This window comes from Phenylobacterium sp., assembly GCF_036821595.1.
Taxonomy (GTDB): domain Bacteria; phylum Pseudomonadota; class Alphaproteobacteria; order Caulobacterales; family Caulobacteraceae; genus Phenylobacterium.
The window spans coordinates 54,637-138,811 of record NZ_DAISJG010000004.1 but is presented as its reverse complement, the minus strand read 5'-3'; the positions used below and the strand labels follow the sequence as shown (position 1 = coordinate 138,811).

Sequence of the window (84,175 nt, the reverse complement as noted above, 5' to 3'; positions counted from 1 at the left end):
AGGTCTGGAAGAACTTCTACAGCCGCGGCGACAACGGCGACGCCTGGGACAACAATGCGGTCATCAGGAAGATCCTGAAGCTGCGCGCCGAGCGGGCCAAGCTGTTCGGCTTCCCGACCCACGCCCACTGGCGCCTGGCCAACAACTCCATGGCCGACAAGCCCGAGGCCGCCATGGAGCTGATGATGCGGGTCTGGCCCTCGGCCATCGCCCGGGTCCGCGAGGAAGTGGCCGAGATGCAGGGCATCGCGGACAAGGAAGGGGCCAAGATCAGGATCGCGCCCTGGGACTACCGCTACTATGCGGAGAAGGTGCGCAAGGCCCGCTACGACCTCGATATGAACGAGGCCAAGCCGTACATGCAGCTCGAGAAGCTGCGCGAGGGCATGTTCTGGGCCGCCGGCCAGCTCTACGGCTTCGAGTTCGTCCCCGTGACCAACGTCCCGGTGCAGCATCCGGACGTGCGCGTCTGGGAGGTGAAGCGCGGGCCCGAGCACGTGGGCCTCTGGTATTTCGATCCCTATGCGCGGGCCGGCAAGCGCTCGGGCGCCTGGATGAACGCCTACCGCAGCCAGGAGACCTTCGACGGCAAGGTGACGACCATCGTCTCCAACAACTCCAACTTCGTGAAGGGCGCGCCGGGCGAGCCGGTGCTGATCTCCTGGGACGACGCGGAAACCATGTTCCACGAGTTCGGCCACGCCCTGCACGGGCTGAACTCCAAGGTCGCCTATCCGTCGCTGTCGGGCACGCGGGTGTTCCGCGACTACGTGGAGTTCCCCTCGCAGATCAACGAGCACTGGCTGCGTACGCCGCAGGTGCTGAACCGCTTCGCCCTGCATTATCAGACCGGCAAGCCGATCCCGGCCGAGCTGGTCGCCAAGATCGAGAAGGCCTCGACCTTCCGCCAGGGCTTCGACGTCACCGAGTATCTGGCCTCGGCGCTGATCGACATGAAGCTGCATCTGGCCGGCGACGCCGACATCGACCCGGACGCCTTCGAGCGGGAGGAGCTCGCGAAGCTCGGCATGCCCGCCGAGCTGCCGATGCGCCACCGCACTCCGCAGTTCGGGCACATCTTCTCGTCCGACGGCTATTCGGCCGGCTACTACTCCTACCTGTGGTCGGAGGTGATGGCGCTGGACGCGGTCGAGGCGTTCCGCGAGGCGCCGGGCGGGCTCTACGACAAGACGGTCGCCAGGCGGCTGCACGACACCGTCATGAGCGTCGGCAACTCCATCGACCCGCGCGAGGGCTACCGCGCCTTCCGCGGCCGCGACCCGGACGTGAAGGCCTACCTGCGCGACAAGGGCTTCCCGACGACCTGAGCGGGAACGACGGAAGACGGCAGGTCTCCCCTAAGGGGAAGGTCGCCGGACCGGCGGATTCAATCGGCAAAGAGCGAGCACTCGCTCTTTGTTCGAACTCCTCCGTGTCGCTCGGTTTGTCCAGGAATCGCGTCGCGGAATCGGCTCAGGCGAACAGGTCCCCCTGTGCGGCGGCCTTGGCGCCTTCGATGGCGAGCAGGCGCAGCTTGGTCCGGGCGCCGCCGCGGGCCGAGAAGCCGCCGAGCCTGCCGCCCGCCGCCGTCACCCGGTGGCAGGGCACGACGATCGGCCAGGGGTTCGCGCCGAGCGCCTGGCCGACCTGCTGGGCCAGCAGCCTGTCGCCGAGCTTCACGGCGATCTCGCCGTAGGTGAGCGTCTCGCCGGGCGGGATGGCGCGGGCGACCGCGTAGACCCGGGCGTGGAACGCCGGCGTGCGGGAGAGGTCGAGCGGCGCGTCCGAGAGATCGGCCTTCTCGCCGCGCATCAGGGCCTGGATGCCCGAGATGGTCGGCGCGAGGCCGTCCGGCGGCGTGTCTTCGGCGGCGTCGGGGAAGCGGCGCAGGAAGCCTGCCCGGGCGACGTCGGGCTCGCGCTCCGGCAGATGGCAGGCGACGAGGCCCGCGTCGTTCCAGGCGACGCCGGCCCAGCCGATGGCGGTCTCGAAGAGGGCGTAGCGGATCATGCCCGGACGATAGCGCCGTTCGCCGCGCCCCGCTGGCGGCTTTCGGACTTTCACCTCCCCCAATGTGGCCGCCGTGGGGGCAGTAGGGTGTCCGGGGCGGCGGACCCCGGCCTGGAACTCCTGGCGGCCAGTCTGCCTGCGGGGTCCGGCGTCTCAAGGGCCGGCCACCGCGCGGCGCGCCAGGGCGTGTCCTTGACACGCCGAACCCCGCAGGCTCGCATCTGACCATGAGGTTCAAGGGGCGGAGGCTTCTGACGAAGCCGACGGAACTCACATGACGAGCGTCGGCGCCGTGCAATGGCTCAGCGCTACAGGCTTCGCCGTGGGAATGGTGGGCAGCATCTGGTTCGCTGCCCAAGTCCGAAAGAATGCGAACGCCCCGCGCATCCCGATGCTGACCCTGGTGGCCTTCCCCCTGAGAAAGGAGATGGCGCTGCTCGAGCCGCAGGCGCAGCGCGACCATGCTTGGCTGGTGCGCTTCTGGCTGCTGTGGCTCCTGTCGGCGCTCACGGGGATGACGACCTGATCCAGACGGACGTCGCCTCTTCCTTGACCTGAGTTCTCCACAGGCGCATAAGCGCGCCCTTCCGGCCTGATCTCGATCAGCGCCCTCCACCGCCACGACCCCCATCACCATATGGGACGAGGGCGGCGAGGCCCCCCGTCGACGCAATCGTCCACGGGGGTCGATCGCGTTTGGGTCACAGGAGTTTGGTTTGTTCGACGCACTTACAGATCGGCTGTCCACCGTCTTCGACCGCCTCGGCGGCAAGGGCGTGCTGTCCGAGAAGGACGTGGACGAGGCGCTGCGCGAGGTCCGCATCGCGCTGCTCGAGGCCGACGTCGCCCTGCCGGTCGTGCGCGACTTCATCGCCAAGGCCAAGGAGCGGGCGACCGGCGAGGCCGTCATCCGCTCGGTGCGGCCGGCCGACCAGGTGGTCAAGATTACCTACGACGGCCTAGTGGAGATGCTGGGCGGCGAGGGCGAGCCCGAGGGGCTGAACCTCTCGCTGAACCCGCCGACCGTGATCCTGATGGCCGGCCTGCAGGGCTCGGGCAAGACGACCACCGCCGGCAAGCTCGCGCTGCGCCTCGCCAAGGACCGCAAGAAGGTCCTCGTCACCTCCCTCGACACCCGCCGCCCGGCCGCCATGGAGCAGCTCGCCATGCTGGCCAAGCAGGCCGGGGTGGAGAGCCTTCCGATCGTCGCCGGCCAGGCCGCGCCCGACATCGCCAAGCGGGCGATGAGCGCGGCGAAGCTGCAGGGCTACGACGTCCTGATCCTCGACACCGCCGGCCGCACGACCCTGGACGAGGCGATGATGAGCGAGGCGGCCGAGATCGCCCGCATCAGCTCGCCGTCCGAGACCCTGCTGGTCGCCGACAGCCTGACCGGCCAGGACGCGGTGCGCACCGCCAAGGCGTTCCACGAGCGCCTGCCGCTGACCGGCCTGGTGCTGACCCGCGCCGACGGCGACGGCCGCGGCGGCGCGGCGCTCTCCATGCGCGCGGTCACCGGCCTGCCGATCAAGTTCCTCGGCGTGTCGGAGAAGATCGAGGGCCTGGACGCCTTCGACGCCCGCCGCGTGGCCGGCCGCATCCTCGGCCAGGGCGATGTGGTGGCCCTGGTCGAGAAGGCCGCCCAGGACATCGACCAGGCCAAGGCCGAGGCCATGGCCCGCAAGCTGGCCAAGGGCCAGTTCGATCTCGACATGATGGCCGACCAGCTCGCCCAGATGAAGAAGATGGGCGGCATGGAGGGCCTGATGGGCCTCCTGCCCGGGGTCCAGAAGGTGAAGAAGCAGATCGCCGAGAGCGGCATCAGCGACAAGGTGTTCGACCGCCAGATGGCCATCCTGTCGTCGATGACCAAGGCCGAGCGGAAGAAGCCCGACATCCTGCAGGCCTCGCGCAAGCGCCGCATCGCGGCGGGCGCCGGCGTCGACGTGGCCGAGGTGAACCGGCTCCTGAAGCAGCACCGCCAGATGGCCGACGCCTTCAAGATGATGAGCAAGGGCGGCGGCAAGGGCTTCGCCCAGATGGCCCAGATGCTCGGCGGCGGCGGCGGCATGGACCGCCTCAAGGCGCTCGGCGGCGGCAAGGCGCCGACCCCCGAACAGATGGAGGAGATGGCCGCCAGGCTGCCCGGACTGGGCGGCCCCGGCGCTCCGAAACTTCCCGGCCTGGGCGGCGGCCTGCCGCCCGGCTTCAATCCCTTCAAGAAATAGACTGAAAGACCAAGGACCAAGACAATGCTGAAGATCCGTCTCGCCCGTGGCGGCGCCAAGAAGCGCCCCTACTACTCGATCGTCGTCGCCGACAGCCACTCGCCCCGCGATGGCCGCTTCATCGAGAAGGTGGGCTCCTACAACCCGCTGCTGAAGAAGGACGACCCGAACCGGCTCGTCCTGAAGGCGGAGCGCATCCAGGAATGGATGGCCAAGGGCGCCCAGCCCACCGACCGCGTGCAGCGCGAGCTGGCCAAGCAGGGCATCGGCACCTGGGTCGCCGGCAACAACCCGAAGAAGGGCGTCCCGGGCGAGAAGGCCAAGGAACGCGCCGAGGAGAAGGCCCAGAAGGAAGCCGACCGCGCCGCCGCCGCGGCCGAAGCCGCCGCCAACCCGCCGCCGGCCGAAGAGCCCGCCGTGGAAGAGGCTCCGGCCGCCGAGGCCGCCCCGGTCGAGGAAGCGGCTCCGGCCGAGCAAGCTGCTCCGGCTGAAGAGGCCGCCCCGGCCGCCGAGGAAGCGACCGCCGAGGCCGCTCCGGCCGAGGACGCCGCCGCTCCGGCTGAAGAGGCCCCCGCCGCCGAAGGCGAAGAGAAGGCGTCCTAAGGCGATCGCCGGTCCCCTTCTCCCCCTGCGGGAGAAGGTGGCCCGCGCAGCGGGCCGGATGAGGGGTCTCTCAGAACTCTCCGGCCCGCTTGCCGCCTCCCGATACCCATGACCGAGCGCGACCCCTCATCCGTCGGCTTCGCCGACCCCTTCTCCCACAAGGGGAGAAGGCGCGCATGAGCGCAGCCAACCTCATCCTCGTGGGCCGGGTGGCCGGCGCGTTCGGCGTGAAGGGCGATGTGCGCATCACCGCCTTCACCGCCGACCCGATGTCGCTCGTCGAGTACCGCAGCCTGCTGCGCGAGGACGGCTCGGCGGGCCTGACCCTGTCCGGCGGCCGGCCCGACCAGAAGGGCGGCGTCATCGTGCGCGCCGCCGAGGTCGAGACCCGCGAGCAGGCCGAGGCCCTGCGCGGGCTGAAGCTGTTCATCCCCCGCGACGTCCTCCCCGAGCCGGAGGAGGACGAGTTCTACGTCACCGACCTGATCGGCCTGACCGTCGAGAGCCCCGAGGGCGAGGTGCTGGGCAAGGTCCGCACCGTCCACGACTTCGGCGCCGGCGACCTCCTGGAGGTCCAGCCGCCGGAGGGCGCGAGCTGGTGGCTGCCGTTCACCCGCGAGGCCGTCCCCGAGGTCCGCCTCGCAGAAGGCAAGGTGATCGGCGTGCGGCCGGCGGAGACGGAGTAGGCGCTTCCTCGTACCGGCGGAGGCCGCGAGCAGGGCCGCGCTTCCCCACCCCGCTCGCCTTCGGTGAGTCGACCCTCCCCCTCAAGGGAGGGAGACGGCTAGGCCTTCGGCTTGCGCATCCGCATCAGGCCCTCCTGGGCGCAGGAGGCGACCAGGGCGCCGTCGGAGGCGCGGTAGATCTGGCCGAGGTTGAAGCCGCGGCCGCCGGAGGCCGAGGGGCTCTCCTGGTGGTAGAGGTGCCACTCGTTGAAGTCGGTCGGCCGGTGGAACCACATGGCGTGGTCGAGGCTCGCCGACTGGAAGCCCGGCGTGCGCCAGCTCACCCCGTGCGGCTTCACTCCCGTGCCGAGCAGGCTCATGTCCGAGGCGTAGGCCAGGATCACCTGCTGCATGCGGCCGTCGCCGCCGATCGGGTCGCGGGCCCGGAACCACACCTGCTGGCGCGGCTCGCTGGGCCGGGGCGCATGGTCCCAGCGCCCCCCGACCGTGCGCATCTCGATGGGCCGGGGCCGGTCGAGCCAGGCCCGGACCTGGGCCGGCGCGTCCTTCATCTGGGCCTTCTCGCGCTCCAGGTCGTCCTCGACCTCTTCCGGCGCCGGGGCCTCCGGCATGGCCGACTGGTGCTCGAACCCGTCCTCGGCGGCCTGGAAGGATGCGGCGAGGTTGAAGATCTGCTTGCCGTGCTGGACGGCGATCACCCGCCGCGTCGTGAAGCTGCCGCCGTCACGGGAGCGGTCGACGTCGAAGACGATCGGCACATTGGGGTCGCCCGGCCGGATGAAGTAGCAGTGCAGGGAGTGGCAGACCCGGTCCTCGACCGTCTCGTAGGCGGCGAGCAGCGACTGGGCGATCACCTGGCCGCCGTAGATGCGCTCGCGCGCCTCCTCTTCCGGCGTGATGCCGCGGAACAGGTTCACCTCGAGCCGCTCGAGCTGAAGCGTCTCGATCAGGGTCTGGGTGTCCATCGTCGTCCCGGCGATGCTGCAAGTGCGAAGCCGATCCGCTTAAGCCGAAGCCTCCGGCGCGGCAAGGTCAGTAGTAGTCGGTGAGCCGCAGGAGCCGGCGGCTGCCGTCGCCGACGGTCAGCGCCACCACCCGTCCGGCCGGGCCGTTGGCCCATCGGAACAGCGGGCTCTCGGCGTAGTCGGGGGTGATCGGCTGGCCGTCGATGGCGGTGATCACGGTGTGCGGCCGCCACCCCGCCGCCTCGGCCGGGCTGCCGCGGGCCACGTGGGTGACGCGCAGGTGGTCGCCCTCCACCGTCACCGACAGCCCCGCGCGGTTCTTGCGGAAGGCCGCCTCGGCCGCCCCCGGATAGGGCTGCAGCCACAGCCGGTCGCCGGCGAAGTCGATGGTCACATGGAAGCGGCTGAGCAGCGCGAGGCCGACGTTGGCCGGCGCGGCGGCCACCAGGTCGGCGGTGGCCGAGGTCGGCACGCCCCGGAAGGCGACGCCGCCCACCTCGACGCCGTCCAGGCTCGTGACCAGGCTTTCCCGGGGACCGTCCACGCCCACGGCGAGCTGGGTGGAGACCGGCCGACCCGCCAGCAGGCCGCGGGCCTCGGCGTAGTCGCGGTCGACCAGCAGGGCCCCGGAGTTGCCCAGGTCGAGGAGCGCCTGGACCGGCTGGCCGGCGATGGCGATCGGGAAGTTGCGCAGGTTGCCCGAGGCGACGAGCGGCAGGGGCGCCACCGGCGGCGGGCGGAAGTCATGGCGGGCGAGGAAGGCGATCTGCCGGGCCTGGAAATCGATGTCGACCACGGCCACGTCGAAGATGTCGCGGCCGAGGATCACCTGAACCGGGCGCGGCACCACCGCCTGCAGCACGCGCAGGTCCATCACCGCCACATTGCGCGTCGGCAGGACGAGGCCGCCCAGGCTGAGATCGGCGCGGGCGAGCCTGACGCCGTCCACCCGTCCGGCGACGCCCTGCGCCGGCAGGCCGCGGCCGAGCCGCAGGCCGAGGCCGGCGGCGAACGCCGCGTCGATCACCGTCGAGCTCGCGCCGGAGTCCAGCCAGGCCTCGGCGGGCCGGCCGTTGATGGTGATGGGGAACAGGATCTGCCGGTCCTGCAGGAACTCGAACGGCGTCGTGTGGGCCACCGTCGCCTGCGCCGGCTCCGGCGCCCGGGCGAAGGCGGGGGCGGCGGGGGCGAGGGCGAGGACGAGGAGGAGGGCGGCGAGGCGGCGCAGCATGGAGAGGGCTTAAACCGCGCGGCCGCGCTTGACGAGCCGCCCTGAAGCCGCGCTTCAAGGGCCATGTCCTTCGACGCCACCGTCCTGACCATGTTCCCCGAGGCCTTCCCCGGCCCCCTCGGCGTTTCGCTGATCGGCACGGCGTGGCGCGAGCACGGGCTGTGGACGCTGGAAACGGTGGACATCCGGGCCTTTTCCACAGATAAGCGCGGCTTCCTCGACGACACCCCCGCGGGTGGCGGTCCGGGACAGGTGATGCGGGCGGACGTGATCGCCTCCGCGCTGGACAGCGTGGAGCGGCGCGGACGGCCGCTTTTGTACATGAGCGCCCGGGGCCGTCCCCTCACCCAGGCGCGCGTGAAGGAATGGGCCGCGGGGCCGGGACTGATCGTCCTGGCCGGACGGTTCGAGGGGGTGGACCAGCGGGTGCTCGACGCCCGGGGGTTCGAGGAGGTCTCTGTCGGAGACGCGGTCCTCGCCGGCGGCGAGGCGGCGGCCCTGGTGGCGATCGAGGCGTGCGTACGGCTTGTCCCGGGTGTGTTGGGCCAGGCCGAGAGCTTGAGTGAAGAAAGCTTCGAGGACGGGCTCCTCGAGGGTCCGCAGTACACCAGGCCGCGGACGTTCGAAGGGCTCGACATCCCCGAGGTGCTGCTGTCGGGCAACCATGCGGCCATCCGCAAATGGCGCCAGGAGCAGCGCGAGAAGACCACGCGGGAGCGGCGTCCGGACCTCTGGGCGAGGCTCTCCGCCAATCAACAGGCAAAGGGCGGGTAAAGCCCAGTAAGGAAAGAGACCGATGAACGTGATCGAACAGCTCCGCAAGGAAGAGGCCGACCGCCTCCTCGCCGCTCGCAAGGTCCCGGTGTTCCAGCCGGGCGACACCGTGCGGGTGAACGTCCGCATCAAGGAAGGCGAGCGCGAGCGCGTCCAGGCCTACGAGGGCGTCTGCATCGCCCGCCAGGGCCAGGGCGTCGACGAGTCCTTCACCGTGCGCAAGATCTCCTTCGGCGAGGGCGTGGAGCGGGTGTTCCCGGTCCTGTCGCCGATGATCGAGTCGATCGAGGTGAAGCGCCGCGGCGTCGTCCGCCGCGCCAAGCTGTACTACCTGCGCGACCGCCGCGGGAAGTCGGCCCGGATCGCCGAGCGCCAGATGTCCCGCGCCACCGAGACGGCGCCGGAGACCAGCGAAGCCTAGGCTTCGGACCACTTACGAATTTCCAGCGGCGGCCGCAGCGATGCGGCCGCCGCCTTCGTTTCAGGGCCCCGGCGCGCCTTAGCGCCCGGCGTCCAGGTGGAAGATCGCCGCCTCGCCCGCCAGGGCGCCGCCCACCAGGACGTCGGCGGGGTGGCTGGCCTCCACCGCGGTCACCAGGACGTGGGAGCCGGAGTCCAGCAGGCGCGGGGCCGAGGCGCGGCCGTCGCGGTCCAGCACCACCACCATGCCGCTGAAGGTGCGGTCCAACCGGCGCGCCCGGTAGGTTCACCTCGGCCACCCGGAAGGTCGCCCGGTCGGGGCCGGCGGACGCACCGCCCAGGACCGGGCGTCCATGCGTCCAGGGGGATCGGGGCACCAGCCCCGGACGACCTTGCCGTCGGCTCCCAGCGCCTGCAGCACCAAGCCGAACCGGCCAGCCGCGTGGGCGTCCGAGAGCAGGCGGGCGCGGGCAGTGGGATGGATTCTCTACACTTGCCGCAGACCCCAAGTAGAGCGCGCAGCCGCCAAGAAGGGCGTAGTGAAACGCGATCTTGGGCGCGATGCCGCAGGACGTCGGGCAATAAGCCTGTGGACGAACGGGAACAAACCATGAACGTTCTATTGCTCAGCACTTAACGAGGCGCCAAGATCAGTTCGTGGTTAGATACGCGACCCACACATGGATGAGCCCACGACCGTTGGCGCGGTGCGTGGGCTCTTGTCTGCCGTCGGGCGGCAGCTCTGAACGACCCAGAATCCCAGACTACGGGAGCGCGGTCAACGCTCGGCGGCCACTTTCTACCCCAAAGGAGGGTGTGAAACATGGCCTCAAAGCCAGCCTATCAAGTGACTTGTCATACTCCGGACGACCTCGACCCCGATCGCCGGATTGAGGGCCTGGGAGGGCCAGGCAACGGAAAGCAGTGGTGGCTCCCGATTGACGAATTGATCAGCGGGATCGAGCGTGGCGCGTACGATCTGTGGACGGTCACCCCCGAGCGGCAATCTGTCTGGGTGGTGGTCGCCGTCCGCAATGGGCGCAAGTACCTCAAGACCGAGGCCGACGGTCTTGAGCCTAACAACTTGCTGGCCCTCCGGCACTGTTAATGAGTTCGCGGGCGGAGCCGGCCGGCTCCGCCCGCGCCTCTGACACCCACATTCCACTTCACCCAGAGTGAGCCCTATCCTGGAGCGCCAAGCGGGTGCGCGGTCGCAAGCAGTTGACCCTCCGCTAGATTGGCGCGTTCTAGCTCTGGGTCGGCGCTCAAGCAGATGCAGGCGCCATGCTTCCTTGGTGGGTGAAGACGGATCGGGGCTTCTGGGTCTCCCCGAGCCATGCAGACTACAGCGTGGCGCGGGTGTCCGAGTTGTGCTGGAGGCTCTCGGCCATGTGCATGGCGTGCGGTCATGGCCGCATATGGGGCGCGGGTGAACTGTTCGACGCCTTTCCGGCCCGAGTGACCATCGGCGCGATTGCGCTCCGCCTGAGATGTGGACAGTGCGGCTCCGACCAGGGCCGGATAGACTTCGTGAACGATCCAGGCGCGCAGCACCGTCGGGACATCAGGAACTACGAGGCGCGCCTTGCAGCGCGCGAGGCGGCGCTGGCGTCCGGTGCTGGTCGCCCGGATTAGGACGAGGACCACCGATGCTGCTGTTCCTGAGCCTCCTGCTCCTCGGCTTCCCGGCGGCCGCGCCCGCGCACACGTCAATCGACGCAAGGGCGTGCGCGGCCCAGGGCGGTAGGGTGCGGCCCGTCTGCCTCTCGGGGACACCCATGTGTGTCGTGCCGTACCGGGACGCTGGTAAGCGCTGCACCGGCGACCGGCAATGCGAGGGGCGTTGCATCCTGAATGGCGCGCCACCGAAGAACCCAAAGGCCAAGGTCTTGGGACGCTGCGAAGCCAGCAACAACCCGTGCGGTTGCTACACAACAGTAGAGAATGGAAGGGTGGCACGCAGCTTATGTGTCGACTAACCGACACTCTAAGCTGTTGCAGAGCTTAGCCATTCAGGTGCAGGTTGCCGCCGGGGGAGGCGCACGACTTACGCCATTGTCCGTGTCTCCGAAATCTGGGGGACATCCCAATGGCCACGCCGCTTCCTTCAACCTTCGCGACCACCACCGGCGACCTCCTGATCGACGCCGCGACCACGGGCTACCAGTGGAATCTCGGCGCCGACCGCACGGTGGATTGGTCGATCTCGAACGGCTTCAATGGCGAGTTCTGGGTGGCGCCGGCCTCGGTCCAGGCGGCCGTCCAGACGGCCTTGGCGGTGTTCTCCGTCTACGCCAACATCCAGTTCAACTACGTCGGCTCGTTCACGACCCCCGCGGCGGCCTATGCCGGAGGAAGCGAGATCAACGTCAGCCTGTCGGGCAACACCAACTTCTTCCCCTCCAGCCTTGTTTGGGGGCGAGCTTACTTCCCGACGACGATCGGCCAGGACTACCAGGGTGCGGCTGGCGACGTTTACCTGAACATCAACAGCGCCGCGAACACCCTGCCGAGCTACGAGCCCGGCAGCGCCGGCTGGTTCCTGCTGATCCACGAGCTTGGGCACGCGCTCGGCCTCAAACACCCGCATGATGACGGTGGCACGGGTCACCCGACCCTCACGCAGCTTGGGCTTGGGGATTTCGAAGTCGATTGGGCCACGATCATGGCCTACGGCGACGACTACAATTGGAACCTCCGGGCCTTCGATCCGGCTACGCCGATGGTCCTCGACGTGCTCGCGCTTCAGGCCCTGTACGGGCCGAACATGTCCCACAACACAGGCGACAACAGCTACGAGATCGTCGCCACCAACACCTACATGACCTACTGGGACGCCGCGGGGATAGATGAGGTCAACGCCTCCACCTCCGACCGCGGCTGGGAAATCTACCTGCCGGACGAACAGCTCTCCTCCGTGGTGAGTACCCGCGTGGGCTATGCCGTGCCGACCTCCGAGCTGGCGCTGGCCTCACCTCGGAGCCTGTTCTGGCTCACCGGCGACATCGAGGACGCCATCGGCTCGAACTTTGCCGACACGATCTACGGCAGCGTGCTGAGCAACTACCTGTATGGCGGCGGCGGCAACGACGAGATCATCGCCTGGCATGGCGACGACACCGCCGATGGCGGCGCAGGAAACGACTCGATCTATGGCGGGCAGGGGAACGACCTGATCGGGGATACGGCGGGCGGATCGAACTACCTCCGAGGCGACGAGGGCAACGACCAGATCGTCGGCGGTTCGGGTTTCGACGACATCAATGGCAACATGGGCGACGACACCGCGTCAGGCGGCGCCGGTGACGACTGGGTCGTCGGCGGCAAGGACAACGACGTGCTTCTGGGCGGCGTTGGCGACGACATCGCCTATGGGAACATCGGGAACGACAGCTGCGCGGGCGAGGCTGGAAACGACCTGCTTCGCGGGGGGCAGGGGAACGACATCGTCCTCGGCAACGACGGGAACGACTGGGCTTCCGGTGACCGGGGCGACGACACCATGACCGGTGGCGCTGGCGCGGACATCTTCCACACGTTCGGGGACGCCAACCTGGACCGGGTCACCGATTTCAACCTGGCCGAAGGCGACCGCGTTCAACTGGACCCCGGCACCACCTACACCGTCGCCCAGGTCGGCGCGGACACGGTCATCAGCATGACGGGCGGCGGGCAGATGATCCTGGTCGGCGTGACGCTCACCTCGCTGACCGGAAACTGGATCTTCGGGAACTAGGCCGGGCCCTCGTGCAATTTGTTGCAGCTAAAATTTGACCTTCGACGGGTTAGGTGTTCCCTTTCCGTTCATGTCCACATCCGCAGAGATCGCGGAGCGGCACAGCCGCATCCTTTCCGAGCTCGCCGAGCTCGGCCTCTCCCTTGCGCGTTCGCTTCACGAACGTGCGGTGGCCGCCGAGGACGCGAAGTCCTTCCTGGCGCGCACCGAGGACCGGGTGGCGACGCCCAGCCGCGCCTCGGCGGAGGCCTGCGAGCCGGTGGCCCTCAAGGAGCGTCCGACCACCGACCCCAAGGGCGTGCAGAAGGGTGTCGACACCGACTGCGACGGGGAGGTGGACACGATCATGGGGGTGCCGGACAGCAAGCGTCACCCGATCACCATCTGGGTCGACGACGACGGCGACGGCAAGCTGGACACCATGTACTTCGACGACCGCCACGACGGCGTCCTGGACAGCGCCCTCTACGACACCGACGGCAACGGCAGGCCGGACATGCGCGGCGAGTTCCGGAACGGCGAGGACGAGCCCTACCGCTGGGAGAGGATCAGGGAGGACTAGTCGTCCCGCCGCATCCTGGCGATGGAGCGCCGCGCCGCCTCGCGGTGGCGGGGCTTCAGGTTGCGGCCGACGAGGGTCATCAGGGTCGCGAAGACCGCCGCGTCGTCGGTGTAGCCGAGGCCGGCGATGAAGTCGGGGACCACGTCGGTGGGCAGGACGAAGTAGGCCAGGGCCGCCAGCATCATCCCCTTGGCCGCGGTCGGCGTCTCCTCGTCCCGGGCGCAGTACCAGACGCTCAGCGCCTCGGCGGCGAACGGCACCTTGGCCGCCACCTTGCGGATCTTCGGCCAGAAGCCGCGGGCCACGCGCTGCTCGTTCAGCTTCACCACGGACGGGACCAGCGCCCGGCTGGGATCCAGGGGCGCGTGGGGATCGAAGGCGTTGACGTCGGGTGACACTTTTTCGCTTCCGCTCATCGGGCTAATGCCTTCGCTGAAGTCACCCCATCTAACGGGAGCGGGAGCAAAGCGTCCATGGAACTCAATTCATCCGTCGCAGCGGTGGTCACCGGCGGCGCCTCGGGCCTCGGCGAGGCCACGGTCCGCAGCCTGGCCGCCAAGGGCGTCAAGGTCGCCATCTTCGACATGAACGAAGAGAAGGGCCAGAAGGTGGCCGGCGAGGTCGGCGGCGTCTTCTGCAAGTGCAACGTCACCTCCGAGGAAGAGGTCGATGCGGCCTTCGCCAAGGCCCGCGAGGCGCACGGCCAGGAGCGCATCCTGGTGAACTGCGCCGGCACCGGCAACGCCATCAAGACCGCCAGCCGCGACAAGCAGACCGGCGAGACCAAGCACTTCCCGCTGGATGCGTTCAACTTCATCATCCAGATCAACCTCGTCGGCACCTTCCGCTGCATCGCCAAGTCGGCGAAGGGCATGCTGGACCTGGAGCCCATGGAAGACGGCGAGCGCGGCGTGATCATCAACACCGCCTCGGTCGCGGCCGAGGACGGCCAGATGGGCCAGGCGGCCTATTCGGCCTCCAAGGGCGGCGTGGTCGGCATGACCCTGCCCATCGCCCGCGACCTGTCCGGCGACGGCATCCGCGTGAACACCATCCTGCCGGGCATCTTCAACACGCCCCTGATGCAGTTCGCGCCGGAAGCGGTGAAGCAGGGCCTGGCGGCCTCGGTGCCGTTCCCCAAGCGTCTCGGCAAGCCCGAGGAGTACGCCCAGCTCGCGCTGACCATGATCGAGTGCGGCTACTTCAACGGCGAGGACGTCCGCCTCGACGGCGCCATCCGGATGGCGCCGCGCTAGGCGCCTACTGGAAGATCCAGTCGCCGGGGCCGAGCCGCCCCGGCGGCGTGCCTTCCAGGTGGATGACGTAGTTGGCCCACTGCGGCTCCGGCCCGGCCGCGTCGCGGTCGAACAGCACCTTGGTCCCGCCGGCCCCGTCGTCGATCAGGCTGAGATAGCCGTCCGCGAAGGGATCGGCCCCCGCGTAGCCGGCGGCGTCGAACAGCGCCCGCAGGTCGATCCGGTCGACGCCCGGCGTGAAGTCGGTGATGTGCGGCGGATCCCAGGGCTCGGCGCCGAACACGAAGCGGTCCGCCCCGCCGCCGCCGGTCAGGCGGTCCGGGCCGCGGCTGGCGTTGAGGGTGTCGTCCCCCGGGCCGCCCGTCAGCACGTCCCCAGGCCAGCCCGAGGTCAGCACCACGCCCGGCTCGCCGCCCTCGCCGGGCGGCGGCGGCGGCGGCGGGGACACCCTCCCGCCGGAGAGCTGCGCCCAGGTCAGGCCCGCGGCCGGCGTCCCCTGAAGGTGGATGATCCAGTTGGGCCAGGCGCCGCCCTCGGTGGCCCCGTCGTCGTCGAACAGGACCTTGGTCCCGCCCTCCCCGTCGTCGAACAGCAGCACGTAGCGGTCGGCGATCGGGTCCGCGCCCGTGTAGCCGGCCGCGTCCAGCAGATCGGAGAGGTCCAGCCGGTCCTGGCCGGGCGCGAAGTCGGTGACCCGGGCCGGCGACCACGGCTCCCCCGCCCAGGCGAAGACGTCGGCCCCGGCGCCGCCGGTGAGCACGTCGGAGCCCCGGCTGGCGTTCAGGGTGTCGTCGCCGGTCCCGCCCACCAGGGCGTCGCCCGGCCCGGCCGAGGTCAGCACCTGGCCGCCCTCGCCGCCGTCCGGCGCGCCGCCCGTTCGGAAGGCCCGGTAGAGGGCGAAGAACTCGTCCCCAGACATCCGGTGCGCCTCGGCCGTGAAGTGCACGTTGTCGCCCATCAGCGGGAAGGCGCGGGAATCGAAGCTCGCCGCGTTGGCGTCCATCTCGTCGGTGACCAGCTGGGCATGGCGCACCTCGGCCGCATAGGCGGGCGTGCCGGAGATGCGGAAGAAGCCGATCTTGCCGGCCGGGTCCTCCAGCCATTCCGCCCGGACGGCCGCGAAGAAGGCGGGCAGGTTCTCGTCATAGGCCGCCGCGGTGTCGGCGTGGTTGGCGTCCTCCTCGCCCTGGCCCCAGAAGACGGCCTCGGGCCGGATCCCGCCGGCCGCCGCCCCGGCCTGCCGGATCATCTCGGTGGTCAGGTCGAAGACCTCGTTGTCGCTGCGCGGCGACCAGTCGTATTTCCACTCGCCGGGGTCCACGTCCAGGCGCGTCCCGCCCCAGGCGGACTTCACGATCCGCAGCACCTCGTCGGGATGGGCGGCGCGGAAGGCCAGCGCGAACTGCACCTCCGGCCCCCAGGCGTCGGGCATCTGGCCGAAGCCGGTGTTCACCCCCGGCTGCATCTGCGCCCAGGCCTTGGCGCCGTCGTCCCAGATCAGGGTCAGCGGGTCGGGCTTCCAGGCGGCCGGAAGGGTGGACGCGTTCATGTATGCGCCGCCGGTGTTCGACTGCCCGGCGAAGACGACAAAGGCCAAGATCGGCTCTCCCCAGCAAGGTCCTGCTTGCCTGCTGGAGACTCGCGAGGGGGCGCGGTTGTTCCTTGCCGGCCGTCAGCGCCGGCGGCGCACCCCGCCCAGGAGGCCGCGCATGATCTCCCGGCCGATCTGGCTGCCGACGCTGCGCAGCATCGACTTGGCGAAGGCCTCGCCCATGGACTGCAGCTCCGACGGCTTCTCGCGCGCCGCCCTGGCCGGCTTCTCCGCGGGCGCGGGGGCCGCCGCCGTCGCCGCGGTCTTGGCCTGCAGCATCTCGTAGGCGCTCTCGCGGTCGCGGAGCTGGTCGTAGAGGCCGCGCACCGGGCTCTGCGCCATCACCGCCGCCCGCTCGGCCGGCGTCACCGGCCCGAGGCGCGAGACCGGCGGCCGGACGAGGGTGCGGGCCACCATGGTCGGCGCGCCCTTCTCGTCGAGCACCGAGACCAGGGCCTCGCCGACGCCCAGGGCCTGGATCGCCTCGGCGGTGTCGAAGGCCGGGTTGGTGCGGAAGCTCCCGGCCGCCGCGCGCAGGCCGCGCTGCTCCACCGGGGTGTAGGCCCGAAGCGCGTGCTGCACCCGGTTGCCGAGCTGGCCCAGCACCGTCTCGGGGATGTCGGCGGGGTTCTGGGTGACGAAATAGACGCCGACGCCCTTGGAGCGGATCAGCCGGACCACCTGCTCCACCTTCTCCAGCAGCGCCTTGGGCGCGTCGCGGAACAGGAGGTGCGCCTCGTCGAAGAAGAAGGCCAGCCGGGGCTTCTCCGGGTCCCCCACCTCCGGCAGCTCCTCGAACAGCTCCGACAGCAGCCAGAGCAGGAAGGTGGCGTAGAGCCGGGGTGCGGCGATCAGCCGGTCGGCGGCCAGCAGGTTCACATAGCCCCGGCCCGAGCCGTCGGTGCGCATCAGGTCGGAGAGCTGCAGGGCCGGCTCGCCGAACAGGTTGGCCCCGCCCTGGTCCTCCAGCATCAGCAGCTTGCGCTGGATGGTGGCCACCGTGGCCGGGGAGACGTTGCCGTACCGGGCGCCCAGCGCCTTGGCGTTCTCGGCCGCGTAGGTGAGCGCCGCCTGCAGGTCCTTCAGGTCGAGGAGCAGCAGGCCCTCCTCGTCGGCGGCGCGGAACACCACCGTCAGCACCCCTTCCTGCACGTCGTTCAGCTCGAGCATGCGGGCGATCAGCAGCGGCCCCATCTCCGACACCGTCGTGCGGACCGGGTGGCCCTGCTCGCCGAACAGGTCCCAGAAGGCCACCGGCGCGCCAGCCGGCTGCAGGGTCAGCCCCATGGCGTCGGCCCGCGCCTGCATCTTCTCGCCGGGCTGGCCGGGCTGGGAGATGCCGGAGAGGTCGCCCTTCACGTCGGCGGCGAAGACCGGGACGCCGGCGTCGGAGAGCCCCTGGGCCAGCACCTGCAGGGTCACCGTCTTGCCGGTGCCGGTGGCGCCGGCCACCAGCCCGTGCCGGTTCGCGCGGTCCAGGCGCAGGCGCTGCAGGTGTTGGTCGGCGATGCCGATCAGGACGCCGTCGTCGGCCATGCGGGGCTCCTCTGCGCAGGGAGGCGAAGGCTAACCGATCGCGGCCGGGCGGCGCCAGTCGGGACTCGCGCCGGGGGCGAAGTCACATTCTTGCCGAAAATTCGAGGCGAGAGGGCAAATCTACTCCCAATCTTAAGCAAAGCCCGGTAGGGGTTACCCACGTTGACGGCGGGTCCCCCGCCGGGGACAGTCGCAGCCTCCGCTCACGCGAAAGCTCTCCATGCCCGCCCGCGCCTTCGAGTCGCCGCTGATCCGCGTCTCCCTCGCCATCCTGGCGGCGATCGCCACCGGCGCGGCCCTCTACTGGCTCTCGCCGATCCTGACGCCCCTGGCGCTGGCCATGTTCCTGGCGGTGATGATCGACGGCTTCGCCCGGGTGCTGCACCACCGCCTGCCCGGCGTCGGCCGCCGCGCCGCCCTGCCGCTGGCGGTGGTGCTGTCGATCCTGATCTTCGGCGGCTCCGCCTATGTCATCGCCGACAACGCCACCTCCTTCGCCAGCCAGCTGGCCGGCTACGCGCCGCGCCTGAACGGCCTGCTCGCCCGCCTGGCCGGGCTGTTCGGCATGGACGTGCCGCCGACCATCGACACCCTCGTCCAGCAGCTCAACCCGACCCGCTTCCTCGGCCAGGTGGCCAAGGGGCTGCAGGACTTCGCCTCCACGGCCGCCTTCGTCCTGGTCTACCTCGGCTTCATCATCGCCTCGCGCCGGGGCTGGGAGCGCAAGGTCGTCAACCTGTTCCCCCAGCGCGAGGAGCGGCAGGAGGCGGTGGCCGCCTTCCTGCGCATCCGCGACGGCGTCGAGCAGTACCTGTGGGTGCAGACGGTGACCGGCCTGATGATCGCCGCCGCCTCCTGGGCGACCATGGTGGCCGTCGGCCTCGACAACGCGATCTTCTGGACCTTCGTCATCTTCATCTCCTCCTACATCCCGGTGGTGGGCGGCGTCGTCGGCGTGGCCGCCCCGCCGGTGATGGCGCTCGTCCAGTTCGACACCCTGTGGCAGGCCGCCGTGCTGTTCGCGGTGCTGCAGACCGTCACCCTGGTGGTGGGCAACGTCATCTATCCGCGCATGCAGGGCCGCAGCCTGAACATCGACCCGGTGATGGTGCTGCTGTCGCTGGCCTTCTGGACGGCGATCTGGGGCCTGGCCGGCGCCTTCCTGTCCACCCCGCTCACCGTCATGGCCATGGTGATCCTGGCCCAGTTCCCCACCTCGCGCTGGATCGCGGTCCTGCTCTCGGAGGATGGGGACCCCTTGCGCCTGCGCAGCGAAAAGAAGCCGAACGAGGCGCTGGACGAGGCGATCGCCTCGGAGCCGGCGGCCGACAGACGGAAACGTTCCCAGAGGACTTAAAAGTTGAGCTTGCCGTTCCTATCTGAGGTTAGCCGAGGCCCCCAACTCCTCGGCTGGTGCGTCCGCCCCCCAAGCCCGCGGACGCAGCGAGCACTGAGTGTCCCGCCGCCCCCCCACGGCGGGACCACACGCCGCCGGACACTCTCCTCCGGCGGCGTCCTCGCGTCCGGCGCGGGGGTTGCGCGATGAGCAAGACACCTCGCGCCGGAGCCCTTCGACCCAACGCGCGCCTCGTGCGCGCGGTGATGTCCGCCATCGGCGACGCGCCGCAGGCCGCCGCCGCCCGCGCCTTCGCCGAGCAGGCCTCGGCCGACGCCCTCACCGACGAGGTGCCCGAGCTTTCCGCCGCCGAGCTGGCCGAGAACCTGGCCGACTTCTGGCGCTTCGGCGAGCGCCGCCGGGGCCGCGGCGCCTCCATCCGCATCACCCCGGTGATCGGGACCCGCCACGCCGGCCTCGACCGGCTGGAGATCGTGCAGGACGACGCGCCGTTCCTGGTGGATTCCATCATGGGCGAGATCGCCGACCAGGGCCTCTCTGTGCGGGCGATGTTCCACCCCATCGTGACGGTGCAGCGCGACCGCGCCGGCCTGCGCGGGGAGACCGGGACGCCGCGCCGCGAGTCCATGATCCAGGTGATCCTCGACCCCATCGGCGCCGACCGGGAGGCCGCCCTGGTCCGTGGGGTGAAGGAGACCCTCGCGGACGTCCGCGCCGCCGTGGACGACTTCCCCGCCATGCTGGAGCTGATGGGCAGGACCCTCGCCGAGCTGCGCGAGCACAGCGAGAAGGCCACCGACGAGGACCTCGCCTTCCTCTCCTGGCTGCACAAGGAGCACTTCGTCTTCCTCGGCGCCCGGGTCTACGAATACCCGAGGCTGCCGAACGGCGACTACGCGCCCGAGGAGCCGCTCTACCAGCCGAAGGACGGCCTGGGCGTGCTGCGCGACCCCGCCCGCACCGTGCTGCGCCGCGCCCACGAGCCCGCGCTGCTGATGGGCCAGGTGAAGGACCGTCTGGTGGTCGACCCGGCGCTCACCGTGGCCAAGTCCAACGTGCGCAGCCGCGTCCACCGGCGCGGCTACATGGATTACGTGGGGGTCAAGCGCTATGACGAGGACGGCCGCCCGAACGGCGAGGTCCGCTTCGTGGGCCTGTTCACCGCCGACGCCTACGACCAGCCGGCGAGCAACGTGCCGCTGATCCGCCAGAAGCTCGCCAATGTGGTGGAGCGCGCCGGCGCCGCGCCGAACAGCCACAACGCCAAGCGGCTGAAGAACATCGTCGAGAACCACCCGCGCGACGAGCTCTTCCAGATGACCGAGGACGACCTCCTCGATCAGGCCCTGGGCGTGCTCCACCTCTACGACCGGCCCCGCGTGCGGCTGTTCGAGCGGCGCGATCCGTTCGACCGCTTCGCCTCGGTGCTGCTGTTCGTGCCGCGCGACCGCTACGATTCCGAACTCCGCCGCAAAGCGGGCGATATCCTGGCCCAGGCCTACGGCGGGCGGCTGTCGGCCTACTATCCCAACTTCCCCGACGCGCCCCTGGCGCGGGTCCACTACATCATCGGCTTCACGCCCGGCCAGCACGCCTGGCCCGACCTGCGCGCCCTTGAGGCGGAGATCGCCGAGGCCGCGCGCACCTGGGAAGACCTGTTCGACGCCGCCGTCCGCGCCAGCGGCCGGACGCCGGAAGAGGTCGCCGAGACCGTCGCGCGCTACCGCGAGGCCTTCCCGGCCGGCTACCGCGACCGCTTCGACGCCGCCGAGGCCCTGGCCGACGTGGCCGAGATCGAGGCCTTCGGCGAGGAGGCGGTGCGCGCGCGCGCCTACCGCAGGCCCGAGGACGGTCCGCTGGAGTTCCGCTTCAAGCTCTACCGGCGTGGCGAGCCCGCGCCGCTGGCCGACGTCCTGCCGATCCTCGAGAACATGGGCCTGAAGGCCATGGCCGAGGCGGGCTTCGAGATCGTCCGCGAGGGCCAGGAGCCCGTGTGGGTGCACGACTTCGAGCTCACCGACCCGCGCGGCGAGCACCTGGTGTTCACCGAGGTGAAGGACGCCTTCGAGGACGCCGTCGTCGCGGTCTGGACCGGCCTGACCGAGAACGACGGCTTCAACCGGCTGGTGCTCGAGCTCTCCATTCCCTGGCGCCAGGCGGCGCTGGTCCGGGCGCTCGCCCGCTACCGCCAGCAGTCGGGCCTCGACCCCACCCAGCGGGTGCAGGAGGAGGCGCTGTCCGCGCATCCGGGCGTGGCGCGGCTGATCCTCGACCTCTTCCGCACCAAGTTCGACCCGGCGATCAACGCCGACCTGGCGGCCCGCAAGGCCCAGGCCGAGGCGGTGATGAAGAAGATCACCGACGCCCTGCAGCTCGTGGAGAGCCTGGACGACGACCGGGTCCTGCGCCGCCTGGCGCTGCTGGTCGGCGCGATCCAGCGGACCAACTTCTACCAGCCCGCGGCGGACGGCGGGGTGAAGCCCTACATCTCCTTCAAGGTGGCGAGCGGCGAGCTGGCCGACCTGCCGCTGCCCAAGCCCTATCGTGAGATCTTCGTCGGGGGCGTCAACGTCGAGGGCGTCCACCTGCGCTTCGGGCCGGTGGCGCGGGGCGGCCTGCGCTGGTCCGACCGGCGCGACGACTTCCGCACCGAAGTGCTCGGCCTGGTGAAGGCCCAGCAGGTGAAGAACGCGGTGATCGTGCCCGTGGGCTCCAAGGGCGGCTTCTATCCCAAGCAGCTGCCGAAGGGCGGCTCGATGGAGGCCGTGCGGGCGGAGGGCGTCCGCGCCTATACCACCTTCCTCTCCGGCCTGCTGGACATCACCGACAACCTCAGCCCGACGGGCAAGGTGATCCGTCCCGAGGCGGTGATCGCCCACGACGGCGACGATCCCTACCTGGTGGTCGCCGCCGACAAGGGGACGGCGACCTTCTCCGACATCGCCAACGGCATCGCCGAGTCCTACGGCTTCTGGTTGGGCGACGCCTTCGCCTCCGGCGGCTCGGCCGGCTATGACCACAAGGTCATGGGCATCACTGCCCGCGGCGCCTGGGAGGCGGTGAAGCGCCACTTCCGGGAGCTGGGCAAGGACATCCAGTCCGAGCCCTTCACCGTGGTCGGCTGCGGGGACATGTCGGGCGACGTGTTCGGCAACGGCATGCTGCTGTCGCGGCAGACGCGCCTGCTCGCCGCCTTCGACCACCGCCACATCTTCCTCGATCCCGATCCGGACCCGGCGGCGTCCTGGGCCGAGCGCAAGCGGATGTTCGAGCTGCCGCGCTCCTCGTGGGACGACTACGACCGCAAGGTCATCTCGAAGGGCGGCGGCGTCTTCCCGCGCAGCCAGAAGGAGATCCCGCTGACGCCGCAGGTCCGGGCCATGCTCGGCGTCGAGGCCGAGGCGCTCTCCCCGGCCGAGCTGATCAACGCCATCCTGAAGGCGCCGGCGGAGCTGCTCTACCTCGGCGGCATCGGCACCTATGTGAAGGCGCGCCACGAGGCCAACGCCGAGGTCGGCGACAAGGCCAACGACGCCATCCGCGTCAATGGCTCGGACCTGCGGGTGAAGGTGGTGGGCGAGGGGGCCAACCTGGGCCTGACCCAGGCGGGCCGGATCGAGTTCGCCAGCCGGGGCGGAAGGATCAACACCGACGCGATCGATAACTCGGCCGGCGTGGACTCCTCCGACCACGAGGTGAACATCAAGATCCTCACCGGCATGCTGGAGCGCACCGGGGAGCTTACGCGCAAGAAGCGCGACACCCTGCTGAAGTCGATGGTCGACGACGTGGCCGCTCACGTCCTGGCCCACAACTACGACCAGACCCTGGCGCTCTCGCTGCTGGAGATGGACGCGGCCGGCGAACTGGAGCCGCACGCCCGGTTCATGAGCGAGCTGGAGCATGCGGGCCGCCTCGACCGCACGGTGGAGGGTCTGCCCGACGCGGCCGCCGTCGCCGAGCGCATGGCGGCGGGCCGCGGCCTGACCCGTCCCGAGCTGGCGGTGCTGCTGGCCTACGGCAAGCTCGAGCTGAAGCGCGAGCTGGTGGCCAGCCACGCCCCCGACGACGCCTTCTTCGAGGACCGGCTGGAGGGCTACTTCCCGAAGCCGCTGCGCCGGTGGGCCGAGCCCATGCGCCGCCACCGCCTGCGGCGCGAGATCATCGCCACCGTCATCGCCAACGACGTGATCAACCGCTGCGGCCCGAGCTTCCCCTCGCGGCTGATGGCGGCTGCGGGCTGCGACGTGGCCGCCTTCGTGGCCGGCTACGAGGCGGCCAAGGCGGTGCTGGAGATCGAGCCCCTGTGGGACGCCGTGGGCGCGCTGGACGGGAAGATCCCGGCCGCGGGCCAGATGGCGCTCTACCGCCGCATGGTCGCCGCCCTGCGCGGCGCGACCTTCTGGCTGGCCCGCCGCGCGGCCCGCGAGCGGCTGGACGTCGAGGGCCTGATCCGCCGGTACGCCCCGGGCTTCCGGGCGCTGAAGGGCCTGACGCCCGCCGCCGTCTCGCCGGTGGAGAAGGCCGGCATCGCGCACCGCATCGGCCAGCTCACCGAGGCCGGCGCGCCGGCCGACCTGGCCCGCTCGGTGGCCATGCTGCAGTCCCTGACCACGGCCGCCGACCTGGTGGACCTCGCCGAGGCCTCCAGCTGGCCGCTGCCCAACGTCGCGCGGCTCTACAACGCCGCGGGCGCCGCCTTCGCCTTCGACCGGCTGCGGGCGGCGGCGGGCGGCTATGCGGTGGGCGACGCCTTCGAGCGGACGGCGCTTCGCCGTCTGATCGAGGACATGCTGGCCGAACAGGCCCAGCTCACCCGGGCGATCATGGACTTCGCGGGCGGCAAGCAGGCCGGCGAGGACGCCGACCACGCCCGCGACGCGGTGGCCTCCTGGGCGGCGCTCAGGCGCGACCAGGCGGGCGCGGCGCTGAAGGTGATCGAGGAGATCGAGGCGGCCGGCGGCGCCTGGACCTTCGCCAAGCTCACCATCGCCAACGCCGCCCTGCGCGAGCTGGCGACCGAGGCCGCGGGGGGGCGGAAGCGGGCGTAGGCGTTTCCCTCCCCTTCACGGGGAGGGAAGAGCTCCCTAGTGCCGGAACACCCGCACGCCGGTGAACACCATCGCCAGGCCGCGTTCGTCGGCGGCGGCGATGACCTCCTCGTCGCGCACCGAGCCGCCGGGCTGGATCACCGCGGTGCAGCCGGCGTCGGCGGCCTGGATCAGGCCGTCGGCGAACGGGAAGAAGGCCTCCGAGGCGCAGGCCGAGCCGGTCAGGTCCAGGCCGAAGTCGGCGGCGCGCAGGGCGGCGATCCGGGCGGAGTCCTTGCGGTTCATCTGGCCCGCGCCGACGCCCAGGGTCTGGCCGGCCTTGGCATAGACGATGGCGTTCGACTTCACGTGCTTGGCGATGGTGAAGGCGAACAGCATGTCGGCCACCTCGGCCTCGGTCGGCGCGCGCTTCGTCACCACCTTCAGATCGGCCGGCGTCAGGCGCGCGTCGTCGCGGCCCTGCACGAGGAAGCCGCCGGACACCGACTTGAAGGTGACGCCGGGCTCGCGCGGGTCGGGCAGGCCGCCGGTGACCAGCAGCCGGACGTTCTTCTTCTTGCGGAACAGGGCGACGGCTTCCTCGTCGGCGTCGGGGGCGATCACCACCTCGGTGAACACCTCCAGCACCTGCCGGGCCGTGGCCGCGTCCAGCGTCGCGTTCAGGGCCACGATGCCGCCGAAGGCGCTCGTGGGGTCGCAGGCCAGGGCGCGCTCGTACGCCTGCGCCAGGGTCCCGCCGGTGGCCACGCCGCACGGATTGGCGTGCTTGATGATCGCGCAGGCGGGGCCGGCTTCCGGCGCGAACTCCGCGATCAGCTCGAACGCCGCGTCGGTGTCGTTGATGTTGTTGTAGCTGAGCTCCTTGCCCTGCAGCTGGCGGGCCGTGGCGACGCCGGTGCGCGGGTTGGGGAAGCGGTAGAAGGCCGCCTTCTGATGCGGGTTCTCGCCGTAGCGCATGGTCTGGGCGAGCTCGCCGGAGAGGCTCATGCGCCGGGGCGCGTCCTCGCCCAGCTGGGCCGCGAACCAGCCGGAGATCGCCGCGTCATAGGCCGCCGTCCGCGCATAGGCGCGCGCCGCCAGCCGCTTGCGCAGGTCCAGCGACGTCGCGCCGTCGGCCTTCAGCGCCTCCAGCACCTCGGTGAGGTCCGAGGGCTCGGTGCAGACCGCCACATAGCCGTGGTTCTTGGCCGCCGAGCGGATCATCGCCGGCCCGCCGATGTCGATGTTCTCGACGGCGGTCTCGTAGTCCGCGCCGGCGGCGACGGTCGCCTCGAAGGGGTAGAGGTTCACATAGACGAGGTCGATGGCGCCGATGCCGTGCTCGTCCATCGCACGCCTGTGCTCGGGCGCGTCGCGCACGCCCAGCAGGCCGCCGTGCACCACCGGGTGCAGGGTCTTCACCCGCCCGTCCATCATCTCCGGGAAGCCGGTCAGCTCGGAGATGTCCTTCACGGCCAGGCCGGCGTCGGCGATCGCCTTGCGGGTGCCGCCGGTGGAGACCAGCTCCACGCCCATCTCCGCCAGCACGCGGGCGGCGTCGACGAGGCCGGTCTTGTCGGAGACCGAGATCAGGGCGCGGCGGATCCGGACCTGGTCCGGAGCGGGCGGGAAGTCGGGGGCGGCGGGCACGGCATTCTCCTCTGGAAAGAGTCTGAGATGCCCAGGCGAGCGGCGGGATATGGCCTCACGCGCTCCCCGGTGGTTTCCCACCTTGATCGCCAGTCACGCGGAGTTGGCGGTGGTGCTACGCGCGCCGCCGGCCGGCGTCAACGCGACTCCGCGGCGCTCAGCTTCCAGCGGATGCGCGCGCCGGTCTCCAGCCGGGCCTGGCCGCGCAGCACGATCTGCTGGGAGCGGCGCGGATGGCCTTCCTGGTAGTGGACCGAGGGCTCGATGGCGACCTCGATGGCGTCGTTGCGCAGCCACCAGCCCTGTTCCTGCCCCTCGGGCTTGAGCAGGACGCTCTTCTTGTCGCGGGCGATCAGGGCGTTCACCTGCGGGTGCAGGTGGAAGCGGACCATGAAGGGCACGAACTTGCGCCCGCCGCCGGCCCCCTTGGCGCCGGCCGGGGTGAAGCGGTCCTCGCCACGCAGCTCGTCGGCCTCGACGTCGATGTAGAGCCGCCGCTCGTGGCGCAGGCCGAAGCGGCGGGCCCATCCGTCGTGCGCCAGCTCCAGCCAGAGCGCGCCGGGCGCCTCGTGGCGGCGGGCCTCGACGGCGTCCACCGCGCCGACCAGGCGGGGTCCCAGCACCCGCGCGGGGAAGCCGCGCAGCGGCTCGCCGCATGAGGCGTCGCCGATGGAGGCGGTAGAGGCGGCGTCCACCAGGCGCATGGCCTGAGGCCCCTGGGCGTCCGGCGACCAGCCGGCCCCGACGATCAGCCGCCGGGCGCCGGCCAGCACCTCGATCGCCATCGGCTGGGCGCAGGCTGCCATGCTCCAGGCCCCGGCCGCCGGAGGCCCGGCGTCGGCCATCACCTGCAGGGAGCGGGCCTCCAGCCGCTGGTAGCCGTTGCGGGCCGCCGGGATGGGGCGTTCCTCGGCCTCGTCCCGGGCGCGGGCGGCGGCGACATAGGCCGGCTGCAGCTCCTCGCCGCCCTGGAAGGCGGCCAGCCGCCCGTCGGCCAGGGTGAAGAAGCGCACGGCCCCGGCCAGCCGGTCGATGGCGCGCATCACCTCATCGGGCGGGGCGACGCCGCGCTGCACCAGGGCGTCGTCCAGGGTGCGCAGGTCGAACAGCAGCTCCAGCGCCGCCTGCGGGCTGCGCGTGGCGTGGCCGCCGTCGGCGTCGACGGTGGCGGGAAGGGCGCGCTCCAGCTTCGCCAGCGCGTCGGTCAGCAGGCGCTCGCCCGGCCGGCCGCCCAGCGCCGTGGCCGCCACCGCGGCGGCGCAGGCCCGCTCGGCGGCGCGCACCGGGCCTTCCTCGGCCTGCAGCAGGAACCGCGCCTGGCGGGCAAGGTCGAGGGCGACGTTGGCGGCCTCGGCCTCGGAGGCGCGGGTGCAGATCGTCCGGACGGCGCAGGCGAGGTTGAACACCCGCCGCTCGAGCACGTCCGGGCTCCAGGAAAATCCGTTCCAGCGGCCGAAGGCGCGCCGCCACTCAAGCACCAGGCGCAGGCCTTCCGACGGGCCCGGCGCGCCGGCCGCCACCACGTCGCGCAGCCAGGCCATGCGGTGCAGGGCGACGGCGAACGCCCGGTCGGGGCTCGGCCGGTCCCAGGGATCGCCGCGCGGGCCGGTGGTCAGGGTCGCGCCCGCGAGCACGAAGGCGCCGGCCAGGATGCGCGCGCCGTTCTCGGCGTCCACGGGGCGCAGGTCCCGCGGCGCGGCGCTCAGGCCCTCGGGCTTGGGCCGCGCCAGGGTCCAGCGGTGCAGGGCGGTGCCGCGCCATTCGGCGGCGAGCTGGCGGCGCGCCGCGACGCCGATGGCGACGGCGGCATTGCGGCCGGGGAGGCTGGCGATCGGCCCGGCCATGCCCCCGTCCTTCCCCTCAGCCGCCGCGAAGGGCCGAGATGTTGGCCGCGTAGGCGCCCGGCCCGCCGCGGAACACGGCGCTGCCGGCGACCAGCGCCGTGGCGCCCGCTGCGATGCACAGCGGCGCGGTCTCCGGGGTCACGCCGCCGTCCACCTCCAGGAGGATGTCGCGCCCCGAGGCGTCGATCATCTGCCGCAGGCGCTCCACCTTCTTCAGCTGGGCCGACAGGAAGCTCTGGCCGCCGAAGCCCGGGTTCACGCTCATCACCAGGACGAGGTCGACGTCGTCCATCATCCACTGGATGACGGAAGGGTCGGTGGAGGGGTTGAAGACCACGCCGGCCTTGGCGCCCAGCTCGCGGATGCGCCGCAGCGTGCGGTTCAGGTGCGGCCCGGCCTCCGGGTGCACGCTGATCAGGTCCGCGCCGGCCGCCCGGAACGCCTCCAGGTACGGGTCGGCCGGGGAGATCATCAGGTGGACGTCGAACGGCAGCTTCGAATGCGGCCGGAGCGCCTTCACCACGTCCGGGCCGATGGTGATGTTGGGCACGAAATGGCCGTCCATGACGTCCACGTGCACCCAGTCGGCGCCGGCCGCCTCGATGGCGCGCACCTCCTCGCCGAGCCGGGAGAAGTCCGACGCCAGGATCGAAGGCGCGATGATGGTCTTGGTGCCCGCCATGGAACCCGGACTTAATCTGATGCGGCCGCAGGGGCTAGGGGGCCCCCTGCGTCATGTCGGCCTTCCGACGCATCCGCGCGATGAAGAAGCCGTCGGTCCCGCCGGCGCGGTGGTGGGGCAGGATGCGCAGGGTCCCCGCGTCGGTCAGGCTGGCCTCGGGGGCCCCGCCCTCGCCCGGCGCGACGGGCTCCAGCGCGAACTCCGGCGTGCGGGCCAGGAAGGCGTCCACCTGCGGCTGGCCCTCCTCGGGTTCCAGCGAGCAGACGCAGTAGACGAGGCGCCCGCCGGCCTTCACCCGCCGGCCGGCGGCGTCGAGCAGCCGGCTCTGCAGGGCCGCAAGGCTGGCGATGTCCCCCGGCTTCGCCGCCCACAGCACGTCGGGGTGGCGGCGGAAGGTGCCGGTGGCCGAGCAGGGGGCGTCCAGCAGAACCGCGTCGAACCGGCGGCGGTCGGCCCACTGGGCGGCGTCGGCGACGACCACCTCGGCGGCGAGCCCCGTGCGCGCGAGGTTCTCGGACACCCGCTTCACCCGGCCGGCCGACTTGTCGAGCGCCGTGGTCCGCGCGCCCAGGGCGGCGAGCTGCAGGGTCTTGCCGCCCGGCGCCGCGCAGAGGTCCAGCGCGGTCTGGCCGGGCTCGATACCGAGCAGGCGCGCAGGGATGGCCGCCGAGGCGTCCTGCACCCACCACAGGCCTTCCGCGAAGCCGGGCCAGGCCGAGACCTCGCCCTTCAGGGCGGTGCGCAGGCTGCCGCCGGGCAGCACCTCGGCTTCCAGGCCGACGGCGAGGTCGGTCGCGGCGGCCGGGTCCTTCAGGCTCAGGTCGGTGGCCGGCTCCTCGGCGATCTGGGCGGCGACGGCGCGGGCCTCGGCCTCGCCATAGGCCGCGCGCCAGCGGGCGTAGAGCCAGCTCGGCGCCAGGAGGTCGGGGTCGCCGAGCTCCGGCGGCTCCCGCGTCAGGGCGCGGAGCACGGCGTTGACCAGGTTCTTGAACGGCCGCGTGGCGTTGTCGGACGCCGCCAGGTCCACCGTCGCGTCCACCGCGGCGTGGGCCGGGGTGTTCAGCACGAAGAGCTGGGCGGCGCCCAGGCGCAGCAGGTTCACCACCCGCTCCGGCGGCGGCTTCTGGAGCCGGGCCTGCAGGGCCGCGTCGATGGGGCCGAGCCGCCGGAGCGTGGCCATCACCAGGGCGCGGGCGAAGGCGCGGTCGCGGGGCGACAGCGCCTTCAGGGCCGGATGCGCGAGGCCCTCGTCGAGGCCGGCGCGGCGCGAGAGCGCGGCGGCGAGCAGGTCGAGGGCGGCGGCGCGGGCGGGACGCCCGGGGGCGTCCTGGGATCGGATGTCGTTCACCCGCGCGGGTTGCCCCCTTACGCGGCCCGGCGCAAGGGCTCGATGCCGGCGTCCGTCGCGGCGGGCTGGCGGCCGGACATCAGGACAGAGGCGCCGAATAGGGCCATGGAGAGCACCACCGTGGCCTCGCCGCCCAGCAGGATCGGCAGGATCGGCGGTTTTCCCTGCAGGAGCACGTAGAGCATGCTGAGCAGCATCAGGTTGCCGGCGTTCATCATGCCGAAGACCACCCAGCCCAGCCGCTGCGGGGCCCGGGCGCCGGCGACGCCGTAGAAGGCGCCCATGAGGCCCAGGGTGGCCCAGCCCAGCAGATTGATGTGGGCGTGCAGCGGCCGCATGGTGAAGTCCTGCGACGCGCCCATGAACATGCCCAGCCCCATGCCGGCCAGCGCGTAGAGCACCGCCGCCATGAAGAAGGCGATCGAGATCCGAGACATTGTGAGTTTTCCCCCGAAAACGTGGGTTGCGGTATATCCGCGTTCTCCGGAATTGGCGAGGCTTGGACGTGACCGCGGTCACGGCGTAGAAGGCGGCATGACCGACACCCCGCCCAACGCCGCGCCCGGCAAGGCGCTGAGCCCGGAAGCCCGCCGCGCACTCGAGGAGGCGGAAGCCCGCCGTCAGGCCGCCGAGGCCGCCGCCCGCGCGCCCGAGGAGGGCGGACCGAGGGGGCCGGAGCCCACGCGCTTCGGCGACTGGGAGCGCAAGGGCATCGCCGTCGACTTCTGACGGCCGCCCGGCTTCGTCTCTAGAACTTCGGCGGGCCCATGGCCGACGGCGCGGCGATGCGCGGCGGGGCCTTCTGCCGGGGACGGCCCTGCCAGTCGAGGTCCTCCGGCCGGGTGATCGCCTGGGCGTTCACGCCCACGGCCTCGGCGGCGACCACCAGGTCCGGCTCGGCCTCGAGGGCGGCCGGCTCGGGGGCGGCTTCCTCCACCGCGTCCGGCGCCACCGCGTGGGCGACCTCCGAGACGTTGGAGACCAGCGAGAGCTTGCCTTCCGGGCTGGACAGGTTGTCGATCGCGGCCATCTGCACGCCGCGGGCCTCGCCGCCGGCATAGCGGCCGCCGAAGGCCGGCGGCAGGCCGGACGCACCGGTCCAGCGGTAGAAGATGTGCGCGCCGATGGTCCCCACCTTCACCAGGCTCGGGCTCCAGTACGGGGCGACGTAATCGGCGTGGTAGTGGGTGGCGTTGCCCACCTTCTTCATCACGTAGCCGTTGAGCGCGGCCTCGGCGACCTTGCGGGCGCGGGCCCAGCCCTCCTCGTCCGGCTTGCGCGCCAGCGCGCCGTCGCAGGTGAAGGTGAACTGGCAGCCGGTGGCGCGCTCGGAGCCCTGGAAGACGACCCCGCAGACGGTCTTCGGGAAGGCCGGGTGGCGCATGCGGTTCAGCACCACCTGGGCCACGGCGCGCTGGCCGTCGGCGCTCTCGTAGGCGGCCTCGTAGTAGATGGCGGCCGTCATGCAGTCGATGGCGCGGGCTTCGTCCAGCACGCCCTCGGTCTTGAGGAAGAATGGTCGCGCCGCCGGGTTCGGCAGGTCGGAGACGGGATTGGAGGCGTTCCAGAGGCGGGCCGCCTCGGGGCTCAGGTCCTGCAGGCGGATCAGGTCCGTCTCGCCCTCGATCGCGACGGAGGCGGCGGTGAGCGCCACGGAGGCGCGCTGCAGGCCGGCCGGCGGCGGCTGGCCGACGGCGTTGCTCGGGGCGACGCGGGCGAAGGTGAAGCCGGAGAGGGCGAGCCCCGACAGCGCCACGACCACGGCCAGGCCGGCGGCCAGGGCCAGCTGGGGGCCGTCCGTCGGCAGGCGGCGCAACCGGTCTCGGATACGGGAAAGCACGACGCTCCAGGCCCCTCGAAGCTTTGGCTTGAGCGGCGACCCGATAGGCGAAAGACGCCCGCAAGGCGAGTCATTTCTTTAATCCGCCATTAACCATACCGAGGCGAACGGCTGGAAAATCAAGCCGTTAACGCGCCGAACGCGGTTGGGCGAACGGCTCAGGCGGTGAACACCTCGCCATCCCGCACAGTCACCGCCCAGGGCGTGAGCCGATCCCCCACGCAGGGCCCGGCGACGCACCGGCCGTCCAGGGCGAATAGGGCGCCGTGGCCGGAGCACAGGATGTGCTCGCCGGATTTGGTCAGGTAGCGGTCGTCCAGCGCCGCCAGCGGCCAGCCAGCGTGCGGACAGGAATCCACATAGCCGGCGACGGTCTCGCCGCTCCGGACCACGAAGCCGGCGAACAGGCGCGTGTCGGCGCGGAAGCGGAAACCCTTGCCGCCGGGATCGGCGATCTCGTCGAGCGTGCAGAGGCGGGTTCCCGGCGGCGGCCGCGCCGGGTTGGCCTCAGAGCGGCTGGCCAAGGGTGGACCGGAACCGCTTGATCTCGACGCGGTCCCAGAGGCCGGCCTTGGTGTAGGGGTCCTCGGCGTTGAAGGCGCGCACCTCGGCCTCGTTCTCGGCCTCGAGGAAGAACAGCGAGCCCGCCATGGCGTCGCTCTCGCTCAGCATCGGCCCGGCCATGCGGATCTTCCCGTGCTGGTCGCGGGCCCAGGCGAGGTGGGCCTCGCGGGTGGCCATGCGCAGGTCGAGCGCGTTTTCCTTGTCGAAGCAGGCCAGGACGTAGAGCGGCATTCAGCGTTCCTCGCGAAGGGGACGGGAGAGCAGGCCGCGGATGGCGTCGTCGACGCCGACCTCCCCGGCCAGGATGGCGGCTACGGCCTCGCAGATCGGCACGTCGACGCCGAGCTTGCGGGCGAGCTGGCGCACGGCGGGCGCGGACGCCACGCCCTCGGCCACCGACAGCTTGCCCGCCAGCGCCTGCTCCAGGGTCTGGCCGCCGCCCAGCGCCAGGCCGACGCTCATGTTGCGCGACTGCGGGCTGGAGCAGGTGAGCACCAGGTCGCCCAGGCCGCAGAGGCCGGCGACGGTCTCCGCCTCCCCGCCCAGGGCCACGGCGATGCGGGTGAGCTCCGAGAAGCCGCGGGTGATCAGGGCCGCGTGCGCCGAGCGACCCAGGCCGCGGCCCTCGACGATGCCGGTGGCGATGGCCAGCACGTTCTTGATCGCCCCGCCGGCCTCCGCGCCGATCATGTCGTTGGCGAAGTAGGGCCGGAAGGTCGGGGTGGCGATGGCCTCGCCGAGGGCCTCGGCGCAGCCCTCGTCCGGGCAGGCCAGGGTGACGGCGGTGGGCAGCCCCCTGGCCACCTCGCCGGCGAAGGAGGGGCCGGACAGCACCGCCGGCGCGGCCTGCGGTATGGTCTCGGCGAGCACCTCGGTCATGAGCTTCAGCGAGCCCTGCTCCACGCCCTTGGAGCAGAGCACGATGGGCAGGCCCTCGCGGACGTGCGGGGCGAAGGCGGTCAGCGTGCTCCGCAGGTGCTGGGCCGGCGCCACCGCCAGGATCAGGTCGCGGTCGCCGAGGTCGGCGAGATCGCCCGTGGCGCGGATCGACGCCTCCAGCGGCACGCCGGGCAGGAACAGGCTGTTCTCGTGGCGGGCGTTGACCGCCTCGACCACCTCCGGCTCCCGGGCCCAGAGCACCACGTCCAGCCCGGCCCGGGCGCAGACCTGGGCCAGGGCCGTGCCCCAGGCGCCGCCGCCGATGACTCCCGCCGTCTTCATGCCTTGGCGCCCTTTCGGCCTGGAACGTGAGTGGGACTGGCGGCCGCCGCGGCCTCGTCCAGCGGCCAGCGCGGCCGGGCGGCGGCGTCCAGCGGGTCGGCCATGCCCAGCGCCAGGCGTTCGGCGCCGGCCAGCGCGATCATCGCGGCATTGTCCGTGCAGTAGGCGAGCGGCGGCGCGGCGAAGGTAAAGCCCCGCGCCTCGGCGGCGGTCTGAAGCCTCGCCCGCACCGCCCGGTTGGCGGCCACCCCGCCGGCGACGACGAACCGCAGGTCCTCGCCCGGATGGGCGGCGGCATAGGCCTGCATCGCCCGGTCGCTCTTCTCGGCCAGCTGGCGGGCGATGGCCGCCTGAACGGCCGCGGCGAGGTCGCGCCTGTCGTCATCGGCGCTCAGGCCCTCGGCGATGCGCGCCGCGGCGGTCTTCAGGCCGGAGAAGGAGAAGTCGCAGTCCTTGCGGCCGAGCAGCATGCGCGGCAGCGGGAAACGCTCCGGGTCCCCGCCCTCGGCGAGCTTTTCCAGCGCCGGGCCGCCGGGGTAGGGCAGGCCGAGCGTCTTGGCGATCTTGTCGAAGGCCTCGCCGGCCGCGTCGTCGATGGTCGAGCCGAGCCGTCGGCAGGCGCCCACCCCGTCCACCGCCAGCAGCTGGCAGTGGCCGCCGGAGACCAGCAGCAGCAGGAAGGGATAGGGCAGGTGCGCGCCCAGTCTTGCCGAGACCGCGTGGCCCTCCAGGTGGTTCACCGCCACCAGCGGCAGGCCGCGGGCCAGGGCCACCGCCTTGCCGAACGACAGCCCGACCATCACCCCGCCGACCAGGCCCGGGCCCGCCGTCGCGGCCACGCCCGTCAGGTCGCCGTAGCCCAGGCCCGCTTCCCTCAGCGCCGCGTCCGCGATGGCGTCGATGCTCTCCACATGGGCGCGGGCGGCGATCTCCGGCACCACGCCGCCGTAGGGGGCGTGCTCGGCGATCTGAGAGCCCACCACCGACGACAGCACCTCGACCGTCTCGCCGTCCAGGCGCACCACGGCGGCGGCGGTCTCGTCGCAGCTCGTCTCCAGGCCGAGGACGGTGTGGGGGACGGTTTGGGCGGGGCTCATCGGTTGCCGGGGGGCGCCTGCTCCTGTAGCAGGCCCTTCTCGTCTTCAGGCTTGCAGGTAGACCGCCCACCGTGCCCACGCAACCGCCCGCCCCGTCGGGACCCGTCCGCATCGGCGCCCGCGGCTCCAAGCTGTCGCTCGCCCAGGCCGGCATGATGCAGCGCCGGATCGCCGCCGCCCTCGGCGCCGACCCCGAGAACGCCGCCGAGGTGGAGCGGGTCGCGCCGCTGATCGTCATCACCACCACGGGCGACCGGGTGCAGGACCGCCGGCTGCTGGAGATCGGCGGCAAGGGCCTGTTCACCAAGGAGATCGAGGAGGCGATGCTGGAGGGCCGCATCGACTGCGCCGTCCACTCCCTGAAGGACATGCCGGCCGAACTGCCGCCCGGCCTGTGCATCGCCGCCAACCCGGAGCGCGAGGACCCGCGCGACGCCTTCCTGACCCGCGGCCCGGAGCGGCTGGAGGACCTGTCGGAGGGCGCCCACCTCGGCACCGCTAGCCTGCGCCGCCAGGCCCAGATGCTGCACCGCCGGCCGGACCTGAAGGTCTCCATGCTGCGCGGCAACGTCGACACCCGGCTGGCCAAGCTGGAGGCCGGCGAGGCGGACGCCATCCTGCTCGCCTATTCCGGCCTCCGCCGCCTGGGCCTGGGCCACCTGCCCAAGAGCCTGATCGACCCGGTGGAGTGCCCGCCTGCGCCGGGCCAGGGGGCGCTGGCTATCGAGACCCGCGTCGCGGACCGCGACGCCCCCTGGGTGCGGGCCCTGCGTCACGAACCGACCATGATCGCCGTGGCCGCCGAGCGCGGCGCCCTGGCCGCCCTCGAGGGCTCCTGCAAGACCGCCATCGGCGCCCACGCCTGGTTCGAGGGCGGGGCGCTGAAGCTGATCGTCGAGGCGCTCACCCCCGATGGCGCCCGCCGCTTCCGCCACGCTGGCGAGACCGAGTTGTCCCAGCTCGCCGACCCGGCGGCCTCGGCCCGCGACCTCGGCTGGTCGCTTGGCCTGGCGGTCAAGGAAGAGGCCGGCGACGCCATTGTCGTCTGAGGCGGGCTGTGGGCTGTTGCCGCACCTCGCCGGCCGGAGTTGATCCCGGCCCTTAGCGCGCTCACCTTTCCGGCAGTCGTCAAAGGTTAAGCTCCGCCATTATAAGGTCCGCGGATGCCCGTCCGCCGTCAGCGAATCTGGATCACCCGCGCCCAGCCGGGCGCCGACGCCACGGCCGAGCGCGTCCGTGCGCTGGGCCACGAGGCGCTGGTCGCGCCCCTGCTGGCCGTGAAGACGCTCGACGACGTGGAGATCGACCTCACCGGCGTGGCGGCCCTCGCCTTCACCAGCGCCAACGGGGTGCGCGCCTTCGCCGACAAGACCGGCGACCGCTCGCTGAAGGTGTTCGCCGTCGGCGCCGCCACCGCCCAGGCGGCCCGCGCCGCCGGCTTCCGCTCCGTGCTCTCCGCCGACGGCGACGTGGACGCCCTGGCCGAGGGCATCGGGATGCGCCGCACCGAGCTGAAGGGCGCCGTGCTGCATCCGGGCGCCGCCGAGCCGGCCGGCGACCTGGCCGGCGCGCTCGAGAAGCACGGCGTCGAGGCCCGGCGGCTGGTCCTCTACGAGACCGGCCCGGTGAGCCTCTCCGACGCCCAGGCCGAGATGCTGACCAGGGCCGACGCCGCCCTGCTGCACTCGCCGCGCGCCGCCCAGGTGCTGGCCAAGGTCCTGAAGGCCCACCCCGCGCCGAAGCTGCGCGCGCTCGGCCTCTCCAAGGCGGTGATCCAGCCGCTGTCGCGCACCACGCTCGCCGCCAAGGCCTATCCGCCGTTTCCCCTGGAGGCGGCCCTCCTCAACCTGATCGACCGCAATCCATGACCGCGCCGCCCGAGCCCGCCGGCCTTTCGGCGCCCAGGGATCCCGCCGAGTACCGCCCGAAGGCGCGGCGGGGCGCGGGCCGATGGGCGGTGATCGCGCTCTGCGTCGTCTGCGTGCTGGCCGGCGCGGCCGTCGGGATCGTGGTCCCCCGCCTGCTCGCCGCCCGGCCCGGCCTGCCGCCGGTGGCCGAGTCGCCGCCCGCGGCCGAGCCCGCGCTGCCCCCCGCCCAACCGGCCCCTGCCGCGCCGGACACCCTGGTCGTCACGCCGGCCGCCTCCTCCGCCGAGATCGAGCGGCTGACCGCGCGAGTCGCGGCCCTGGAAAGCCAGGAGGAGAGCGCCAGCCGGTCGGCGGCCGCCGCCCTGGCCGCCGCGGCCCTCATGGAGGCCACCCAGGGCGCGCGCCCCTTCTCCGCCGAACTCGCCACGCTGCGCGCCGCCGCCCCGGACCTGCCGGAGCTGGGCGCGCTGGAGCGCCTGGCCGAGACCGGGGCGCCGACCCGCGCGGCCCTGGCCGCCGGCTTCCCCGACTACGCCGCCCGCGCGGCCACCGCGGCCCGCGCGCCGGGGGAAGGCGCCGGCCTCGCCGACCGGGTCGGCCACGCGCTCGCCCAGGTGGTCAGCATCCGCCGCGTGGGCGAGGTGACGGGCGACGGCGTCGACGCCCGCCTGGCCCGCGCCGAGCGGCTGGTGGAGGACGGCGACCTCGACGCGGCGCTGCGTGTCCTCGACGGCCTGTCCCCGGCCGCCCGGGAGGCCATGGCCCCCTGGCGCATCCGGGCCGAGCGCCGGGCCGAGATCGACCGCCGCGCCGCCGCCCTGCGCGCGCGCGCGCTCCGCGACCTCGGCGAGCCGGCGCGGAGCGGCCGATGATCCGAGCCGGCCTGGTCGTCTTCCTCGTCCTCGCCGCGGCGGTGGCGATCCTGGCGCTCACCGGCGATCCCGGCCGCGCCAGCATCGTCTGGCTGGGCTGGCGGGCCGACATGACCGCCGCCGCCGCCGTGCTGATCACCGGCCTCGGCGCCCTTCTCGCCACCGTCGTCTGGCGCACCCTCATCTGGATCCTCGAGGCCCCGCAGCGCGCCGAGCGCGCCCGCGCGGAGTCCCGCCGCCGGCAGGCGAACGAGGTCCTGACCCGCGGCTTCCTGGCCGTGGCGGCCGGCGACGGCTCCGAGGCGCGGCGGCTGGCCGGCAAGGCCGTCGACCTCGCCGTGGAGACCCCCGGCCTCGCCCGCGTGCTGGCCGCCCAGGCCGCGGAGGCCGCCGGCGACCCGGCCGCCGTCCACGCCGCCTACACCGCCATGCTGGGTTTCCCGGAGATGCGGCTGGCGGGTCACAAGGGCCTGATGCAGCTGGCGCTCGCCCAGGGCGACCGCGACGCCGCGCTCCGCCACGCGGAGGAGGCGTTCGGCCAGGCGCGCACCGCCCGCTGGGCCTGGCGCGCCCTCCTGGAGGCCAAGCTCGAAGCCGGCCAGTGGGAGCCCGCCCTCGATCTCGTGAAGAGCGCCCTGGACCGCCGGGTGGTGAGCCCGCTGGTCGCCGAACGCGCCCGCGCCGCCCTGCTCGCCGCCACCGCCGCCCAGCTGGAGCACGCCCCCGAGCCGAAGGCCCGCGCCCGGGCCCTGGACTGCGCCGTGGAGGCCGCCCGGCTGCAGCCCGGCTTCGCCCCGGGCGTGGTGATGGCCGCCCGCCTGCTGGCCCGGGACGGCAAGGCCCAGCGCGCCGCCGCCACCCTGGAGCAGGCCTGGAAGGTCGCGCCACACCCGGCGCTCTACCTCGCCTACCGGGACCTGCGGACCGACGAGACCCCGAAGACCCGCGCCGCGCGGCTGATCGAGCTGGCCGGCCAGAACCCCACCCACCGCGAGAGCCGCATCCTCTATGTGGAGCAGGCGCTGATCGCCGGCGACGCCCCGGCCGCCGCCGAGGCCGCGCGCGCGCTCGACGGGGAGCCGGTCACCGCCCGCATCGCCGGCCTGATGGCCCGGGTCGCCTACGCCGGCGCCCGGCCGGACGACGCCCGCCTGTGGATGGCCCGGGGCATGAGCGCCCCGCACGAGCCGGACTGGTCCGACCTCGATCCCGAAGGCCGCGCCTTCGCCTACCACGCCTCCGACTGGGCCCGCCTGGTGGCGACCTTCGCCGAGACCGGCGAGCTGATCCATCCGCGGCTGGAACGCCAGGAGCGCTCGCTCAGCGAGCTGCCCGAGCTGCCGCTCTCCTACGCCGACGGCGCCGCCCTGCTCGGGGCCGACGCCCAGGAGCCGCTGCTCTATCCGATCGAGGAACACCCCTTCGCCGAGGACGAGCCGCCGGCCCCCGAACCCCCCGCCGCGCCGCAACGCCGCGCCCCTGCGAGGCGGCGCTTGGCGAGCGCGCCGAGAGCCGCTAAATAGGCGCCTCCTCGGCGGCCGGGCTCCCCGCGCCGCTCCGTGGGCCGCCTTAGCTCAGCCGGTAGAGCGGCGCATTCGTAATGCGTAGGTCAGGTGTTCGAGTCACCTAGGCGGCACCACTTTTTCAATGACTTAGCCGAAATCCTCCTGCTTCCCAGCGGGAAGAAACCGACCTGGGAAGCACCTGGGAAGCACCTGGGAAGCACCTGGGGTCGGTCGATTTGCCTCAAGGCTTCGAGGCCGTCGGTTCGAAGCTGGGGTCAGTTGCAGCCTGGCGCGCACGGTAGCTCCAGCGTTGGAGATCGCACGCTACCGCTAGCTAGCGGAGGTCCCCCTGCCTGTCGCCGGTCCGGCTGAGGTCGGTTGTCCGTCAGGAGCGAAAGTTGACATCGTGCTGGAAATTGGACCTTCCCACCTGGGCACCGAATGCGGATGCTCCATGGGTCCGCACAGGGTGGAGTCATGCAAAAGCTCGCCCAAGCCCTATTCAAGGGTGGACCGCGGGACCTCCGCGGTCTCGCAGACTTGGCTGTGGACAAGCGGCCGATCGCTATTGTGCCGCGCGTGGGCCTTGCCCAGCTTCACCGCATGACCAAGCCTATCCCGTCTCAGACCGAAACCCTGTTTATCGAGGTCGACGGCGCGAACCACCAAGGCACGTTCCACACGGCCGGAAAGATGGTCTATGTGCAGTACAAGGGCTTCGAGAAGGTCACCCAGATCGGCGGCTCCACCCCGAGGTCTATCGCCAGGATGTTGCTGCGCGAACTCGTCCTCGCGCGCGCCGGTAAGCCGAGCGAACTCTGACGAGAACGACGGCGGGAGCATGGAACGTACGGTTCAGGTCTCGCGAAAACCTCATGCGGCCAGAGTCGAGCAGCGGTGAAGTCGGTCTGTATGGTGGTTGGCGACTACATGGGCCAGCGAATGGAGCGCAAGGATCACAGCTCCGGATCGGCAGTTGAACGGTGGGCTGACGCAGCTAAATCCTGATAAAACACGAACGGATCAAGAAGTAGGGACGGGTCCATGGCGGGGCGCGCCTCCGTCCTCGCCAGCCGGGACGGAGATCAATTTCACTACCATTGGGCTGCCCGCCGCTGCCTGGAGCTGCTTCCGGGCGGTTCCGACCTCGTCGCGGTCGCGATTGAAGGGGCGTCCACTTCCGAAGGCGACACTATCGAGGCCGGCGAGGAGATCATCGACGTCGGCTTCTACTTTGGCGCAGAGGACCGCAAGAGCGCTCGCCGGGTCGACTACACCCAGTTGAAACATTCGACCGTTCACGCCAGCGACCCTTGGACAGGTAGCGGGCTCAAAGGCACGTTGCAGGGGTTCGCAAAGCGGTATCGCGATCTGGTTGACGAACTGTCCGCCGACGAAGTGGCGGCGCGGTTCTGTTTCCGCTTCACCACTAATCGCCCGATCCAGGGTGATGTGCTCGAGACATTGGCCGATTTGGCAGCGGGCGCGACGCCTCGGCACCCCACAATCCACACCCTGCTGCTAGGCTACGTGGGCGGCGATCCGTACGAGGCATCAAGGTTCTTCGCACTGTTTTCCGCGGAGGGTGGCGAAGACAATTTGTGGGCACAGCGGAACCTGCTCACCCAGGATGTCCGCGCCTACCTGCCCGATGCCGATTTCGACGCGCCCGTGCAGTTGAAGGAGTTGGTCACCCGGAAAGCCACCACGGAGTTCATCGCGAACCCCAGCATCCGGCGAAACGATGTCCTTAGGGCATTGGGCGCCACCGAGGACGATCTGGCGCCCGCGCCTAACATGATCGCGGAGCCGGACCAGGAATTGGTACGGGAGCAGGAAGCGGCCATCCTTGCGCAGCTGCTGGCGGCTACGACACCTCTGATCATTCATGCGGAAGGTGGCGTCGGGAAGTCCGTTTTGGCGGCGCGCCTGTCTCGTGCCATGCCGGATGGGTCGGTCGCTGTCCTCTACGATTGCTATGGCAACGGGCTCTACCGGATGTCTCTGAATGCCCGGCATCGTCCCCGCGATGCCCTGGTTCAGATCGCCAACGAACTGGCCGCCCAAGGCCTCTGCCACCCTTTGATTCCAAGTAGTGGGGCCGACGCCAAGGCCTACTTGCGGGCTTTCATCTACCGGCTGAAGCAAGCCATAGCCGTGCTGCAGGCCCGGACGCCTGGCGCCTCGCTCTGCCTGATCATCGACGCCGCCGACAACGCGCAAATGGCGGCCGAAGACCTGTCGGAGGCGCGGAGCTTCGTACAGGAGCTGATCCGCGCGCCCATGCCTGCCGGCGTGCGCCTCGCGTTCACTTGTCGAACCCACCGACAGGGGAAGCTGGCGCCCCCCGCTGAGGCGGTGGCCGTCGAGCTCCAGCCCTTCAGCCCAATCGAGACGGCGGCCCATCTTCGCGGCGTTTACCCGCTCGCATCCGACGCGGAAGTCGCCGAATTCGCGGTTCTCAGCAGCGACAACCCGCGCGTTCAGGCGACGGCCATGTCCCGACGCTTGCCACTGCCTGATATGCTCAAGGAGCTGGGTCCGACTCCCACCACGGTTGACCGCATGCTGGGCGACCTGCTGGACCGGGCCATCGCCAAGCTGAAAGAGGAGCACGGGTCAGTCGAGGCCGCCCGGATCGATCGCGTGTGCGAAGCGCTGGCGGTCCTGCGTCCGTTGGTGCCCATCGCCGTGGTCGCGCGCCTGGCGGATATGTCGGAGAGCGAGGTCCGAAGCTTCGCGCTGGACCTCGGTCGGCCGTTATTCGTCAAGGGCGGCAGCCTGCACTTTCTGGACGAACCAGCCGAGACTTGGTTCCGGGAGCGCTTCAAGCCCGACGCCGCGGCCATGGGGAACCTTTTGGCGCGGTTGCAGCCCCTGAGCGCTGAAAGCTCCTATGCTGCGGCGGTACTGCCAGAACTGCTCTTGCAGGCGGGCCGGCTGGATGAACTTGTAGCGTTGGCCCTGTCGGACGAAGGCTTGCCGAGCGAGCCCATTGCGCGCCGCGATGTGGAGCTCCAGCGGCTGATCTTCGCCCTGAAAGCCTGCCTACAACAGAAGCGAGCGCTTCCTGCAGCAAAGCTAGCTCTGAAGGCGGCGGGCGAGACGGCCGGCGATCAGCGCCAGACGCAGCTCATCCAAGACAACACCGACATCGCCGCCGCGTTGCTGACCCCGGATCGGATCGAAGAGCTCGTGGCGCGGCGTCCGTTCGGGTCAGGCTGGATGGGTTCCCACCATGCCTACGACGCCGGCCTGCTGTCAGGGCGCGCGGAGTTGGCGCCTGAGGCCTCCAGTCGCCTTCGGATGGCGATGAGCTGGTTTGAAAGCTGGGCGAACGCCACGCGGACGGAAGATGAGGAGGAGCGGGAGGAAGTCTCTGACGCAGATCGGGTGGAGCTCGCGATGGCGCTGCTCCGCGTTCGCGGCGCAGGGCCCGCTGCCTCCTTCCTGCGGCGATGGCGTTGGCGACGGCACGCGATGGTGGCGGGTATCGGCCTGGGTCGTCGATTGTTCGACGTCGGTCGAGCCGACCAGGTCGACGACATGGCGATCGCCGCTTCGAACGACCTTTGGTTGCTTCTGGGTCTGGCGTCGGCTGCGCGAAGTGTCGGTCACCGGCTACCTGACGCCGTCCTCTCGCGGATGATCCGCCTTCTCGGAGATCGCCGGGTCCATCTGTCCGACACGCAGGACCTTCACTATCGTTGGCAACTGCTGGCGGCCGTGACCTCGGCCGTCGAGATGAGCCTGATCTCGCGGGTAGCGACGGCCGAGAAGGCATCGCAGATCCTTCAGCGCTATCTCCCCCCCGCGCCGCCCCACGACATGACCTCGCGGTACGGTACCGACCGAATGCCGCTGTTGCGAGCCTACGCCTTAAGCGCGGCGCTGCGCGGCTCCGCGGTGACCCTGATCGAAATTGCCCCGGAGCGTGCGCGCGCCCAACTTGAATCTGGCCGAAGCTACGGCCGCGACCACGAAACCGAGGTCTTTGAGCACGAGATCGGGAACCTGCTCTCCTGGTTCATCCTGAGCGCAGAGGTGATCTGCGGGCGGACGCCGGCGAACCTGGAAGAGGCCATCCAGGCTGCGCGAAAGGCGACGGCGTCGGCGGAGAACCGCCTTTACGATCAGGTGGCCTCGTCCTGGCAGATGGCGGCCTCTTGCTGGTTCACGGTACTTCAGGACGCCGGAGCCCAAGGGGCCGCGCTGCAGCCCGCCTTCAGCGAGTGGGCGACAGATCCGAAGGCGAAGCTCTGGCCCGATACCATGATCGATCTCTGTCGGCGCGCCGCCCGGGCAGAAGGCCTGGCCGAACTGGCGGTCACGCTGGCCGGCCAAGCTTTTGAAGCGCTTGAGCGGGGTCGCGAAGACGCGGAAACGCGCCTTGCCGATTTCACCAAACTGGCGCGAGCCATCCTGCCAGTCAGCGGCTCCGAGGCCGCGGCCGTCTTCGACCGTGCAGTTTCGTTCGCCAGCCGCATCGGCGAAGAGAACCTGGACCGCTGGGAGGCCTTCTTGAGCCTCGGCCGGGCGGCTTCCGACCCGTCACAGCCTAAGCCGAAGACCGCGCATCGGTTCTCGCGGGCCGCGGAACTTACATACGAGTACGTTGTCCGCGATAAGCATTTTGCCTGGAACTCGACGTCGGAAGTTCTAGCAGGTCTTTGCCGGTCGTCGGCGTTCGCGGTGCTCAGCCGGTGGAGAGATCGTGGATTTGGCCATGCGCCGCGACTACTGCCGATCGTTGTCAACCGTCTCGTAGCCGAGGCCGCATTGCCCAACTTCGCACCGGTCGCGCTGGCCGGGGTCGATGCCGAGTGGTCGCGGCTGGAGATCTTGAAGGCGGCGGCCGATGGTGAGGCCACGGCGCATCGAGACGCCATCCTGCAGCTTGCCTGGCGCTATATGCGGGTGGAGCCCTATGGCCACCGCACCTGGGCCGAAGTCTCGGCGCTCGGCCAACGGCTAGGCATCTCGTTCCCCGATGCCGAGAGGCTCGCAGCCGCCACGATCCCCCTATCTCCTTCCCGGCCTGCGCCGTCCTCGGAGAGAGCGCCACCGTCCGACGCTTCGATCGCGACCCGCCGAAACCCGGATTGGCCGGTGATATTCGACGGAATCGATCTCACTGACTCCCTTGGGCTCCGCACCGCTTACGCCGCCCTCCGGACCTACGATCCGCCTTATCGATTGGAAGAATTCTTCCAACAGGCGCTCACGCGCGCCGGTCCGGGTCGCGAGGCAGACCTGATCCGGGCAGTGGCGGGCTGGCCGGACTTTGACACCTACGATCTGCGCTACCTGCTGGACGCTCTTCCAAAGCCTCTGCCGCGGCGGCCGGCGCTTCGCGCGGCTGTGCGCGAGACTGTGCTCGGCATGTGCCGCCGGGAGCCGGAGCGGGTTTGGCGCCGGGGCTGGAACGGCGTGATCCCTTTCGAGCGGTTGGAAGCCGAGGGGCTCTTCACCGATGCCGAGGTCGTTTCGGCGACCGTGGAGGGCTTTGCCGCGCACGTCGACCACCTCAGCGCTGGGTCGCTGTTTCGCGCCGTTGATTCCCTGGCTGCGATGCTCACGGCCGCGGAGGCGGACGACGCACTGAACTACGGCATGGATCTCGTCGAAGACCTGCTGGGCCCCGATGACGCCGACGGAACCTGGCGTCCGACCCTGGAGCCTCCGGCGGACACGCTGGCAGCGCTGGGCGGATACATCTGGGCGGGACTCGGATCGCCACTCGCCAGCGTGCGCTGGCAGTTCGCGCACGCCGTGCGGGGCGTCATAGAACTGGGCTGGAAGGATCTGCTCGTGGCGATCCTGGCCTGGGCGGAACGCGACGACGCGGGACCGTTCACCGACCAGGGGCTGGAATTTTACCTCTGGCATGCCCGCCAATGGCTGGCGATCGGCCTGGCTCGGGCGGCCCTCGCGGCACCTGCGGCCATGGAGACTGCCGCCCCCTTGTTGCGAGCCTGGACGGCTCTTCCCCACGTCCTCATCCGCGAGCTGTGTGCGCAAGCGCTGGCGAATTTGGCGGCGGCCGGCGTGATCGACGAAGAGGACACCGAGGGCCTCGCCGCGGTGAATCGGCCCCAAAAGCCAGTGAGGCGGATCAGCGGCTGGGTGGATCGGAAATTCGATGAGGTGGAACCCGCCGAGGACTCAGCGTCGGATGACGAGAAGTACTACTTCGGCATCGACATCGGCCCCTACTGGTTCCGGCCCTTAGGGGACGCCTTCGGAGTAACCGAGGGCGCGATCGAGCGCCGAGCGCGCACGGCGGTGCGCGACCGCATTGGCTGGAAGCGGGGAAGCTGGCGGGATGACGCTCGGCTGACGCGCAAGATCTTTCGAGACCGGGCTAACACCCATAGCCACGGGAGCTTGCCCCGCGCCGACGATCTTCGCGCCTACCATGGCTATCACGCCATGATGATGGTCGCTGCCGATCTCCTTGAAAGCCACGTCGTGCATCAACGCGAGGACGACGACCAGAACAGCTTCGAAGGCTGGTTGGAGCCCTATCGGCTCACGCCGCCGGACGGTCGGTGGTTGGCCGACCGGCGAGACCCTCGCTTCACGCCCGACCCTCTCAAGTCCACCTACGAGAAGATGAAGACCTGGCGCTGGGACGTCTCGCGGGCCGATCTCGACGCGCAACTCACCACCGACGATGGTCAGCGAGTCGTGTGGGGCTATTGGCACCAGCAAATGGATGACCTGACCGAGACTATTTCAGTCCGCAGCGCCTTGGTCACAGCCGTGACGGCGGAGTCATTGCTCGTCGCATTGCAGACGGCACCGGACGCGGCCCGTTACGTACTACCTGACGCCGACCAGGGCGACGACCTCGACGTTGGCCTGTTCCGTTGTACGGGTTGGATTCACGACCATGCCCGCAGTCGGCACCTCGATGAGTACGACCCCTGGTCCGAGGGCATGCGCTTCCCAGCGCCGACGCTAAGTGACGCCGTCATCAGCGAGCTTTCAATGGTCGAAGATCCGGATGGTCGGGTGTGGAGGGGGCCCGGCGGGGCGGAACTGCGCGGGGAGACTTGGACGCAGAGTGTGGGCTATGGGCGCGAGACCGATATCCTGCCCGGTTGGCGCCTCGCCGCAAATTCCGGCTTTCTGGAACAACTGTTTGTGGCTCGGCCCGACGAGCGCCTGATCCTCCACGTCTCTGTGCGCCGGAATGGCTCGCGGCACGCAGGCGACAGAGAGGACTTCGAGGAATATGCCTGGCCCTACGAGCTCTACTATTTGATGGGAGCCGACGGTGTCGCTCACCCGTTCTGAGGCGGTAGTCGCGCTGGGTAAGCAGCTGGTTCTGCAACTTGACGCGAAAGACGACATTTTGGCCTCGTGGATGGCCCACCATGTCGCCGGCTTGATCGCGCGGGCGGAGGTCGCAACGTCCGAGGACAAAGCCGCCGCCGACGAGGCGTGCGCGGCCGCGATCTTGGAGCTTTGGCGCTATCGGAACGTTTTGCCCGAACACCTCCGTCCGTTGGATGAGCTTCAGTCCATACTACGCACTCTGGCGTTCCTGGACCTCGATCCGACCGACCAACGATACTATCCGATCCCCATGCGCGCGGCGGCGACCGGCAGCGTGGAAGGCGAGGCCAAGCGATTCCTCGAAGTCGCCATGGGGATCGACTACACGGCCCGCGTTCTCATCCGAATGTTTCTACAATATGCGGTTTCGGCAGCTGCGGATAAATCCGCGCCGTGGGTTGGCGAACGTCCGCTTCCCGGACTGATAGCGATGTCCGCAACCTACCCCTGACCGACCTTCACCAGATCCGCTGCCGCCGCGCCTAATCCCCATTCCCTGAAGTTAAGGCCCCCTACCGAACCGCCCTCGCTCCATCGTGCAGAAGGCCCAGGATCTGAGCGCTGACCTCGCCGGCCGCACCGATGAGCGCCTTGTCTAGGTGCACATAGCGTTGCGTCACGCCCATTGATGCGTGGCCCAGGAGCCCAGCGATGGTGAGCTCCGAATAGCCCATGTCGGCGGCCACGCTGGCGAAGGTGTGCCTCAGGGTGTGAAGCGTGACCCGCTCGATCCGGGCCAGCGCGCAGAGCCGCGCGATTGTCTTGTCCGCCGCCACGAAGTGCGTCTCAGCGCGGTCACTGGGGAAGACGAACACCTGCCCCTCCCGCCGCCGCTGCGACTCGATCAGCGCCCGCGCCGCCCGCCCGATGGGCCTTGTCTGAGGTCCCGTCTTCGTGTCGGGGAAGCGCACCGAGTCAGCGGACACCCAGGCAAATTGCAGGCCGAGCGCTTCACCCCGCCGAAAACCAGTCATCAGCATCAGCGTCACCGCTGCCAGGGCGACGGGGCTCTCACCCAGCCTCTCCGCCTCCCGCATCGCCGCGCCGAGCGCGGCGATCTCCTCTTCCGAGAGCCGCCGCGTGCGCTTCTGGCTCGCGATCTGGCGCACGCCTAGGGCCGGGTTTCGGTCGATCAACTCCCACCTTCTGGCGTGGCCCAGAACCGTGCGCAGCGTCGCGACGGTGCGGCCGGCGACCCCTTCGCCGCCCTTGGTGTTGGCTCCACGCCCCTTCCGCTTCTTCGCCGCCCTGGTGGAGCCCGTGGCGATCTGTGCCTGCATCCGCTCGACGTCGCCCAGCGTGAGGGTCCGCACTGCGCGTCCGCCCAAGAGCGGACGGATGTGATGCTCGATGCGCGTACGGTCGTTCTTGAGTGTGGAGGGCTTTATCGGTCGCCGGCTGCGCCCCAGCAGGCGACCCGAGCTCGCCTCCTCAAGGTACCAGTCGCAGATCTCGGCGACCGTCTTGCCCGCGCGGATGCGCTTCCGATCGCCTACCGGATCGGCGCCGCCCGCCACCGCTCCAAGCTCCTTGAGCGCGAGCTTCCGCGCCTGGTCGGGTGCGATGACCCCGTGCTTGCCGAGCGTCATGCGCCGAGTGAGGCCGTCGGCGTTGCGGTACTGGACCAAGTAGGTCTTTGAGCCGCTGCGCACCCGCACCCCAAACCCGCGCAGCTCTTCGTCCCAGAGGAAGAGGTCGCGCCCCTCCTGCGGCTTCAGCGCATCGACAACCCTCTTGGTGATCTTTGGCATTCCGCACTCCTGCTTCCCAGGAGTAGACGCAGCTGCTTCCCAGCCACCCTGGCGGGGCGCTGGGAAGCATATGGGAAGCAAATGACGCGAAATCGGCGTCGCGGCCCAGCGTGCTCGTGAGCGATAAAAGCACAAGCACATCAATGGCTAAGGCGTGTTTTGGCGCGCTTTCGGATATCGAAGAAGAGGTACCCTGGGGCCGTTCGTAATGCGTAGGTCAGGTGTTCGAGTCACCTAGGCGGCACCACTTCTTCCCAGATCACCGGCCTGGAATGGCTCGCCCCGGACGGTCGGGGCGGCATGGGCGTGGCCGCACCCGGCCAGCCACGACCGGTGCGGGCCCTCGCGGGACCACAGCCGCTCGTGGATGGCGAAGGCGAGAGTCTGGACGACCGGCTCGACCAGGCCGACCGCCAGGGCGATCCGCCAGTCGCGGGTGAGGGCGAAGGCGACGATGATCGCCACGGTGAGATGCATGACCGAGTAGGTGCATGTCTTGGCCAGCGTCCTGTTCATCGCCATCGCCGTCCGCCCTAACCGACCGGGGTCGTCGCGCCGGCCCCGGGGCCCGCGCCCAGGTCCGCGCCGGTGATCGGATCGACGTCGGGGGCCGACTGCGTCCGCTCGGCCAGCTGGGCCAGGGTCTTGGCGTCCCTCGCCGGCAGCTTGACCGAGGCCAGCCCGTCGCCGCCGTCGACCGCGGCCTGGTCCTCCCGGTCGCTGACCACCTCCCAGTTGTCGCCGGAGTTCCACGGGCCGCTCATGTCGCCGTCGCCCTGGGACATGTCGTAGTAGACGTCGGTGAACTCCCGCTTCCCCGGCAGCTTGCCGGGCGGGAAGTTGGGCTCGATGGCGTAGAGCGCCTTCTCGAACGACTTCTGGTGGGCCACCTCGCGGGTCATCAGGAAGCCCAGGGCGTCCTTGATCCCCGGATCGTCGGTGATGTTGATCAGCCGCTCGTAGATGATCTTGGCGCGGCTCTCGGCGGCGATGTTCGAGCGCAGGTCGCAGGTGGGGTCGCCGCGGCTGTCCACATAGGCCGCCGTCCACGGCACGCCCGAGGAGTTGGTCAGGGCCGGACCGCCGCCGTAGAGGATCGCCTGGGTGTGGCTGTCGCCGCCCTTGGTCAGCGAGAGGTAGAGCTCGGCCTCGCTCATGGCCGCCTCGGCCAGCTGGCCCTTGGCCCCCTTGTTGAGCATGGCGACGATGGAGCCGATCACCTCGAGGTGGCTCAGCTCCTCCGTGGCGATGTCGAGCAGCAGGTCCTTGCGGCCGGGATCCTCCTCGGCCAACCCCTGGGTGAAGTACCGCATGGCCGCCGCGAGCTCGCCGTCGGGGCCCCCGAACTGTTCGAGCAGCAGGCTGGCGAGGACCGGGTTCGGTTCAGAGACGCGCACAGTATATTGCAGTCTCTTGTTGTGCATGAACATGGGCTATTCTTTCTGGAAGGGGCGCTCGCGACACGCGCGCCGATATCCGAACCCATCCGGAGCGCAGAAGTTCCTAAGGCGGCGGTATCTTAACTGAATTGTCTATGAGATATTCTGTCGAAATCCCGACAAATAGTAGACGGATCCAGAAGAATTTGAGTAAAGCGTAGCCGCGCGGGCCCTGGGCGGTGAACTCAGGTCGTGGCGGCCGCGATCTCGTCGTAGGTGAGCGGCGGGTCGTCCAGGGGGCGCGGCGGGTCGCTCGCCAGGCGCGCCTCCAGCCGCTCCATGAAGCCCTCGGTGTCGCGCACGTCCAGCGGGTGCAGCACGTCCGGGCCGAACCGCCACCATCGCAGGGCCCGCAGACGCTCGATCACGGCCTCGGGGAAGCGCATGCGGATCACCCTGGCCGGCACGCCCCCGACGATGGCGTAGGGCGGCACGTCGCGGGTGACCACGGCCCGGGCCGCGACGATGGCGCCGTCGCCGATCGTCACCCCGCCCTTCAGCAGCACCCCCTCGCCGATCCACACGTCGTTGCCGATCGTGACGGGGGCGGAGCGGAACTCGTCCGAAGGGAACAGCATGAAGGAGGTGAGTCCCTTCTCCTCCGCCAGGTAGCGGGAGAAGCCCTCGAGCCCCCACGGCGAATAGGAGAAGGGCGAGCTGGTGGCCCAGTCGGTGGGATGCTGCGAGGCCATCACCCCCACGTCGTGGGCGATGGAGCAGTAGCGGCCGACCCGCATGGTCGGCAGGAACGGGCTGAAGCTGTAGCTGAACGCCCCCAGGGCGGCGGGCAGGGCGTGGCCCGCCAGGATGTGGCTGAACCGCTCGATCCGGCAGTCGGGCTCGGCCTGCAGGGTCTCGCCTACGCGCCAGCGGGCGCCGCCGCCGAAGCGGTGGGCGATGGTCCGCGCCCTGAAGAGCTCCAGCAGGCGCTCGGTGACGGCGATGTTGGGCAAGCCTTCCCCTCCCGCCCGCCTTTTCGGGCGCGAGGGGCCGGAAGGCAACTAGCCCGCGCAGCTCGACAGGTTGACCGAGCCGGTCTCCGTGCGGGTCCAGGCGTCGCCGGCCTTGGCGAACTCGGCGAAGGCCGAGCCGGGCTTCCCGTCGACGCCCTTGCCGGTGAAGGTCATGGCCGCCACCAGCTTGGCGGTCACGCCCCTGGCCTGCTCCTCCGGGGTGATCGTCCGCTCCGCCTTGCAGGTGACCTGGAAGGACTCGCAGCCCGCGCCGTCGGTCTTGGTCGCGCAGGCCGGGTTGGAGGCCTCGATGTCGGTGCGCCAGGCCAGGATCTGCTGGTCGAGGCCGGCGAACCGCGGGTCCTCGCCCGAGCCGGAGGCGGCGGTGTCGCCGCCGCCGCTGCAGGCGCCGAGGACGGTCAGGGACAGGATGGCGGCGGCGGAAATTATCTTCACCAGGGGAGCTCCGGGAATCGTGATCGGAGCGGCTTATCCGATCAATCGTGGCGCTGGCATGACGCTCGCGCCCTGAGGGTGAAAACGCGTAATCTGGCGTGTGGCTGCGGTGTGACCCCGGTCACGGCGCCGGAAATCCGGGCGCCAGGTCGCGGAACGCCGGTTGATCAGAGCTTGGCCGTGGGTAGGGTCCCCACCCCATGAACCGCCCCCTGTCCCTTCTCGACTTCACCCCGGAGGCCGCCGCCGAGCCCGCGGCGGCGTCCCGGCGCCTGGCCTCCGTCGACATCCTGCGCGGCGGGGTGATGGTGCTGATGGTCCTCGACCATGTGCGCGACTACCTGCACAGCCAGGCCTTCCTGTTCGATCCCCTGGACCTGGAGCGCAGCTATCCGCTGCTCTTCGCCACGCGCTGGATCACCCATTTCTGCGCCCCGGTCTTCGTCATGCTGGCCGGCGTCTCGGCCTGGCTGCAGTTCGCCAGGGGCAAGAGCCGGCCCGAGCTGTCGCGCTTCCTGGCGACCCGCGGCCTGTGGCTCGTGCTCATGGAGCTGACGGTGATCAGCTTCGGCTGGAGCTTCGGGCTCGACTTCCTCTTCCTGCAGGTCATCTGGGCCATCGGCTGGTCGATGGTGGCGCTCGCGGCGCTGGTCTGGCTGCCCTGGCGCGCGGTGCTCGCGGTGGGCGTGGCGATCGTCGCCGGCCATAACCTGCTGGACCCGGTCCGCCCCGCCGACCTCGGCGCGCTGGCCCCGCTGTGGTCCGTGCTGCACGCGCCGGGCCCGATCCTGGCCGAGGGCCGGCTGCTGGGCTTCGTCGCCTATCCGCTGCTGCCGTGGATCGGCGTCATGGCCCTGGGCTTCGGGCTCGGGCCGATCTTCACCCAGGCCGCGCCGCGCCGGCGGTTCCTGCTCTGCGCCGTGGGCGGCGGCATGGTCGTGCTGTTCCTGCTGCTGCGCGCGACGGGGGTCTACGGCGACCCGGACGGCTGGACGGGCCAGGCCTCGCCGGCCCGCACCGTCATGGACTTCCTGTCCACCACCAAATACCCGCCCTCGCTGCTCTACGCCTGCATGACGCTCGGCCCCGCCCTGCTGCTCCTGCCCCTGCTGGAGACGCTGAGGGGCCGGTGGGCGGAACCCTGGGCGACCTTCGGGGCCGTGCCGTTCTTCTTCTACATCGCTCACATCTACATCGCGCACGCGCTCTCCGCCCTGGCCAGCCTGGCGAGCGGCTATCCCGTGTGGGGCATCGACGACCTCTTCCGGAACGGCCAGGCCCTGCAGGGCTTCGGCTATCCCCTGCCGGTGGTCTACGGCGTCTGGCTGGCGGTCACGGCGGCGCTCTACCTGCCCTGCCGGTGGTTCGCCGGCGTCAAGCGGCGCAACCCCGGCGGGGTGCTCAGCTACCTCTAGCCGGCCGGGACCACCTCGGTCAGCGCCTCGCCCAGCTCGTCGTGCAGCACGAGGTCGGCGTAGGGGTCGAGGTCGGTGGGCTCGCGGTTGACGATGGCCAGCGTCGCGCCGTTGCGCTTGGCCAGCAGGGGGAAGCCGGCCGCCGGATAGACCACCAGGGACGAACCCAGGACCAGGAACAGGTCGCAGGCCAGGGTCTCCTCCTCGGCCCGCAGCATCGGCGCCTCGGGCATCGACTGGCCGAACGAGATGGTCGCGGTCTTCACCAGCCCGCCGCAGCGGCGGCAGTAGGGGATCTCGCCGGCCTTCAGGAAGCTGTCCTTCAGCTCCGCCAGCTCGTGGCGCTCGGCGCACTCGAGGCAGGTGGCGTAGGTGGCGTTGCCGTGCAGCTCGATCACCCGCTCGGCCGGCACGCCGCTATCCTGGTGCAGGTTGTCCACGTTCTGGGTGATGACCGCGCTCACCTTGCCCTGGGCCACCAGCCGGGCCACGGCGTGGTGGCCGGCATTGGGACTGCGGCCGGTCCAGCCGGCGCGGCCGGTGAAGGCCCGCTCCCAGACCTCGCGCCGCTTGGCCGCGTCGGCGACGAAGTCCTGGAAGTAGATGGGCTTCATCCGGCTCCAGACGCCGCCCGGCGAGCGGAAGTCCGGAATCCCCGATTCCGTGGAGATGCCCGCGCCGGTGAACACCACGGCGCGCTCGGCGCGGGCGATCAGGCGGGCAAGGTCGGCGCGGCTCGGCATGCGCCGAAATTTGGGGTCCGCGCCGCCGTCGCGCCAGTCCCTAGTGGGAGGGCGCCTCGCCGCCCTTGCCGAGGGCCGCGTTGCGCTGGTCGGCGGTCACCGCATGGTCCTGGCCCGGCGGATGGAAGGGGTTGGGCGCCTCCCCGGCCCGGCCGTCGAGGCTGAGGTCGCGGCGCGGACGGCCATGGACCTGCAGGTCGTTGCGCACCTCGCCCACCCCGCCGCAGCGGCGGGCCAGCTGTTCGGCCCGGTGGGCGTCCGATCCGCCGGGGACCTCCCCCGAAAGCGAGACGACGCCGCCCTCCACCTGCACCTCGATCTCGCGCGCGTCGAGCAGGGGGTCCTCCATCAGGGCCTCTGAGACGGCCTCGCGGATCCGCGCGTCGGTGCGGCTCCAGCCGCGCGGCCCGCGGCCGGCGTGCGGCCCGGAGCGCGCGTCCGCCCGCTGGTCGATCCAGGTGCGGCCGCCGGCGCCCAGGTCCTCGCCGCCCGGGTCGAAGCTACCGCCGTAGCCCTGGCCCCAGCTGCCGTCGAAGCCCTGGTTGCGGCCGCCCGCGCCGAAATCCCGGCCGTAACCGCGCGAGAAGCCCGGCTTGCGCAGCCCGCCGCCGAGCTCGCCGTCCTGGAATCCTGCCTGCCCGCCGTCGCGCGGGGACGTGTCCCGGTCCGCCATGGGTTCGCTCCTTGTTGTGGGTCCTCAGGGACGTAACCGGCCAGCCGCGCCGGCGTTCCGGGCGGCGGCTGCCGGTCGTGGGAGGAGGGGGGTGATCGGCCCGGCCTCGGTCGGGGGGGATGCCAGGGGTGTGGGCCGGGCCGATCGTCGCCGCTCGTGTCCGGCAGGCAAGCCGTTGAGCGACGTGCTCTCAACCCACTGTCAAAAAGCAAGTTCCGCCGGTCGGCGAATTTAATCCGTCGACGCAGGATTCAGCCGGGCGGCGCGCCCACGGCCGCGGCGAGGGCCGCGGGCTCCAGGCCCTCCACCTCGATCTGCTTGGTGCGGGCGGCGTCGCCGCGCAGGATCCGCAGGGCGGACCTCGGCCGCCCGAGCGCCTTGGCCAGGACGGCGATGACGGCGGCGTTGGCCTGGCCGTCGGCCGCGGCGGCCGAGACCCTGACCTTCAGGACCGGACGGCCCGCCTCGTCCTGCGTCCAGCCTTCGACGGCGTCGCGGCCGCCCCGGGGCGTCACCCGGACGGTCAGCCGCACGGCGTCAGAAGCTGACCATGCGGATCAGGAAGCCTTCCAGCGCCGGCAGGATGTACCGCTGCAGGCCGAAGATCACGAGGATGACGATGATCGGGCTGATGTCGACGGTGCCCAGCGGCGGGATCAGGCGGCGGAACGGCCGCAGCACCGGATCCGTCACCGCGTCCAGGAACCGGCTGACGTTGTAGACGAAGCGGTTGCGCAGGTTGATCACGTCGAAGACCACCAGCCAGGACAGGATGGCGTTGATGATGATCGCCCAGACGAGCAGCCCGAGCAGGCTGTTCAGGATGAAGAAGATGAACTGGATGATCGCGACCATGGCCCTGTCCCGTTGGCTGGACTTGGCTTCTAACCCGCTTTCGGCGGCTGGCAAGGCGCCGCACCGCAAGGCGGGCGCTTGACAGGGGGCCGGGCGATAGGGCTATTCCGCGCCTTCCTGGGGCCGTAGCTCAGTTGGTAGAGCGCCTCGTTCGCAATGAGGAGGTCAGGGGTTCGACTCCCCTCGGCTCCACCAGGAACCTTCCGGACCGCTATCTTCCGCCGCCGCGGCTTCGTTGAAGCCGATCCCGGCGCGCCCTATCTTCGAAGGCCCGCAGACCCGGACTCACCGCCCTGTTCCTCGACCGCCTGTTCGGCCGCAGCAAGAAGCCAGACACCCCGCCGACCACCGGCGGACGCCGGGTCTATGCGGTGGGCGACGTGCACGGGCGCCTGGACGCCCTGCAGCCCCTGATCCGCGCCATCGCCGACGACATGGAGGCCGCGCCGCCGCCGGAGCCGGCGCTGCTGGTCTTCCTCGGCGACTATGTGGACCGAGGGCCCGATTCCCGGGGGGTGGTCGACCTGGTGCTGAAGATGCGCGCCGCCTCGGGCCTGGAGACGCGGGCGCTGAAGGGCAACCACGAGGAGGCCCTGCTGCAGTTCCTGGCCGAGCCGTCGTTCGGCGCCACCTGGATGGAGCACGGCGGGGGGCCGACGCTGGTCTCCTACGGCGTGCAGCCGCCGCCGACCCGCACCGACAACGACGCCTGGGCCCGCGCCCGCGACGAACTGGAGCGCGTGCTCCCGCCCGAGCACCGCGCCTTCTACGAGACCCTGGAGCTGATGCTGGACGTGGGCGACTACGCCTTCGTCCACGCCGGCGTGCGTCCGGGGATCGCCTGGGACCAGCAGACCGAGCGCGACCTCCTGTGGATCCGGCAGGAATTCCTGCAGGAGAAGGGGCCGTTCGGGAAGGTGATCGTCCACGGCCACACGCCCACGGAGGAGGCCCAGCTCACCCGCCACCGCCTGGGCATCGACACCGGCTGCTACGCCACCGGCGTGCTCACCGCCGTGCGCCTGCAGGACGCCGACCAGCGGCTGATCCAGGTCAAGGCCGAGCGCCGTTTCGGCTAGCCCCTGATCGCTCGCTCCGTGCGGATCGGACGGCGCCACGCTTCCATCAGCGCGAACCCGCCGAACGCCATCAGCCCCAGCGCCAGCAGCGCCAGCGCCGGATTGCCCAGCGGCTGGTTCTCCAGCGCGTCCAGCGTCGCGCCAAGGCCCCGCACCTCCGCCGTGCGCGCCCGCCAGCCGGCCAGCACCAGGAAGACGCCGCCGGGCAGGAAGGCCAGGCCGCGGGCGAGGTAGCCCAGCCGCCCCAGCCAGCCGGCCAGCCGCCGCGTCCCGGCGTCGCCCTTCAGGCCGCGGCCGAAGTGGTCGAACACCGCCCGCAGGATGTTGCCCGCCGCCACGCCGACGATGAACAGGCCCACGGCCATCACCAGGAGCTCGCCGGCCGGAAGCTCAAGCGCCTTGCCCACCGCCGCCCGGGTGGACTCGCGGTCGTCCGCCTCGTGCAGGTCCTCGATGGCGTCCAGCAGGCCGAAGACCGAGATCGCGAGACCGGCGTGGACCGCGCCGCTGACCGCCTGTCCGGCGCGGCAGGCCAGGGCCTTGGGCGAGCGGCCCAGGCCGTCGGGGTCGAACAGCGCCTGCAGCGCCCGCCAGCCGGCGAAGCCGTAGAGGCCGAGGCCGGTGAGCCACAGGAGGGCCACGCCAGGCGGCCACTCGCCCCAGGCCTCCAGCGCGCCCAGCGCGCCCTCCGCGTGCGGCGTCAGGTCCGCCGCGGCCATCAGCCCGATCGCACCGATGCTCAGATAGACCGCGCCGCGCGCCGCATAGCCGGCCCGGGCCGCCATCTCCGCGAGCGTCGCCCACGGCCAGCGCGCGAACCGCCGGCGCAGGCGGTCGAGCACGGGGGAGCGGGAGGGCAGGGCGAGCGACATCGCCTGCCAGAAGGCCCGGCCGTGGGACCGGTTCCCCGATCCCTAGTGCGCGTCGTCCCAGTTGGCCGCGGCGCGGGCCTCGACCACCAGCGGCACGGACAGCGACACCGCCGGCTCGTGGGCGGTCTCCATGATCTTCCGCGCCACTGCGATCACCCGGTCGGCCTCGGCCTCCGGGGCCTCGAAGACCAGTTCGTCGTGCACCTGCAGCAGCATCTTCGCCGTCAGCCCCGCCTCGCGCAGGGCGCCCGGCATGCGGATCATCGCCCGGCGGATGACGTCGGCCGCCGCGCCCTGGATCGGGGCGTTGATCGCCGCCCGGTCGGCGAAGCCGCGCTCGGCCTGGCTCTTCCCGCGGGCCGCCGGGATGTGGACCTTGCGGCCGAAGATGGTGGTGACGAAGGCCTGGCTGCGCACCTGCTGCTGCATGCGGTCCATGTAGGTGCGGATGCCGGGGAAGCGCTCGAAGTAGGTCTTGATGTAGGCGCCCGCCTCCTCGCGGCTGATGCCCAGCTGGTTCGACAGGCCGAAGGCCGAGATGCCGTAGACGATGCCGAAGTTAATCGCCTTCGCCCGCCGCCGGGTCTCCGCCGGCATGCCTTCCACCGGCACGCCGAACATTTCCGACGCCGTCATGGCGTGGATGTCGAGGCCCTCCTTGAAGGCCCGCTTGAGCTGCGGGATGTCGCCGATGTGGGCCAAGAGGCGCAGCTCGATCTGGCTGTAGTCGGCGCTGATCAGGACATTGCCCGGTTCGGCGATGAAGCAGCGGCGGATCTTGCGCCCCTCCTCCGTGCGGATCGGGATGTTCTGCAGGTTGGGGTCGCTGGAGGCGAGCCGGCCGGTTGTCGCCGCGGCCAGCGAATAGGAGGTGTGCACCCGGCCGGTCTTCGGGTCGATCGCCGCCACCAGGTTGTCGGTGTAGGTGCCCTTCAGCTTGGAGAGCTGGCGCCAGTCGAGCAGCACGCGCGGCAGCTCGTGGCCCTGGGCGGCCAGGTCCTCCAGCATCGAGGCGTCGGTGGAGAGCTGGCCGGTGGCGGTGAACTTGCCCGAGCCCAGGCCCATCTCCTTGAACAGCACCTCGCCGATCTGCTTGGGGCTGCCCAGGTTGAACGGCCGGCCGGCGAGCCTGTGGGCCTCCACCTCCAGCTCGCCCATCCGTACGGAAAAGTCGTTGGACAGCTGCCGCAGCCGCTCGGGGTCGACCTTCACCCCGGCCAGCTCCATCTCCACCAGCACCTTGGGCATCGGCCGCTCGACGGTCTCATAGACCGTGAGCAGGCCCTCGTGCGCCAGGCGCGGGCGCAGGTGTTCGTAGAGCCTGAGCGTTACGTCGGCGTCCTCGGCGGCGTAACAGGTCGCCGTCCCCAGCTCGACGTGCTTGAAGCTCTTCTGGCTCTTGCCGGTCCCGGCCACCGTCTTGAAGCTGATCGGCTCGTGGCCCAGCCACAGCTTGGACAGCTCGTCCATGCCGTGGCTCTTGTGCAGCCCGCCCTCCAGGGTGAACGAGATCAGCATGGTGTCCTCGATGGGCCCCACGTCGATCCCGTAGCGGGAGAGGACGGCCAGGTCGTACTTGCCGTTCTGGGCGACCTTCAGGACAGACGGGTCCTCCAGCAGCGGCTTCAGCCGGCCGATCACCTCTTCGCAGGGGATCTGGACCAGCTCTTCCTTGCCGTCGAAGTTCAGCCCGCCGTCGCCTTCGTGCTCATGCTCGTGGCCCACGGGGATGTAGCAGGCCTCGCCCGGCGCCACCGCGAGCGACACGCCGCAGAGGTTGGCGCTGGTCGCCGACAGAGCGTCGGTCTCGGTATCGAACGCGACGGTCCCGGCGGCGTGGGCGCGCGCGATCCAGGCGTCCAGGGTCTCCACGTCGCGCACGCACTGGTAGGCGTTGACGTCGATGGCGCCGTGCTGCGGCGCCGACTTGGCGCGGACCTCCGGGGCCGGGGTGGCCGCGGCCGGCTGGCCGCCCGCCTTGCCGTCGCCGATGCGCCGGGCGAGCGTGCGGAACTCCATGCGCTCCAGGAACTCGGCCAGCACGGCGGCGTCCGGGTCGTCCACCGCCAGCTCGTCGATGGGGCAGGGCAGAGGCGTGTCGCAGTCCAGCTTCACCAGCTCGCGGGAGAGGCGGATCTGGTCGGCGTATTCGATCAGGGTCTCGCGGCGCTTCGGCTGCTTGATCTCGCCGGCCCGGGACAGGAGCGTGTCGAGGTCGCCGAACTCGTTGATCAACTGCGAGGCGGTCTTGATGCCGATGCCCGGCGCGCCGGGGACGTTGTCCACCGAATCGCCGCAGAGGGCCTGCACATCGACGACCTTCTCCGGCGGAACGCCGAACTTCTCGATCACCTGCTCGATGCCGATCTTCAGGTTCTTCATGGTGTCGAGCATGAAGACCTGCGGCCCCACGAGCTGCATCAGGTCCTTGTCGGAGGAGACGATCATCACCTCGCCGCCCAGGTCGCGGACCTTGCAGGCGTAGGCGGCGATCAGGTCGTCGGCCTCGTAGCCCGGCAGCTCGAGGCTCGGCACGCCGAAGGCGCGGGTGGCTTCCCGGACCAGCGGGAACTGCGGAACGAGGTCCTCCGGCGGCGGCGGCCGGTGAGCCTTGTACTTGTCGTAGAGCTTGTTGCGGAACGTCGACTCGGAGTGGTCGAAGACCACGGCCAGATGGGTCGGCGCGTCGGCCTGGCTGCGCATCTCCACCAGCAGCTTCCAGAGCATGCTGCAGAAGCCGGAGACCGCGCCCACCGGCAGGCCGTCGGACTTCCGGGTCAGCGGCGGCAGGGCGTGGAAGGCGCGGAAGATGAAGCCCGAGCCGTCCACCAGGTAGAGCCGCACCTTTGGCCCGTCCTGCGTCGTCTCGCGCGGGATCTCGGCAAGGGTTTCGGGGATGGCGTCGAGCGTGTCGGTCATGGCCGGAACATAGGCGCGGGAGCCCGCGAGGTCATCTGCGACCGTTCGCGAAAACCGCCTCGCCCGCCGTGGCGCGGGCCGGTCGGTCGGCTATAGGGTTCGGCATGGCCACGACCTTCCTCCACCTGGCGACCCCCTGCTACGGCGGCCAGGCGCATGTGGTCTACATGCGCTCGCTGCTGGCGCTGCGCCCGGCCTGCGCCGCCCGCGGGATCACGCTGTGGCCCGACATCGGCGGCGGCGAGGCCCTGATCGGCCGCGGCCGCGGCGCCTACCTGGCCAAGTTCCTGCGCTCCCAGGCCACCCACCTGCTGTTCGTCGACGCCGACGTGGGCTTCCCGCCGCAGGCGGTGTTCCGCCTGCTGGAGGCCGGCCATGACGTGGCCGGCGGCCTCTATCCCCGCCGCGCCCAGGACTGGGCGGCGGTCCGCGGCGGGGCGCCGCTCGCCTGGGAGGCCGACGAGCTGCCCGGCGAGGCGGCCGGCCCCGACGGCTTCCGCCGGATGGCCGCCGTGGGCGCCGGCTTCCTGATGATCACCCGCGCCGCCGCCGAGCGCATGGCCGGAGCCTACGCCGGTCTTCGCGCCGGCCTGGCCGACGTGCACGGCGCGGACCCCGGCCAGGCGCTGATGGTCTTCGACAGCTTCGTGGAGCCGGAGACCCGCCGCTACCTCAACGACTGGCAGGCCTTCGCCCGCCGCTGGCGCGACCTCGGCGGCGAGGTCTGGGCCGACACCCGCGCCGGCCTGACCCACATGGGCGAGGCCGCCCTCACCGCGTGAAGCGCTGGTTGAGGTTCGGCAGGCCCTCGGTGGCGAAGGCCCCCGCCTCGCCGGTCTCCAGGTAGGCGGCGACGCCCTTCGCCAGGGTGGCGTAGGCGAGGCGGAACGGGGCCGTGGCCGAGCTCAGCCGGCGCACGCCCAGCGCCTGCAGCCGCGCGGCGGGCGCGAGCCCCGGCAGCAGCATGATGTTCAGCGGCAGGGCGATCGCCTGCGCCAGCCGGCCGATCAGCGCCTCATCGGAAGCGCCGGGCGTGAAGATCCCGCTCGCGCCGGCCGCCGCATAGAGCCCCGCGCGCCGGACGGTCTCGGCCTCGGCCGCCTCGCCCTGCGCCAGGCCCCTCAGGTAGACGTCGGTGCGGGCGTTGATGAACAGGTCGACGCCGGCCTTCTCCGCCGCCCTCCGCGCCGCCTCGATCTTGCGGGCGTGCAGGTCCGGGTCGCGCCCGCCGTCCTCGAAGTTGATCCCGACCGCGCCCGCGTCGACCACCCGGGCGATGTTGCCGGCGAGTGCGGCCAGGTCGTCGGTGTAGCCCCCCTCGAAGTCGCAGGTGACGGGCGCGTCCACCACCCGGGCGATTTCCGCGACGGTGGCGACCACCTTCTCCATCGGCAGGGCGTCGCCGTCCGGGTAGCCGTGCGCCCAGGCGACCGCCGCCGAGGAGGTGGCCACGGCCTTCGCGCCGGCGTCGGCCATCAGGGCGGCGCTCGCCGCGTCCCAGGCGTTGGGCAGGACGAGGATCTCGGGCCCCCGGTGCAGGGCGTGGAAGGTCTCGGCGGCGTCGGTCCGGCTCATGGGGTCCCCTCGTTCAGCTTGAGCTTGGACGGCCATATGGGAAGCCTTGTGACATGCCGCTCGCGGAATCCGGACGTCACCGGCGCCCTTCGCCCGGATCGGCGAAACCGGCTATGACCCGGCGGTGACCGCCACGGCCCTCTCCCGCCTGACCCTGACCGACTTCCGCTCCTACGCCCGGGCGGAGCTGGCGCTGGACGGCCGCCCGGTCTTCCTGGTCGGCCCGAACGGCGCGGGCAAGACCAACCTCCTGGAGGCGGTCAGCTTCTTCACCCCCGGCCGCGGCCTGCGGGGCGCGAGCCTCGCCGAGGTCGGCCGCCGCCTGCCGGGCGAGGCGGCCGGCCGCGCCTGGGCCGTCGCCGCGATCGTCTCGGCGGGCGGTGAGGAGACCCGCCTCGGCACGGGCGTCGAGCAGGCCGGCGCCGCGCGGCGCACCGTCCGAATCGAGGGCGAGACCGTACCGCCCGGCCGCCTCGCCGAACACGTCCGCCAGGTCTGGCTGACCCCGGCCCAGGACCGCCTGTTCCTGGAGGGCGCGGGCGACCGGCGCCGGTTCTTCGACCGCCTGGTGTTCGCCGGCGAGCCCCGCCACGCCGCCCACGCCAACGCCTACGAGAAGGCCCAGCGCGAGCGGATGCGCCTGCTCACCGATGGCCCGCCCGACCCCGCCTGGCTCGACGCCCTGGAGGCCCGGCTCGCCGAGGCCGGCGCGCTGATGGCCGAGGCCCGCGCCCGCACCCTGGGCGCCCTGCAGGCCGAGATCGACACCCGCGGCGAGCGGCCGTTCCCGCAGGCCCGCCTCGGCCTTACCGGCGAATGGGAGCAGATGGCGGGCGAGGGCGCGGAGATCGCCGACATCGAGGGCAGGCTCGCCGAGGCCCTGCGCCGGGCCCGCGAGCGGGACGCCGCCGCCGGCCGCGCGCTGACCGGCCCGCACCGCGGCGACCTCTCGGTGATCCACGCCGAGAAGGACCGCCCCGCCGCCGAATGCTCCACCGGCGAGCAGAAGGCCCTGATCCTCAACCTCGTCCTCGCCCAGGCCGCCCGCCTGGCCCGCGAGGCGGACGCGCCCAGCCCCCTCCTGCTCCTCGACGAGGTCGCCGCCCACCTGGACCGCCGCCGGAGAGCCGCCCTCTTCGACGAGATCACCGCGCTCGGCCTGCAGGCCTTCCTCACCGGTACCGACGAGCACCTGTTCGAAGAGCTGAAGGGCCGCGCTCAGGGCGTCCGCGTCGACGGGGCGGAGCTGAGCGCGCTGGGCTGAAGCCCGGCCGGGCCGCAGTCGAAGCTTCGGCAGAACCTCGCGCCGGCGACGTCGGACAGCCGCGCCAGCATGGCCCGGCCGAGCACGTCCAACTCCCCGTCCGCCTCGACCATGGCCCGGCGCAGCGCGGCGCCCTCGCCGGTCTCGAAGGCTATGGCCGCGCGGAGCGTGGCCTCGTCCAGCTCCGAGCAGATCAGGTCGGCCGACAGCTCGCGGAAGGTCCGGTCGCCGGCCTCGTAGCCGGTCCTAAGGGCGGCGACCGCCGCCGACTGGGGCTCCGGCGGCAGGACCGACATAGCCTCGGTCTCCCTCCGCAGGGCCTCCTCCCAAGCGGGCGCGGTCCAGTGCCGCTGGAGGACTTCCAGCAGCCGGGCTCCCAGGGCGCGCCGAGCCGGCGTGACCGCAGGCGGCCGATAGGTCCCGCTGTCAAGCGCGACGATGTCCAAGAAGGCGGTCATCACCAGAACCCGGCGCCCGACCATGCCCCCGGTGACCCGAGCCGCCGGCAGGCGATAGCGGTCGGTCAGGGACAGCGCCGCTGCGCCCACGCCCAGGCCGGCTGGCGACTCGCCGGCCGTCCGGCATTCCTCCGGCGCCCCCTGGGTCCCGATGACGCAGACCAGGGCCGCGAAGCCGTTCAGGTCCATCGACCGCGCGAGCGGCCAGGCGCGGCGCAGGTCCTCGGGCGTCGGCCGCCGGTCCCACGCGATGATCGGCTCGGGCGCCTCGCCGCTGCCAAGCGCGGCCGACGCGTCCTCGGCCGACGACTTCCTGTCGCAGCTCACCCGTGCGCAGAACGCCTCGCGTGCGGCGGCGCGCGCCCGGCGCCGGGCTTCGGCTTCGACCGGCCCCCGCTTGAGCGTCAGCCGGTCCATGCCCTCGAAGTATCGCCGCCCCTCCGGGGTGGCGGCGAACGCGGCGGCGGCGGCGAGGTCGCGCTCGCTCATCCGTGACGCCAGGACGCCGGCGAGGGCCTCGCGCCAGACGGGAAGCACCTCCGGCAGAGCGCCGCGCAGCGCTTCGGCGGCGGCGGCGGAGGTCGCCGTCTCCACCCCTTGCTCGGGGACCCGGGCCATCCGCCGCGCATCGCCCTCCACCCGCCGGGTCGCCGCCTCGTCGAAGCGCAGCACCTCGACGATCCGCCGGGCCAGCGCCAGCCGCGCCGGATCAGCGTCGGGGACCGGCGGCCGGGGGGCGTCCGGCAGCTTGAAGTTGATCGGGATTCTCACTTCGTCGCCGGGATCGCGGGCGCCGGGGGCGAGCGGCGGCCGCATCTGGAAATCCCGGGTCATGGCAAGCGCCGCGGCGCCGAAGCCCAATCCCTTTGGCTGCTCTTCGAGCACCGAGCAGCGTTGCACGACGCCCGTCGGGATCGTCACCCGGCAGCTCAGCAGGACCTTGCCCTGCAGGCTCAGCCCCTGGGCCAACTTCGGATAGCGGTCCGACAGCCGCTCGGCGTCGGGCTTTTCGGCCCAGTCGGGTGCCAGCCGGAACTGCGCCTGGGCGGCGCCGGCGCCCAGCAGCGCCGCGAGGCAGGTCGGAAGGAAGGCGAGACGGCAAAACCTCATGCCGCACAACCTAGCAGCGCATCGACGCCTGCCGGAACCGCTGTCGCCCTCCTCACGCGCACGTACGTACGTACGTGCGCGCACGCGGGCAGGTGCGCTGGGCGCGCTTAACCCCTATATTGGGACTGACAGATTCGGCCGACTGCGGCCGCCGGGCGCGCGTGTGCGCCGGTTCCTCTGCATCGGAATGCGGGCTGGCGGCCTCCTTCGAGGTCTCCGGCCCGATTCAACTGGACGTGTGATGAGCGAAGAGAACGAGATCCCCGAAGGCAACGGCAGCGCCGAATACGGCGCGGAGTCGATCAAGGTCCTCAAGGGCCTGGACGCGGTGCGCAAGCGGCCGGGGATGTACATCGGCGACACCGACGACGGCTCGGGCCTGCACCACATGGTCTACGAGGTCGTCGACAACGCCATCGACGAGACCCTGGCCGGCTGGGCGACGCGCGTCGAGGTGATCCTCAACGCCGACGGCTCCTGCACCGTCACCGACGACGGGCGGGGCATCCCCACCGACATCCACGAGGGCGAGGGCGTCTCGGCGGCCGAGGTCATCATGACCCAGCTGCACGCCGGCGGTAAGTTCGACCAGAACTCCTACAAGGTCTCCGGCGGCCTGCACGGCGTGGGCGTCTCGGTCGTCAACGCCCTGTCGGACTTCCTGAAGCTCAAGATTCACCGCAACGGCCAGGTCCACGAGATGGAGTTCCGCCGCGGCGACGCGGTGTCGCCCCTGGTGGTCACCGGCGTGTCGCCGAAGCGCGAGAACGGCGAGTTCCTGACCGGCACCGAGGTCACCTTCCTGCCCTCGCTCGAGACGTTCAGCTTCATCGAGTTCGACCTGAAGACGCTGGAGCACCGGCTGCGCGAGCTCGCCTTCCTGAACTCCGGCGTGACCATCTGGCTGAAGGACCACCGCGGCGCCGAGCCGTTCGAGGAGGTCATGCACTACGACGGCGGCATCGAGGCCTTCGTGCGCCACCTCGACAAGGCCAAGACCCCGCTGATCAAGACCCCCATCGTGATCCGCGGCAAGCGCGAGAACGTCGAGGTCGACCTGTCGCTCTGGTGGAACGACGGCTACCACGAGAACGTCCTCTGCTTCACGAACAACATCCCGCAGCGCGACGGCGGCACCCACCTGGCCGCGTTCCGCTCGGCGCTCACCCGGATCATCACCGGCTACGCCGAGAGCTCCGGCGCGGCCAAGCGCGAGAAGGTGTCGGTCACCGGCGAGGACGCCCGCGAGGGCCTGACCTGCGTGCTCTCGGTCAAAGTGCCCGACCCCAAGTTCTCGTCCCAGACCAAGGACAAGCTGGTCTCCTCCGAGGTCCGTCCCGCGGTCGAGGGCCTGGTCTCCGAGGGCCTCGGGACCTGGTTCGAGGAGCATCCGAACGAGGCCCGGATGATCGTCCAGAAGATCGCCGAGGCCGCCGCCGCCCGCGACGCCGCGCGCAAGGCCCGCGAGCTCACCCGCCGCAAGTCGGCGCTGGACATCACCTCCCTGCCCGGCAAGCTCGCCGACTGTTCCGAGAAGGACCCCGCCAAGTCCGAGATCTTCCTCGTCGAGGGCGACTCGGCCGGCGGCTCGGCCAAGCAGGCGCGCAACCGCGAGAACCAGGCCATCCTGCCCCTGCGCGGCAAGATCCTGAACGTCGAGCGGGCCCGGTTCGACAAGATGCTCTCGTCCGACCAGGTCGGCACCCTGATCACCGCGCTGGGCGCCGGCATCGGCCGCGACGACTTCGACATCGAGAAGCTGCGCTACCACAAGATCGTCATCATGACGGACGCCGACGTCGACGGCGCCCACATCCGGACGCTCCTGCTGACCTTCTTCTACCGGCAGATGCCGGAGGTGATCGACCGCGGCTACCTCTATATCGCCCAGCCGCCGCTCTATAAGGCGGCCAAGGGCAAGGCCTCCCGATACCTGAAGGACGACGCCGAGCTCGAGGCCTACCTCATCGACGAGGGCGTGGAGGGCGCGACGCTCGACCTCGCGTCCGGCGAGCGGCTCACCGGCCGCGACCTGCTGGCCCTGGTCAACACCTCGCGCGGCGCCAAGGCCAATGTGGAGCGGCTCGCCGCCCGCGCGCCGGCGTTCGCCATCGAGCAGGCGGCGCTGGCCGGCCTGCTGGCCGAGGGCGGCGACCCCGCCGCGGCGGCCCATCGCCTGGACCTCTACGCCGAGGAGGGCGACGGCGCCTGGAGCGGCGAGAAGGGCGAGCTCGGCGGTTTCGTCTTCCTGCGCGTCAAGCGCGGCGTCTCCGAGCGCATCGTGCTCGACGACCTCCTGCTGCACGCCGCCGACGCGCGGCGCCTGGCGGAACGGTCGAAGGAGCTGGCGCAGGTGTTCTCCGGCGTCGCCACCTTCACCCGCCGGGACAAGACCACCACCGTCCGCGGCCCCATCGACCTGGTCAACGCGATCATGGACGCCGGACGCCAGGGCCTGAAGATCCAGCGCTACAAGGGTCTGGGCGAGATGAACCCCGATCAGCTCTGGGAGACGACGCTCGACGCCGACGCCCGCACCCTGCTGCAGGTGAGGGTCAACCACGCCGACGACGCCGACGACATGTTCACCCGCCTGATGGGCGACCTCGTCGAGCCGCGCCGCGAGTTCATCCAGGAGAACGCCCTGGACGCCGAGGTGGACGTCTAGCGGCGCACCGGGCTGCCGAAGGCCAGCAGGTTTCCGTCCGGGGCCAGCACCAGCAGCTCTCGCTGGCCGTAGGGCTTGTCCGCCGGCCCGTGGACGTCGCCCGGCGGCAGGCGGTCGAGCTTCGGCTTGAGCTCGGCGTGCACGGCGTCCACGTCGCGCACGTCGATGTAGTAGCAGAACCGCCGGTTGCCCGGCGGCGCGCCGTCGCTCCCGTGGTTCTGGAGCAGCCGGAAGCCGCAGCCCTCGCGCTCGACATAGGCGTAGTCGCCGTCGCGGAACCCCAGTTCGAAGCCCAGGGTGTCCGTGAAGAAGCCCACGGCCGCCGCCACGTCCGGCACGTGCATGAAGGGCGTCACCTGCAGGAACTGGGACATCGGTCCTCCCTCAGCGTGTCTCCCGGCCCACCGGGTAGATCAGGTGGCGCCGGTCGTAATAGGGCGTCCGCTCGTAGAACCAGCGCAGGCGGGCGTCGCCGTCGGCGGCGAAGGCCGGGTCGGCGGCGAGCTTCGCCCGGAACTCGGCGGCCAGGGCCGGGTCGTCCTTCAGCATCCGCTCGGCCAGCGGGGCGATGACATAGCCCTCCATGTACTCGGTGCGGTGCAGGATCTCCGGGAAGAAGCCCCAGGCCAGGAAGCTGTCGGGGCTGCGGGCCTCCAGCAGCAGGCTGGCCAGCTCGCCCAGCGGCTGGTCGGTGGGGACCCGGACCGAGCCCGGCGCATAGGTCACCTGCCGCCGCTCGGGCGCGTAGTCGGCGGCGCTGACGGGGAAGCGCCCTTCGCTGGCGGCCCCCTGCTTCGGCGCCACCAGCCGGGTCACCTCGACCTCCACGGTGCGCGGGGCCTTGAGGATCTCCATGCCCAGCCCGTGCCGGCGCAGCCGGTCGATCACCTCGGCCTTGTGCGCCGGGACCCAATAGGCGGCCGGCCGCTCGGCGACGACGTCCGGCGCGGAGCCGAACACCGGGGCCCGGACGGGCGCGCCCGGCCGGCCCAGCCAGCGGACCTCCTCGCGGCCCGAGGCCTCGGAGCGCCAGGTTTCCCGCTGGACCGGACGGAAGAGGATGGAATCCACCGGCTCCGCCAGCGGCTTCCAGGTCAGCACCACCCGGTCGGGCCGCAGCGCCCGGTCGGCCGCGCGCGCCGCCTCCAGTTCGCCCGCCCCGGCCGCCGCCGCCTGCAGCGCGGCCTCCAGCAGGACGTAGGTCCCCAGCACCCGCTGGCGGTACGGCTTCAGGGAATGGGTCTCCACCAGCACCGTCGGCATCCGCCGAAGGTCGCCGAAGCCGGTGGAGAAGCGCGGGGTGTCGGCGCCGACGTTGAAGCCCTTCTCCGGGGCCCGCGGGTCCACGGGATCGAGGTAGGGGGCGGGGAAGTGGCCGTTGCGGCTCAGGGCCTGCTCGAGCCCCGGCCTCAGCACCTTGTCCAGCCACTCGCCCGAGCGCGGGCTGCGGGCGTAGCGCCCGCCCCAGCCGGGGAAGGAGAAGGTGATGTCGTGGACGTAGTCGACGCCGTCGGTGACGTGCAGGTCGAGGTAGAGGTCCGGGTCGTAGCGCCGGATCAGGTCCAGCATGGCGCGCATCTCCGGCGCGTCGAGCTTGGCGTAGTCGCGGTTCAGGTTGAGGTTCTGGGCGGTGGTCCGGAAGCCCTGGCTCTCCGGACCGCGCTGGTTCGGCCGGCTGTAGGGCGAGGTGTTCTCGTGGCCGTCGGCGTTGAACACCGGCACGAACAGCAGGTTCGCCCCGTCCAGCAGGCCCGCCTTGCCGCGGAAGGCGATGTCGCGGATCAGCATCAGGCCCGCGTCCTTGCCGTCGATCTCGCCGGAGTGGATGCCGGCCTGGGCGAGCACGACGGGCTTGGCGGGGTCCAGCCGGCCGCGGTCCTTGCTGACGACCGCCACCACCAGTTCGCGGCCCTCCGCCGTCTCGCCGAACCGCTCCAGCCGGATCAGGTCGGACGCGCCCGCCATCCGGCGCAGGTAGTCCAGGGTCTCGGCATAGGAGGGGGTGGTGCGGAAGCCGGTGGTCTCGGCGGGCGTGATCCAGGGGTGGCCGGCCGGGGCCGGCAGCTTCTCGCTGGCCCCGCGCCAGGCCGGGGCCGGCGGCAGGATGTCGGCGAAGCGGCGGTCGGGCTGCGCCGCGGCGGGCGTCGTCAGCAGGGCGGCGGTCAGGGCGAGGGCGAGGGCGCGCATGCCGCCTTCATAACGCACGGCCGCGCCGCCGTAAGGCCGCGGCCTCAGCTCGCCAGCTTCTGCTGGCGGGCGAACGGGCTGAGGCCCAGCCAGGTCTGCATCTGCGAGGCCAGCGCCCGGTCGCCGACCACCCGCAGGCGCTCCTGGGCGAGCGCGACGCGCAGGCTGTCCACGCCCATCCAGACCGCCGTCATGGTCCGCAGGTCGCAGGCGACGTAGAGGTCCACGTCGAAGCCGGGGTCGACGCCGCAGAGGTCCACCGGCTCGCCCGGGGCCACCACCAGCCACCAGGACCGCAGGCCCGGCGGCTGCTCCGGATACTGGAACTGGATGACGCTGCGCCGCTGCGGCATGGGCGACAGGTCCAGGTTGCGGCGCATGTCCCACATCAGGAGCTGCGCATCGAGGTGCTGCAGCGACAGCTCCGGGTCCACCCAGCGCTGGCCCCAGGCGCCCACCGCCTCGACGATCGGCCCCACCTCCAGCCCCGCCGGGGTGAGCTCGTACTCGAACGCCGCCCGCTCACCGGGCGCGGGCACGCGCCTGACCACGCCTGCGGCCTCCAGTTCCTTCAGCCGCTGGGAGAGCAGGGCGGGCGACATCCGCGGCACGCCGCGGCGCAGGTCGTTGAACCGGCGGGTGCCGGCGACCAGCTCGCGCAGGATCAGCAGGGTCCAGCGGGTGCAGAGCACCTCGGCGGCCATGGCAACGGGGCAGAACTGGCCGTATCCGGCTTGCGGCATGCGCGCTCCCTTTCGGATAACGTTGGCATGCTAAGCTTCGGCCCCGCCGGCGGCTAGTTCAGTTCCTGTACCGGCGCGATTCAGTTCCTGAACTGGCCGCGGGCCCCGCCCGGTGGGATTCAGTCGCGCAGAACGGCGTTCGATGCGCCGCGCCAGAGGACCTCCCCATGCCCGACGACGCCACCCTGACCCCCGCCGCCCTCGACTGGGCCGCCCGCGCCGACGAGGCCGCCGCCCAGATCGCCCTGGACGCCGCCCGGCACGACGCCGACGACAGCTTCGTCGCCGACGCCTACGAGCTCCTGAAGCGCGAGGGCTTCTTCAAGGCCCACGTCCCGGCCGAGCTCGGCGGCGGCGGCGCCACCTACGCCGAGATCTGCGCCGTGGTGCGCCGGCTGGCCCGGGCCTGCGGGTCCACGGGCCTGGCCTTCTCCATGCACACCCACCTGGTGGCGCTCGCCGCCTGGCGCTGGCGCCACGAGGGCGCGCCCACCGAGGGCCTGCTGAAACGCGTCGCGGCCGAGGACCTGGTCCTGGTCTCCAGCGGCGGCTCCGACTGGCTGCAGAGCGCCGGGACGGCGGAGAAGGTCGACGGCGGCTACAGCGTCACCGCGCGCAAGGTGTTCTCCAGCGGCTCGCCGGCCGGCGACCTCCTGATGACCAGCGCGGTCTACGACGATCCCGACGCGGGGCCGACGGTCCTGCACTTCGCCGTGCCGCTCTCGGCCCCCGGCGTCACCCGCCTGGACACCTGGAAGGCCATGGGCATGCGCGGCACCGGCTCGCACGACCTGCAGCTCGAGCAGGTCTTCGTGCCGGAGGCGGCGATCTCCGGGCGCCGGCCGCAGGGCCGGTGGGGCCCGCTGTTCCACGGGATCAGCATGGTCGCCTTCCCGATCATCTACTCGGCCTATCTCGGCGTCGCCGAGGCGGCCCGGGCCCGGGCGCTTGAGGTCGCGCGGCGCAAGCCCGCCGACGAGGCGCTGACCCAGCTCGCCGGCGAGATGGAGAACGCCTTCTTCGCCTGCGAGACGGCGGTGGCGGGGATGATCCGCAACGCCGAGACCTCGAAGCCCGGTCCCGAGGCGACGAACCGCGCCATGATGGGCCGCACGCTGGCCGGCCAGGCGGCGATCCGCACGGTGGAGCGGGCCATGGAGGTGGCGGGCGGGGCGTCCTTCTACCGCAGCGTCGGCCTGGAGCGCGCCTTCCGCGACGTGCAGGGCGCCCGCTTCCATCCGCTGCAGGAGAAGCCCCAGCTCCGCTACGCCGGCCGCCTGGCGCTCGGCCTCGACATCGACGGCTGAGCCTAGCCGGCGAAGCCGCCGACGATCTCCAGCACCGCCTCGCCGTAGTGGGCGAGCTTGGCCTCGCCGACGCCGTTCAGCCGGGCCAGCGCCGCGCGGCTGCCAGGCTTCGCCCCGGCGATCTCCACCAGGGTGCGGTCGTTGAAGATCACATAGGGCGGCACGTGCTGGGCCTTGGCCTCCCGGGAGCGCCAGGCCCGGAGCGCCTCGAACAGCGGCTGGTCGGCGGGCGACAGGGCCGCCATGGCCTCGCGGCTGCGCTTGCGCGGCCGGCCGGAGCGGGTGGAGTCGTCATAGCCCTCCGCGGGCTTGCGCATCGCCACCCGCCGCTCGCCGCGGAACACGGCGCGCACGGCGTCGGCGTCGCCGATCCCCACCAGCGGGCGGCCGTCGTTGGGATCCTCGCGCAGCAGGCCCTCGAACAGCAGCTGCTCGGTCAGGTCCCGCCACTGGGCGACCGACAGCTCGGTCCCGATGCCCCAGGTGGACAGGCCCTGCTCCTGCGCCGAGGCGTCCTTGGTCTTGCCCAGCAGGTGGTCCACCAGCCGCCCGCGCCCGAACCGGCCGCCCAGCCGGTGCGCGGCCGACAGCGCCTTCTGGGCGGCCTCGGTGGCGTCGGTGGTCTCCACGGCGCCGGTGCACAGATCGCACTGGCCGCAGGACTTCACCCCCTCCTCGCCGAAGTAGCGCCGCACCGCCGCGGCCCGGCAGCCGGTGCCGTCCAGCAGGGCGTAGAGCTGGCGCACCTTGCGCGACTGCACCTGCTTGACCGTCTCGTCCACGTCGCGCTCGGAGATCCGCCGCAGCGCCCAGGCCATGTCGGCGGCGCCGTAGAGGGTGATCCCCTCAGCCGGGTCGCCGTCGCGCCCGGCCCGGCCGATCTCCTGCCAGTAGGCCTCGATGGAGGCCGGCGGGTCGGCGTGGATCACGAACCGGACGTCCGGCTTGTCGACACCCATGCCGAAGGCGATGGTCGCCACCATCACCGCCGCGTCCGCCTCCAGGAACTGCTCCAGCCGCTCGGTGCGCAGCCGCCGCTCCAGGCCGGCATGGTAGGCCAGCGCCGGCACGCCCGCGTCGCGCAGCGCCTGGGCCAGCTTCTCCGTCCCGTCGCGGGAGCCGGCGTAGACCACGCCCGAGCGGTCCGGCCGGGCGGTGACCAGCTCCACCACCCGCTTGTCCTTGCCGCCGCGCTTGCGCTCGGCCGACAGGATCAGCTCCGGCCGCGCGAAGCTCGCCACGAACTCGCGGCTGTCCTGCAGGCGGAGCTCGGCGCGGATGTCCTCGCGGGTCCGCGCGTCGGCGGTGGCGGTGACCGCCAGCCTGGGCACGGTGGGGAACAGTTCGGCGAGCTTGCCCAGCATCCGGTATTCGGGCCGGAAGTCGTGGCCCCACTGGCTCACGCAGTGGGCCTCGTCGATGGCGATCATGGACAGCGGCGTGCGCGACAGCCGCTCCAGCATCCAGGGCTGCATCAGGCCCTCGGGCGAGACGTAGAGCAGCTCCAGCTCGCCGGCCTCGATGCGCCGCCAGGTCTCGGCCTTCTCGGCGGGCTCGATGTTGGAATCCAGCCGCGCCGCCGCGACGCCCGACTGGATCAGCCCCGCCACCTGGTCGGACATCAGGGCGATCAGCGGCGAGACCACCAGTCCCAGGCCCGGCCGCATCAGGCTGGGGATCTGGTAGCAGAGGCTCTTGCCGCCGCCGGTCGGCAGCACGGCCATGGCGCTGCGTCCGGCCAGCACCTCGCCGATCACCTCGGCCTGCAGCCCCCGGAACTCCTGGTGCCCGAACGTCCGGCGCAGGATCTCGCGGGCGCGGTCGAGGGGCGCGTGTTCGGCTTCGGCGAGGGCGGCGGGCATCGGCCCCTTATGCCGCGCGTCGCCGGCTCACGCCATGCGGCGTTCTCGGTTTCGTCCTAGCCGAGGGCGGCGAGCTGGGTGCGCCGCTGGATGCCGCGGACCGACTTCAGCAGCCGCAGGACCTGCAGGCCCGTGAGCGCATAGGGCTCGAAGGAGGCGCGCATCGACAGGGTCTCCAGGATGGCGTCGTCGGCCGGCGTCATCCGCCTCGCGCACATGTTCCAGTCCTCGAAGCTGCGGCGCTCGGCCGGGGCGGCGTGCAGCACCTTGCAGTCCTCGTGGCGCGGGTCGCCCGAGATCCGGCTGTAGGTCGCCAGCACGGCCTCGGTGGGTCCCTCCAGCGCCTGCACGAACCAGCCCTCGTGCACCAGCAGCAGGCCGGTGACGTCCACCAGCCGGTTGTTGCGGATCGAGGTGTGGACGATCGACTCCACCTCGCGGTCCTGGTCGGGCCAGGGGATGCGCACCCGGCTGCTGTAGATGAGCTGGTGCAGCGTCCGGCTGCCGGGGGTGCGGTCCATGTGCGCCTCCGAGGGTGGGCGGACGTACTAGGCCGGCGTTGGTTGCGTTTCGGCTAACGCGCTACGCCGTATGCGGACGGCCGCCTACTCCGCCGCCATCGCCTGGGGCCTGGTCTGCGCGCCGCGCAGCAGGCGGCCGGGGAGGGCGCCGGTGGGCTCGCCGTCGCGGTAGGTGACCTCGCCGGCCACGATGGTCGCCACATAGCCCTCCGCCCGCTGGATCAGCCTGCGCCCGCCGGCCGGCAGGTCGTAGGCCACCTCGGGCGCCTTCAGCGTCAGGCGGTCGTAGTCGATGACGTTGAGGTCGGCGCGGTAGCCGGGGGCCACCAGGCCGCGGTCGAACAGGCCCACGGTCTCCGCCGTCCGCCGCGTCTGGCCGGCCACCATGTGCTCGATGGAGAGCTTCGGCCCGCGCGTCCGGTCGCGCGTCCAGTGCACGAGGTTGGTGGTCGGGAAGCTGCCGTCGCAGATCATGCCCACGTGCGCCCCGCCGTCGGAGAGCCCCGGCACGCAGTCGGGATGGCTCAGCATCTCGTAGGCCGGCCCGAGGTCGCCGTCGGCGTAGTTCAGGAACGGCAGGTAGAGCATGCCGCGCCCGCCGTTGGTCAGCATGTGGTCCAGGGCCACCTCGGCCGGATCCTTGCCCGTGCGCTCGGCGATCGCCGCCACGGTGGTGTCGCGGGTCGGCTCGTAGTCCGGCTGCTGGGACAGCAGGAACATGTTGCCCCAGGCCCGGGGCTGGGTTCCGGCGAAGCCCCGCTGGGCCTCGCTCTCCTCGTGCAGCAGCCGCGCCCGGAACGCCGGATCGGTCAGGCGCGCGACCTTGCCCGCCAGCGGCAGGGCCCGGATCTCCTGGTAGGCCGGATGCTGGCTGAACGGGTTCATGGTCAGCTCGAAGCCGAACAGCACCCCCACCGGACGGCTCGCCACCTGCGCCCGCATCGGCAGGCCCGCGGCGTTGGCCTCCTCCAGCCGCTGCAGCAGGACCTTGTAGCTCTCCGGCGCGCGCGGGCTCTGCACAAGGCTGAACGACAGCGGCCGGCCAGACCGCTCGACGATCCGGCGCAGCATGGCCCATTCGGCCTCCGGGTCGGCGAAGTCGGAGACCACCTGCAGCACCCCACGGCCCGCGGCGGCGAGCCCCAGCGCGATGCCGGTCAGCTCGTCCTCGCCGGCGGTCAGCGTCGGCGTCGGCTGGCCGTCGGAGGTGCGGTGGTTCAGCGTCCGCGAGGTGGCGAAGCCGAGCGCCCCCGCCTCCGCCGCGCGCTTCGCCAGCGCCGCCATGGCGTGGATGTCGGCCTCCGTGGCCGGCTCCCGGTTGGCCCCGCGCTCGCCCATCACGAAGACCCGGAGCGCCGCGTGCGGCAGCTGGCTGCCCACGTCCACGTCGAAGCGCCGCTCGGCCAGCCGGTCGAGGTAGTCGGGATAGCTCTCCCAGCTCCACGGCAGGCCCTGGCTCAGCACCGGGAAGGGGATGTCCTCGACCCCCTCCATCAGCCGGATCAGGCGGTCGTGGTCCTCCGGCCGGCAGGGGGCGAAGCCCACGCCGCAGTTGCCCATGACCACCGTCGTCACCCCGTGCCAGGACGAGGGCTGCATGCGCTCGTCCCAGGTCGCCTGGCCGTCGTAGTGGGTGTGGATGTCCACGAAGCCCGGGGTCACCAGCCGGCCGCGCGCGTCGATCTCCTCGGCCCCCGCGCCGGAGACCCGGCCGACGGCGGCGATCCGGCCGTCCTTCACCGCCACGTCGGCCTCGAAGGCCGCCTGGCCGGTCCCGTCCACGACGGTCCCGCCGCGGATCACCAGATCATGGGCTCGTTCCATGGCGCCGCCTCCCTGAAGGCGATGTTGGTCTCGTTGTCGGGGACTTTGCGCGCCCGACGCCACGGCAGGCAAGCGGCCCGCAGGCTTGGCCGTGGGAACTCACTGAATATTCAGCCTGTTCTTTGCCCGGCTGTTAACCGCAGCAAGCTAGGCTGTAGGGACTAGGATGCGCAGAACGGAAGAGGGACCCGTGATGCCGCTCAAGGCATTTCTCGCCGCCGCCGCGGCGATCGCGGTGGGCGTGGGGCTGCTGCTCCCTGTCCCGCACAAGACCGAGGCCGCGGCCCAGTCGCAGGTCGAGATGATGGACCTCGGGCGGGGCTAGCTCCCGCCCGGGCGCGTCAGCTCCGACGCCTTGCCCGCGCAGCCGGTCATCGTCCGGCCGGCGACGGTGGCCTCCGCCGACATCGCATAGCGCATGTCGCTCATCCCGTCGGAGCATTCGCTCGCATAGACCGTGACGGCCAGGGTCTGGCCCTCGGCGCTCTTCGCCTCCCAGCTCGCCTGGTCCGGCGTCACCTGCGCGCCCGGCGCCGTGTAGGCGACGTCCGGAACGCCGGGCTGCATCAGCGTCAGCGTCGTCCCGTCGATCCTCACCGCCCAGAAGGGCTCGTTGCCCCGCGCCAGCAGGGGCTGGGAGAGGTCCATCACCGTCCCGGCCTTCGCCGGCGGCGCCGCCGCGGCCGCGGGCGGGGCGTCGGCCGGCGGCGGCGCGGGCGTCCCGTTGGGGTCCTGGGGCTGGCAGGCGGCCAGGAGGAGGGCGAGCGCCCCGGTCAGCAGCCGCATCGGTGTCTCTCCAAGGCTTTCCGGACCGCACCATCCGGTGATCGCGGACGGCCTGCAAGGCCGGCGCAAATCAGCTTAGCGTCCCCGCCGTGAGCGCGCCCTTCAGCTTCTACGAGTTCTTCGCCGGCGGCGGCATGGCCCGCCTCGGCCTTGGCGAGGCCTGGGCCTGCGGCTTCGCGAACGACGTCGATCCGGTGAAGGCGGCCACCTACCGCCGCAACTTCCCGGACGCCGCCGGCCACTTCCGCGAGGGCGATGTCTGGAAGCTGGACGCCGCCGACCTGCCGGGCCGCGCCGACCTCGCCTGGGCCTCGTCGCCCTGCCAGGACTTCAGCCTGGCCGGGGCCCGGGCGGGGCTCTCCGGCGGGCGCTCCTCGGCCTTCTTCGGCTTCTGGCGGCTGGTCGAGGCCCTCGCCGCCGAGGACCGCGCGCCCCGCACCGTGGTCATCGAGAACGTCTCGGGCCTGCTCACCTCCCACGGCGGCGCCGACTTCGCCGCGCTCGGCGCGGCCCTGGCGGCCCAGGGCTACGCCTTCGGCGCCCTGGAGATCGACGCGGCGCGCTTCCTCCCCCAGTCGCGGCCCCGGGTGTTCGTGGTCGCCACGCGCGAGCCGCCGCCCGCGGGCCTCACCGGCCCCGGCCCCTTCCACACCCGGGCCGTGGCCGCCGCCCACGCCGCCCTGCCGCCGGAGCTGGCGGCGCGCTGGATCTGGTGGCGCCTCGCCGCGCCGCCCCCGCGCAATCCAGACCTGCTGTCCGTTCTCGAGCCGGACGGCGACGTCGCATGGCATTCCCAGGACCGCACCGGCGCCCTGCTGGCGCTCATGGCTCCGCTGCACCGCGCCCGTCTGGAAGCGATGCAGGCCCGCGGCGAGCGGGCGGTGGGCGCCGTCTTCCGCCGGACCCGCCAGGAGGACGGCCGCCGGGTGCAGCGCGCCGAGGTGCGCTTCGACGGCCTCGCCGGCTGCCTGCGCACCCCGCGCGGCGGCTCCTCCCGCCAGTCGATCGTCGTGGTGGACGAAGGCGCCGTCCGCTCCCGCCTGCTCAGCCCGCGGGAGGCCGCCCGGCTGATGGGCCTGCCCGACGACTACCTCCTGCCGAAGGTGGCCACCGCCGCCCTGCACGTGGCCGGCGACGGCGTGGCCCTCCCCGTGGTCCGCTGGCTGGCCCGCCAGCTCCTGGAGCCGCTGCTCTCGGGCGCGCCCGCGGCCGCGGCGCGGACCGCCTGAGAGCCCGCCTCAACCCGCCTCGACGATTCCTGGGGCCCTCGCGGCTTCCAATCCCCACCGAAAGCCTTAGGTTTCCGCGACAACCGGCCACATCCGACGAACGCGAGAGCCTTCCATGGACTCCACCCCCGACAAGATCTACGACGCCGCCCGCTTCGAGCGCGCCGGCCGCGGCAGGATCTACGACAGCATCATCGACACCATCGGCGACACCCCGCTGGTGCGCCTGCCGAGGCTCACCGCGGCCCTGAAGCCCAAGGGCGAGGTCGTCGCCAAGCTCGAGTTCTTCAACCCGATCGCCTCGGTCAAGGACCGCATCGGCGTGGCCATGGTCGAGTACCTGGAGGCCAAGGGCGTCCTGAAGCCCGGCGGCCAGATCGTCGAGCCGACCTCCGGCAACACCGGCATCGCGCTCGCCTTCGTGGCCGCCGCCAAGGGCTACAAGCTGACGCTGGTCATGCCCGAGAGCATGTCCATCGAGCGGCGCAAGATGCTGCTGCTGCTGGGCGCGAAGCTGGAGCTCACCCCCGCCGAGCGCGGCATGGCCGGGGCCGTCGCCCGGGCCCGCGAGATCGTCGAGGCCACCCCCGGCGCGGTGATGCCGCAGCAGTTCGACAATGTCGCCAACCCTCTGATCCACCGGGTCTCGACCGCCAACGAGATCTGGAACGACACCGACGGCCGCGTGGACGCGGTGGTCTCCGGCGTCGGCACCGGCGGCACCATCACCGGCGTCGGCCAGGTGCTGAAGGCCCGCAAGCCTTCGGTGAGAATGATCGCCGTCGAGCCCGAGGCCTCGCCCGTGCTGTCGGGCGGCACGCCCGGCCCGCACAAGATCCAGGGCATCGGCGCGGGCTTCGTGCCCTCGATCCTCGACCGCGGGACCATCGACGAGGTCGTCCAGGTCTCCAATGACGACAGCTTCACCATGGCCCGCCGGGCCGCGGCCGAGGAAGGCATCCCGGTCGGCATCTCCTCCGGCGCGGCCCTGACCGCGGCCTTCGACGTCGCCATGCGCGACGACATGGCCGGCAAGCTGATCGTCGCCATCATCCCGAGCTTCGCCGAGCGCTACGTCTCCACGGCCCTGTTCGAAGGGCTGTGATCTGAGGGTTGCGGTCGTCGGCTGCGGAGTCGCGGGCCTCGCAGCGGCGATCGCCCTCGATCGCAAGGGCCATCGCATCACGCTATTCGAGGCGTTCGCTGCACCGCGTCCGCTCGGCGCCGGGCTTCTGCTGCAGCCGTCCGGGCTCGCTGCCTTGCGGGCTCTTGATCTCGTGGAGCCAGTGCTGGCCCGCGGAGCCCGGATAGATCGGCTGCACGGCTCGGACCTGGCCGGTCGCACGATCATGGACATGCGCTACCAGCGCTGGCGGCCGGACGCGTTCGGCCTCGGCGTACATCGTGCGAGTCTGTTCGACGTGCTGCATCAGGCGGCGCTCGCGGCCGGCATCGAGATCCGCACCGGGGCGGCCGTCGAGCGGATCGAATCCTTCGAGGCGCCGGTTTTGCGGACGACGACCGATGAGGCGCACGGCCCGTTCGACCTCGTCGTGGTAGCCGACGGCTCCGCTTCGAAGCTTCGCGACCAGGTCCGACCGAAGGCGCAGGCCCCGCTCTATCCCTGGGGCGCCGTCTGGGCGATGGCCCGAGACGACGATGGCCGGTACGCCGGGACGCTCCATCAGCGTTATCACCGCGCTTCGACGATGATCGGTATCCTGCCGGTCGGTCGCCGCCCGGAGGCAGACGGAGATCATGTCAGCTTCTTCTGGTCTTTGCCGGTTCGCGACATCGACGGGTTCCTGGCGGGGGACCTCGATGGCTGGCGCCGTGACGTCATCCGCATGTGGCCCGAGGCCGCGCCGGTGATCACCCAGCTTGACCGACCCGAATGCTTCAGCCCGGCCGCCTACCGCGACATGGCCTTCGGGCGCTGGGATCGTGGCGCCGTCGTGCTGATCGGCGACGCCGCGCACGGCATGAGCCCGCAGCTCGGGCAGGGCGCAAACCTCGCCCTGATCGACGCCGTAGAGTTGGCCGAACGCGTCGATGCGCCCACATGGATCGCGGGCTACCAGCGGGCGCGTCGCCTCCAGACCAGCCCTTACCAGTTGCTCTCGCGCTTGCTGACGCCGCTCTTCCAGTCGTCGGGCTGGTTCTGGCCTTGGTTCAGGGCCCACCTGTTCGCCCCGCTCAGCCAGGCTCCGGGCGTGAGAGGCCACGCCGCCCATGTGCTGACCGGCGTGTTCCGCCTCGGCCGCACGCCACCGAAGCTGCGGCCATGACCGACGTCTATCCGCCGGAGAAGCGCTCCGCCGTGATGCGGCGGGTGAAGGGGCGCGACACCACGCCGGAGATGAAGGTCCGCAAGGCCCTGACGCGGCTGGGGGCTCGCTACCGCCTGCACCGCAAGGACCTGCCGGGTAATCCGGACATCGTGCTGCCGGGGCGCAGGCTCGCCCTCTTCGTCCACGGCTGCTTCTGGCACGGCCACGACTGCGCCCGCGGCGCGCGCGTGCCCAAGCAGAACCGCGACTACTGGGTCGCCAAGGTCGCCCGCAATGTCGCCCGCGACGACCGCACGCGCGCCGAGCTCACAGCGCAAGGCTGGCGGGTGGAGACGATCTGGGAGTGCGAGCTGAAGGACGCGGAGGGCCTCGAGGGGCGGTTGCAGGCGCTGCTCAATCCTTTCCCCGCAAGGGGAGAAGAGGCGAGCAAGACCTAGCGCTTGCCGAACAGCCGGGCGAAGAACCCGCCGCCCTTGGCCGCGCCGGCGGGGCCGACGGGCGTCAGCTCCGGCCATTCCTCGTCCGCCTTGAAGCCGCAGAGCGATCGGGCGAGCTCGAGCGGGATCTCGTAGATCATGTCGACCCCGGCCTCCTCGCCGCCTTCGGCCTCCTGCTCGGCGAAGGCCTTGGCGCGGATCGCGGCGAACTGCGGCGGCGGCTCTCCGGTCACCGCCACGTGCATGTAGGGTTCCTGTTCGCTGTCCCGCACGACGCGCCAGAGTTCGCGGCCGCCGTCGTAGCCGCGGGCCTCCGCGTACATCACGTGATCTTCCTGGCGGGCCGCCACGGTGGCGGCGCCCAGGGCCGCCAGCCGGTCCAGCGGCTGGCGGAAGCCGCGCTCGAAATCGGGATCGACGTAGAGCGTCCAGCCTCCCGGCAGCGCGCCGACCTGGGCTTGATTGCGACGTCCGCCGTCGCCGGGCTCGAGGCCGAGCGACTCCATGACGGCCTCGGGCGTGACGCCCTTCACGGCGATCCAGGCGAGCGAAAGACCCATGCGCGTTCCTCCTGCCGGCAGCTAAGAGGACGCTTCGTCGTCGGTCAAGAACAAAGCGCGAACTAGACCGTCGCCGGCGCCTCCACGACCACCTCGGTCTTCACCGAATTGGCGATGAAGCACTGCTCATGGGCCTCGTGGTGCAGGTGGTCGAGCTCGGCCGGCGTCGGCTCGCGGTCCGCCCAGGTGATCTCCGGGCGCAGCGCCACGCGGGTCACGGCCATGCGGCCCTCGGCGTTCTTCTCCATCACCCCCTCGGCCGCGTCGCGGTAGCGGGTGACCACGAAGCCCGCCTCGCGGGCCACGTGCAGGAAGGTCAGCATGTGGCAGTTGGACAGCGCCGCCACCAGCATCTCCTCGGGGTCCACCGAGCCCTCGACGGCCCAGCGGTTGCCGACCACGTGCCGCGACGCCGTGGCCGGGACCTCGTGGCCGCCCTCGAAGGTGACGGTGTGGCCGCGGCTGTAGCGGCCCTTCAGGAAGTCCTCCGGCTGGGCGTCCGTCAGCGCCCATTCGATGACCGCCCGATGCTTCGCCATCAGAAGGCGTCCGCCGGCAGGGCCATCATCAGCTCCGAGCCGGTCTTCAGTTTCGCCAGGTGCGCCGAGGTCTCCGGCAGGATGCGCTCGATGTAGTAGCGGCCCACCGTCACCTTCTGCGCATAGAGCGGGTCGGTTTCGCCGTCCGCGATCTTCGCCTGAGCCGCCTGGGCCATCAGGGTCCACATGTAGGCCAGGCCCGTGAGCCCGAAGAGGTGCAGGTAGTCGGTCGACGCCGCGCCGGCGTTCTCCGGGTTGGCCAGGCCGTTCTGCATCAGCCACATGGTGGCCTCCTGCAACTCGGCCTTGGCCTTGGCGAGGCCGGTGAGGAACGGCTTCAGCCCCTCGTCGCCCTCGTTGGCCTCGATGAAGCCGTCCAGCTCGGCGAAGAAGCTCATCACCGCCCGGCCGCCGTCGGCGGCGAGCTTGCGGCCCACCAGGTCCAGGGCCTGGACCCCGTTGGTGCCCTCGTAGATCAGGGCGATGCGCACGTCGCGCAGGTACTGGCTGACCGGGAAGTGCTCGGTGAAGCCCGAGCCGCCGTGCACCTGCATGGCGTCGGAACAGACCTTGAACCCGCGGTCGGTGAGGAAGGCCTTCAGCACCGGGGTCATGAGCGCCATGTAGTCGCGGCCCTTCTGCTGCACGGCCTCGTCGGGGCTGGCGTGCGCCAGGTCGCCGTGCAGGGCGGTCCAGAACAGGAAGGCCCGGCCGCCCTCGATGATCGCCCGGGCGTCCATCAGCATCCGCCGCACGTCCGGGTGGACGATGATCGGGTCGGCCGGCCCGTCGGGGTTCTTCGGCCCGGTCAGCGAGCGGCCCTGCAGCCGGTCCTTCGCGAAGGCGGCGGCGGCCTGGTAGGCGGCCTCCGCCTGGGCGATGCCCTGCATGCCGACGCCGATCCGCGCCTCGTTCATCATCACGAACATGATCGGCAGGCCGCGGTTCTCCTCGCCGATCAGCCAGCCGGTGGCCTCCTCGTGGCTGATCACGCAGGTGGCGTTGCCGTGGATGCCCATCTTCTCTTCCAGGCCCAGGCACTTCACGGAATTCCGCTCGCCCGGATTGCCGTCGGCGTCGGGGATGTACTTGGGCACGATGAACAGGCTGATGCCGCGCACGCCCGCCGGCGCGCCCTCGATGCGGGCGAGCACCAGGTGGACGATGTTCTCCGTCAGGTCCTGCTCGCCGCCCGAGATCCAGATCTTCTGGCCCGAGATCCGGTAGGTGCCGTCGGCCTGCGGGACCGCCTTGGTGCGCAGCAGGCCGAGGTCCGTGCCGCAGTGCGGCTCGGTCAGGTTCATGGTGCCCGCCCACTGCCCCGACGCCAGCTTCGGCAGGTAGAGCTGCTTCTGCTCCGGCGTGCCGCCCACGTGGATCGCCGAATAGGCGCCGTGCGTCAGGCCCGGGTACATGGAGAACGCCATGTTCGCCGCCGAGCTCATCTCCGAGAAGGCGAGGTTGACCACGTGCGGCAGCCCCTGGCCGCCGTAGTCCGGGTCCGCCCCCAGCGCCGGCCAGCCGGCCTCGACGAGCTGGGCGTAGGCCTCCTTGAAGCCGGTCGGCGTCCTGACCGTGAAGTCGGGGCTCCAGACGCAGCCCTCCTTGTCGCCCGCGCCGTTGATCGGGGCGAGCACCTCGCCCGTGAACCGGCCGGCCTCCTCCAGGATCTGATCGACCGTGTCCATGGACGCGTCGGCGAAGGCGGGCAGGTTGGCGTAGCGCTCCAGCTGCAGGACGTCGCGCAGCAGGAACTGGTAGTCCCGCACGGGGGGCTGGAAGGTCATCTGGGATCCCGGTCTCGTGGCGCGCGTGGCCGGGGGCCGGCCGGTGCGCCGCCCCTCACGCGCGAAGGTAAGAACTAGAGCCTGTGGCCCCCGCCCGGCAAGCCGGGCGCGGCGGCTCAGGCCTCGCTGCGCTCCAGGCCGTCGAGGCGGTGGCGCAGCATCTGGTCATAGGCCTCGGCCCTGGGCAGCAGGTCGGGGCGGGTCTCGGACAGCTGCTTCTCCAGCGCCTCGCAGCCGGCCCGCAGCTCGGCGATGGCGTTGTCGATGTCCACCCTCTGGTGCTCCAGGGCGACGATGCGCTCCTTGAACTTGCGCAGCGACTTGGCCGCCTGCTGGGCGCCGCCGTCGCCGACTTCGTAGAGGTCGAGGATCTCGCCGATCTCGGCGAGCGCCAGGCCCACGCGCTTGCCGCGCAGGATGAGCTGGAGGCGGGCGCGGTCGCGGTAGGAATAGACGCGGTTCATCCCGTCGCGGGCGGGGGTGAGGAGGCCCTTGTCCTCATAGAAGCGCAGCGCGCGGGGCGTGCACTTGAACTCCTGGCAGAGCTGCCGGATCGAGAAGGTCCGGCTCGGGCGGCGCAGGTCCGTCGGCATGGCGTGCTCCCTGGGGATCTACGGCTGACAGCGTAAAGCTACGTTTCCGTTTACGTCAAGGTGACTCGTGTTCACTCACGCCTGAATGAGAACGGGCCGCTAGGGTGGGGCCGGTGTGGCGAATCGTCGTTCGGTGAGCCGCGCCAGAAAATCGACGAGGGGGGAATTCGTCATGTCCGCACCGATCCTGCAGCCGGTGATCGTCCTGGTGCTCTGGTCCCTGGTCATGTGGGTCTGGCTCTACGCCACCCGCATCCCGGCGATGCAGAAGGCCGGGATCGCGCTCGATCCCAACCGCACCACCGCCGACCTCACCGCCCAGCTGCCGCCGAACGTCCGCTGGAAGGCGGACAACTACAACCACCTGATGGAGCAGCCGACCATCTTCTACGCCACCGCGCTGGCGCTGGCGGTGCTCGGCGACGGCGCGGGGCTGAACGCCCTGCTGGCCTGGGGCTATGTGGGCCTGCGCGTCGCCCACAGCCTCGTGCAGGCGACGGTCAACGTCATCATGCTGCGGTGGGCCCTGTTCATGGCCGCCAGCGTCGTGCTGGCCGTCCTGGCCGTGCGGGCGGCGATGGCGGTGTTCTAGGCGCCGGCCAGTTCGCCGGCCAGCCCGCGCTCGATCAGCGCGATCGTCCGCTCGACGCCGAAGATCGCCACGAAGGAGCCGAAGCGGGGGCCGGTGGACTGGCCGAGCAGCACCTCGTAGAGGGCGCCGAACCAGGCGCGCAGCGGCTCGAAGCCGCCCTGCTTGCCGGCTTCGAAGACCTCGTTCTGGATGGCCTCGGCGTCGGCGCCGGCGGGCAGGGCCTTCAGCCGCGCCACGAGGTCCTGCATGGCCGCGCGTTCCTGGTCGGTGGGCGACCGGAACTGCTTCGAGGGCTTCACGAAGTCCTCGTAGTAGTTGAGCGCATAGCCCGCGAGCTTGTCGAGCAGCGGCTCGCTCTGCGGCGTCGCGCCCGGGATGTAGCGCTCCAGGAAGCCCCAGAGGATCTCCTTGGTCGAGGCGTCGGCCGCCGACACCAGGTTCAGGAGCAGGCTGAACGACACCGGCGAGCCCTTGGCCGGCGGCGCGCCCCGGTGGACGTGCCACGCGGGGTTGTCGATGGCCGGCGCGTTCTTTTCGGCCGTGGCCCGGTGGTAGGCGTCCAGGTGGCTCAGGTACTCGTCCGTCGCCTTCGGGATGACGTCGAAGAACAGCCGCTTCGCCGACTTCGGCGACTGGTACATGTAGTAGGCCAGGCTCTCGGGCGTGCCGTAGCGCAGCCACTCCTCCATGGTCAGGCCGTTGCCCTTGGACTTCGAGATCTTCTGGTTGTTCTCGTCCATGAAGAGCTCGTAGTGGAACGCCTCCGGCGGCTCGCCGCCCAGCGCCCGGACGATCTTGTTCGACACCCGCACGGAGTCCACGAGGTCCTTGCCGGAGGCCTCGAAGTCGACCTTCAGCGCCGTCCAG

General features: G+C 71.4%; 74 protein-coding genes, 2 tRNA genes, 1 pseudogene and 1 riboswitch (1 of these 78 cut by a window edge). Of the genes and pseudogenes, 35 read left to right on the top strand and 42 right to left on the bottom strand.

Annotation, left to right across the window (positions count from 1 at the left end; genetic code table 11):
- A partial coding sequence (locus V7Z97_RS04045; RefSeq protein ID WP_334161592.1) for a M3 family metallopeptidase occupies positions 1 to 1,328 on the top strand: 1,328 nt, incomplete at its 5' end.
- 145 nt (positions 1,329 to 1,473) lie between these two features.
- On the opposite strand, the gene V7Z97_RS04040 is transcribed toward V7Z97_RS04045, so the two are convergent.
- On the bottom strand, positions 1,474 to 2,010 hold the full coding sequence (locus V7Z97_RS04040; protein ID WP_334161591.1) for a methylated-DNA--[protein]-cysteine S-methyltransferase: 537 nt from the start codon (positions 2,008 to 2,010) through the stop codon (positions 1,474 to 1,476).
- 274 nt (positions 2,011 to 2,284) lie between these two features.
- On the opposite strand from V7Z97_RS04040, the gene V7Z97_RS04035 reads away from it, so the two are divergent.
- The 4 genes from V7Z97_RS04035 (at position 2,285) to rimM (ending at position 5,527) form a co-directional block, all read left to right on the top strand.
- Positions 2,285 to 2,536, top strand: coding sequence for a hypothetical protein (locus tag V7Z97_RS04035; RefSeq protein WP_334161590.1), 252 nt, complete (start codon positions 2,285 to 2,287; stop codon positions 2,534 to 2,536).
- 190 nt (positions 2,537 to 2,726) lie between these two features.
- Positions 2,727 to 4,238 (top strand): signal recognition particle protein, encoded by a 1,512-nt coding sequence (gene ffh / locus V7Z97_RS04030; RefSeq protein ID WP_334161589.1) that lies wholly within the window; start codon positions 2,727 to 2,729, stop codon positions 4,236 to 4,238.
- Positions 4,239 to 4,262: 24 nt separating this feature from the next.
- Positions 4,263 to 4,841, top strand: coding sequence for a 30S ribosomal protein S16 (rpsP, locus tag V7Z97_RS04025; protein ID WP_334161588.1), 579 nt, complete (start codon positions 4,263 to 4,265; stop codon positions 4,839 to 4,841).
- Between the two features lie 176 nt (positions 4,842 to 5,017).
- The gene (gene rimM / locus V7Z97_RS04020) at positions 5,018 to 5,527 is read left to right on the top strand and encodes a ribosome maturation factor RimM (protein WP_334161587.1); all 510 of its coding nucleotides are present in this window, start codon (positions 5,018 to 5,020) and stop codon (positions 5,525 to 5,527) included.
- Between the two features lie 98 nt (positions 5,528 to 5,625).
- On the opposite strand, the gene V7Z97_RS04015 is transcribed toward rimM, so the two are convergent.
- Entirely contained in the window at positions 5,626 to 6,492 is an 867-nt protein-coding gene (locus V7Z97_RS04015; RefSeq protein ID WP_334161585.1) for an acyl-CoA thioesterase, read from the bottom strand.
- 67 nt (positions 6,493 to 6,559) lie between these two features.
- Positions 6,560 to 7,723 carry an aspartyl protease family protein gene (locus tag V7Z97_RS04010; RefSeq protein ID WP_334161584.1) on the bottom strand — a complete coding sequence of 388 codons (1,164 nt, stop codon included), beginning with the start codon at positions 7,721 to 7,723 and terminating at the stop codon, positions 6,560 to 6,562.
- A gap of 63 nt (positions 7,724 to 7,786) precedes the next feature.
- Between V7Z97_RS04010 and trmD the strand changes: the two genes are divergently transcribed.
- Entirely contained in the window at positions 7,787 to 8,497 is a 711-nt protein-coding gene (trmD, locus tag V7Z97_RS04005; RefSeq protein ID WP_334161582.1) for a tRNA (guanosine(37)-N1)-methyltransferase TrmD, read from the top strand.
- 22 nt (positions 8,498 to 8,519) lie between these two features.
- Positions 8,520 to 8,918: a 50S ribosomal protein L19 gene (rplS, locus tag V7Z97_RS04000; RefSeq protein ID WP_334161581.1), complete on the top strand. Its 399-nt coding sequence runs from the start codon at positions 8,520 to 8,522 to the stop codon at positions 8,916 to 8,918.
- A 78-nt stretch (positions 8,919 to 8,996) separates the two neighbouring features.
- Here the strand turns inward: rplS and V7Z97_RS03995 are convergent, their stop codons facing one another.
- Positions 8,997 to 9,185, bottom strand: a complete 189-nt coding sequence (locus V7Z97_RS03995) for a hypothetical protein (RefSeq protein WP_334161579.1) — start codon at positions 9,183 to 9,185, stop codon at positions 8,997 to 8,999.
- A 555-nt stretch (positions 9,186 to 9,740) separates the two neighbouring features.
- Between V7Z97_RS03995 and V7Z97_RS20570 the strand changes: the two genes are divergently transcribed.
- From V7Z97_RS20570 to V7Z97_RS03985, 3 genes are all read left to right on the top strand, one after another.
- Entirely contained in the window at positions 9,741 to 10,025 is a 285-nt protein-coding gene (locus V7Z97_RS20570; protein WP_442958006.1) for a DUF3892 domain-containing protein, read from the top strand.
- 981 nt (positions 10,026 to 11,006) lie between these two features.
- On the top strand, positions 11,007 to 12,653 hold the full coding sequence (locus tag V7Z97_RS03990) for a reprolysin-like metallopeptidase (RefSeq protein WP_334161578.1): 1,647 nt from the start codon (positions 11,007 to 11,009) through the stop codon (positions 12,651 to 12,653).
- 70 nt (positions 12,654 to 12,723) lie between these two features.
- Positions 12,724 to 13,215: a hypothetical protein gene (locus V7Z97_RS03985; RefSeq protein ID WP_334161577.1), complete on the top strand. Its 492-nt coding sequence runs from the start codon at positions 12,724 to 12,726 to the stop codon at positions 13,213 to 13,215.
- Here V7Z97_RS03985 and V7Z97_RS03980 read toward each other — a convergent pair.
- Positions 13,212 to 13,631, bottom strand: coding sequence for a YkvA family protein (locus tag V7Z97_RS03980; RefSeq protein WP_334161576.1), 420 nt, complete (start codon positions 13,629 to 13,631; stop codon positions 13,212 to 13,214). The two genes, V7Z97_RS03985 and V7Z97_RS03980, sit on opposite strands and share 4 nt — an antisense overlap.
- A gap of 57 nt (positions 13,632 to 13,688) precedes the next feature.
- Between V7Z97_RS03980 and V7Z97_RS03975 the strand changes: the two genes are divergently transcribed.
- Entirely contained in the window at positions 13,689 to 14,471 is a 783-nt protein-coding gene (locus V7Z97_RS03975; protein ID WP_334161574.1) for an SDR family NAD(P)-dependent oxidoreductase, read from the top strand.
- A gap of 4 nt (positions 14,472 to 14,475) precedes the next feature.
- On the opposite strand, the gene V7Z97_RS03970 is transcribed toward V7Z97_RS03975, so the two are convergent.
- Positions 14,476 to 16,068 (bottom strand): sialate O-acetylesterase, encoded by a 1,593-nt coding sequence (locus tag V7Z97_RS03970; protein WP_334161572.1) that lies wholly within the window; start codon positions 16,066 to 16,068, stop codon positions 14,476 to 14,478.
- A gap of 75 nt (positions 16,069 to 16,143) precedes the next feature.
- Complete coding sequence (locus V7Z97_RS03965; protein ID WP_334161571.1) at positions 16,144 to 17,598, bottom strand: helicase HerA-like domain-containing protein; 1,455 nt, start codon at positions 17,596 to 17,598, stop codon at positions 16,144 to 16,146.
- Positions 17,599 to 17,818: 220 nt separating this feature from the next.
- Here V7Z97_RS03965 and V7Z97_RS03960 point away from each other — a divergent pair, with 220 nt between their 5' ends.
- Together V7Z97_RS03960 and V7Z97_RS03955 are read left to right on the top strand one after the other, a co-directional pair.
- The gene (locus V7Z97_RS03960; RefSeq protein WP_334161570.1) at positions 17,819 to 18,955 is read left to right on the top strand and encodes an AI-2E family transporter; all 1,137 of its coding nucleotides are present in this window, start codon (positions 17,819 to 17,821) and stop codon (positions 18,953 to 18,955) included.
- A gap of 185 nt (positions 18,956 to 19,140) precedes the next feature.
- A complete protein-coding gene (locus V7Z97_RS03955; RefSeq protein WP_334161569.1) occupies positions 19,141 to 24,006 on the top strand; it encodes an NAD-glutamate dehydrogenase in 4,866 nt (1,621 codons plus the stop codon).
- Positions 24,007 to 24,042: 36 nt separating this feature from the next.
- Here V7Z97_RS03955 and purH read toward each other — a convergent pair whose 3' ends face one another.
- The 5 genes from purH to V7Z97_RS03930 form a co-directional block, all read right to left on the bottom strand.
- Positions 24,043 to 25,635: a bifunctional phosphoribosylaminoimidazolecarboxamide formyltransferase/IMP cyclohydrolase gene (purH, locus tag V7Z97_RS03950; protein WP_334161568.1), complete on the bottom strand. Its 1,593-nt coding sequence runs from the start codon at positions 25,633 to 25,635 to the stop codon at positions 24,043 to 24,045.
- Positions 25,636 to 25,657: 22 nt separating this feature from the next.
- A riboswitch (ZMP/ZTP riboswitch) is annotated at positions 25,658 to 25,741 on the bottom strand.
- Positions 25,742 to 25,772: 31 nt separating this feature from the next.
- On the bottom strand, positions 25,773 to 27,479 hold the full coding sequence (locus V7Z97_RS03945; protein WP_334161567.1) for a heparinase II/III family protein: 1,707 nt from the start codon (positions 27,477 to 27,479) through the stop codon (positions 25,773 to 25,775).
- A gap of 16 nt (positions 27,480 to 27,495) precedes the next feature.
- Positions 27,496 to 28,161, bottom strand: coding sequence for a ribulose-phosphate 3-epimerase (gene rpe / locus V7Z97_RS03940; protein WP_334161566.1), 666 nt, complete (start codon positions 28,159 to 28,161; stop codon positions 27,496 to 27,498).
- 34 nt (positions 28,162 to 28,195) lie between these two features.
- Positions 28,196 to 29,509, bottom strand: a complete 1,314-nt coding sequence (locus tag V7Z97_RS03935; protein ID WP_334161565.1) for an RsmB/NOP family class I SAM-dependent RNA methyltransferase — start codon at positions 29,507 to 29,509, stop codon at positions 28,196 to 28,198.
- Positions 29,510 to 29,526: 17 nt separating this feature from the next.
- Entirely contained in the window at positions 29,527 to 29,946 is a 420-nt protein-coding gene (locus V7Z97_RS03930; protein ID WP_334161564.1) for a hypothetical protein, read from the bottom strand.
- Between the two features lie 97 nt (positions 29,947 to 30,043).
- Here V7Z97_RS03930 and V7Z97_RS03925 point away from each other — a divergent pair, with 97 nt between their 5' ends.
- Entirely contained in the window at positions 30,044 to 30,238 is a 195-nt protein-coding gene (locus V7Z97_RS03925) for a DUF1674 domain-containing protein (protein WP_334161563.1), read from the top strand.
- A gap of 19 nt (positions 30,239 to 30,257) precedes the next feature.
- Here the strand turns inward: V7Z97_RS03925 and V7Z97_RS03920 are convergent, their stop codons facing one another.
- The 5 genes from V7Z97_RS03920 to tsaD form a co-directional block, all read right to left on the bottom strand.
- On the bottom strand, positions 30,258 to 31,325 hold the full coding sequence (locus tag V7Z97_RS03920) for a cell wall hydrolase (protein ID WP_334161561.1): 1,068 nt from the start codon (positions 31,323 to 31,325) through the stop codon (positions 30,258 to 30,260).
- Between the two features lie 182 nt (positions 31,326 to 31,507).
- Complete coding sequence (locus V7Z97_RS03915) at positions 31,508 to 31,873, bottom strand: Rieske (2Fe-2S) protein (protein WP_334161560.1); 366 nt, start codon at positions 31,871 to 31,873, stop codon at positions 31,508 to 31,510.
- Entirely contained in the window at positions 31,857 to 32,144 is a 288-nt protein-coding gene (locus tag V7Z97_RS03910; protein ID WP_325459201.1) for a YciI family protein, read from the bottom strand. Before V7Z97_RS03910 ends, V7Z97_RS03915 begins: the two co-directional genes overlap by 17 nt.
- The gene (locus tag V7Z97_RS03905; protein ID WP_334161559.1) at positions 32,145 to 33,134 is read right to left on the bottom strand and encodes an NAD(P)H-dependent glycerol-3-phosphate dehydrogenase; all 990 of its coding nucleotides are present in this window, start codon (positions 33,132 to 33,134) and stop codon (positions 32,145 to 32,147) included.
- Positions 33,131 to 34,231, bottom strand: a complete 1,101-nt coding sequence (tsaD, locus tag V7Z97_RS03900) for a tRNA (adenosine(37)-N6)-threonylcarbamoyltransferase complex transferase subunit TsaD (RefSeq protein ID WP_334161557.1) — start codon at positions 34,229 to 34,231, stop codon at positions 33,131 to 33,133. The genes V7Z97_RS03905 and tsaD overlap by 4 nt, the downstream gene beginning before the upstream one ends.
- 71 nt (positions 34,232 to 34,302) lie before the next feature.
- Between tsaD and hemC the strand changes: the two genes are divergently transcribed.
- The 8 genes from hemC to V7Z97_RS03860 all read left to right on the top strand — a co-directional run bounded on the left by hemC (position 34,303) and on the right by V7Z97_RS03860 (position 46,271).
- On the top strand, positions 34,303 to 35,280 hold the full coding sequence (gene hemC, locus V7Z97_RS03895) for a hydroxymethylbilane synthase (protein WP_334161556.1): 978 nt from the start codon (positions 34,303 to 34,305) through the stop codon (positions 35,278 to 35,280).
- Between the two features lie 114 nt (positions 35,281 to 35,394).
- A complete protein-coding gene (locus V7Z97_RS03890; RefSeq protein ID WP_334161555.1) occupies positions 35,395 to 36,099 on the top strand; it encodes a uroporphyrinogen-III synthase in 705 nt (234 codons plus the stop codon).
- Positions 36,096 to 36,971, top strand: a complete 876-nt coding sequence (locus V7Z97_RS03885; RefSeq protein WP_334161553.1) for a COG4223 family protein — start codon at positions 36,096 to 36,098, stop codon at positions 36,969 to 36,971. The genes V7Z97_RS03890 and V7Z97_RS03885 overlap by 4 nt, the downstream gene beginning before the upstream one ends.
- Entirely contained in the window at positions 36,968 to 38,494 is a 1,527-nt protein-coding gene (locus V7Z97_RS03880) for a heme biosynthesis protein HemY (protein WP_334161552.1), read from the top strand. The genes V7Z97_RS03885 and V7Z97_RS03880 overlap by 4 nt, the downstream gene beginning before the upstream one ends.
- Before the next feature lie 40 nt (positions 38,495 to 38,534).
- A tRNA-Thr gene (locus V7Z97_RS03875) sits at positions 38,535 to 38,610 on the top strand.
- 343 nt (positions 38,611 to 38,953) lie between these two features.
- On the top strand, positions 38,954 to 39,298 hold the full coding sequence (locus V7Z97_RS03870; RefSeq protein ID WP_334161550.1) for a hypothetical protein: 345 nt from the start codon (positions 38,954 to 38,956) through the stop codon (positions 39,296 to 39,298).
- A gap of 222 nt (positions 39,299 to 39,520) precedes the next feature.
- Positions 39,521 to 45,778 carry an NACHT domain-containing protein gene (locus V7Z97_RS03865; protein WP_334161549.1) on the top strand — a complete coding sequence of 2,086 codons (6,258 nt, stop codon included), beginning with the start codon at positions 39,521 to 39,523 and terminating at the stop codon, positions 45,776 to 45,778.
- Entirely contained in the window at positions 45,759 to 46,271 is a 513-nt protein-coding gene (locus tag V7Z97_RS03860; RefSeq protein ID WP_334161547.1) for a hypothetical protein, read from the top strand. Before V7Z97_RS03865 ends, V7Z97_RS03860 begins: the two co-directional genes overlap by 20 nt.
- A 61-nt stretch (positions 46,272 to 46,332) precedes the next feature.
- Here the strand turns inward: V7Z97_RS03860 and V7Z97_RS03855 are convergent, their stop codons facing one another.
- The 5 genes and pseudogenes from V7Z97_RS03855 to V7Z97_RS03835 form a co-directional block, all read right to left on the bottom strand.
- Positions 46,333 to 47,571, bottom strand: a complete 1,239-nt coding sequence (locus V7Z97_RS03855; RefSeq protein ID WP_334161545.1) for a site-specific integrase — start codon at positions 47,569 to 47,571, stop codon at positions 46,333 to 46,335.
- A 345-nt stretch (positions 47,572 to 47,916) separates the two neighbouring features.
- Positions 47,917 to 48,087 (bottom strand): annotated as a pseudogene (locus V7Z97_RS03850) (DUF2061 domain-containing protein); the annotation flags it as partial.
- A 17-nt stretch (positions 48,088 to 48,104) separates the two neighbouring features.
- Positions 48,105 to 48,995, bottom strand: coding sequence for a manganese catalase family protein (locus tag V7Z97_RS03845; protein ID WP_334161544.1), 891 nt, complete (start codon positions 48,993 to 48,995; stop codon positions 48,105 to 48,107).
- A 200-nt stretch (positions 48,996 to 49,195) separates the two neighbouring features.
- Positions 49,196 to 49,963 carry a CatB-related O-acetyltransferase gene (locus V7Z97_RS20565; protein WP_442958005.1) on the bottom strand — a complete coding sequence of 256 codons (768 nt, stop codon included), beginning with the start codon at positions 49,961 to 49,963 and terminating at the stop codon, positions 49,196 to 49,198.
- 48 nt (positions 49,964 to 50,011) lie between these two features.
- Entirely contained in the window at positions 50,012 to 50,419 is a 408-nt protein-coding gene (locus V7Z97_RS03835) for a hypothetical protein (RefSeq protein WP_334161542.1), read from the bottom strand.
- Positions 50,420 to 50,619: 200 nt separating this feature from the next.
- Between V7Z97_RS03835 and V7Z97_RS03830 the strand changes: the two genes are divergently transcribed.
- Positions 50,620 to 51,834, top strand: a complete 1,215-nt coding sequence (locus V7Z97_RS03830) for a DUF1624 domain-containing protein (protein ID WP_334161541.1) — start codon at positions 50,620 to 50,622, stop codon at positions 51,832 to 51,834.
- Here the strand turns inward: V7Z97_RS03830 and V7Z97_RS03825 are convergent.
- The 4 genes from V7Z97_RS03825 to V7Z97_RS03810 all read right to left on the bottom strand — a co-directional run bounded on the left by V7Z97_RS03825 (position 51,831) and on the right by V7Z97_RS03810 (position 54,105).
- Positions 51,831 to 52,577 carry an SIR2 family NAD-dependent protein deacylase gene (locus V7Z97_RS03825; protein ID WP_334161540.1) on the bottom strand — a complete coding sequence of 249 codons (747 nt, stop codon included), beginning with the start codon at positions 52,575 to 52,577 and terminating at the stop codon, positions 51,831 to 51,833. The two genes, V7Z97_RS03830 and V7Z97_RS03825, sit on opposite strands and share 4 nt — an antisense overlap.
- Positions 52,578 to 52,617: 40 nt before the next feature.
- Positions 52,618 to 53,250: a BON domain-containing protein gene (locus V7Z97_RS03820; RefSeq protein ID WP_334161539.1), complete on the bottom strand. Its 633-nt coding sequence runs from the start codon at positions 53,248 to 53,250 to the stop codon at positions 52,618 to 52,620.
- A 251-nt stretch (positions 53,251 to 53,501) separates the two neighbouring features.
- Positions 53,502 to 53,783 (bottom strand): DUF167 family protein, encoded by a 282-nt coding sequence (locus V7Z97_RS03815; protein WP_334161538.1) that lies wholly within the window; start codon positions 53,781 to 53,783, stop codon positions 53,502 to 53,504.
- Between the two features lie 4 nt (positions 53,784 to 53,787).
- Entirely contained in the window at positions 53,788 to 54,105 is a 318-nt protein-coding gene (locus tag V7Z97_RS03810) for a YggT family protein (RefSeq protein ID WP_334161536.1), read from the bottom strand.
- Positions 54,106 to 54,224: 119 nt separating this feature from the next.
- Here V7Z97_RS03810 and V7Z97_RS03805 point away from each other — a divergent pair.
- Both V7Z97_RS03805 and V7Z97_RS03800 read left to right on the top strand, forming a co-directional pair.
- Positions 54,225 to 54,300: transfer RNA gene (locus tag V7Z97_RS03805), tRNA-Ala, on the top strand.
- Between the two features lie 176 nt (positions 54,301 to 54,476).
- Positions 54,477 to 55,184: a metallophosphoesterase family protein gene (locus V7Z97_RS03800; RefSeq protein ID WP_334161535.1), complete on the top strand. Its 708-nt coding sequence runs from the start codon at positions 54,477 to 54,479 to the stop codon at positions 55,182 to 55,184.
- Here V7Z97_RS03800 and V7Z97_RS03795 read toward each other — a convergent pair.
- Both V7Z97_RS03795 and polA read right to left on the bottom strand, forming a co-directional pair.
- Entirely contained in the window at positions 55,181 to 56,056 is an 876-nt protein-coding gene (locus tag V7Z97_RS03795) for a DUF1206 domain-containing protein (RefSeq protein WP_334161533.1), read from the bottom strand. The two genes, V7Z97_RS03800 and V7Z97_RS03795, sit on opposite strands and share 4 nt — an antisense overlap.
- A gap of 42 nt (positions 56,057 to 56,098) precedes the next feature.
- Positions 56,099 to 58,975 (bottom strand): DNA polymerase I, encoded by a 2,877-nt coding sequence (gene polA / locus V7Z97_RS03790; RefSeq protein ID WP_334161531.1) that lies wholly within the window; start codon positions 58,973 to 58,975, stop codon positions 56,099 to 56,101.
- A gap of 104 nt (positions 58,976 to 59,079) precedes the next feature.
- Between polA and V7Z97_RS03785 the strand changes: the two genes are divergently transcribed.
- Positions 59,080 to 59,757: a hypothetical protein gene (locus tag V7Z97_RS03785; RefSeq protein WP_334161529.1), complete on the top strand. Its 678-nt coding sequence runs from the start codon at positions 59,080 to 59,082 to the stop codon at positions 59,755 to 59,757.
- Here the strand turns inward: V7Z97_RS03785 and V7Z97_RS03780 are convergent.
- Positions 59,747 to 60,550, bottom strand: coding sequence for an isocitrate lyase/PEP mutase family protein (locus V7Z97_RS03780; RefSeq protein WP_334161528.1), 804 nt, complete (start codon positions 60,548 to 60,550; stop codon positions 59,747 to 59,749). The two genes, V7Z97_RS03785 and V7Z97_RS03780, sit on opposite strands and share 11 nt — an antisense overlap.
- A gap of 124 nt (positions 60,551 to 60,674) precedes the next feature.
- On the opposite strand from V7Z97_RS03780, the gene recF reads away from it, so the two are divergent.
- The gene (recF, locus tag V7Z97_RS03775) at positions 60,675 to 61,814 is read left to right on the top strand and encodes a DNA replication/repair protein RecF (protein WP_334161526.1); all 1,140 of its coding nucleotides are present in this window, start codon (positions 60,675 to 60,677) and stop codon (positions 61,812 to 61,814) included.
- Here recF and V7Z97_RS03770 read toward each other — a convergent pair.
- A complete protein-coding gene (locus V7Z97_RS03770) occupies positions 61,769 to 63,382 on the bottom strand; it encodes an energy transducer TonB (protein WP_334161525.1) in 1,614 nt (537 codons plus the stop codon). The genes recF and V7Z97_RS03770 overlap by 46 nt on opposite strands.
- Positions 63,383 to 63,623: 241 nt before the next feature.
- On the opposite strand from V7Z97_RS03770, the gene gyrB reads away from it, so the two are divergent.
- The gene (gyrB, locus tag V7Z97_RS03765) at positions 63,624 to 66,050 is read left to right on the top strand and encodes a DNA topoisomerase (ATP-hydrolyzing) subunit B (RefSeq protein ID WP_334161524.1); all 2,427 of its coding nucleotides are present in this window, start codon (positions 63,624 to 63,626) and stop codon (positions 66,048 to 66,050) included.
- Here gyrB and V7Z97_RS03760 read toward each other — a convergent pair.
- Genes V7Z97_RS03760 through V7Z97_RS03750 form a run of 3 tightly spaced genes read right to left on the bottom strand, consistent with a single transcriptional unit; the run spans position 66,047 to position 68,980 of the window.
- Positions 66,047 to 66,424, bottom strand: a complete 378-nt coding sequence (locus V7Z97_RS03760; RefSeq protein WP_334161523.1) for a bleomycin resistance protein — start codon at positions 66,422 to 66,424, stop codon at positions 66,047 to 66,049. The genes gyrB and V7Z97_RS03760 overlap by 4 nt on opposite strands.
- A gap of 10 nt (positions 66,425 to 66,434) precedes the next feature.
- The gene (locus V7Z97_RS03755) at positions 66,435 to 68,237 is read right to left on the bottom strand and encodes a M14 family metallopeptidase (RefSeq protein ID WP_334161522.1); all 1,803 of its coding nucleotides are present in this window, start codon (positions 68,235 to 68,237) and stop codon (positions 66,435 to 66,437) included.
- A gap of 44 nt (positions 68,238 to 68,281) precedes the next feature.
- Positions 68,282 to 68,980 carry a winged helix-turn-helix transcriptional regulator gene (locus V7Z97_RS03750; protein WP_334161521.1) on the bottom strand — a complete coding sequence of 233 codons (699 nt, stop codon included), beginning with the start codon at positions 68,978 to 68,980 and terminating at the stop codon, positions 68,282 to 68,284.
- A 167-nt stretch (positions 68,981 to 69,147) separates the two neighbouring features.
- Between V7Z97_RS03750 and V7Z97_RS03745 the strand changes: the two genes are divergently transcribed.
- The gene (locus V7Z97_RS03745) at positions 69,148 to 70,287 is read left to right on the top strand and encodes an acyl-CoA dehydrogenase family protein (protein ID WP_334161520.1); all 1,140 of its coding nucleotides are present in this window, start codon (positions 69,148 to 69,150) and stop codon (positions 70,285 to 70,287) included.
- Between the two features lie 2 nt (positions 70,288 to 70,289).
- Here the strand turns inward: V7Z97_RS03745 and recQ are convergent, their stop codons facing one another.
- The 3 genes from recQ to V7Z97_RS03730 all read right to left on the bottom strand — a co-directional run bounded on the left by recQ (position 70,290) and on the right by V7Z97_RS03730 (position 74,494).
- The gene (gene recQ, locus V7Z97_RS03740) at positions 70,290 to 72,149 is read right to left on the bottom strand and encodes a DNA helicase RecQ (protein ID WP_334161519.1); all 1,860 of its coding nucleotides are present in this window, start codon (positions 72,147 to 72,149) and stop codon (positions 70,290 to 70,292) included.
- A gap of 56 nt (positions 72,150 to 72,205) precedes the next feature.
- Positions 72,206 to 72,670 (bottom strand): BLUF domain-containing protein, encoded by a 465-nt coding sequence (locus V7Z97_RS03735; protein WP_334161518.1) that lies wholly within the window; start codon positions 72,668 to 72,670, stop codon positions 72,206 to 72,208.
- Between the two features lie 84 nt (positions 72,671 to 72,754).
- On the bottom strand, positions 72,755 to 74,494 hold the full coding sequence (locus V7Z97_RS03730) for an N-acyl-D-amino-acid deacylase family protein (RefSeq protein ID WP_334161517.1): 1,740 nt from the start codon (positions 74,492 to 74,494) through the stop codon (positions 72,755 to 72,757).
- 193 nt (positions 74,495 to 74,687) lie between these two features.
- On the opposite strand from V7Z97_RS03730, the gene V7Z97_RS03725 reads away from it, so the two are divergent.
- On the top strand, positions 74,688 to 74,819 hold the full coding sequence (locus tag V7Z97_RS03725) for a hypothetical protein (RefSeq protein ID WP_325459150.1): 132 nt from the start codon (positions 74,688 to 74,690) through the stop codon (positions 74,817 to 74,819).
- Here the strand turns inward: V7Z97_RS03725 and V7Z97_RS03720 are convergent.
- Positions 74,816 to 75,280 carry a COG3650 family protein gene (locus tag V7Z97_RS03720; protein WP_334161515.1) on the bottom strand — a complete coding sequence of 155 codons (465 nt, stop codon included), beginning with the start codon at positions 75,278 to 75,280 and terminating at the stop codon, positions 74,816 to 74,818. The two genes, V7Z97_RS03725 and V7Z97_RS03720, sit on opposite strands and share 4 nt — an antisense overlap.
- 89 nt (positions 75,281 to 75,369) lie before the next feature.
- On the opposite strand from V7Z97_RS03720, the gene V7Z97_RS03715 reads away from it, so the two are divergent.
- From V7Z97_RS03715 to V7Z97_RS03700, 4 genes are all read left to right on the top strand, one after another.
- The gene (locus tag V7Z97_RS03715; RefSeq protein WP_334161513.1) at positions 75,370 to 76,509 is read left to right on the top strand and encodes a DNA cytosine methyltransferase; all 1,140 of its coding nucleotides are present in this window, start codon (positions 75,370 to 75,372) and stop codon (positions 76,507 to 76,509) included.
- Positions 76,510 to 76,624: 115 nt separating this feature from the next.
- Entirely contained in the window at positions 76,625 to 77,614 is a 990-nt protein-coding gene (cysK, locus tag V7Z97_RS03710) for a cysteine synthase A (RefSeq protein ID WP_334161512.1), read from the top strand.
- Position 77,615: 1 nt separating this feature from the next.
- Entirely contained in the window at positions 77,616 to 78,797 is a 1,182-nt protein-coding gene (locus V7Z97_RS03705) for an FAD-dependent oxidoreductase (protein ID WP_334161615.1), read from the top strand.
- Entirely contained in the window at positions 78,794 to 79,237 is a 444-nt protein-coding gene (locus V7Z97_RS03700) for a very short patch repair endonuclease (protein ID WP_334161510.1), read from the top strand. The genes V7Z97_RS03705 and V7Z97_RS03700 overlap by 4 nt, the downstream gene beginning before the upstream one ends.
- On the opposite strand, the gene V7Z97_RS03695 is transcribed toward V7Z97_RS03700, so the two are convergent.
- The 4 genes from V7Z97_RS03695 to V7Z97_RS03680 all read right to left on the bottom strand — a co-directional run bounded on the left by V7Z97_RS03695 (position 79,234) and on the right by V7Z97_RS03680 (position 82,716).
- The gene (locus tag V7Z97_RS03695) at positions 79,234 to 79,797 is read right to left on the bottom strand and encodes a hypothetical protein (RefSeq protein WP_334161509.1); all 564 of its coding nucleotides are present in this window, start codon (positions 79,795 to 79,797) and stop codon (positions 79,234 to 79,236) included. The two genes, V7Z97_RS03700 and V7Z97_RS03695, sit on opposite strands and share 4 nt — an antisense overlap.
- A 62-nt stretch (positions 79,798 to 79,859) precedes the next feature.
- Positions 79,860 to 80,336: an OsmC family protein gene (locus tag V7Z97_RS03690; protein ID WP_334161508.1), complete on the bottom strand. Its 477-nt coding sequence runs from the start codon at positions 80,334 to 80,336 to the stop codon at positions 79,860 to 79,862.
- Positions 80,336 to 82,123 (bottom strand): acyl-CoA dehydrogenase C-terminal domain-containing protein, encoded by a 1,788-nt coding sequence (locus V7Z97_RS03685; protein WP_334161507.1) that lies wholly within the window; start codon positions 82,121 to 82,123, stop codon positions 80,336 to 80,338. The genes V7Z97_RS03690 and V7Z97_RS03685 overlap by 1 nt, the downstream gene beginning before the upstream one ends.
- Positions 82,124 to 82,239: 116 nt before the next feature.
- On the bottom strand, positions 82,240 to 82,716 hold the full coding sequence (locus V7Z97_RS03680) for a MerR family transcriptional regulator (RefSeq protein WP_334161506.1): 477 nt from the start codon (positions 82,714 to 82,716) through the stop codon (positions 82,240 to 82,242).
- Positions 82,717 to 82,888: 172 nt separating this feature from the next.
- On the opposite strand from V7Z97_RS03680, the gene V7Z97_RS03675 reads away from it, so the two are divergent.
- Positions 82,889 to 83,308, top strand: coding sequence for an MAPEG family protein (locus tag V7Z97_RS03675; protein ID WP_334161504.1), 420 nt, complete (start codon positions 82,889 to 82,891; stop codon positions 83,306 to 83,308).
- Here V7Z97_RS03675 and V7Z97_RS03670 read toward each other — a convergent pair.
- Positions 83,305 to 84,175, bottom strand: the 3' portion of a protein-coding gene (locus tag V7Z97_RS03670; protein ID WP_334161503.1) for a lysine--tRNA ligase. Its footprint extends 809 nt past the window's final position; only the last 871 of its 1,680 coding nucleotides appear in the window; the start codon falls outside the window, past its right edge; the stop codon is at positions 83,305 to 83,307. The two genes, V7Z97_RS03675 and V7Z97_RS03670, sit on opposite strands and share 4 nt — an antisense overlap.

Bases quoted from the DNA above. Each gene is read 5' to 3' on its own strand.
- V7Z97_RS04040 (WP_334161591.1), bottom strand. From the start codon at position 2,010: ATGATCCGCTACGCCCTCTTCGAGACCGCCATCGGCTGGGCCGGCGTC.
- V7Z97_RS04035 (WP_334161590.1), top strand. From the start codon at position 2,285: ATGACGAGCGTCGGCGCCGTGCAATGGCTCAGCGCTACAGGCTTCGCC.
- rpsP (WP_334161588.1), top strand. From the start codon at position 4,263: ATGCTGAAGATCCGTCTCGCCCGTGGCGGCGCCAAGAAGCGCCCCTAC.
- rimM (WP_334161587.1), top strand. From the start codon at position 5,018: ATGAGCGCAGCCAACCTCATCCTCGTGGGCCGGGTGGCCGGCGCGTTC.
- V7Z97_RS04015 (WP_334161585.1), bottom strand. From the start codon at position 6,492: ATGGACACCCAGACCCTGATCGAGACGCTTCAGCTCGAGCGGCTCGAG.
- V7Z97_RS04010 (WP_334161584.1), bottom strand. From the start codon at position 7,723: ATGCTGCGCCGCCTCGCCGCCCTCCTCCTCGTCCTCGCCCTCGCCCCC.
- trmD (WP_334161582.1), top strand. From the start codon at position 7,787: ATGTCCTTCGACGCCACCGTCCTGACCATGTTCCCCGAGGCCTTCCCC.
- rplS (WP_334161581.1), top strand. From the start codon at position 8,520: ATGAACGTGATCGAACAGCTCCGCAAGGAAGAGGCCGACCGCCTCCTC.
- V7Z97_RS20570 (WP_442958006.1), top strand. From the start codon at position 9,741: ATGGCCTCAAAGCCAGCCTATCAAGTGACTTGTCATACTCCGGACGAC.
- V7Z97_RS03990 (WP_334161578.1), top strand. From the start codon at position 11,007: ATGGCCACGCCGCTTCCTTCAACCTTCGCGACCACCACCGGCGACCTC.
- V7Z97_RS03985 (WP_334161577.1), top strand. From the start codon at position 12,724: ATGTCCACATCCGCAGAGATCGCGGAGCGGCACAGCCGCATCCTTTCC.
- V7Z97_RS03980 (WP_334161576.1), bottom strand. From the start codon at position 13,631: ATGAGCGGAAGCGAAAAAGTGTCACCCGACGTCAACGCCTTCGATCCC.
- V7Z97_RS03975 (WP_334161574.1), top strand. From the start codon at position 13,689: ATGGAACTCAATTCATCCGTCGCAGCGGTGGTCACCGGCGGCGCCTCG.
- V7Z97_RS03965 (WP_334161571.1), bottom strand. From the start codon at position 17,598: ATGGCCGACGACGGCGTCCTGATCGGCATCGCCGACCAACACCTGCAG.
- V7Z97_RS03960 (WP_334161570.1), top strand. From the start codon at position 17,819: ATGCCCGCCCGCGCCTTCGAGTCGCCGCTGATCCGCGTCTCCCTCGCC.
- V7Z97_RS03955 (WP_334161569.1), top strand. From the start codon at position 19,141: ATGAGCAAGACACCTCGCGCCGGAGCCCTTCGACCCAACGCGCGCCTC.
- V7Z97_RS03945 (WP_334161567.1), bottom strand. From the start codon at position 27,479: ATGGCCGGGCCGATCGCCAGCCTCCCCGGCCGCAATGCCGCCGTCGCC.
- rpe (WP_334161566.1), bottom strand. From the start codon at position 28,161: ATGGCGGGCACCAAGACCATCATCGCGCCTTCGATCCTGGCGTCGGAC.
- V7Z97_RS03930 (WP_334161564.1), bottom strand. From the start codon at position 29,946: ATGTCTCGGATCTCGATCGCCTTCTTCATGGCGGCGGTGCTCTACGCG.
- V7Z97_RS03925 (WP_334161563.1), top strand. From the start codon at position 30,044: ATGACCGACACCCCGCCCAACGCCGCGCCCGGCAAGGCGCTGAGCCCG.
- V7Z97_RS03910 (WP_325459201.1), bottom strand. From the start codon at position 32,144: ATGCCGCTCTACGTCCTGGCCTGCTTCGACAAGGAAAACGCGCTCGAC.
- V7Z97_RS03905 (WP_334161559.1), bottom strand. From the start codon at position 33,134: ATGAAGACGGCGGGAGTCATCGGCGGCGGCGCCTGGGGCACGGCCCTG.
- tsaD (WP_334161557.1), bottom strand. From the start codon at position 34,231: ATGAGCCCCGCCCAAACCGTCCCCCACACCGTCCTCGGCCTGGAGACG.
- V7Z97_RS03890 (WP_334161555.1), top strand. From the start codon at position 35,395: ATGCCCGTCCGCCGTCAGCGAATCTGGATCACCCGCGCCCAGCCGGGC.
- V7Z97_RS03885 (WP_334161553.1), top strand. From the start codon at position 36,096: ATGACCGCGCCGCCCGAGCCCGCCGGCCTTTCGGCGCCCAGGGATCCC.
- V7Z97_RS03880 (WP_334161552.1), top strand. From the start codon at position 36,968: ATGATCCGAGCCGGCCTGGTCGTCTTCCTCGTCCTCGCCGCGGCGGTG.
- V7Z97_RS03870 (WP_334161550.1), top strand. From the start codon at position 38,954: ATGCAAAAGCTCGCCCAAGCCCTATTCAAGGGTGGACCGCGGGACCTC.
- V7Z97_RS03865 (WP_334161549.1), top strand. From the start codon at position 39,521: ATGGCGGGGCGCGCCTCCGTCCTCGCCAGCCGGGACGGAGATCAATTT.
- V7Z97_RS03855 (WP_334161545.1), bottom strand. From the start codon at position 47,571: ATGCCAAAGATCACCAAGAGGGTTGTCGATGCGCTGAAGCCGCAGGAG.
- V7Z97_RS03845 (WP_334161544.1), bottom strand. From the start codon at position 48,995: ATGCACAACAAGAGACTGCAATATACTGTGCGCGTCTCTGAACCGAAC.
- V7Z97_RS03830 (WP_334161541.1), top strand. From the start codon at position 50,620: ATGAACCGCCCCCTGTCCCTTCTCGACTTCACCCCGGAGGCCGCCGCC.
- V7Z97_RS03825 (WP_334161540.1), bottom strand. From the start codon at position 52,577: ATGCCGAGCCGCGCCGACCTTGCCCGCCTGATCGCCCGCGCCGAGCGC.
- V7Z97_RS03820 (WP_334161539.1), bottom strand. From the start codon at position 53,250: ATGGCGGACCGGGACACGTCCCCGCGCGACGGCGGGCAGGCAGGATTC.
- V7Z97_RS03810 (WP_334161536.1), bottom strand. From the start codon at position 54,105: ATGGTCGCGATCATCCAGTTCATCTTCTTCATCCTGAACAGCCTGCTC.
- V7Z97_RS03795 (WP_334161533.1), bottom strand. From the start codon at position 56,056: ATGTCGCTCGCCCTGCCCTCCCGCTCCCCCGTGCTCGACCGCCTGCGC.
- polA (WP_334161531.1), bottom strand. From the start codon at position 58,975: ATGACCGACACGCTCGACGCCATCCCCGAAACCCTTGCCGAGATCCCG.
- V7Z97_RS03785 (WP_334161529.1), top strand. From the start codon at position 59,080: ATGGCCACGACCTTCCTCCACCTGGCGACCCCCTGCTACGGCGGCCAG.
- V7Z97_RS03780 (WP_334161528.1), bottom strand. From the start codon at position 60,550: ATGAGCCGGACCGACGCCGCCGAGACCTTCCACGCCCTGCACCGGGGG.
- V7Z97_RS03770 (WP_334161525.1), bottom strand. From the start codon at position 63,382: ATGAGGTTTTGCCGTCTCGCCTTCCTTCCGACCTGCCTCGCGGCGCTG.
- gyrB (WP_334161524.1), top strand. From the start codon at position 63,624: ATGAGCGAAGAGAACGAGATCCCCGAAGGCAACGGCAGCGCCGAATAC.
- V7Z97_RS03760 (WP_334161523.1), bottom strand. From the start codon at position 66,424: ATGTCCCAGTTCCTGCAGGTGACGCCCTTCATGCACGTGCCGGACGTG.
- V7Z97_RS03755 (WP_334161522.1), bottom strand. From the start codon at position 68,237: ATGCGCGCCCTCGCCCTCGCCCTGACCGCCGCCCTGCTGACGACGCCC.
- V7Z97_RS03750 (WP_334161521.1), bottom strand. From the start codon at position 68,980: ATGCCGCAAGCCGGATACGGCCAGTTCTGCCCCGTTGCCATGGCCGCC.
- V7Z97_RS03745 (WP_334161520.1), top strand. From the start codon at position 69,148: ATGCCCGACGACGCCACCCTGACCCCCGCCGCCCTCGACTGGGCCGCC.
- recQ (WP_334161519.1), bottom strand. From the start codon at position 72,149: ATGCCCGCCGCCCTCGCCGAAGCCGAACACGCGCCCCTCGACCGCGCC.
- V7Z97_RS03735 (WP_334161518.1), bottom strand. From the start codon at position 72,670: ATGGACCGCACCCCCGGCAGCCGGACGCTGCACCAGCTCATCTACAGC.
- V7Z97_RS03730 (WP_334161517.1), bottom strand. From the start codon at position 74,494: ATGGAACGAGCCCATGATCTGGTGATCCGCGGCGGGACCGTCGTGGAC.
- V7Z97_RS03725 (WP_325459150.1), top strand. From the start codon at position 74,688: ATGCCGCTCAAGGCATTTCTCGCCGCCGCCGCGGCGATCGCGGTGGGC.
- V7Z97_RS03720 (WP_334161515.1), bottom strand. From the start codon at position 75,280: ATGCGGCTGCTGACCGGGGCGCTCGCCCTCCTCCTGGCCGCCTGCCAG.
- cysK (WP_334161512.1), top strand. From the start codon at position 76,625: ATGGACTCCACCCCCGACAAGATCTACGACGCCGCCCGCTTCGAGCGC.
- V7Z97_RS03700 (WP_334161510.1), top strand. From the start codon at position 78,794: ATGACCGACGTCTATCCGCCGGAGAAGCGCTCCGCCGTGATGCGGCGG.
- V7Z97_RS03695 (WP_334161509.1), bottom strand. From the start codon at position 79,797: ATGGGTCTTTCGCTCGCCTGGATCGCCGTGAAGGGCGTCACGCCCGAG.
- V7Z97_RS03690 (WP_334161508.1), bottom strand. From the start codon at position 80,336: ATGGCGAAGCATCGGGCGGTCATCGAATGGGCGCTGACGGACGCCCAG.
- V7Z97_RS03685 (WP_334161507.1), bottom strand. From the start codon at position 82,123: ATGACCTTCCAGCCCCCCGTGCGGGACTACCAGTTCCTGCTGCGCGAC.
- V7Z97_RS03680 (WP_334161506.1), bottom strand. From the start codon at position 82,716: ATGCCGACGGACCTGCGCCGCCCGAGCCGGACCTTCTCGATCCGGCAG.
- V7Z97_RS03675 (WP_334161504.1), top strand. From the start codon at position 82,889: ATGTCCGCACCGATCCTGCAGCCGGTGATCGTCCTGGTGCTCTGGTCC.